Source organism: Singulisphaera sp. GP187, assembly GCF_900129635.1.
In the GTDB taxonomy this organism is placed as follows: domain Bacteria; phylum Planctomycetota; class Planctomycetia; order Isosphaerales; family Isosphaeraceae; genus Singulisphaera.
In genome coordinates, this window is record NZ_FSRB01000003.1 from 634388 (window position 1) to 749730 (window position 115343).

99 protein-coding genes and 2 pseudogenes (1 of these 101 cut by a window edge) are annotated in these 115343 nt (G+C 64.2%); 68 read left to right on the top strand and 33 right to left on the bottom strand.

The window, feature by feature from the left end:
• Positions 1-205: 205 nt before the first annotated feature.
• From BUS42_RS38555 to BUS42_RS38595, 8 genes are all read left to right on the top strand, one after another.
• The gene (locus tag BUS42_RS38555; RefSeq protein WP_074316691.1) at positions 206-1246 is read left to right on the top strand and encodes a WD40 repeat domain-containing protein; all 1041 of its coding nucleotides are present in this window, start codon (positions 206-208) and stop codon (positions 1244-1246) included.
• A 147-nt stretch (positions 1247-1393) separates the two neighbouring features.
• A complete protein-coding gene (locus tag BUS42_RS38560; protein WP_074316693.1) occupies positions 1394-1597 on the top strand; it encodes a hypothetical protein in 204 nt (67 codons plus the stop codon).
• Positions 1594-2367: a hypothetical protein gene (locus BUS42_RS38565; protein WP_074316695.1), complete on the top strand. Its 774-nt coding sequence runs from the start codon at positions 1594-1596 to the stop codon at positions 2365-2367. The genes BUS42_RS38560 and BUS42_RS38565 overlap by 4 nt, the downstream gene beginning before the upstream one ends.
• Positions 2364-2666: a hypothetical protein gene (locus BUS42_RS38570; RefSeq protein ID WP_074316697.1), complete on the top strand. Its 303-nt coding sequence runs from the start codon at positions 2364-2366 to the stop codon at positions 2664-2666. The genes BUS42_RS38565 and BUS42_RS38570 overlap by 4 nt, the downstream gene beginning before the upstream one ends.
• A 21-nt stretch (positions 2667-2687) precedes the next feature.
• On the top strand, positions 2688-2942 hold the full coding sequence (locus BUS42_RS38575; protein ID WP_143206676.1) for a hypothetical protein: 255 nt from the start codon (positions 2688-2690) through the stop codon (positions 2940-2942).
• 468 nt (positions 2943-3410) lie between these two features.
• The gene (gene rnk / locus BUS42_RS38585) at positions 3411-3821 is read left to right on the top strand and encodes a nucleoside diphosphate kinase regulator (protein WP_074316704.1); all 411 of its coding nucleotides are present in this window, start codon (positions 3411-3413) and stop codon (positions 3819-3821) included.
• Between the two features lie 873 nt (positions 3822-4694).
• Positions 4695-5033, top strand: coding sequence for an HPF/RaiA family ribosome-associated protein (locus BUS42_RS38590; RefSeq protein ID WP_074316706.1), 339 nt, complete (start codon positions 4695-4697; stop codon positions 5031-5033).
• Positions 5034-5650: 617 nt separating this feature from the next.
• Complete coding sequence (locus BUS42_RS38595) at positions 5651-6352, top strand: TPM domain-containing protein (protein WP_074316708.1); 702 nt, start codon at positions 5651-5653, stop codon at positions 6350-6352.
• Positions 6353-6476: 124 nt separating this feature from the next.
• Here BUS42_RS38595 and BUS42_RS38600 read toward each other — a convergent pair whose 3' ends face one another.
• Positions 6477-7652 carry a XylR family transcriptional regulator gene (locus tag BUS42_RS38600; RefSeq protein WP_074316710.1) on the bottom strand — a complete coding sequence of 392 codons (1176 nt, stop codon included), beginning with the start codon at positions 7650-7652 and terminating at the stop codon, positions 6477-6479.
• A gap of 447 nt (positions 7653-8099) precedes the next feature.
• Between BUS42_RS38600 and BUS42_RS38605 the strand changes: the two genes are divergently transcribed.
• Together BUS42_RS38605 and BUS42_RS38610 are read left to right on the top strand one after the other, a co-directional pair.
• Positions 8100-8321: a hypothetical protein gene (locus tag BUS42_RS38605; protein ID WP_074316712.1), complete on the top strand. Its 222-nt coding sequence runs from the start codon at positions 8100-8102 to the stop codon at positions 8319-8321.
• Between the two features lie 196 nt (positions 8322-8517).
• Positions 8518-9579, top strand: coding sequence for a DUF1559 domain-containing protein (locus BUS42_RS38610; protein ID WP_074316714.1), 1062 nt, complete (start codon positions 8518-8520; stop codon positions 9577-9579).
• 90 nt (positions 9580-9669) lie between these two features.
• Here the strand turns inward: BUS42_RS38610 and BUS42_RS38615 are convergent, their stop codons facing one another.
• A complete protein-coding gene (locus tag BUS42_RS38615; RefSeq protein WP_074317542.1) occupies positions 9670-11985 on the bottom strand; it encodes a glycoside hydrolase family 95 protein in 2316 nt (771 codons plus the stop codon).
• 506 nt (positions 11986-12491) lie between these two features.
• Between BUS42_RS38615 and BUS42_RS38620 the strand changes: the two genes are divergently transcribed.
• Entirely contained in the window at positions 12492-13127 is a 636-nt protein-coding gene (locus tag BUS42_RS38620) for a hypothetical protein (RefSeq protein ID WP_143206677.1), read from the top strand.
• Positions 13128-13483: 356 nt separating this feature from the next.
• Here the strand turns inward: BUS42_RS38620 and BUS42_RS38625 are convergent, their stop codons facing one another.
• Entirely contained in the window at positions 13484-15109 is a 1626-nt protein-coding gene (locus BUS42_RS38625) for a sigma-54-dependent Fis family transcriptional regulator (protein WP_074316718.1), read from the bottom strand.
• Positions 15110-15384: 275 nt separating this feature from the next.
• On the opposite strand from BUS42_RS38625, the gene BUS42_RS38630 reads away from it, so the two are divergent.
• The 9 genes from BUS42_RS38630 (at position 15385) to BUS42_RS38665 (ending at position 23990) form a co-directional block, all read left to right on the top strand.
• Positions 15385-16374, top strand: coding sequence for a cupin domain-containing protein (locus tag BUS42_RS38630; protein WP_074316720.1), 990 nt, complete (start codon positions 15385-15387; stop codon positions 16372-16374).
• A 58-nt stretch (positions 16375-16432) separates the two neighbouring features.
• Positions 16433-16807, top strand: coding sequence for a DUF983 domain-containing protein (locus BUS42_RS38635; RefSeq protein ID WP_074316721.1), 375 nt, complete (start codon positions 16433-16435; stop codon positions 16805-16807).
• A gap of 108 nt (positions 16808-16915) precedes the next feature.
• Positions 16916-17053, top strand: coding sequence for a hypothetical protein (locus tag BUS42_RS44195; protein WP_173878286.1), 138 nt, complete (start codon positions 16916-16918; stop codon positions 17051-17053).
• A 373-nt stretch (positions 17054-17426) separates the two neighbouring features.
• On the top strand, positions 17427-18446 hold the full coding sequence (locus BUS42_RS38640; RefSeq protein WP_074316723.1) for a nitrilase-related carbon-nitrogen hydrolase: 1020 nt from the start codon (positions 17427-17429) through the stop codon (positions 18444-18446).
• On the top strand, positions 18443-20242 hold the full coding sequence (locus BUS42_RS38645) for a SufS family cysteine desulfurase (RefSeq protein WP_074316725.1): 1800 nt from the start codon (positions 18443-18445) through the stop codon (positions 20240-20242). The genes BUS42_RS38640 and BUS42_RS38645 overlap by 4 nt, the downstream gene beginning before the upstream one ends.
• A gap of 262 nt (positions 20243-20504) precedes the next feature.
• Complete coding sequence (locus BUS42_RS38650) at positions 20505-21572, top strand: alkene reductase (protein ID WP_074316727.1); 1068 nt, start codon at positions 20505-20507, stop codon at positions 21570-21572.
• A complete protein-coding gene (locus tag BUS42_RS38655; protein WP_074316729.1) occupies positions 21569-22678 on the top strand; it encodes an LLM class flavin-dependent oxidoreductase in 1110 nt (369 codons plus the stop codon). The genes BUS42_RS38650 and BUS42_RS38655 overlap by 4 nt, the downstream gene beginning before the upstream one ends.
• Positions 22675-23538, top strand: a complete 864-nt coding sequence (locus BUS42_RS38660) for a uroporphyrinogen-III synthase (RefSeq protein WP_074316731.1) — start codon at positions 22675-22677, stop codon at positions 23536-23538. Before BUS42_RS38655 ends, BUS42_RS38660 begins: the two co-directional genes overlap by 4 nt.
• A gap of 17 nt (positions 23539-23555) precedes the next feature.
• Entirely contained in the window at positions 23556-23990 is a 435-nt protein-coding gene (locus BUS42_RS38665) for a DUF4279 domain-containing protein (RefSeq protein ID WP_159452347.1), read from the top strand.
• A gap of 49 nt (positions 23991-24039) precedes the next feature.
• Here BUS42_RS38665 and BUS42_RS38670 read toward each other — a convergent pair.
• Both BUS42_RS38670 and BUS42_RS38680 read right to left on the bottom strand, forming a co-directional pair.
• Positions 24040-24644 (bottom strand): annotated as a pseudogene (locus BUS42_RS38670) (prolyl oligopeptidase family serine peptidase).
• An 86-nt stretch (positions 24645-24730) separates the two neighbouring features.
• Positions 24731-25855: a heavy metal-binding domain-containing protein gene (locus BUS42_RS38680; RefSeq protein ID WP_254054088.1), complete on the bottom strand. Its 1125-nt coding sequence runs from the start codon at positions 25853-25855 to the stop codon at positions 24731-24733.
• 285 nt (positions 25856-26140) lie between these two features.
• Between BUS42_RS38680 and BUS42_RS38685 the strand changes: the two genes are divergently transcribed.
• Entirely contained in the window at positions 26141-26554 is a 414-nt protein-coding gene (locus BUS42_RS38685; protein WP_074316736.1) for a secondary thiamine-phosphate synthase enzyme YjbQ, read from the top strand.
• A 61-nt stretch (positions 26555-26615) separates the two neighbouring features.
• Positions 26616-28025 carry a DUF1501 domain-containing protein gene (locus BUS42_RS38690; protein WP_074316739.1) on the top strand — a complete coding sequence of 470 codons (1410 nt, stop codon included), beginning with the start codon at positions 26616-26618 and terminating at the stop codon, positions 28023-28025.
• A 55-nt stretch (positions 28026-28080) separates the two neighbouring features.
• Here BUS42_RS38690 and BUS42_RS38695 read toward each other — a convergent pair whose 3' ends face one another.
• Positions 28081-29973, bottom strand: coding sequence for an ABC transporter ATP-binding protein (locus tag BUS42_RS38695; RefSeq protein WP_074316741.1), 1893 nt, complete (start codon positions 29971-29973; stop codon positions 28081-28083).
• Between the two features lie 954 nt (positions 29974-30927).
• Between BUS42_RS38695 and BUS42_RS38705 the strand changes: the two genes are divergently transcribed.
• On the top strand, positions 30928-31191 hold the full coding sequence (locus BUS42_RS38705) for a hypothetical protein (protein ID WP_143206678.1): 264 nt from the start codon (positions 30928-30930) through the stop codon (positions 31189-31191).
• 173 nt (positions 31192-31364) lie between these two features.
• On the opposite strand, the gene BUS42_RS44550 is transcribed toward BUS42_RS38705, so the two are convergent.
• On the bottom strand, positions 31365-35921 hold the full coding sequence (locus BUS42_RS44550) for a glycoside hydrolase family 94 protein (RefSeq protein ID WP_074316748.1): 4557 nt from the start codon (positions 35919-35921) through the stop codon (positions 31365-31367).
• Positions 35891-40288: a hypothetical protein gene (locus BUS42_RS44555; RefSeq protein WP_074316750.1), complete on the bottom strand. Its 4398-nt coding sequence runs from the start codon at positions 40286-40288 to the stop codon at positions 35891-35893. Before BUS42_RS44555 ends, BUS42_RS44550 begins: the two co-directional genes overlap by 31 nt.
• Positions 40289-40658: 370 nt before the next feature.
• On the opposite strand from BUS42_RS44555, the gene BUS42_RS44005 reads away from it, so the two are divergent.
• Entirely contained in the window at positions 40659-40796 is a 138-nt protein-coding gene (locus tag BUS42_RS44005; RefSeq protein ID WP_159452348.1) for a hypothetical protein, read from the top strand.
• Between the two features lie 266 nt (positions 40797-41062).
• Here the strand turns inward: BUS42_RS44005 and BUS42_RS38720 are convergent, their stop codons facing one another.
• A complete protein-coding gene (locus BUS42_RS38720; RefSeq protein ID WP_074316752.1) occupies positions 41063-41251 on the bottom strand; it encodes a Flp family type IVb pilin in 189 nt (62 codons plus the stop codon).
• Positions 41252-41880: 629 nt separating this feature from the next.
• Here BUS42_RS38720 and BUS42_RS38725 point away from each other — a divergent pair.
• Positions 41881-42906, top strand: a complete 1026-nt coding sequence (locus tag BUS42_RS38725; RefSeq protein ID WP_074316754.1) for a hypothetical protein — start codon at positions 41881-41883, stop codon at positions 42904-42906.
• 75 nt (positions 42907-42981) lie between these two features.
• Here BUS42_RS38725 and BUS42_RS38730 read toward each other — a convergent pair whose 3' ends face one another.
• From BUS42_RS38730 to BUS42_RS38745, 4 genes are read right to left on the bottom strand one after another with little or no spacing between them, the layout of a single operon-like run.
• Positions 42982-43938, bottom strand: coding sequence for a beta-ribofuranosylaminobenzene 5'-phosphate synthase family protein (locus BUS42_RS38730; protein ID WP_074316755.1), 957 nt, complete (start codon positions 43936-43938; stop codon positions 42982-42984).
• On the bottom strand, positions 43935-44528 hold the full coding sequence (locus BUS42_RS38735) for a DUF447 domain-containing protein (protein ID WP_074316757.1): 594 nt from the start codon (positions 44526-44528) through the stop codon (positions 43935-43937). Before BUS42_RS38735 ends, BUS42_RS38730 begins: the two co-directional genes overlap by 4 nt.
• Entirely contained in the window at positions 44525-45934 is a 1410-nt protein-coding gene (locus tag BUS42_RS38740; RefSeq protein ID WP_074316759.1) for a DUF6513 domain-containing protein, read from the bottom strand. Before BUS42_RS38740 ends, BUS42_RS38735 begins: the two co-directional genes overlap by 4 nt.
• Before the next feature lie 40 nt (positions 45935-45974).
• Positions 45975-46748: an SDR family NAD(P)-dependent oxidoreductase gene (locus BUS42_RS38745; protein ID WP_074316762.1), complete on the bottom strand. Its 774-nt coding sequence runs from the start codon at positions 46746-46748 to the stop codon at positions 45975-45977.
• Positions 46749-47170: 422 nt separating this feature from the next.
• On the opposite strand from BUS42_RS38745, the gene BUS42_RS38755 reads away from it, so the two are divergent.
• The 12 genes and pseudogenes from BUS42_RS38755 (at position 47171) to BUS42_RS38805 (ending at position 58008) form a co-directional block, all read left to right on the top strand.
• A complete protein-coding gene (locus BUS42_RS38755; RefSeq protein ID WP_074316766.1) occupies positions 47171-48505 on the top strand; it encodes a formylmethanofuran dehydrogenase subunit B in 1335 nt (444 codons plus the stop codon).
• A 92-nt stretch (positions 48506-48597) separates the two neighbouring features.
• Entirely contained in the window at positions 48598-50247 is a 1650-nt protein-coding gene (locus tag BUS42_RS38760; protein WP_074316768.1) for a formylmethanofuran dehydrogenase subunit A, read from the top strand.
• Positions 50244-51143 carry a formylmethanofuran--tetrahydromethanopterin N-formyltransferase gene (gene fhcD, locus BUS42_RS38765; protein WP_074316771.1) on the top strand — a complete coding sequence of 300 codons (900 nt, stop codon included), beginning with the start codon at positions 50244-50246 and terminating at the stop codon, positions 51141-51143. Before BUS42_RS38760 ends, fhcD begins: the two co-directional genes overlap by 4 nt.
• A gap of 95 nt (positions 51144-51238) precedes the next feature.
• A complete protein-coding gene (locus tag BUS42_RS38770) occupies positions 51239-52195 on the top strand; it encodes an SPFH domain-containing protein (protein WP_074316774.1) in 957 nt (318 codons plus the stop codon).
• A gap of 104 nt (positions 52196-52299) precedes the next feature.
• The gene (locus BUS42_RS38775; RefSeq protein ID WP_074316777.1) at positions 52300-52638 is read left to right on the top strand and encodes an SdpI family protein; all 339 of its coding nucleotides are present in this window, start codon (positions 52300-52302) and stop codon (positions 52636-52638) included.
• A gap of 76 nt (positions 52639-52714) precedes the next feature.
• A complete protein-coding gene (locus tag BUS42_RS38780) occupies positions 52715-53539 on the top strand; it encodes a formylmethanofuran dehydrogenase subunit C (RefSeq protein WP_074316779.1) in 825 nt (274 codons plus the stop codon).
• Between the two features lie 29 nt (positions 53540-53568).
• Positions 53569-54513, top strand: coding sequence for a methenyltetrahydromethanopterin cyclohydrolase (gene mch / locus BUS42_RS38785; RefSeq protein WP_074316782.1), 945 nt, complete (start codon positions 53569-53571; stop codon positions 54511-54513).
• 192 nt (positions 54514-54705) lie between these two features.
• A complete protein-coding gene (locus BUS42_RS38790; protein ID WP_074316784.1) occupies positions 54706-55614 on the top strand; it encodes an ATP-grasp domain-containing protein in 909 nt (302 codons plus the stop codon).
• Complete coding sequence (locus tag BUS42_RS38795) at positions 55611-56501, top strand: triphosphoribosyl-dephospho-CoA synthase (protein ID WP_074316787.1); 891 nt, start codon at positions 55611-55613, stop codon at positions 56499-56501. Before BUS42_RS38790 ends, BUS42_RS38795 begins: the two co-directional genes overlap by 4 nt.
• A 41-nt stretch (positions 56502-56542) precedes the next feature.
• Positions 56543-57034 carry a 6-pyruvoyl trahydropterin synthase family protein gene (locus BUS42_RS38800; RefSeq protein ID WP_074316789.1) on the top strand — a complete coding sequence of 164 codons (492 nt, stop codon included), beginning with the start codon at positions 56543-56545 and terminating at the stop codon, positions 57032-57034.
• A gap of 141 nt (positions 57035-57175) precedes the next feature.
• Positions 57176-57322, top strand: a pseudogene (locus BUS42_RS46870) (hypothetical protein); the annotation flags it as partial.
• Positions 57319-58008 carry an ankyrin repeat domain-containing protein gene (locus tag BUS42_RS38805; RefSeq protein WP_074316792.1) on the top strand — a complete coding sequence of 230 codons (690 nt, stop codon included), beginning with the start codon at positions 57319-57321 and terminating at the stop codon, positions 58006-58008. The pseudogene BUS42_RS46870 and the gene BUS42_RS38805, both read left to right, overlap by 4 nt.
• 116 nt (positions 58009-58124) lie before the next feature.
• Here BUS42_RS38805 and BUS42_RS38810 read toward each other — a convergent pair whose 3' ends face one another.
• Together BUS42_RS38810 and BUS42_RS38815 are read right to left on the bottom strand one after the other, a co-directional pair.
• The gene (locus BUS42_RS38810) at positions 58125-59489 is read right to left on the bottom strand and encodes an RNA polymerase sigma factor (protein WP_074316794.1); all 1365 of its coding nucleotides are present in this window, start codon (positions 59487-59489) and stop codon (positions 58125-58127) included.
• Positions 59490-59737: 248 nt separating this feature from the next.
• Positions 59738-60529: a HisA/HisF-related TIM barrel protein gene (locus tag BUS42_RS38815; protein ID WP_074316796.1), complete on the bottom strand. Its 792-nt coding sequence runs from the start codon at positions 60527-60529 to the stop codon at positions 59738-59740.
• 4 nt (positions 60530-60533) lie between these two features.
• Here BUS42_RS38815 and BUS42_RS38820 point away from each other — a divergent pair, with 4 nt between their 5' ends.
• From BUS42_RS38820 to BUS42_RS38850, 7 genes are all read left to right on the top strand, one after another.
• Positions 60534-61607: an ATP-grasp domain-containing protein gene (locus tag BUS42_RS38820; RefSeq protein WP_254054089.1), complete on the top strand. Its 1074-nt coding sequence runs from the start codon at positions 60534-60536 to the stop codon at positions 61605-61607.
• Positions 61600-62658, top strand: coding sequence for a hydantoinase/oxoprolinase family protein (locus BUS42_RS38825; RefSeq protein WP_074316798.1), 1059 nt, complete (start codon positions 61600-61602; stop codon positions 62656-62658). The genes BUS42_RS38820 and BUS42_RS38825 overlap by 8 nt, the downstream gene beginning before the upstream one ends.
• A complete protein-coding gene (locus BUS42_RS38830; RefSeq protein ID WP_074316800.1) occupies positions 62655-63260 on the top strand; it encodes an amino acid kinase family protein in 606 nt (201 codons plus the stop codon). The genes BUS42_RS38825 and BUS42_RS38830 overlap by 4 nt, the downstream gene beginning before the upstream one ends.
• A 170-nt stretch (positions 63261-63430) precedes the next feature.
• The gene (locus BUS42_RS38835) at positions 63431-63739 is read left to right on the top strand and encodes a hypothetical protein (RefSeq protein WP_074316802.1); all 309 of its coding nucleotides are present in this window, start codon (positions 63431-63433) and stop codon (positions 63737-63739) included.
• A 56-nt stretch (positions 63740-63795) separates the two neighbouring features.
• A complete protein-coding gene (locus BUS42_RS38840) occupies positions 63796-64377 on the top strand; it encodes an O-methyltransferase (RefSeq protein ID WP_074316804.1) in 582 nt (193 codons plus the stop codon).
• Positions 64374-65276: a PI-PLC domain-containing protein gene (locus BUS42_RS38845; RefSeq protein WP_074316806.1), complete on the top strand. Its 903-nt coding sequence runs from the start codon at positions 64374-64376 to the stop codon at positions 65274-65276. The genes BUS42_RS38840 and BUS42_RS38845 overlap by 4 nt, the downstream gene beginning before the upstream one ends.
• 194 nt (positions 65277-65470) lie before the next feature.
• Positions 65471-66070 carry a methyltransferase family protein gene (locus BUS42_RS38850; RefSeq protein ID WP_074316808.1) on the top strand — a complete coding sequence of 200 codons (600 nt, stop codon included), beginning with the start codon at positions 65471-65473 and terminating at the stop codon, positions 66068-66070.
• A 14-nt stretch (positions 66071-66084) separates the two neighbouring features.
• On the opposite strand, the gene BUS42_RS38855 is transcribed toward BUS42_RS38850, so the two are convergent.
• From BUS42_RS38855 to BUS42_RS38865, 3 genes are all read right to left on the bottom strand, one after another.
• The gene (locus BUS42_RS38855) at positions 66085-67518 is read right to left on the bottom strand and encodes a DUF1501 domain-containing protein (RefSeq protein WP_074316809.1); all 1434 of its coding nucleotides are present in this window, start codon (positions 67516-67518) and stop codon (positions 66085-66087) included.
• Between the two features lie 48 nt (positions 67519-67566).
• Entirely contained in the window at positions 67567-70506 is a 2940-nt protein-coding gene (locus BUS42_RS38860) for a PSD1 and planctomycete cytochrome C domain-containing protein (protein ID WP_074316811.1), read from the bottom strand.
• A gap of 240 nt (positions 70507-70746) precedes the next feature.
• The gene (locus BUS42_RS38865; RefSeq protein ID WP_074316813.1) at positions 70747-71454 is read right to left on the bottom strand and encodes an FKBP-type peptidyl-prolyl cis-trans isomerase; all 708 of its coding nucleotides are present in this window, start codon (positions 71452-71454) and stop codon (positions 70747-70749) included.
• 262 nt (positions 71455-71716) lie between these two features.
• Here BUS42_RS38865 and BUS42_RS38870 point away from each other — a divergent pair, with 262 nt between their 5' ends.
• The 4 genes from BUS42_RS38870 (at position 71717) to BUS42_RS38885 (ending at position 77174) form a co-directional block, all read left to right on the top strand.
• The gene (locus BUS42_RS38870) at positions 71717-73207 is read left to right on the top strand and encodes a hypothetical protein (RefSeq protein ID WP_143206679.1); all 1491 of its coding nucleotides are present in this window, start codon (positions 71717-71719) and stop codon (positions 73205-73207) included.
• Positions 73208-74025: 818 nt separating this feature from the next.
• Positions 74026-75246 (top strand): LbetaH domain-containing protein, encoded by a 1221-nt coding sequence (locus BUS42_RS38875; protein WP_143206680.1) that lies wholly within the window; start codon positions 74026-74028, stop codon positions 75244-75246.
• Positions 75247-75435: 189 nt separating this feature from the next.
• Positions 75436-75645: a hypothetical protein gene (locus tag BUS42_RS38880; RefSeq protein ID WP_074316817.1), complete on the top strand. Its 210-nt coding sequence runs from the start codon at positions 75436-75438 to the stop codon at positions 75643-75645.
• Between the two features lie 185 nt (positions 75646-75830).
• Complete coding sequence (locus tag BUS42_RS38885; RefSeq protein WP_143206681.1) at positions 75831-77174, top strand: DUF362 domain-containing protein; 1344 nt, start codon at positions 75831-75833, stop codon at positions 77172-77174.
• A 237-nt stretch (positions 77175-77411) separates the two neighbouring features.
• On the opposite strand, the gene BUS42_RS38895 is transcribed toward BUS42_RS38885, so the two are convergent.
• Together BUS42_RS38895 and BUS42_RS46115 are read right to left on the bottom strand one after the other, a co-directional pair.
• Positions 77412-77915 (bottom strand): hypothetical protein, encoded by a 504-nt coding sequence (locus tag BUS42_RS38895; RefSeq protein ID WP_074316823.1) that lies wholly within the window; start codon positions 77913-77915, stop codon positions 77412-77414.
• 202 nt (positions 77916-78117) lie between these two features.
• Entirely contained in the window at positions 78118-78249 is a 132-nt protein-coding gene (locus BUS42_RS46115; RefSeq protein WP_256386235.1) for a hypothetical protein, read from the bottom strand.
• Positions 78250-78728: 479 nt separating this feature from the next.
• On the opposite strand from BUS42_RS46115, the gene BUS42_RS38905 reads away from it, so the two are divergent.
• Entirely contained in the window at positions 78729-79529 is an 801-nt protein-coding gene (locus BUS42_RS38905) for a TIGR03000 domain-containing protein (RefSeq protein ID WP_074316827.1), read from the top strand.
• A gap of 266 nt (positions 79530-79795) precedes the next feature.
• Here BUS42_RS38905 and BUS42_RS38910 read toward each other — a convergent pair whose 3' ends face one another.
• The 4 genes from BUS42_RS38910 to BUS42_RS38925 form a co-directional block, all read right to left on the bottom strand.
• Positions 79796-80584 carry a class I SAM-dependent methyltransferase gene (locus BUS42_RS38910; protein WP_074316829.1) on the bottom strand — a complete coding sequence of 263 codons (789 nt, stop codon included), beginning with the start codon at positions 80582-80584 and terminating at the stop codon, positions 79796-79798.
• Between the two features lie 85 nt (positions 80585-80669).
• On the bottom strand, positions 80670-81782 hold the full coding sequence (locus tag BUS42_RS38915; RefSeq protein ID WP_074316830.1) for a D-TA family PLP-dependent enzyme: 1113 nt from the start codon (positions 81780-81782) through the stop codon (positions 80670-80672).
• 61 nt (positions 81783-81843) lie between these two features.
• Positions 81844-83154 carry a M20 metallopeptidase family protein gene (locus tag BUS42_RS38920; RefSeq protein WP_074316832.1) on the bottom strand — a complete coding sequence of 437 codons (1311 nt, stop codon included), beginning with the start codon at positions 83152-83154 and terminating at the stop codon, positions 81844-81846.
• Between the two features lie 83 nt (positions 83155-83237).
• Complete coding sequence (locus BUS42_RS38925) at positions 83238-83558, bottom strand: hypothetical protein (protein ID WP_074317552.1); 321 nt, start codon at positions 83556-83558, stop codon at positions 83238-83240.
• Positions 83559-83821: 263 nt separating this feature from the next.
• On the opposite strand from BUS42_RS38925, the gene BUS42_RS38930 reads away from it, so the two are divergent.
• From BUS42_RS38930 to BUS42_RS38940, 3 genes are all read left to right on the top strand, one after another.
• A complete protein-coding gene (locus BUS42_RS38930; RefSeq protein ID WP_074316834.1) occupies positions 83822-84598 on the top strand; it encodes an alpha/beta fold hydrolase in 777 nt (258 codons plus the stop codon).
• 105 nt (positions 84599-84703) lie between these two features.
• Entirely contained in the window at positions 84704-85912 is a 1209-nt protein-coding gene (locus tag BUS42_RS38935) for a ribonuclease D (protein ID WP_074316836.1), read from the top strand.
• Positions 85913-86001: 89 nt separating this feature from the next.
• The gene (locus tag BUS42_RS38940; protein ID WP_074316838.1) at positions 86002-86841 is read left to right on the top strand and encodes a sugar phosphate isomerase/epimerase family protein; all 840 of its coding nucleotides are present in this window, start codon (positions 86002-86004) and stop codon (positions 86839-86841) included.
• Between the two features lie 393 nt (positions 86842-87234).
• Here BUS42_RS38940 and BUS42_RS38945 read toward each other — a convergent pair whose 3' ends face one another.
• Entirely contained in the window at positions 87235-87471 is a 237-nt protein-coding gene (locus BUS42_RS38945) for a hypothetical protein (protein WP_074316842.1), read from the bottom strand.
• Positions 87472-87954: 483 nt separating this feature from the next.
• Positions 87955-89706, bottom strand: coding sequence for a porin (locus tag BUS42_RS38950; protein WP_074316845.1), 1752 nt, complete (start codon positions 89704-89706; stop codon positions 87955-87957).
• Positions 89707-89967: 261 nt separating this feature from the next.
• On the opposite strand from BUS42_RS38950, the gene BUS42_RS38955 reads away from it, so the two are divergent.
• The 8 genes from BUS42_RS38955 (at position 89968) to BUS42_RS38990 (ending at position 96491) form a co-directional block, all read left to right on the top strand.
• Positions 89968-90912 (top strand): urea transporter, encoded by a 945-nt coding sequence (locus tag BUS42_RS38955; RefSeq protein ID WP_074316847.1) that lies wholly within the window; start codon positions 89968-89970, stop codon positions 90910-90912.
• Between the two features lie 2 nt (positions 90913-90914).
• Positions 90915-91217 carry an urease subunit gamma gene (locus BUS42_RS38960; RefSeq protein WP_074316850.1) on the top strand — a complete coding sequence of 101 codons (303 nt, stop codon included), beginning with the start codon at positions 90915-90917 and terminating at the stop codon, positions 91215-91217.
• Between the two features lie 66 nt (positions 91218-91283).
• On the top strand, positions 91284-91769 hold the full coding sequence (gene ureB, locus BUS42_RS38965) for an urease subunit beta (protein ID WP_074316852.1): 486 nt from the start codon (positions 91284-91286) through the stop codon (positions 91767-91769).
• A gap of 29 nt (positions 91770-91798) precedes the next feature.
• A complete protein-coding gene (locus BUS42_RS38970; RefSeq protein WP_074316854.1) occupies positions 91799-93520 on the top strand; it encodes an urease subunit alpha in 1722 nt (573 codons plus the stop codon).
• Positions 93521-93542: 22 nt separating this feature from the next.
• Positions 93543-94214 carry an urease accessory protein UreE gene (gene ureE, locus BUS42_RS38975; protein ID WP_074316855.1) on the top strand — a complete coding sequence of 224 codons (672 nt, stop codon included), beginning with the start codon at positions 93543-93545 and terminating at the stop codon, positions 94212-94214.
• 33 nt (positions 94215-94247) lie between these two features.
• The gene (locus tag BUS42_RS38980; protein WP_173878290.1) at positions 94248-94916 is read left to right on the top strand and encodes an urease accessory protein UreF; all 669 of its coding nucleotides are present in this window, start codon (positions 94248-94250) and stop codon (positions 94914-94916) included.
• Positions 94917-94941: 25 nt separating this feature from the next.
• Complete coding sequence (gene ureG / locus BUS42_RS38985; RefSeq protein ID WP_074316859.1) at positions 94942-95580, top strand: urease accessory protein UreG; 639 nt, start codon at positions 94942-94944, stop codon at positions 95578-95580.
• Complete coding sequence (locus BUS42_RS38990; RefSeq protein WP_074316861.1) at positions 95577-96491, top strand: urease accessory protein UreD; 915 nt, start codon at positions 95577-95579, stop codon at positions 96489-96491. The genes ureG and BUS42_RS38990 overlap by 4 nt, the downstream gene beginning before the upstream one ends.
• Positions 96492-96983: 492 nt before the next feature.
• Here BUS42_RS38990 and BUS42_RS38995 read toward each other — a convergent pair whose 3' ends face one another.
• On the bottom strand, positions 96984-97430 hold the full coding sequence (locus BUS42_RS38995) for a TIGR03067 domain-containing protein (RefSeq protein WP_074316862.1): 447 nt from the start codon (positions 97428-97430) through the stop codon (positions 96984-96986).
• A gap of 331 nt (positions 97431-97761) precedes the next feature.
• Here BUS42_RS38995 and BUS42_RS39000 point away from each other — a divergent pair, with 331 nt between their 5' ends.
• Complete coding sequence (locus BUS42_RS39000; RefSeq protein ID WP_083671296.1) at positions 97762-99264, top strand: sulfatase family protein; 1503 nt, start codon at positions 97762-97764, stop codon at positions 99262-99264.
• Between the two features lie 940 nt (positions 99265-100204).
• Positions 100205-101170: an acyl-ACP desaturase gene (locus BUS42_RS39005; RefSeq protein WP_074316864.1), complete on the top strand. Its 966-nt coding sequence runs from the start codon at positions 100205-100207 to the stop codon at positions 101168-101170.
• A 308-nt stretch (positions 101171-101478) separates the two neighbouring features.
• Here the strand turns inward: BUS42_RS39005 and BUS42_RS39010 are convergent, their stop codons facing one another.
• Positions 101479-101841: a hypothetical protein gene (locus tag BUS42_RS39010; RefSeq protein ID WP_074316866.1), complete on the bottom strand. Its 363-nt coding sequence runs from the start codon at positions 101839-101841 to the stop codon at positions 101479-101481.
• Between the two features lie 195 nt (positions 101842-102036).
• Here BUS42_RS39010 and BUS42_RS39015 point away from each other — a divergent pair, with 195 nt between their 5' ends.
• Positions 102037-102726 (top strand): hypothetical protein, encoded by a 690-nt coding sequence (locus BUS42_RS39015; RefSeq protein ID WP_074316868.1) that lies wholly within the window; start codon positions 102037-102039, stop codon positions 102724-102726.
• Between the two features lie 180 nt (positions 102727-102906).
• Here the strand turns inward: BUS42_RS39015 and BUS42_RS39020 are convergent, their stop codons facing one another.
• The 3 genes from BUS42_RS39020 to BUS42_RS39030 all read right to left on the bottom strand — a co-directional run bounded on the left by BUS42_RS39020 (position 102907) and on the right by BUS42_RS39030 (position 106410).
• Positions 102907-103698 (bottom strand): SPFH domain-containing protein, encoded by a 792-nt coding sequence (locus BUS42_RS39020; protein WP_074316870.1) that lies wholly within the window; start codon positions 103696-103698, stop codon positions 102907-102909.
• Positions 103682-104401 carry an SPFH domain-containing protein gene (locus BUS42_RS39025; protein ID WP_074316872.1) on the bottom strand — a complete coding sequence of 240 codons (720 nt, stop codon included), beginning with the start codon at positions 104399-104401 and terminating at the stop codon, positions 103682-103684. Before BUS42_RS39025 ends, BUS42_RS39020 begins: the two co-directional genes overlap by 17 nt.
• A 182-nt stretch (positions 104402-104583) precedes the next feature.
• Complete coding sequence (locus tag BUS42_RS39030; protein WP_074317557.1) at positions 104584-106410, bottom strand: ABC transporter permease subunit; 1827 nt, start codon at positions 106408-106410, stop codon at positions 104584-104586.
• Positions 106411-107094: 684 nt separating this feature from the next.
• Here BUS42_RS39030 and BUS42_RS39040 point away from each other — a divergent pair.
• Complete coding sequence (locus BUS42_RS39040; protein WP_074316876.1) at positions 107095-107772, top strand: hypothetical protein; 678 nt, start codon at positions 107095-107097, stop codon at positions 107770-107772.
• A gap of 158 nt (positions 107773-107930) precedes the next feature.
• Here BUS42_RS39040 and BUS42_RS39045 read toward each other — a convergent pair whose 3' ends face one another.
• Both BUS42_RS39045 and BUS42_RS39050 read right to left on the bottom strand, forming a co-directional pair.
• Positions 107931-108857, bottom strand: a complete 927-nt coding sequence (locus BUS42_RS39045) for a DUF6807 domain-containing protein (protein ID WP_074316878.1) — start codon at positions 108855-108857, stop codon at positions 107931-107933.
• Positions 108858-108896: 39 nt separating this feature from the next.
• On the bottom strand, positions 108897-110084 hold the full coding sequence (locus BUS42_RS39050) for an ExbD/TolR family protein (protein ID WP_074316880.1): 1188 nt from the start codon (positions 110082-110084) through the stop codon (positions 108897-108899).
• 263 nt (positions 110085-110347) lie between these two features.
• Between BUS42_RS39050 and BUS42_RS39055 the strand changes: the two genes are divergently transcribed.
• From BUS42_RS39055 to BUS42_RS39070, 4 genes are all read left to right on the top strand, one after another.
• Complete coding sequence (locus BUS42_RS39055) at positions 110348-111529, top strand: acyltransferase family protein (RefSeq protein ID WP_074316882.1); 1182 nt, start codon at positions 110348-110350, stop codon at positions 111527-111529.
• A gap of 184 nt (positions 111530-111713) precedes the next feature.
• Positions 111714-112325 carry a hypothetical protein gene (locus BUS42_RS39060; RefSeq protein ID WP_074316885.1) on the top strand — a complete coding sequence of 204 codons (612 nt, stop codon included), beginning with the start codon at positions 111714-111716 and terminating at the stop codon, positions 112323-112325.
• Positions 112326-112464: 139 nt separating this feature from the next.
• Positions 112465-114291, top strand: a complete 1827-nt coding sequence (locus tag BUS42_RS39065; RefSeq protein WP_074316887.1) for a DUF885 domain-containing protein — start codon at positions 112465-112467, stop codon at positions 114289-114291.
• 355 nt (positions 114292-114646) lie between these two features.
• On the top strand, positions 114647-115343 hold the 5' portion of the coding sequence (locus tag BUS42_RS39070) for a CvpA family protein (protein WP_074316889.1). The gene runs 47 nt beyond the window's last position; only the first 697 of its 744 coding nucleotides appear in the window; its start codon is at positions 114647-114649; its stop codon lies off the right edge, out of view.

The window sequence follows — 115343 nt, forward strand, 5'->3', positions numbered from 1 at the left end:
TCTGACGGCGCACCTCAATCGCCCCCCGACGATCGGCGGGGCATCGTCGTCAGCTTGCAGCGTTTCGATCAAGGCCGCGGTGGCGAGCGCCATCGGCGGAGTCCGCTCGCGCTCTGCCGGTCAAGGCAGGGCGTAGGCGTCAGCTCCGCGCGCTGAATCGACGGTCTGACTATCGAGATCTGCTCAAATCAAGGATTTCAAAGCGATGACACGCACAATCAAGTCCATGCCACGGGCCGTCCGCCAGGCCAGCCATAGTAACGTCGTCACGTCGGTAGCCTTCACCCCCGACGGCGGCTCTGTCGCCAGCGGAAGTTGGGACGGCACCATCAAGCTCTGGGACGCCACTGGCGGCAGTCTCAAGCTGAAGCGGACGCTCCGCGGCGAGTGGGATGAGGTCGAGGCGATCGCGATCACCCCTGACGGCAGCGCGATCGCGGGCCTGGGCACCGGTTTCGACGGCGCACCGTTCGGTGCCGTAACGCTCTGGGCGTTGGAAGGCGGTCGGGGACGCCCCTTGGTTCGGGAAGGCGGCAAGCTCGACACGATCGCGTTCTCACCCGATGGGTTGACATTGGCGTCCGCAAGCGGAGACACCCGCGCGGTGTCGCTCCACGACGTCGCCACGGGCCGGGAATGGGCGCGACTGCTCGACCATCAGGGGCCGATCTGGTCGTTGGACTTCTCCCCCAACGGCAGACTGCTCGCCGCGGCCACCGGGAGAGTGCCGGCCATGACCGAGCCGACGGACGTCGAGCAGGTGGGCGAGATCCGGCTCTGGGACCTCAGCGACGGCGGGGCCAAGCCGTGGGCGAGCCTCGTCGGCCACGACTACGGGATCATCTCGATCGCCTTCTCCCCCGATGGCACGACCCTGGCGACCGGCGGCTTCGACCGCGCAGTGAAGCTCTGGGACGTGGCCTCCGGCCAGGAGTGGGCGACGCTCGAGGGCCACGAGGGCTGGGTCGCCACGGTGGCATTTTCCCCCGACGGAACGGTCCTGGCCACCGGTTCTCACGACCAAACGATCAAGCTCTGGAATCCGCTGACGGGGCAAAAGTTGGCCACCCTCCGAGGGCACACCGGCAACGTCTACTCCGTTGCGTTCTCCCCCGACGGCTCACAGCTGGCTTCGGGGAGCCTCGACGGAACCGTGCGGATCTGGGATCTGGCCCAAGCGTTGGACGTGGCAGCCCCCGTGATGATGAGCCGTCGACATTTCATCGGCAAGAAGGACTCACCATGAGCGACCTCAAACGGCCGCAACCCGACCTCGAATGCGCGATCTGTGACGACAACGACCCTTGCCTGCCGCGATGGGACGACGACGGTGGTGGCAGCGATCAGTCGCCTTCGTATCTCTGGTCATTCGAGGAGGCTTACGTGCAAAACCATGGACACGATGTTCGCCAGTTTACCGGACAGCGCTCTGACCCGTTTCAAGGACCTGACGATGGGCGGCAAGGCACGACAAGTCGAGGTCGTTCGCGGCTCCGAGCTCACGATCCGCGACATTGAGGCTGAGGTCCTCGCGCGACTTGCACGCAGAGGCTACGACTGGACCGGCAAACGGCGAAAACCACGAGGGGCATCATGAAAACTCATGACAAAAAAACCACGATTTACCGACTTGAAGGTTTCCTGAAGCGTCGTGATGCGGAGCGGACTCAGCGGATCCGGCCCGCCCAAGTCGGGTCGCTCGCCGCCTTGGGCGAAGACCAACGATCGCGGAATCTGTCGGCCTGGTTGCACGCGCCGGAGTGCATCGCATGGCCGGCGGGGGCAGAGTATCTGTTCCGCCTCGGTCGTCATCGGCTGGCGCTGTCGACCTCGGGCGGGGCGGGGCGCCACGAGCGGGCCGTGGCGCGGGCCGAGGCCGAGTTCGCGCTCGTCGTCGAGGGACCGCTCTTCGTGATCGGCGCTCGGTTCGGCACGGCCATGCCCTGGGCTTGGGCCCGGCCGTATCACTGGCGGTTCACCGCGCCGACCCAGCGGATCGTCCCCGCCTCGATCGCACTCACCCCCAGGAACTACGCCCGGCTCTGGGCCACGCTCTGGATCACCCTGGTGGATGATTGGACCGGGCGGGTCCGCGTCCGCCGGGCCGTCGCCCTCCGGCCGGAGTTCGCCCACACCCTGCACGGCGTGCTCCGAGCGCAGGCGCTCCGGCCGTACCAGCCGTCGACCGTCCATCGCGCGGGGGAGCGACTCCATGAGGCGCTCCCCGACTTGGCGTTGCGAGCCTGCGTGCAGACCCGGTGTGCCGCCGTCTCGGAGCCTGAGCCGGTGAGCCGATGGGCCACGCAAGGCGCGAGGACGGAGCAAGATGACACTGGATTCCCGATCTCGAGAAGGCAACCCCAATGACACTCAACCCAGGTAACTCGATCGTCATCACCGACGGGCATTGGATGCATATTCGCCACATCCAGATCTATCACCGTCATTATCCAGAGATCCGTGGCGAAGGCGCCTCGCTCGCGGAAGCGGCGGCCCATCTCTCGAACCAGTTGGTCGACGCTACCGTTTTCGCTCAAGGCCGCGGTGGGCGTGACGGGATCGTCCGGGCGCTCGCCGAAGTCCGGGCGCTCCGCAAGGCTCGGCCGATCCGCAGGCGGGCTGACCGTGACACCGTGCCCGCCCCGGATTATTCCACCATCTCATGAACGCTTGCCAGGAGAATTCCCATGTCCGCGAACGTCCGAGAAAAAGGGATTTCGATTCCGGGGGAAACTCTGGACATCGCCGCGCCTTATGTGATTGCCCTGATCCGCGAGCGTGAGCGGCGGCTCGCCGAACTCCGACGGTACGACCGGTTCATCGCCCAGGCCGCGGGCCGCATCAGCTTGCAAGGCTTCTGGCGCACCCTCAAGCGGCAAGACGAGGACGCGATCCAGCGGCTGACGAACTGGCTCGATCACGAGGCCGCCAGTGGCCCATGAAACGCGATCGAACGTCGCGATCGCGGCCCCAACTCGGCGACTCCGTGAGGGGCAAGTCGGCAGGTTGAGCTTCCCCAGCCAATCGGTCCTGAAAAAAATCAAGATCCGCGAGGGTCCTCGAATCGCCGAGGCCAAGCGCATTGTGACCCGGGACAGGAGCCGTCGCTTTCCGGGCACGCCGCGTTTGGCCTCGGCTTCGTTGCTTTGATCCGCCCAGCGCATCGATCGAAGCCGAATCGAGGGATCGGCAGTCCAGGCCACCCGATCGGCGTCTCAGGTTGGGGACTGGTGGAACGGAGTCGAGCCGGACCGGGTCATCGACAATTCCGCCCGAACTGCTTTATGATAGAACGATCAAAGCAACGTGCGACCGCCCGCCTGAACGATCCAACACCACTCTGATCCCAATCAGGGGGCGTGTGCGGATTCCGCAATGCCGCAAGAGCCGACTCCGTCCGAGGTTTGATCATGAACGGCAAGAAAATCTATATCACCCAGTTTGACCGCGATCGCTTGGACCGGTTTCTCGGACTGCCAAGAGATGAAGAACAGAACATCCAACTCAACCCCCTGCGCTCCGAACTCGCCCGTGCCGTGGTGGTGGCTCCCCAGGAAATTCCGGCCGATGTCATCACAATGAACTCGACTGTCTCCTTAATCGAAATCGAGACCTCCGAGGAGGAAGTGTTCACACTCGTCTTCCCGAAAGACGCCGACGCCGACGAGGGGAAAATCTCCGTCACAGCCCCGCTCGGAACGGCCATGCTCGGCTATCGGGTCGGCGACGTTTTCGACTGGGATGTGCCGATGGGCCGGAAGCGCTGGCGCGTCGCCAAGGTTCTCTATCAGCCGGAAGCCGCGGGCAATTACGAGCTCTGAGCGCGACCGCCTGATCGAACGTCGAAACAGTCATCCCCATGAAAATTCGCCGATAGGCCGGCTCGTACTGCCCCTCCGGGCCTGGCAAACGCGCCGGCCAGCGATCGATCGAGCCGACGGTGTAGCAACGCGACGGGGCAGCATCCACCTCGGTTGTGCCCCTCCCTCCCTCTCCCTCTTCCTCCCCCCCTGGGACCGCGGGCGACCCGCCCGCAATTCAATTTCATTCAATTCAGTCTGTTTAAATTAATCAATTCCATGACAGGCGTGCCGCCCACGGCACCAGGGCTCACGCCAGCCCTGGTAGTGGCTCCCTCCTCGTACGGCTACGCCACCACAGCTCCCATAGACACGAGGAACCGTCCAGCGGACGGCTGACGTAGGCATTCATGTCCCCCCCCAAAAAAATCAATGAGCGGCGATTCAACGCCACTCGGCCCGACCGTACGGCCGACCTGAGCGTCCAACGATCAAGTGGACCGACCAGCGATCAGGATGCCACGCGAGCGTCTCAGAGTGAACCACCCCAACCGCTTCGCTTCGACCCCTTCTCATTTCTCCTTAACCCTTTCACCTCAAAAAAGATACAAAACAACTCCATGACGTTCGGCCAAAGACTTTCCCTCATGGCATCATAATCGCTTATAAAGAAAGGCGTAAGACGGTGCACATCAACCAGGCCCCAAATCAAGAGGGGGTATCACCGTCATACATGAAGCGTTCGATGCAGGAGACGGTGCCAAGAGTCACCGTCAGAGTGGACGTGTTATGTGCCGGCGAGGCTTGACGACAGGAGCGACCACCCCGGTCACACCTGTTGTTCAATCAGCCCGCATGAGTTTACCGAATCACCTTTGAATTGGAGCGCATGACATGCAACTGGATATGCGTGGGGTGAATTACGAGCTGCAGGATGAGTTGAAGGATCACATCGAGCGTCGGCTGCGTTTCGCCCTCGGGCGGTTCGCGAGCCGGATCGAGCGGATCGCGGTCCGAATCTCTGACGTGAACGGGCCACGTGGCGGAATCGACAAGCGCTGCCGGATTAGCATCGGCCTGATTCCCAAGGGCGTGGTCATGATTGAGGGCGCGGGGGACGACCCCTTCATCCTCGTCGCCGACGCGGCGAAGCGGGCACGGCAGTCGGTCCGACGCAACCTGGAGCGGCGGCGACGCAGCCGCGAGCCATTGGTGTCCTTGGCGGCCTACTGACCCCGCCGCCCCGGAACCATCGGGGCCTCCCTGCCGACGGATGGCCAGTTCGATCCTGAGCCATTGACAGGATCAGGTTAGGGCAGGGTAGGGCAGGGCAGAGAAAAAGCAGGATTGAGTCGCACCTCGCCTGGTCGTTCTCCGACCAGGCGGGGCGTCCGACAACCAGACGCGTCCGCTGAATTCCACGGATGGACTGGCGATCAATTCGCTCGGAATGAAATCAACAGACCGCGCAACTCCTTTTGGGCATTGCTTATGGACGTCCCGCTGAATTCTCGGTGAGGAGCACGCATGTTTCGGCATGCCCTTTGATTAAGAGCCTATCCCAATCGGCAAAAAAATCAGAGTGAGAGATCCACTCCACCGGTCATGTCCGGCTGTGAGTGCCGCGGGTTCCGGACTCGGAACCCGTGTGGGATCACCTTGGCCCGTGGGCCAGGGAGTCCGACTCCGGAACTCACGGCCCCCAGAATTCCCTCGTTTCCCGGTGCAAGTCGGCCGACGGAGCGTGGTTCGAGGGACCGGAGTCCCCAGTACGCGCCGACGCCCTCCTCGCCGAATCCGTGTTCGACATGATGTGTTTCGATCCTCTCCGGGCTAAAGGAGACACCCCAATGTTTGCGCGCTTTGGTAGCTTGTGCGTCCTCCCTTGGATCTTGTTCGCGCAGATGTCATGGGACATGAGCGCGGTGCCGGTCGTTGCCGCGGCCTCGGCCTCCTACGAGGTGCCCCCCGAGATCAACGACCGCGGCCAAGTCTTCAATCAGGCAGCGAAGCGAGGGGCACGCAAGGCACTGAAACGGATCCGGTACGCTCACAGCGTCCCGATCCTCGTGGAAACGGTCGAGTCGCTCGACGACGAGTTGATCAACGATGCGGCCCGACGGCGGGCCCATTCGCTGGGGAGTGAGGGAATCTACATTCTCTTGGCCAGCAAGGGCCAAGATGTCGCCGTGGTCTTCGGCCACAACAAGGCGCACGGCCTCCTTGCGGATCCGGACCGAGCCGCGATTCGCGAGGCCTTTCTCGGGCCGCTCCGCGCGGGTAACGCCGACCGCGGCCTCGAAAACGGCGTCCGAGCGATCGATACCACGCTGGCCAAGGCCGCGGCCGCCAAGCCGAAATCCAACGCCCAGGATATGGTGTTCCCCGCAACCATCCTGTTCTCGCTGATGGCCGTCTTGTTGGCTCTCCAGGTGGGAACCCATGACGAAGACCGACGGAAGCGACGACGACGGTCGGTCTCGCCCCCCCGCGAGTCGGTGCTCCAAGGTGGCCACTCCCATGGTCCGGGTCGGGCGCTCGGGAGACTCTGAGCTGACGACTTGCGATTGGTCCTAAGCCCGTGGACCTGGTCCTGCTTTGCATTGAATCATGTGCAAGCCCTGGGTGCTACGGGTTGTGCCCGACCCGTGAGCCAAAAACCCGCGAGATCGACGACTATCGCTGCCGCGCGGACCGGCGATACTGACCGGGGGTCTGGCCGGTCCGCTCCTTGAACGCGGCGCTCAAGTATTCCGGGTGGAGGAAGCCGGTCCTGGACGCGATCTGCTTCAAGGGCAGGTCCGTCTCGGCGAGCAGCCGCTTGACCTGGTCAAGTTGGGTCCGCAGAATCTCGGCCTTGGGTGTCAGACCAAAGATCTTGACGAACCGGCGTTCGAAAACACTGCGCGACAGCGGCAACTCCGCCAACACGTCCGCGACCGTAATCCCATCGCAGGCGTGTTCGCGAATGAACCGCACAGCACCCGAAATGGCGCGATCGTCAATCGCCAGAACGTCCGTCGACCGGCGGGTGATCACCCCAAGTGGAGCGATCGCGATCGGGTCCTCCGGCACGATCGCTCCCGCCATCATCCGCTCCAGCAAGGAGGCGGCCTCAAACCCGATCCGCCGGGTGTCGGGGACGATACTGGAGAGGGGTGGATCCGCCAGGTCGCACAAGACCTCGTCGTTGTCAACACCGAGGACGGCCACCTCATCAGGGACTGCGACACCAATCACACGACACGCGGTCAGCACCTGTTGCGCCCGGATGTCGTTGCACGCCATGAGCCCCACCGGCTTGGGCAGCCCCTCGATCCAGCGCGCCACCTCGGCCTGCGCCGCCCAGCCTGATTGCTCCCGGGCCTCGGTCCCGGCCCCATGTTGCGGACTCCCCGCGCGATAGAGGTGACAGGTGAATCCCGCCCCTTCCACCAGGCGAGCGAATGCCTCGGACCGATTGTCCGAATAGTCCGCTCCCACGAAGCCGCAAAACGCGAGGTGGCGGAACCCACGCTCGCGAAGGTGCCCCACCCCCAGACGCGCAACCGCCTGATCATCCGTGACGATCCGAGGCACCCCGAGGTCGGTGAGCAGACCGCGGAGGTCCACCGCGGGAATCCGCAAGTCACGGACGACCCGGGCGATCTTGCGGTTCTCGATCCGGGCGATGATCCCGTCCCCACTCCAGTCCTGGAGCCAGGCCGACGGCGCATCGCCCAGGCCACGCTCGGCGAGATAAATCGACCAGGGACCGTGGAGCCGCACATATTCGGCGATCCCGTGGAGCAGACCGCGACCATAGGCGCGGGAAGACTCCACCAGCAGCGCCACGCGAGGTCGGGCCGCCACGTCCGCACCTCCCCTTGTCCGAGAAATTGTTCAATCCAAAATTTCAACTATGTTGCTAATCCCAATCTCAAGCAACCCGTTCAACGGTTTTCTTAGGAGTTCTCTGACCACAATCACCTCAAGGCACCTTAACTCCCTGCGCGAAAAACCTCAATAACTTGACGCAAAGCTTCAATGACATAAGCCCCCCTGGTCGGTTATAGTCCAAACATTCCTCGTCACAGCCTATATCATTTTCAGGTCGATCCTCGCGAAGTCTCCGCGAGGTCGGCCAAGGCACATCGTCCCTTTCCGGCGATCAGGTCGCGATCCTCCGGATGCCGAAGGGGGCGACATTGCACAGATCCAGAATGATTTTTTGATGCGTTTTGAATTGGGCCGGAGGAAGCAGGTCGGTCGAAGGCATTGACGGGTTGCCGGTCCTCACCTCATGCGGAGGTCAGTGCAATGCGAAGCAGCAATTCCCCGTTGTTCTCGGTTCGACTGGGAGGCCTGGCACTCCTCATCCTCCTGACCGCCGGGCCGGTCGGCTGTAACGGCGAAGGCGGAGGAGGATCGTCGGAAACGATCTCCACCGGCGAGGGTCAGGCGGTCATTCCCAAGCAAGAGCTCCTGAACCTCGGCGCGACCGAGAAGTCTCTGGCTCCGCCGGCCAAGAAAGCCAAGTAACGACTCGAAACTCGAGCGCGGGGACAACCACGACCGATCCCGTCGACCCTGCCAGCGGTCCCACTCCCTGAACCGTGACAGGGCCTGCGGCCAAAAGTTCACGACGCAATGCCTCGAGCCCAGATCCGGCCCGCGCCGGGTCGAGAACCGATCGTCTCGATTCCCTCATCTCGTTCGATCCTCTCGGAGAACCCCGATGCGTACGCGCACGAATTCCGGATTCACACTGATCGAGCTCCTGGTCGTCATCGCCATCATTGCGGTCCTGATCGCCCTGTTATTGCCGGCCGTCCAGGCGGCCCGCGAGGCGGCACGTCGTGCCCAGTGCGTCAACAACTTAAAGCAGATCGGCCTCGCCATCCATAACTACCACTCCACCCACGACGTTTTCCCGATGGGCTCGTCCAAGCAGCCCTTCGACGGCCCGGCCTCGTTTGCGTCGGGTGCATGGGATAGCTGGAGTGGCCAAGCGTTGATGCTCCCCAACATGGAGCAGAACGCGATCTACAACGTGTGCAACTTCAGTCTTGCGCCGGGCCAGATCAACAGCAAGCTCGGTTACTACGTCAATTCGACGGCGTACAACACCGTGCTCAATTTCTTCCTCTGTCCGTCCGACCCCAATGCGAGCGGCTCAACCGGCTACATCAACAACTACGCTGCCTGCGTCGGTACCACAACTTTTCACACCTGGAATGCCGCGGGTTCGAATGGGATGTTCGCCTACCAGACCGCGATCGGGATCCGCGACGCAACCGACGGCACCTCGAACACGATCGCGTTTGCCGAACTGATCGTCAACTCGCCCGCGACCACGGTCCCGGCACGCGGCAAAGCCGCCGGTGGTGCCGGCGTGACCAGCACAGCCGGCGGGAAGCTGGACGCCCGCACCATGGGAATCAACGCGATCCAGGCCGACATCCAATCGTGCACGGCAAACTTCACGACCAACACCAGTGGAAATAACACCGGCTGCGGCTTCCGCTGGGGCATGGGGGCGATGGGGCTCACCATGTTCAACAGCATCGTCCCGCCCAACGGAGGGGGCCAGGTGAAGTGGTCCGCCTGCCGGACCCAGTGCTGTGCCCAGGCGCAACACGCCCACTACGTCGTCTCGTCGAGCTATCACGCCGGTGGCGTGAATGCCCTGATGAGCGATGGCAGCGTCAAGTTCATCAAAGACTCGATTAACATGCAGACCTGGTGGGCCCTCGGGTCGAGGGCAAGCGGCGAAGTGCTCAGCGCCGACGCCTACTGAGTCGATTCCGGTTCCGTTCCACTCCATCCGGAAGATGCCCCCGAACGGCCAAAACCGTCTCGGGGGCAAAATCCGGCACCGAATCGCCCCTCAACGGAACGTCAGTCGGTACACTTTCTCCGGATCGACATCCAGCGATATGGTCTCGTCCCCATCCCCGAGGTTTCGAAAGGCAATCAGCTCCCCGTCCACGCTCACGGCCTCGACCTTCTGGCCGCGCGGCGGGCAAACGCGATGTTGCCCGGCCACCCGGGCCTTCAGCTCGGCCGAAGTGGCGCGGTGATTCTGCCAGGAGAGCGTCAGCTCGACGCCCCCACGCGCCCGCAACCCACGGAAATGGCCGGTGGGCCAGGCGCGGGGCAGCGCGGGCAAGAGGCTGATCGCGCCCGCCTGACTCTGCAAGAGCATCTCGGCAATCCCGGCGGTCCCCCCAAAATTGCCGTCGATCTGGAACGGGGGATGGGTGTCGAGCAGGTTCGTCAGGGTGGATTGGCGCAAAAGGGCGACGACATTTTCATACGCCTGATCGCCATCCCCGAGGCGGGCCCAGAAGTTGATGATCCAGGCACGGCTCCAACCGGTCCGACCACCCCCGTGGGCGAGCCGGCGTTCGAGGGTCGTTCGCGCCGCCGCGGCCAGCTCGGGCGTGTCCCGCAAGCGAATCTGATCGCCCGGATGGAGCGCGAACAGGTGCGAGATGTGGCGGTGGCCTGGGTCGGGCTCGTCGTAGTCCTCGAGCCATTCCTGCAACTGGCCGTGCTTGCCGATCTGGAGCGCGGGCAGGCGACGACGCGTCTCCGTCACCCGCTGACGGAACTCGGGATCGACGCCGAGCAATGCGCTCGCCTCAATCACGCGGCCGAACAAGGCGTGGGCGATTTCAATATCCATCGTCGGCCCCATGCAGAGCTTGGCCACCGTTCCGTCCAACATCCGGTAGCGGTTTTCCGGCGAGAGCGAAGGCCCGGTAACCAACCGCCCTTGGTCGTCCTCAACCAGGTAGTCGAGCAGGAACTCGGCCGCCTCCTTCATCACCGGGTAGGCACGTCGAGCGAGGAAGTCGCGGTCGCGGCCGTAGTCGTAGTGATCCCAGAGGTGAAGGCTGAGCCAGGCGGCTCCCATCGGCCAGAGGCCCGAGCCCACCTTGTCGACGGGCACTGTATGGGCCCAGAGGTCGGTGTTGTGGTGCGCCATGAAGCCGCGGGCACCGTAGAGGGCCTTGGCGGTTTGTCGACCCGAAGGGCGCATCGTCTCGATCAGGTCGAACAGGGGTTGATGCAACTCGGCGAGGTTCGTCACCTCGGCGGGCCAGTAGTTCATCTGTGTATTGATATTGATCGTGTACTTGCTCTCCCAGGGGGGAGTCAAGCTCTCGTTCCAGATCCCTTGCAAGTTCGCGGGCATGGTCCCGGGCCGGCTGCTCGCGATCAACAGGTAGCGGCCAAACTGGAAATACTGCGCCATGAGCCCGAGGTCGGATTCTCCCTTCCGAACGCGGTTGAGTCGAACGTCGGTCGGAAGCTCGGCCCGATCGTCCTTCACACCCGGCTCGGCAAGTTCCAGCGCTACCCGGCGGAACAGGGAACGGTGATCGAACAAGTGGTCGGCGCGAACCTTCTCGTAGGGTCGGACGGCCGCGGCCAAGGTCAGCTCACAGGTCACGTCGGGGTCCTTCGATCGGAAGTCGGTGGCCGCGACGAGCCAAAGGGTTGCGGAGTCGGCGTCACGAACCTCGACCCGGTCTCCTTCGGTGAAGACGCGGCCACCGTCCGCAACCACCCGAACAACGGCCGAAAACTTGACTCCGACCTTCCGCTCGTTCACGTGACGCTCGTCCCGCGCGATCGCCTCACCGCGGAGCACGACCCGATCGGGCGCGACGGCTTCCGCCCGCGCATCCCGCTCGCGGTCCAGGGTCGCCGAGAAGGTCAAACGGCCCGGACGGTCGCAACTGAGCCGCACGACGAGAACGTGATCCACGGCCGACGCGAAGACCTCGCGACGAAAGGTCGCGTCCCCCACGCGATACGAGACGCGCACGATCGCGGCGTCGATGTCGAGCTCGCGGCGGTAGTCGTCAGCCCGATCGTGGCCGGGGAACCGGAGGCGGAGGTCGCCCAGCGGCTGATAGGGGGGCAAGCGTTTGGGAACGGCGATCATCGATTTCTCGGCCAGAACCTCTGCCTCGACGGGCTTGCCGGCCCGGAGCAGGCGGCGAACTTCAGGCAGGTTCTTCAAGCCTTCGGGATTGTTCCGATCGCGGCGCTCGCCGGCCCAAATCGTGTCCTCATTGAGCGCGATCCGCTCCGAGCCCGTCCCGCCGAACACCATGCCTCCGAGTTGCCCGTTGCCGATCGGCAGCGCCTCGTTCCAGGCCTCGGCCGGTTGCCGATAGTGCAGCACCATCGCCGGCTCCTCCGCGCTCGACGCCGTCGGCATGACGTCTGCAAACATGATCGTAGCAATGAGAACGCAGACCGTCCGAGCCAACGAGATCGGGTGCGCCATCGGGATTCTCCCTCACTTCCGACACGACGAGATGGGCTGATCCTGCTTTCTGGTGATGTTAGCGGACACGTACGGTTAACATCCACGGATTCCTCGAAAAAACAAAAACTCACAACGACCCACCTAAGAGCGAGGAATCACCCTCGTTCCCATGGCCCACCGTGGAAACGAGGAGCGAGAGGCTTTCTCGCCCTGGAACGGGTCGTTGAAACCAAGGAGCGTCTCACTTTACCCCCTGGGTTAGGCAGCAAGACTGCCGAAGCCGAGGCCCGAACCGTAGTAAAGTTTCACGCTCGTAAGGTATGATGGGGGATGCCAACCGGAGAGTTCTCATCCGTGGGGCCTCGGCACGGGGCCGAGGGCTGACCGATCGGTGGGCCCGTCAGATCTGCGGAGGTGTGTTCATGGCCTGGCTCCGGCGGGGCTCCCTTGTCCGCCCTTCGGCCGCAGTCGCCGCGATCGCCATGGTCGCCGCGATCGCGGCGGCCATAGCCTGGGGAGTCCGTCGTGGGGAAGACGCGACCGTGAGACTGCTCACTCGGGCCATCGTGTATCACGAGTCCCAATACAAGATCAACCGCGATCTTTGGCAGAGCGATCTCGACGGCGCGAGCGATCTGATGGGCCGCACCCGCTCGCAGTTCGATCGCTTGACGCGGTTGTCGGATGACGCCTCGGGCCTTCCGGAGCAGCCTATGCCCGGCAGGGTCAACGACGGGGAACAGTTGAGATTCGAGCCGCGGGGACTCGTCGAGGTCATCGGTCGGGTCGGAGACCGAATCCGCGCCGCTTCATTGCACGAAGACATGACGTCATATCATCTGCACATGAAATTTTATTACGAGAGGCTTCGCAAAGGCCGAGTGGCCTGGCTGCCGCCGCTCCCCGCGGCGCTGGAGTTCGAGCGGATGAGGATCGAACTGGGCCTGCAGCGGCGGTATGGGGGCAGTCAGTGGGACGACCGGGAGGAGTCGACGCTGCTGCGACTGTACGAGTCGGAACCCCCGCCTCATCTCGCACGCCGGGTCCCGAAGCCTTAACCTCTCGCCCTCCCGGCTACGCTCGAACTCTTTGCTTGTCCACATGTCCGCATTACACAGGTTCGACCCTCTGTTTCGGCTGTCCCACTGCCCAACCCAGGGGTTAAGTTGGACGCACCAAAGAGCCTGCCGCAAGGAACCCCGGGCCGTCTGTCTGCCCCGGAGGCCGAAATTCGCGAAAAAAACTCGTTCCCATGCTCGGCGTGGGAATGGCGTTCTGGCCGCCCGGTGGCCCCACCCACTGGGGTTAACGACTCGGAGCATCGCGGACGGAATTCCCACGCGGAGCGTGGAAACGAGATCCCGGCATCATTGCTATCGTTTAAAATCCAAAACAGATTCATTGAAATCAGTTTTCAGTCAGGTCGCTGAATGCCCATCGCCTTGATTCGCGAGCTGAGCGTCGTGGCCTTGACCCCAAGCAATTCGGCGGCTCCTCCCTTGCCCGAGACCTTCCAGCGCGTCTGGCGAAGTGCCGCGAGCAAGTTCTCACGTTCCAACGACTCCATCTCGGCATAGCTGAGGAGGCGGCTCACCGCATCGGGAGAGTCGGCCCGATTCGGTGGCGGCGCGGAGGCTCCGGAATCCGTCGTCGCTTGGGAGTTCGCCAAGGCGGGAAGGTCGAGTCGAAGCATGCCCGTCCTTGAGGCAATCGCGGCCCGTTCGATCACGTTCTGCAATTCCCGGATGTTCCCCGGCCACCGGTAGCTTCGCAGTTCATCGAGCTGCGCTCGGTTCAGCGCACGCTCGGGAATCCCGAGGCGCTGGCAACTCAGCCGCATGAAATGCGTGGCCAGTGGGGTCACGTCGTCGAGGCGTTCCCGAAGCGGAGGAACGACGATCGGAAAGACGGAGAGCCGATAAAAGAGGTCCTGGCGGAACCGGCCGGCATCCACCTCCGACTTCAGATTCTGGTTGGTCGCGGCGATGATCCGCACATCCACCGTACGCGAGCGCTCGTCGCCAACCCGCTCGAAGGTCCGCTCCTGGATGACCCGGAGCAACTTCCCCTGCATGTCGAGCGGAATCTCGCCGACTTCGTCGAGGAAGAGCGTGCCGCCGCCGGCCAGCTCGAACCGGCCGACGCGATCGCGCACAGCGCCGGTGAACGAGCCCCGAGCGTGGCCGAAGAACTCGCTCTCGAACAACTCACGCGGGATAGAGGCGCAGTTGACCTTGATCATCGGCCCTTCACGGCGCCGGCTCCGTTCATGGAGGGCCCGCGCGACCAACTCCTTGCCGGTGCCCGACTCCCCGAGGATCAGAACGCCGGCGTCGGTCGGACCGACCAATTCCACCTGCTCCAGGACGGCCCGCAAGGCCGGGCTCTTGCCGACGATCGCGCCGAACGAGGAGGCGGCTTTGACCTCATCGCGGAGGTAGACGTTCTCCAGCTCGACCCGCGAGCGCAGGCGCTCGATCTCCTCAAACGCCCGAGCGTTCGCGATGGCGGCCGCCGCATGATCGGCGATCATCCGAAGCCAGACGAGCAGATCGCCGTCGAGACGGGCTCGCAGGAACACCCCCAAAACGCCGAGGACTTGCCCCCGATGCAGCAACGGCTGACCGGCAAACCCACGGATCCGCTCCCGACGCGCCCAGCCCGGGTCAGCCAGCCAGGTCCCGTCTTCCTGAAGGTCGGGGACCTCGATCGCCTCGGCGCGCGACGCGATCCGCCCCACCTTGTAAACGCCAATCGGAAACCGACGGAACCGGCCCCCAAGCCCGGACCAGTCCCTCCCATCGTCGAGCGATCGCCCCGCGCTCGAGACGAGGTGCAGGCAGGCGGTCTGATCCGGACAGGCGGCCGCCATCGGGCAAGTCGGGCAAATATCCCCAGGCTCCAGCAGCCAGATCCGGGCCAAGGCCGCATCGGGAAGCTGAGACAGGCGGTCGACGATCAGCCGCAGCACGGCCTCCACCGATCGCTCCTGCGCCATATCCAGCAGAAGCCGGCGATAAGGCCCAATTCCCGAAGTCATCACGCCACCTCACGCCACAGCCGCAAACCCACGTTCTCACCCCGAGATTCTACGAAATTCCGTTACCAATAACGAATTTTCGTAAATTTCGACTATTTCATGAACCAAGAAATCCCCCAAATCATCGCCATAAACTTTAGCCAAAAAACACCTTACGACAGACCAAGAACATTGGCATACCGCCTGCAATTGAGACTTCTCACGAAGACAGGCCAACCGGCGAAGTCGGCATCCGTCCTTCGCCACCTCCGACCTGCCCCCGAGGGAAACACACGATGTCCGTTCATCCGGCCTCCCGAATCGACGAACAGGCGGCGGATTCCCGCGTCAGCGAGGCCGTCAAGCGGGTCGGCGTGGGCGCGGCCGGAATCTCCCGTGGCCCCTATGCGGTTTTCCCCCGGAGCCTACACGAGGACGGCCCGTCACGGGTCATTCCCCTCGACTTGGGGAGGCGGCTCGATCTCCCGGTTTCGGCAACCGCCAGGCTGGCCTTGAGCACGAGCTTCATCCGCCTCCGGCCCAGGGAGCCCGTGGCCACTCACGCCAACGCGACCGCGGAGTTCTACTACGTGCTCCGCGGCCATGGCCGAAGCCGTGCGGACGATCGGGCCACCGAGTGGCAACGCGGCGATTGCTTCGTCCTGCCCTCCGGTCGAACGGCGGTGCACGCAGCCTCCGACGATTCCGCCTTGTTCTGGGTTCACGATGAGCCCTGGCTCAGCGAATCGAGTGCGAACGCCCCCCGACCGCGGTTCGAGTCGACGGCCAATCGCGCGGAACGACGAAATGTCGCACCGACCGACGAAGCGTCCGATCCCGGGGCCAAGCCCGCGAATGGGGTGACGATTCTCCCGGCCGACCGCGCCCGCGATCGGTCGTGGGTGAAGTCCGCGACGCTCCGTTCGCGGTTCGACGTACAACCAGGGGGTGGTCATTCCCGTCCGCTCGAACTGACCCGCTCGACCACCCTTCACCTGATCCTCGATTGCCAGCCCGGCTGCTCGACCCTGATTGGCAAGCGACTTGACGATCGAGGGCGTATCATGGATCCGGCGTGCGTGGACTGGGAGCCGGGGTCCCTGATTGTCAATCCGCCGGCCACGTGGATCGTTCACCGCAACGATTCCCAATCCGAGGCGCACCTCATGCCATTGGAAATCCAGGATTTGCGAACGTCCCTGGGCGCCCTGGCCCGGGATTCCGGGCTGGCGGCCGCGCTCAGTCCGTTCCGATTCGAGTCCTCCCCGGGCCGCGGTGGAACCTGAACCGATTCACCGACCTCACGATCTCCGGTCTCCCTTTTATTTGCGGAAGAGAAACACGATGGTCACGCTGCCGCATCACCGTTTCAACCCCTGGGCGATCCTCCACCAGCGCTGCTCGGAGTGCGGCGAGGGGCGGGTCTTCGGCGGGACATTCCGGATGAACGAGCGCTGCCCCGTCTGCCATGTGAAGTTCGAGCGCGGGCCCGGTTACTTCACCGGGGCGATGTACTTCAGCTATGCCCTCGGGATCCCGATCATCGCGGCCGGGGTCCTGCTCGGGAAACTCTGGCTCGTCCCCACCTGGCCGCTCCACTGGATCACCCTGGCGGTCTGGGTTGGCTTCCTCCCGCTCGCCCCGGCCGTGTTCCGCTACTCCCGGATCCTCTTCATCCACTTCGACCGTTTCTTCGACCCGGACGGGGCGGGAGACTGAGCAGGTCCCGCTTCGCGTTGATCTGCAGTCGGGCATGCAGAGCGGTCGTTCTGGCTCATCGCGAGGGCCAAGATTGATGACGCCGAACTACGAATCGAGTCAAATCCCATGAATTATTTGATTTATCTGGGCGGTTTCCTGTTCGCCTTATTCCTCTTCGGCTGGTGCTTCCTCGCCGTTGGAATCCTCGGTCGCGGCTGGTTCATCTATCCCAATAAGGACCCCAAGGATCAACCTCCGCGCTAAGCTCAGAGTGGGACAGACGTGGGACGGCTTGGCTTCTCCCTCGGCCCAAAGCCTACCCCGCATGACAAATACGTTGTCGCCCAAACCCTTACAACCTGTCCAATTCAACAGAACAATCGCAAAGCAATTCGGGTTCGCCGCACCCGAGTCAGCGAAGCCAACGGTTTTCGCCTTCCGTCGCGAGTCCTCGATTGAGGAAGATAGAGAACTCGGGCGGCGTTTCCGCTAAGGAAGAGGATCAGCCCCGGGCATCAACCGTGAGTGAACATCCCGCTCGCCTGGCCGGTCCGGTGATCCCGAACCAGGGGCTCATCCCTTTTGTGCACGGCTTTTGAGCGGGCGAACGACTTCTGACCTCGATCCGAAAGACCCCATGGCAATCGTTCGAGCCGCCGTCGTCCAGGCGGCCCCCGTCGCCTTCGACTGCGACCGCTCATTGGAGCGGGTCAGCTCGCTCACGACCGAGGCGGCCGGTCTCGGGGCTCAGCTCATCGTTTTCCCCGAAGCGTTCGTCTCCGGCTATCCACGCGGGTTGGACTTCGGGGCCCGAATCGGGTCCCGAACGCCTGAGGGCCGCGACCAGTTTCGCCGCTACTGGGAAAGTGCCATCGACGTCCCGGGGCCGGCCACCGCGGCGATCGGCGCTGCCGCCCGGAGCGCGAACGCCCACCTAGTCATCGGCGTCGTGGAGCGAGCAGGGGGGACGCTCTATTGCTCGGTCCTCTTTTTCGCCCCGGACGGACGCCTGCTGGGCAAGCATCGTAAGCTCATGCCCACGGCCTCCGAGCGACTCGTCTGGGGCTTCGGCGACGGCTCGACGATGCCGGTGCTGGACACCCCGATCGGCCGCCTCGGCGCGGCGATCTGCTGGGAAAACTACATGCCCCTGCTGCGGATGCACATGTACGCCCAGGGGGTTCAGCTCTATTGCGCTCCGACCGCCGACAACCGGGAGACCTGGCAAGCCACCGCGCGACACATCGCCCTGGAAGGCCGCTGCTTCGTCCTCTCGTGCAACCAGTTCGCCCTCCGCTCCGACTACCCGGCCGACTATCCGACCGACCAAGGCGATGACCCGCGGTCGGTCATGTCGCGCGGGGGCAGTTGCATCATCGACCCGCTCGGCCAGATCCTGGCGGGCCCGCTCTACGATGAGCCCGGCATCCTCACGGCCGAGCTCGACCTCGACGAAGTGGCGCGGGGCAAATTTGACCTCGACGTCGTGGGCCATTATGCCCGGCCCGACATCTTCCGCCTGGTCGTCAACACCTCCCCCACCCCCGCGGTGGTCGTCGGGACGGGATGGCCGCACGCCGAATTGCCGGAGCCCGCGCCGGGGTCCAACAACAACCCCCGCGCGGCCTCAACCGAGAATGAAGGGAACCGCCGATGAGTCTTGCCCCCACCCGACCAAACCCCCGCAACGCGAATCGAACCGACTCACGGGGCCCGGCGAACCTCGCCCGCGTTCGCAGCCTCTTCCCCGCACTCGGCCAAGAGGTTCACGGCAAGCCGCTGGTCTACCTCGATAACGCCGCGAGCACCCAGAAGCCGCGCGCGGTGATCGACGCCATCGTCCAGTATTACGAGGCCGACAACGCGAACGTCCACCGCGGCGCCCACGCCCTCAGCGACCGCGCCACCGCGGCCTACGAGCGGGCCCGAGAGACGACCCGGCGGTTCCTCAACGCCCGCCGCGCCGAGGAGGTCATCTTCGTCCGAGGGACCACCGAGGCGACCAACCTGCTCGCGCAGACCTTCGGCCGCCAGCACGTCGGCCCCGGCGACGAAGTGCTGATCACCGAACTGGAGCACCACGCCAACTTCGTCCCCTGGCAACAGCTCTGTTTTGAGAAAGGCGCGCGGCTGCGCGCCCTGCCGATCAACGAGCGCGGCGAGCTCCAACTCGAGGCGCTCGACTCGCTGCTCACGCCCCGGACCAAGCTCGTGGCCCTCGCCCATGTCTCCAACGCCCTGGGGACGGTCAACCCGGTCAAGGCCGTGGTCGAGGCGGCCCACCGGAGAGGCGTGCCCGTGTTCATCGACGGCGCCCAGGGCCTGCCCCACGCCGGCGTCGACGTTCAGGAGTTAGGCTGCGACTTCTACGCCTTCTCCGGGCACAAGATCTACGGGCCGATGGGGGTCGGCGTGCTCTACGGGCGGCTCGGCCTGCTGGAGTCGATGCCCCCCTGGCAGTTCGGTGGCGACATGGTGGACACCGTCGGCTTCGACCGGACCACCTTCGGCGACCCGCCCTACCGGTTCGAGGCCGGCACGCCGAACGTGTCCGGAGCGGTCGGGCTGGCGGCGGCCCTCGAGTTCCTCGAGAGCGTGGGCCGGGACCGGATCGCCGACCACGAGGCCCAGCTCCTGGAACTGGCCGTCCGCCGCCTCAAGGAGATTCCCGGCGTCCGGATCGTGGGCGAGCCCGCGGAACGCGCCGGGGTCGTCTCGTTCGTGGTGGATCAGCCGCCGATGTCGGCCCTCGACGTGGGGACCCGGCTCGACGCCGAGGGGATCGCCGTCCGCGCGGGGAATCATTGTTGCCAGCCACTGATGGGACGGCTCGACGTCGCGGGAACCGTCCGCGCCTCGTTCGCCCTGTACAACACGACCGACGAGGTGGAGCAGTTCGCGGCCGCCTTGCGGTCCGTCGTCGGCGTGCAACCGGCCGTCCGAACCGATCACGGACAATCCACGGAGCAGGACGACGCCGAGCCCGAGCTGATCTACCCCGGTCCCACCGCGCGAACCATCGGGTTGGCCGCGGAGGCGATGCTCGACGAGCTCGACAGCCTCGACGGCTGGGGAGAGAAGTACGAGTTCCTGATCGAGCTGGGACGACGGACCAGCCCCTTGCCCGACGCGCTTCGGACCGAATCCAACCGGGTCCGCGGCTGCCTGAGCACCGTCTACATCGCCTCGCGAGCCAGGCCGGGCACCCGCGACGTGCTCGAGTTCCTGGTCGATAGCAACAGCGAAGTGGTTCGCGGCCTGCTCGCCGTGCTGCAAGAGCTTTTCTCGGGACACAGGGCAGGGGAGATCCTCGCGTTCGACCTGGCTTCATTCCTGGCGCAAGGCGGCCTGGAATCGAACCTGACGACGGGCCGGCGCAACGGGCTGGCCGAAACGATCAAGCGGCTCCGAGCCCTCGCCGCATCGCTCCACGCCGATGGGGCCGAGGCTTGAACCCGTCACTTCGAGCGGGCAAAACCCGAGGGCGAGCCTGCATGAATGGATCAGGGCACAAGCAACCGTCGAAGGCCGAGGTTGCCTTGGGGATGGCGTCCCCCTAGGATGTTCTCGGTTCGATCGTCATCGAAGGACGGAGCAATCGGCAAAGCTTTGATGTCGTCCGGTCGGTCCACTCCGATCTCCCCCCTGGTACGTCATTCGCTACGTAGCATCGGAACGACCTCGAACGGCTCACCCTTGCGATGAGGGTTTTTCGATGCCTGAACTCTTTGATTCCATCACCGTCGGCGACTTGCAGCTTCCGAACCGGATCTTCATGGCACCGCTGACTCGCTCCCGCGCCGAGGGGAGTGGGCGCGTGCCTAACGACCTCATGGTCGAGTACTATGCCCAGCGCGCCTCGGCGGGGCTCATTCTGTCCGAAGCCACCGCGATTACGGCCATGGGGGTCGGCTACCCCGACACCCCCGGGATCTGGTCCCAGGAGCAGGTGGAGGGCTGGAAAAAGGTCACCCAGGCCGTGCACGCCCGGGGCGGCCACATCTTCTTGCAGCTCTGGCACGTCGGCCGGATCTCGCACCCCTTCTATCTCAAGGGGGAGCTCCCGGTCGCTCCCAGCGCGATCCGGCCGGAGGGAACCTTGACCCGACTCCCTTCGCCGAGTCCGTACGAGACCCCCCGCGCCCTCGAGACGAACGAGATCCCCGGCATCATCGACGCCTATCGCAAGGGGGCGGCCAACGCCCAGGCCGCCGGGTTCGATGGGGTCGAGGTGCATGGGGCCAACGGCTACCTGCCGGATCAGTTTCTTCAGGACAGCACCAATCACCGCACCGACGCCTACGGCGGCTCGATCAGCAACCGCGCTCGGTTCCTGCTGGAGGTAACGGATGCCGCCATCGGCGTCTGGGGACGCCAACGGGTCGGCGTGCACCTCTCGCCCCGAGGCGACTCGCACTCCATGGGCGATTCGGACCGGGCCGCGACCTTCGGGCACGTGGCGCGTGAGCTTGGCCAGCGCCAGATCGCCTTTCTCTGTGTTCGCGAGGCCCTCGGGCCGGACCGCCTCGGCCCCCGCCTGAAAAAGGCATTCGGCGGAGTCTACATCGCCAACGAGCGATTCACGAAGGAGACGGCCGAACATCTGATCGAGAGTAGTGAGGCCGACGCCGTCGCCTTCGGCGTGCAGTTCCTCGCCAACCCCGACCTCCCACGCCGGTTCAAGCTCGGCCTCCCGCTCAATGAGCCGGACCCGGCGACCTTCCACACGCCCGGCCCGAAAGGGTATACCGACTATCCCGCACTCGCAGAGGTCTTGGTATGACTCAGCGTCTGACATCCACTCCTCTCTCCGTCCTCGACCTTGCCCCGATCGTGCAAGGGGGGACGGCCAGCGACGCCTTCCGCAACACGCTGGACCTGGCCCGCCGCGCTGAGGAGTGGGACTATCAACGCTACTGGGTGGCCGAGCATCACAACATTTCGGGCATCGCCAGCGCGGCAACCGCGGTCGTGATCGGCTACATCGCCGGCGGCACGTCGCGGATCCGCGTCGGGGCCGGCGGCATCATGCTGCCGAACCATGCTCCACTGATCATCGCCGAGCAGTTCGGCACGCTCGAGTCACTCTACCCAGGGCGAATCGACCTGGGCCTGGGCCGCGCCCCCGGCGGCGATCAGCGGACCGCCCAGGCGTTGCGCCGCAAGCTCGGGAGTAGCGGCGACACCTTCCCACACGACCTGATGGAGTTGATGTCGTACTTCCGCGCCGCGGTCCCCGGCCAAGCGGTCCGGGCCGTCCCCGGCGAGGGGCTCCACATCCCGATCTGGCTGCTCGGCTCGAGCGACTTCAGCGCCCGGATGGCCGCCGAGCTCGGCCTGCCGTTCGCGTTCGCATCCCACTTCGCCCCCGACTACCTGGTCGCGGCCCTCGACCTTTACCGCACCCACTTCAAACCGTCCGAATGGCTCGAACAGCCCCGGGTGATGATCGGCGTGAACCTGTTCGCGGCCGAGACCGACGACGAAGCCCGCCGCCTGTTCACCTCACTCCAGCAAGCATTCCTCAACTTGATCCGTGGCCATCCAGGACCGCTGCCGCCGCCGGTCGACAGCATGGACGAACGCTGGAGCCCCGCCGAGCGGCCGCACGTCGACCGGATGACCCGCGTCTCGGTCGTCGGCTCGCCCGCATCGGTGCGGCAAGGGCTGGAGTCGTTGATCGACGCGACGGGCGCCGATGAGCTCATGCTCACCGGTCAGATCTTCGATCACCAGGCACGACTCCGTTCGTTCCGGATCGCCGCGGAGGCCCGTAAAGCACTCAGTGCCGAGCGAGAAACCGAGCCTAAGCTCCCGGGTCCACGTAAGGACTCGCTTCAGACCCCAGCCTCGACCCCCGAATCGATCCGAGGATCACTTCCGCGATGAGCTCCGCCCCTTCTTCCGCCTTCGACGGCCTCCGCGTCGTCACTTTCGAGAGCCGCCAGGCCGGCCCGATGGCTGAGTTGATCGCCCGCCAAGGGGGTGTGCCGGTCGCGGCGCCCGCCCTTCGCGAGGTGCCGATCGGCGACAATCCCGCGGTCTTTGCGTTCGCCGACCGCCTGATCGCCGGTGACTTCGACATGGTCATCTTCCTGACCGGCGTCGGCACCCGATTCCTCACTCAGGCCATCGAAACCCAGATCCCCCGCGAAACCTGGACAGGGGCCCTGGCCAAGGCGAAGATCGTCATCCGCGGTCCCAAACCGCTCGTTCCGCTCCGCGAGTTGAAAGTACGGATCGACCTCCAAGCCCCCGAGCCGAACACCTGGCGCGAACTGCTCCACGCCCTCGACACCAACCTGCCGGTGACCGGATTGCGGGTCGCCGTGCAGGAGTACGGCAAGGCGAACTCCGAGCTGATCGAAGGGCTCGAACAGCGAGGCGCCACCGTCTCCCGCGTGCCGGTCTATCGCTGGGCGCTTCCTGAAAATACCGAGCCGCTGCGCCACGCGATCGAGGCCATTGCGACCGGCCAGATCGGCGCAGTCCTGTTCACCTCGGCTCAGCAAGTCGTCCACATGCTCGAGGTCGCCGCCGAAATGGGCCGCGAGACCGAGCTTCGCGCGGCGTTGACCGACCAGACCGTGGTCGGCTCCATCGGCCCAACCACCACCGAGACGATTCGAGAGCTCGGTCTCACCGTCGACCTCGAACCGGAACACCCGAAGATGGGCCCCCTCGTCGCCACCGTCGCCGCAGGTTGGCGCGGCGTGGGCAAGCCGCGACCTGATTCGGACTCCGCATGAGAGGCGACAACCCACCGATGGACGACGACGACTACCCGACCTGTGCCAGAACCTATGCCACACTGCTGATTTATCCGAACGCGGTCGATCCTGCCATGGTCACGGAACGCCTCGGAATCGAACCTTCAAGCTGGCAGCGTCGGGGCGAAGTCATTCCACGGACCAACCGTCCTCCGAAGGTGGCGGAGCTCAGCGGCTGGTTTCTGACCTCGAAGTCGCAGGTCGAATCAAAAGATTCTCGGCGACACGTTGCCTGGCTCCTCGATCAGATCGCGTCCAAATCCGCAGTGATCCGGTCGCTGCAAGAGACCGGTTGCACCATGGCCATCTCCTGCTACTGGCTGTCCAAGGATGGGCATGGTGGACCGACCATGCCCCCTTCTCAAATGAAGACATTAGGTGAACTCAATATCGAGCTCTGGTTTGATATTTACGGGCCGTACGAAGACTGAGGCGTCCCTCAGTAGGGTCCGTGATTGCGGACCATCTTCGATCGCGACATCAAGTGTCACCGCTCCCCGGCAACGGAAGGCTTGAGCGCCTTGTCGAAGAACCCGATGACCAGCGGGCGGAGGTCTCGTTGCTTGGGCTGAAGGTGGAAGGTGTGGGGAGCGTCGGGGACCACGACCAGCTCGTGCACGGTTCCCCCCTCTGCAACGCGGCCGCGAACAACTCCGACTGTTTCAGCGCCACGGTCTGATCCGCCGTGCCGTGCAAGATCAAGACGGGCGGGTCGTGCTTGTCGGCGTAGGAGGTCGGTGAAGCCTTGCGATAAAGCTCCGACGCCTCTTCAATCGACTTCCCAAGCATCGAGAGGTCATGATACTCCGACAGTTCGGCCGGCCCATAGAGATCGACGGCGCACTGGACCCGGCACGAGAACTCGCCATCCGGTCCCGCAGGGTCGAGCCCGTCATCCGGACCCGTCACACCCACCATCGCCGCGAGATGGCCCCCGCCGAGCCGCCGATCACGCCGATGTGGTCGGCGTCGATCTGAAGGCGATCGGCATTCTTGCGGAGCCAGCGCACCGAGGTCTTGCAGTCGTGCAGGTTCTGGAGCCACGTGGGCTTGTCTTTGGTACTGAGCACATAATTGATACTCATACCAAGATAACCATTGCGCACGAGGAGTCCCGCGCTCGCTCAACCCCACCCTCGTCCCCAATGGCTACTCATGCTCAGATTCCCTTTCATTTTCGCTCGAGCTCGCGGGTGCGCATGCCCTGCACCTGGGGCGCGAGGTCGAAGAACGTGTCGCGGTCGCGGATGATCGCTTGCGGGAGCAGTTGTTCGGTCTGGGTCCGGACTCCGGAATGCTTGCGGATGGCGGTACCGATGGCCATGACCTCGACCAGGCCGCCGCCCAGCTCGTAGATGAAGACCTTGATCCCGATCACACCGTCGGCCTTGAGTTCCTCGGCCTCCGCGCGAATATGTTCGAGACAATTCTCCCGCGCATCATAAATCAGTTGCGTCACCTCGCTGATCTCACCGCGCCCGAACGACTGAAAGAATGCCGAGAGACCACCGAGTAGTCCCAGCGAGTAAACCGAAGTCCCCAGCACCAAGCGGAGCGGAGCGTAGCCCATCTGAGTCAGGTTCCAGAGCTCCTCGCCGGTCAGCTCCGAAGTCACCGGCCGTTTCGGCTGGCCCAGGACGGGGTTGTACGAGCCGGTGCCGACGAGCAACATCTCCCGCAGCCCGACACCGAACGGCAGGATCCGCGTGATGATGTCGACCACGGCGTTGCAGCCACGTTCAGCGGCTTCGTTCTCGAGTCGCTCGAGCGCGAGGTGCCGCGTGTGGTTGTACATGTCCGAAAACTCTTTGATCTCGCCCCGGCGCGCGATCATCTTGAGGCTGCCGGTGATCCCCCGGCCGATCCCCAAGGCATAAGCCACGTTGCCGATGACGAAGTGCCGCGGCTCGTAGCCCGAGTCGAGCTGGCAGTACAAGTCTTGGCCCGAGCAGGCCGTGGAGAAGAATGGACCCGTGTAATTATCACCGTGGATCGCCGAGCCGACGGCCAGGAACTCGATCATGTTGCCGACCGGCTTGAGCTCCGAGGCCACCCCGGTCAGGCCGTGGGCGCCATGCTCGGTCGCCTCGCGCTCGAGCCGGCCGATCGCCGCATGCCGGCCGTCGGCGATGAGCTGGGTGACGCTGGCGACCTCACCGCCGGCCAGCGTCTTGAGGCTGCTCGTGATCCCTCGGACCAGGCCCAGCGAGTACACGCTATTGCCCACGACGATGTTGCCCGGACTCCAGCCTTTTCGCGTCAGGCAGAAGATCTCGTTGCCTGACAAACCACTCATCAGCATGGCCAACCCCCGATACGCAACATCTTGAACTTGGACTCGGAGCCTCACGCCATGGAAATGACGGCCCACGGCGCATCCGTTTCCAGTATTTCGTTCCCTTCGTCGCATTCTTCTGGAAAAGAGGTCGGCACAAATCGCGAGCGACATCAGCCATGACAATGGGGCCGCCGTTGCTGAGCGCCGCCACCTGGCCTGCGGGGGCTCGGGCCTGAGACCGCTCGAGCTCGGCATTCCCAGACCTTGCCGTTTCCGATTAGACTCATGACAAAGGAGACACGCATGTTCCACGCAGAGAGCCTGGTCGTCACCACCAAGGGACGCGGCACTTACGAGATCACCCGGCTGATTCAGCAAGTCGTCGGCAACGCCGCGGTCGAACGGGGGCTCTGCACGGTCTTCGTCCACCACACGAGTGCCTCGCTGATCGTCTGCGAGAACGCCGACCCGAGCGTTCGCCATGACCTCGAGCGTTTCTTCGCCCGGTTGGTCACCGACGGCGACCCGATCTTCGACCATGTGGACGAAGGGCCCGATGACATGCCCTCTCACATCCGGTCGATCTTGACGCAGACGTCGATCACAATCCCGGTCGCCCGTTCACGATGCGACCTGGGAACCTGGCAGGGCCTCTACCTCTGGGAGCACCGCACCGTTCCACACCAGAGACGGATCACGGTCTCGGTGGTAGGATAATCTGATTGGCTCTCCGAAACCTGTCGGACGGCCGCGGTGACCGATACGTCCGAGGTCAGCAATGACTCCAGAGAATCAACGTCACGGCAGTGGGATCCTCCGGCGTGAATTCCTTCAGGTGGGGTTCTCGGGCCTCCTCGGCCTGAGCCTCCCCGAACTTCTGTCGCGCCAGGCGCGGGCGGCGGCGAGTCTCAAGGTCGCGCCTCGGGCCTCGTCCCGACCGCGGGCCAAGTCGGTCATCCTGGTTTTCCTGACCGGCGGACTCAGCCATATCGACAGTCTCGACATGAAGCCGGACGCGCCCGACGGGATCCGCGGCGAGTTCCAGCCGATCGAAACGGCGGTCCCGGGCGTCCGGATCTGTGAACACCTCCCCCGATTGGCGGAGCAGACAGGGAAGCTGGCGATCGTCCGGACGATCTCGCACAGTCAAACGAACCACTTGAACGGCACCCACCAGGTGCTCACCGGCCACTCTCAGCCAGGCGCCTTCTTCGATAAGATCGCGTCACGCGATGACTACCCGTGCTACGCCTCGGCGGTCGACGCAATCCGCCCCCGGAGCGACGGCGTCCCGAGCGGCGTGATGCTCCCCACCTATTTGATGGAAGGTCCGCTGACCTGGCCAGGGCAGCATGCTGGGTTCCTGGGGCCGAAGCACGACCCCTGGCAAATCAAGCAGGACCCGAACTCACGCGACTTTCGGGTCGAGAGCCTGGCACTGCCAGCCGGGTTCGGCGTCGAGCGACTCCAGAGGCGCCGGGAGCTCTTCGACGAGATCGCCACGCAACGCGATCGGCTCGGGGCGAGTTCGTCTTCCACGAAAGATCCACTCGACGCCCAGCGCGATCTGGCTTACTCCCTGATTCTTTCCGGCAGGGTCGCCCGCGCCTTCGAGCTGGACCGCGAAGACCCGCGGATGCGCGATCGCTACGGTCGCCACATGTACGGCCAATCCCTCCTGCTCGCCCGCAGGCTGGTGCAGGCCGGAGTCCCCCTCGTCCAGGTCAACATGGGCCGAGTCCAGACCTGGGACACGCACTCCGGAAACTTCAAATCCCTCAAGGATCGGCTGCTCCCCCCCACCGATCGCGGAGTCGCCACACTCCTCGAGGACCTGGCGACGACCGGCCTGCTCGACGAGACCTTGGTCGTCATCGCGGGAGAGTTCGGCCGGACTCCCCGAATCGGCAAGAGCACGGGAAACGCCAACGCTCAAGACGGGCGCGACCACTGGGCGAAGGTCTTCTCGGTAGCGCTCGCGGGGGGCGGTGTGCGCGGCGGGCAAGTGATCGGGCAGTCGGACAAGATGGGCGCCTACCCCGCCAGCCAGGCGTATACACCCGCCGACCTCGCCGCCACGATCTACCAATCGCTCGGCATCGACCCCGCAACCGAGCTCCGCGACCGACTCGACCGCCCCATCAGACTCTGCGAGGGTGAGTCGATCGCGCGACTCTTCACCGCCTGACCCGACCCACCGGTCATCATTTTTCTCGCTCGCCCTCAAAGGCGAGCGAGGACCGTCAGGCGATCTTCTTGCGGCTCTCCGGGTGATCGAAGTGGAGTTCGAGGTTCGCGTTGGCCGGTTGGTGCTCTTCCGAGGCGGATTGCACCAGTTCGGTAAAAACGCCACCGCGGCAGACCAGCTCGTTGTAAGAACCGGTCTCCACGACCTGACCGTCCTTGAAGACCAGGATCCGGTTGGCGTCGCGTAAGGTGGTCAAACGGTGGGCGACCAGGATCACGGTTCGATCGACGCGGGCCGCGGTGATTGCCTGTTGGACGAGGCGCTCGCTGATGTTGTCGAGGGCGGAGGTTCCCTCGTCGAGGATCAGGATCGGCGGGTTCTTCAGGAACACACGCGCCAGCGCGATCCGCTGCCGCTGGCCGCCGGAGAGGTTCTGGCCACGCTCGGAAACGAGGGCGTCATAGCCACCATGCATGGCCCTGATCTCGTCATGCAAGCAGGCCAGTCGCGCGGCATGCTCAACCTGCGGACGGGTGGCGTCCGTCTGGCCGTACGCAATGTTCTCAGCGATCGTGCCCGAGAAGACGAACGGGTTCTGGCCGACGTAACCGATCAGGTCACCGATCGCCTCGCGTGAGACCGACTCGAGGGGAATTCCACCGAGCATGACCCGCCCGGCGCTCGGGTGCGACAACCGCACCATCACCCGCAACCAGGTGGATTTACCGCCTCCGGAACGCCCGGCCACCCCGATCGTCTCACCGTGGCGGATCGTCAACGAGACCCCGTTGAGCGCCCGCCTCGGCCGGCCGTCGGCCTCGCGGTAATCGACCTGGAGGTCATCGGCGACAAAAACGGGTTCCCCCAGCACGAGGGACGGCTCTCCGGCAGGCGCGGGATGGAACGATCGATCGACAGGCTCCGCGAGGATATCGATCAGGTCACCCACCTTGAGACTGCACTCGTGCGCCTCGTCCACAAACCGATGGACCTCGTTCAAGGGAGTCATCACACTGAGGAAGAGCACCGAGAAGGTGAGGATGTCGCCGTTCTGAATCTGACCATTGACGAAGAGGGAGATGGCGAACGCGATCACGAGCAGGTGAAACAGGCCTTCGTTGAGCGCCTTGCCGCCACCGAAGAGAGACATCTCGAAATGATGGCGGATCTCGGTGGCACGTCGGCGCTCGGCGGTCCGCTCGACCCGGAGCACTTCCTGGCGGTGCGTGTTGGCCGCGCGGATGTAGTCGATTCCGGAGAGTTGCTCGACGACCGTCCCATCCATCGCTTCCCGGTTGCGGAGCAATCCGAGCCGGACCCCCTTCTGGGTCATGAGCTGCCACATCGTGAGCGCGACCGAGATCGGGATCACCCCCGCCATCGCCAGCGCGATGCCGGGCTGCTTGGACAGGGTGGCTGCAATCGCAAAGCTTCCCGTCAAGATTGCCGGGATGAAGTCGAGGAAACTCATGCGGAGAAACCGCACGAAGCCGTCGACGCTCCTCGTGATTCGCCCGTGGAGTGCGCCCACCTGCTCGTGGGTCAATGCCGAGAGGTCCACCTTCATCAGGTGGGCGACCAAGCGAACGCACATGTCTCGATCGATCCGAGTGCAGGCGTTCTCCACCAGAAAGCGGCGGAGCACGTTCAGGCCCTCTCGCATCAAGTAGAAGCCACCGATCAAGGCCAGGTAGAACAGGGCGACCCGGGTGACGGCCGCCTTGCCGACCTGCTGATGGATCTGCTGGTTGACGGCGTTGACCACGGTTCCCAGGAGCAGGGGAATCGCGGTACTGGCGGCGCTGCCGAATCCCATGACCAGGACGGCGACCCCCAACGCCCATCGATGGCGTGCGGGGACCAGCCTCCAAACCTCTCGGCCACGCACCGCAATGGTTTGTAATTCAAGCCAGATTCCCTGGGCTGGCCTGTCCTGTCGCTGCGGCATGGTCGTTCCCTACAATCCCATAAAAAAAGAGACTCACGACGACACCAGCCACGGCGAGGCGACGTGACAGGCGGCCGGTGAAGTTCGCAAGTGTGGCGGTCGATCGGCAGTGCGAAACATCCTGTCCGCGAGAGCCTTCGGCGGGCGGAGCGCGTTGGGTTTGGCCCCGGCCCACCGGACATCGCTTTTTCCTGACGGAATCGAAGATGACGACGAATCGAGAAGGTTAGATGAAAGTGAATAAAATTCGCGATGGACCCAGACCGTCACGACACGATTGCAACCGCCGTGCCACCGCCTGTTCGTTCACCGCGAGCACTGGTCCGAGTTCGCATAAAACTTACATTCGCTTATCCACAAGTTTCTTTGATCGTGGAGACATGACTTTTTTGTTGCTTTAATACCAAAGACCGGTACAATCGACGCGACGTGGCAAGGAACAGGACGCCACATCCACGACCCTGTTCGGGTCGGACAGCGAAGGGATTCCCATCGTTCTTGAGCGAAGCCGCCATCCCGGCAAAGGCTCGCTCCTCCCTCCAGTACGGATGGAATGGGTCGGCACGCAAATCGGATCGCCGATTTTTTTCCAGTTCGCGCGCCGACCGCGCCATGATCCTCCGTTTCACGCGCAATTCTTGCAGGTTTGCGGCGCCAACAGCGATGACCAACTTTGACGTATCGAGAAGGACAAGCGTGCGCGACAACTCGCATTTCGGTCCGATCGAATCCAAATGAGAAGCTTCGATTCCGTCAAAAAAACTCGTCCAAATGCCCGTATTTTACCTCATTCACAAACAACCACCCAGTCAACGATCGATTTCGAGAGGAATCCCGGGCAAAGCGAGAGTTGGATAGCTCATGGCGCAACATTTGCAGAATTGGTGCTGCGAATTGCGACTGGTCGATATTCTTGGAAATTGAGGTAAGTTGATGATGAATCGCGAACTTCCCATGACCACATCGCTGAACTTTGACGCTGTCACCGCGTCCCAGGAAGTCGTCTTTGAGCCGGCGGGAAGAGCGACCGAACGGCAGGGGCGCGGTGCGCTCCCGATCGTTCCAGCCATCGAGTTCGAAGAGGAAACGCTGGTCATCGACGACCGCTTCGGCCTAAGTCCTTCGCAACTGGTTGAGAACAAGCTGTCTCGGAAGCTCCAGGAAACCTCCTTGCCGGTAAGCCATCTTCAGACGCGAACTTTGATCCGAAGACGCTAAGAATTTTTGCTCCCAAGAGGAGGCCTGCACACAAATTGTGCAACTCATGCCTCTTCGCTCGCCCTGCCGGGCCATTGGGGGGTTCTGCTCAAGGCAGGATGCTCTCCACCCCCGCAGTCGAGATATGGGTGAGGCCCGCAACGCATCGCGGGCCTCACGGTGGCCGCTCGAGCTCAACCGGGCGGACCTGACGGATCGCCGAGAACCACGCACACCTCGTGATCCTGATTGTCGTGGGCGAGCGGGATTCTCCCCGTGGCGACGACCGTGCCATCGAGCGTTACGCTGAGAACACCGTGCTCGACCCGTTGCGGGTTCGTGACCTTGATCCGGTACACGGCGGAATTGCGTTTGTAGGTGATCGCGAACTCCGGCCAGTGCGACGGGATACAGGGATTGATCACCAGGTGGTCGCCCTCGAGTCGGAAGCCGAGGATCGATTCCAGGCCGACCCGGTACAGCCAGGAGGCCGAGCCGGTGTACCAGGTCCAGCCGCCGCGGCCGGTGTGGGGCGGGAGGCCGTAGACGTCGGCCGCGACGACGTAGGGCTCGACCTTGTAACGGGCCACCGCCTCGGGACTGTCGGCGTGGTTGATCGGGTTCAGCAGGCCGAAGAGTTCGGCCGCGTGGTTACCCCGGCCTTGGAGGGTGGCGGCCAGCACCACCCAGGTGGCTGCGTGCGTGTACTGGCCGCCGTTCTCACGAATGCCGGGAACATAGCCTTTGATGTAGCCCGGTTCAAGCGTCCCGGTGTCGAACGGGGGTGTGAACAGGAGAATGAGCCCGTCGTCGCGGCGGACCAGGCGTTCGTCCACTTCCTTCAACGCCCGTTCCGCCCGCTCCGGATCGGCCGCACCCGAGATCACGGCCCAGGTCTGCGCAATCGAGTCGATCTGGCATTCGTCGTTCTCCGCGGAGCCGAGCGGAGTTCCGTCATCGAAGTAGGCCCGGCGATACCAATCACCGTCCCATGCCTCGTTCTCGACTGCGGCGCGGAGCGACTCGGCCTGTTCGCGACAGCGCCTGGCCTGGACCAAGTCGCCGCGTGCCTCGGCGAGCGGCGCAAAGTGGTGGAAGATCGCGATCAGGAACCAGGCGTCCCAAACACTTTCTCCCTTTCCCCCCGCGCCAACCCGATTCATGCCGTCGTTCCAGTCTCCGGTCCCCATCAACGGGAGCCCATGCTCCCCAAGCTGCATCCCACGCTCGAGTGCAAGCAAGCAGTGCTCATAGAGCGTGCCCGACTCGCCCGCGATCGCGGGGACCCCATAGTCCTCTTCCTGATTGGGGGCGAGGAGATGTCCCTTCAGGTACGGGACGCGCTCGTCGAGCACGGAGGCGTCGCCGGTGGTCTCGACATAATGGCTGACCACGAACGGGAGCCAGAGCAAGTCGTCGGAAAAGCGAGTGCGAACGCCGCGACCGGCGGGCGGGTGCCACCAGTGTTGAACGTCGCCTTCGAGGAACTGACGCGAGGCCGCACGGAGCAAGTGGGCCCGCGCTTCGTCCGGAGCACCATACACGAGTGCGGCGACATCTTGAAGTTGGTCGCGGAAGCCATAAGCGCCTCCCGACTGGTAGAACGCCGAGCGGGCCCAGAGGCGGCAGCTCAGGACCTGGTAGAGCAACCAGCGGTTGAGCACGAGGTCCATGGCGGAATCGGGCGTGCGGACCTGAACGGTGGTCAGCACCGCATCCCACTGCGCTCGAACCGCCTCGAGAACGGCGTCCGCCTTCCCCGGCTCTCGAACGCGCTGGATCAGGACGCGAGCGGCCTCGAGCGTCTCGGCCTCGCCCAGGAAGAAGTGGATCGCCTTTTCTTCGCCGGGAGCGAGCTCGAACTTGGCCTGTAGTGCCGCGCAAGGGTCGCTCACCACGCCCGCGCGGCCGGACAGTTCGACCCGTCGCAGCGCGGCGGGCGCGGCGACCGAGCCGTTCCGCCCGAGGAACTCCAGCCGATCCGCCGTCAAGGTTCGCGGACGCATGCTGACATCAGCGAACGCCACCCTCGTGGCGAAGTCGGCGCGGAATGAGTTCCGAGCCAGGAGCGCTCCGGTCTCCTCATCGATCTCGGTGACAACGTGCGAGGCCGCCACGTCGCGCGTGGTCCCGAGCACCCACTCGGCAAAGAAGGTGGCTGAGAGCGACCTGGGCTGATCCCCTGAGTTGCGAACCTTGAGCCGGATCAGCTTGACCGAATCTTCGGGGGGAACCAGCAAGAGCAACTCATGGACCAGCCCATGGGTCTGTCGCTCGAAGACGGTGTAGCCCTGGCCGTGGCGAACCAAGGTCGCCGCTTCCGAGGGGATGGGCAGGGGGGTCGGCGACCAGACCTCGCCGGTCCACTCATCCCGGAGATAGACCACCTCCCCGGCCGGGTCGGACACCGGGTCATTGTTCCAAGGCGTGAGCCGGTTCCCCTGGCTGTTGCCCGCCCAGGTGTAGCCCGCCCCGGTCTCCGAGACGAGGAATCCGACCGCCGGATTGGCGATCACGTTGATCCAAGGGGCGGGCGGCAAGACCAAGGTCGGGCCCGACTCGGGCGTTGGTCGGCCATTGAGCGGTGTCTCCGGCCGGGGGTGCGCGCGGACGACTACGCAGTACTCACGCCCCTCCTGGTGGAACCCTCCCAGCCCGTTCGCGAACTGAAGGTCGGTCGGGACCGCGAGCTCGGGGTTGTCCCATCGTTCCGGTTTCCGGGTGGCAACCAGCGGCTCGGGGGGTGCGGGCAACCGCTCGACGCGATCGAGCTGACTGGCCAAGGGCCCGCGATCTCCCAACAGTACGACGCGGGCCGCGGCCTGAAGCAGCATCAAGTCTTCTTCCGGGGCGTGGGCTGCCTTTCGGACGAAGACGCCCCCCGGCTTGTCAAGCAGGTCATGAGCATCACTCGATCGCACGAGATCGAGCAACTGTTGATTCAGCTCCTCGAAATAGCTCGAGGGCTGTTCATTGAGCAGGACCAGGTCGGCCACCAGCCCTTTGAGCCGCATGTACGAATGCGCGGTGAGCACCTGGCGAGCCAGGGGCATTTCGCTCCCCTCGGCGATGCGGACCAGGAGGATCGGCAGGTCGCCCGAGATGCCGTACCGCCAGAGCCCCGGCTGCCCTTGGCGATTTGCAGCCAGCACCGGGGCCGGCGCGCGAAGGGCCGACCCGGCGAAGAGGACGTGCGCCGCGAGCCGCTGGAAGAGGTGCGCCTCCTCGGGCGACCAGTTGCGATGGCGGTGCTCGACCTGGCTATGGGCCCAGGCCAGTTCAAACGCTCGCGCCACCGCACTCGGATCATGGAACTGGTCGGCCAGGGCAAGCGCCTCCTCCCTCGTGTCGGCGACGGCCGTGGTGAACGCGACGGTCGCCGACTCGCCCGGCTCGAGACGAACCCGTCGCCTCAGACTCAGTATCGGGTCGAGGACCGGGCCGGTCGTGCCCGAGAGAACCGCGCCAGGGTCGAGCGCCGCGGGATCGGCCGGTGTTCGGCCCCGGCCGAGAAAGCGGGCGCGGTCGGTTTCATACTGGGTCGCGCCGATCATGCTTCGCTCGACGGCCGAGACATGCACCGCCCAGATCGGTCGCTGGTCGTGGGACCGGGGGCGTCTTCTGCAAAGCAGAGCCTCCGAACCAGGGAGCCATTCAGTCTCCAGGAAGAGTTTACCGAACGCAGGGTGGGCCAGGTCACCGCCCCGCGAGTTGAGAACGACCTCGGCGTAGCTGGTGACTTCGAGCTCACGTGTCTGGCTATCTCGATTGGTCAACGTCAGCCGGCGAACCTCGGCGAACTGCTCGGGAGAGACCGTGATCTCGAGTAGACTCTCAATGTCCCCGTCGACCCGCCGGAACGAGGCCTTGTCGGAGGAGAAGACGACCTCGTAGTCCTTGACGACCCGACAGACCGGATGATGGCCGGCCGACCAGAGCAGGCCTCGGCCGACGTCGCGAATGTAGCAGAACTGCCCGAGCGCATCGCGCGTGGCGTCTTCGCGCCAGCGGGTGACATCAAGACCACGGCACGAGCTGAAGCCCGAGCCGGAGTTCGTCACCATCACATGATACTGTGAGTTCGACAGGAGATGAGTCCGAGGCGCGGGGGTATTGGGCGTGGTCAATCGCCGGCTCATGAGCGGAATTCCTTCGCGATTCGAGGCCGCAGTCGCCATCGTCGCCTCCGACGGCCCGGACAGCGGCGCATCGCGGGGGATCCGTTCCTGAAGCAGCAGCTCGGCCGCGCGGACCATCGGGTCGGCGTGGAACCGGCGGGTCATCGGCTCGTCCAGGAGGGCATTGGTCAAGGCGACCAGGCTCATCCCCTGGTGATGCGCCATGTATGACCGGACGACCACCGAGCGCTTCCCCTTGGGCACCCGCTCGGCCGTGTAGTCGACCGCCTCGTAGTAGCCGTACAACCCTTCGGCACCTTCTTCCGCCAGGGTCCGCAGGTTGGCCAGGGCCTCGCGAGGGACGAGCATCGTGGCGAGCGCCGTGGCGTAGGGCGCGATGACCAGGTCCTGCTCCAGGCCCCGTTTCAGCCCGAGACCCGGCACGCCGAACGACTGGTACTGGTAATCTCCATCGACATATTGCGCGTTGAACGCACTTTCAGAAATCCCCCAAGGGACCCCGGCCTCACGGCCGTACTCGATCTGACGAGCCACGGCCGTCCGCGCGGCCTCGGCGACGATCGTACCGGGCAGGGCCTTGATCAGGAGCCGAGGCATGAGGTACTCGAACATCGTCCCCCCCAGGAGACGAGTCCGACCCGACCCGCGGTGCTGAGGAAGGGACGGCCGAGCTGAAACCAGTGGCGACGAGGCGCATCGCCGCGCGCGATCGTCAAGAAGCTGGTCAGGCACGACTCCGACGCGAGCAGGTCATAGCAGGCGCCGTCGAGCCGACCCAGCACGAGATTGCAGCCGATCGAGTAGAGGTTGCGCTCGGGCTTGTAGAGCGGCTGGAATTCCATGACGTCGGCCAGCGCCTCGGCGCGGATCGCCAGCTTGCGGATCCGGTCGCGTAACGTCAACGCGGCGGATTCTCGGACCGCCGACGCCAGCCTCCGCAACCCGTCGCTCGCGGGGTTGGACGTGGCTAACGTCTCCAACTCCGCGGCGAGCCCCTCGGCCCGATCGGACATCACGGCCACGCTCGCCCGCGCCACGAGCGATTCACGCACGGCCAGCCAACGTCGCAAGAGATCGTCCGTCGGCCAGGGGACATTCCCCTTCGCTTCCCAGTCGCGCAACGGGCTCAACCAGGGGGCGAGCGCGGCCAGCTCAGCCCGGCGCTGGCGGATCTGCTCGGCGAATCGTCGCGGCCAGATCTCGAGCAACGACGACTTCGAGGGGGGACCCCCTGGCTTCGTTCGCGGTTCGGTCGGAACGGTCAAACCGCCGGGCCACTCGCTGATCAAGGTCCGGATCCGACCAATCAGGCCACTCGCCGCCCAGTCGAGCTCACTGAGCCACTCGTCCCAGCCGAGCAGGTCGAGCGGGGGGGTGGCGACTTGCCGTTCGATTCGCCGGAAATCTTCCTCGAGCGCCCGGAGTGTCGCCTGCGCGGGGCTGCCGGAGGGGGGCTTGATCCCGCGGAACGCTTCGACGGCCAGGCCGAGCGTATCGGCCAACCCCGTGGCAATCTGGGTGTCCAGGACCGGGCTTTCCGCCTTCTCCCGCAGCCCTTGTTTCAGGGCGACGAGGCAGCCGAGCAGGTTCCCGCTATCCACGGTGGAGATGTAGGCGGGAGGGAGCGGACGGAGGGTCCGCGTGTCATACCAGTTGTAGTAATGTCCCCAATGTTTTTCCATCCGATCGAACGTGTCGAGTGTTTTCTCGAGCCGCTCGGCCAAGGTTCCGAGCCCGATATAACCCAGGTCGTGGGCGGCCAGGGTCGAGAGCAGGAGCAGCCCTTGGTTGGTCGGCGACGTGCGATGAGCGATCCGCCCGTCCGGCTCCTCCTGATAATTGTCGGGCGGGAGCCAGTGGTCCTCATCGCCGACGAACGTCTCGAAGAAGTGCCAGGTCCGCCGCGCCACCCGGCGGAGCTCGCGTCGTTCCTCGGGTTCGAGCGGAGAGTCGGCAACCGGCCGAGGCCGGCTGACCCAGTAGGCGACGACCGGCGAAAGGAACCAGACGGTGAGCACCGGCCAGGCCGCCACGAGCGCTGCGGGATGAACCAGCGCGACCACGAGCGCCAGGGTCACAGCCAGGGCTGAGGCAAACCACATGTTCACGATGAAATCCGCGAGTCCCGCCCCGAGGCGGCGATCGGTCGAGGCCGCGGTCTCCCAGACGAGGAGATTCCGCCGCGTGACGAACAGGCGCGCCAGCGTCTGCACCATCGCGTCGACGGCGACCCGCGCCTGGTCCGCCTGGAACGTGATCGCCATCAGGGCCTGGGCCATCGCGGCCGGCATCCGATCCACCCACGACAGCAGACCCGCCAGCTTCCGCGACCGAACGGTGGTCACAATGGTGCCGATCAGGAGCTGCACCAACGGCAGGGCGGGCACGGCCAGAGCGGTCGCCGTCCAGAGCCAGGGGGATCCGGGCAAGACCGTCCAGCCGAGGGCCAGCAAGACGACCGACGCGGGCGCGACCAGGCTCCGTCTCAGGTTATCGAACAGCTTCCAGCGTTCCAAGGTCGGCAGCGGGTTGGGACGAACGCCGTCCGCGGTCGGCACGCGGCGGCCCAACCAGGGGAGCAATTGCCAATCGCCTCGAATCCAACGATGCTCACGCCTTGCGTAGGCGTGGTAACGCGCGGGGAAGTCGTCGAATAGCTCGGTATCGGTAATCAGCCCGCAGCGCGCGTAGTTCCCCTCGATCAGGTCGTGGCTGAGGATCTGGTTATCGGGGAAGGTGCGACCGGTGGCCGCCTCGAATGCCTTCACCTCATAGATTCCCTTACCGGTGAAGCTGCCCACCCCGAAGAGATCCATATAGGTGTCGGAGGCCGCCGAGGAGTAGGGATCGATCCCTCCCGATGCCGCCAGGATTCCGGCGAACCGCGAATGGGTGGCCGCCGTCAGATGGAAGCTGACGCGTGGTTGGAGCACCGCGTGCCCTTCGACCACCCGCCCCTGGGCCGGGTCGAACCGAGGCCGATTGAGCGGATGCGCCAGGGTGCCCACCAGCCGACGGGCGCCGTCGCGGGGCAGTTGGGTGTCGGCATCGAGCGTGATCACGAACCGGATCGGCGGAAGCGTCGCGGGATCGCGACTCAAGAGCACGTAGCTGGTGTCCACCGCCCCGAGCAGGAGCCGGTTGAACTCCGAGAGCTTGCCGCGTTTTCGCTCCCAGCCCATCCAGCAATTCTGACCGGGGTTCCAAAGCCGACGGCGATGAAAGAGGAAGAACTTGTCTTCCCCGTCCTTGCCGTACCGCTCGTTGAGCGCCTTGACCCGCGCGAGGGTATCATGGAGGTAGCCCTCATCCTCGGGGCGATCTTCTTCGTGCGCATCGGCGAAGTCGGTCAACAAGGCGAACCGGAGCCGCGGATCGGGGTTGGCAAGGTGGTGGATTTCCAACCGCTCCAGCAAGGCCTCCGCGCTCCCGGGCCTGACCAGCATCGAGGGCATCGCGATGAAGGTCGCGCAATCCTCGGGGATCCCCTCCTTAAATTCGAGCTTGGGAAGCACCCGGGGCGGAAGCATGAGCGTGACGAGGTGGTTGACCAGGCCCACGGCGAGCTCGCTCACCGGCACCAGGAGCACCAACCCAAGTAGGGCGAGCCACCCCGGGTGGGCCGCAATCAGTCCGCGACCGCCAAGGCCCATCAAGATCCCGATCAGGGCAAGGAAGACGATGGCAATCGAGCCGAAGTAGGTCGCCCGGGGATGGGCCAGCGACCAGTCGAGGAGTTTCTCCCGCCACCGCGGTCGATAGCCGAACTCGCGTTTCAAGACCGCTTGGCCACGATCGATCAGGTAGTAGCCGACGTGGCCACGGCCCCCGACCGCGCCCGCCTCGGTGGCCTCGCGAGCCAGGGAGACTGCGCGGCGGGCCACTTCGAGCTCATCGGCCTCCGCACCCCGGGCGATCTTTTCGACGGTGCGGCGATAGCGGTCACGCGTGCTGAAGTCTTGAACGGCGTGCATCCCTGCCGGGTCGGTTCGGAGGATGGCCTCGACCGGGCTGATCTGCTCAAAAAAGGTGTTCCAGTCCAAGGCGGAAAGCAGGCGCAGACTGATCACGCAGTTTCCGACCGAAACCTGATTCGCGGCCTGGCGGCGATGCTCGCGGCGGAGGACCTCGTTGGCGTCGGCCCCGACCCCCTCGAGCCGCTTTTCCAATCGCTCGAGAGTCCGGATCGCCGGCCCGTGGTCGCGGAGCAATTGAAGGAGGCGGACGACGAATGGGTCGGTGAGTTCTCCGAGCCCGGCCTCCTCGGCGAAATGCTCCTCGCCATCGTTTCCACCATGGGCCAGTTGCCCCTCGGCGAGCGACTGCGCCGTCCAGCGTTCGGCCCGGGTCCGCTCGTCCCAGCCCCAGAGCATCTTCGCGGCGAGCCGGCGCAGGTTCTCGACCAGGACCAGGCGAAGCATCGTGGGGAGGGCCCAGAGCTCACCGGTCGTGAGCGGGACGATGTCCTGAAATGCCTGGACGTAGCGCGTAATCCGCGCTTCATCGAGTTCACTATCGGTGTGAACCACCAGCGCAAGCGCCAAGGCGTAGACCCGCGGATAGCCGTGCCCCGGTCCTCCCGAAAGCTTGGGCAGTTCCTGGTCATAGCCCTGGGGAAGGTCCTGGCGAATCTCGCGGAGCACGTCCTCGACGATGTGATAGTTATCGGCCAGCCACTCGGCGTCGAGGTCACGTCCTTCGCGGCGAGGCGCATCATCGCCGATGATCCGGGCGTGGGCCTCGATTAAGGAACGCGCGTTCTCAGCGAACCGGCGCAGTAAAGGGCTATTCTGACGGCGGTGAGCCTGAATGACACAGGCCGACGCAAGCTGGCGGGCATGCGCCTCGAGCCGTTCCTGCCCGAACAGTTCACCACGGATTGGCTCCTGCCCTTGGGGTTCGACCAGTAACTCCGCGAGCGACACCGGCGGGTGAGTTGCCGAAGTCGAAGGGACCTGCTCAACGAAGGTAAGGCTCATCCTGATGGACTTCTCCCCGAATTCGGTTCCGCTCCGAGATCTCCGAATTCCCTCACGGTCCGAGAGAATCGGTCTCGAGTCCGGTGTCGCCCACGCTCGAGCGTGCCATCAAGCCACGCCTCGCGTCAACTCGATGCGAACCTTCCCGCGAGCGAGAAGGAGGCCCTCGTTTGGGTCAATCGAAAAGGACAGGCCAGCCGCGAATCGAACGCAAGCCGAGGACCAAGCCGGTCCCCCAACGCCTTAAGAGGGCGAAATACCCTGGACGCGTCCATTCCAGAGCAAATTCCATGCCGTCGCGACCGCCGTCTTCTCCCGAGCGGTGAGGCGCGACGTAGCGGCGAAGCCTTCCGACCGAGGGGAGCGCGAGATGAGGCTTGAACGTGAACGTGACAACGACAACGACAACGACAACGACAACGACAACGACAACGCCCCAAGAGGAGGAATTCGATCGAAGTCGAGCGCAAGCAAAAACCCCTTGGCCGATCGATCGGCCAAGGGGTAATCATCGGAATCGATGTGATTTGGTGCCGGCCATGGGCCGCTGGCAGGCCCTACCGGCGCGACGAAGCAGCACTTCGTCGGCGTTCATTCCCGGGTCGGGACACGGCAATCCTTGAATCGGATGTCGATCGCCAACCAAAAAACCGGAGCAGACGGCAGGACGCAACATCCTGGTATCAGGAAGCGATCAATCCTCGGGATCGGGCCGGTCATCAGCGATGCCAGGAGCGACGGACGAAGGTCATGCCGCTCGATGCGACAACCTGATTAGCTGCCAGAGCTGGCGCCCAGCGAGCTGTTGACGGTGGTGAAGGTCGTTTTCGCGCTTTGTCCCAGCGTAGTCACGATCGTGATGCAAGCCACGAGAATCAGGGCGAGCATCACCGCGTACTCAACCGCGGTCGGGCCATCTTCGTTCGTCAGGAACCGGCAAACTTTCGAAGCAAATGCGTGCATCGGAAAAATCCTTTGTAAGCGGGGCGGACACATGCTCGGCGTCGGGACATGGGCACCACGAATGAAGACTAGGTCGCGAAAATCGAATGTGGCAAAAATTCGAACAAATTCTGTTTCTCGAGGCCAACTCCAGGGATCAACCCAAGCCGAACGGCGGGCGGTAACCAGCGGCGGGCATTGAGGTTCCACCTTAATTAAACTGCGCCATCCCGAGGACCGGCGTCTCGATCGATCGGACGTCCGGGAGAAACGGTTGACCTCAGACGGGAAACCCACCGCGGGAAAGGGAGGATCGAACGAAGCCGTGCTCATCCGTCAATCGGATCGCGGGGCGGCCCCAATGTTGACGCGCCCGGCGACATCAAGTCGACTCCACGGCCCACGGATGGGCGGGTCATCGGCCTGGGTTACCAAGCCGCCTCAACCTCATCCAGAGACTATCGTGCCCTGGTCGGGATCGCTATCATGACCCCGTTCTCGCGACCACTCTTCGAGGTGCGACGCGGGTTCCGGGGCGGGTTCGCTCGCCCGCCGACCCGCGGGTTCCGGTTCCCAACGTTCAACCCAAAGTTCGCGGCCTGCCGTCGACGACTGTGGGCCCTTCACCCGCAATGTGAGGCTGGGTCGTCATGCATCGGCAATCGTCGTTCCTGCTCGCGACCCTCATCGGGGGCCTATCCGCCATGACGGCCAGCCCCGAGGTCGCCCTGGCACAGAAAGGAAACGTGACCGTGGAGAAGGTGGAGTACCAGGGCTGGAAGAACAACCTCCGGCTCAGCAACGGCGATATCGAGCTGATCGTCACGCTCGACATCGGCCCGCGAATCCTCAGCTATCGCCTGGCCGACGGCAAAAACGTCCTCAAGGAATACCCCGACCAGATGGGCCAGTCGGGCGAGGACGAGTGGAAGATCCGCGGCGGGCACCGCCTCTGGTGCGGCCCTGAGGACAACACACGAACCTACGCGCTCGACAACGGGCCGGTGACTTACGAAGAAGCCGGGCCGGGTGTGGTCAAGGTTCGTCCCAAGGCCGACACCGTCTATGGGATTCAGAAAGAGATCGAGATCCAGGTCCCGTCCTCCGGGAGCCGCGTGACCTTGATCCACCGGCTCACGAACATCGGCCCGAAGGGGACCGAGCTGGCCCCCTGGTCGATCTCGGTCATGGCCCCCGGCGGCGTCGAGATCATCCCGTTGCCCGCCAAGCATCCTCACCCGGGAAGCCCGAAGAACGCGAAATCCGCGGCCGACTATGCCGCCGATCAGATCATGGTCATCTGGCCCTACCTCGACTTCCAAGATCCGCGCTGGCACTTCGGCAGCCAGTTCATCACCCTCCGCCAGGATCCGAAACGAGGCCCCACCAAGCTCGGCCTGGCGCACAAGACCGGAGGCGTCGGCTACCTCAACGGAGGCACGCTCTTCGTCAAACGGTTCGACTACGTCGAAGGCGAACCCTACCCCGACTCCGGCGTGAACTTCGAGACATTTACAAACGAGGACATGCTCGAAATCGAAACGCTCGGGCCGATCATCGGACTCGAACCCGGGAAGACGGTCGAACACGTCGAGCGTTGGGAACTGTTCGCCAACCTGGGTGAACTCGGCGACGAGGCGGCCATCGCAAAGGCGATCGCTCCGAAACTGAAATAGCCGCCGACCCCGAAACTTGAACCGAGCCGCGCACTCATCGCAGCGGCTCGGTTCAAAACGGCCTCGCCTGACGCATTAGCGCGAGGAACTGACAACCGCTCCCCGCTCGCTCACGTTCGTCCAGAACGCCGAGCTTTCGGGCAGATCGAATCGATCGCAGATCGTCTCGAGGATCTGCGCACGACGGCCGTCCGACTCGTTGCTGAACGCGTAAAGGGTGGGCCCCCAGGAGCTTTGCCCCGCGCCGTGAAGGCCCTCGGCTTCCATTCCTTGGATGATCGAGGCGAGTTCAGGGCGGGCGAAGACTCCCCCTTGCGCCGGGGCGAAGCAACGGCCGACCCGTTCCTGGAGCTCGGCCAGGGCGGCGCCAAAGGTCGGCAAGTCCCGTTCGAGGACAGCCGGCATCAGGCCCAGGAGGACGAGGCGGCAGAGGCGATCGGCCACGTCTTCGGGGATCGGAGGGAGCTGCGCGAACGCTTGGACTTCGGCCGTGCCGTGAAGGCCGCCATGCGGTCCGGGTAGGATGACGAGGACCTTCCATTCCCGCGGGAAGTCGAGGTGGGCGAGCAGGGGGGGGATGCCGTCGTCGGTCCGGCGGCCGCCGTCGACGATCAGGCCGCCCCGCGCGAAGCCGTGGAGCCCCACGCCCGAGCGAAGCCCACGCCCGCAGAGCACCGCCAAGGTGGCCGGGGAGGGTTCATGGTGACCGGCCATCCGCAAGAGCAGGCGGGCCACTCCCAGGCTGAGCTGGGTTCCGACTCCCAGGCCGACGTGCTCGTCCGGCGCGTGCTGGATCACCAGCCGCGCGGGGGGAAGATCGACGCCGGCCGTCACCAATCGCTCCGCGACCCGAAGCGCACGATCGGCCAGTGGCCCCTCGGCTTGCCAGTGCTCAGCCGGCTCGACGCTCAGCTCGATCCCGGGTGAGTCGATCATCAGGCCGACGCCGCCAAACTGCCTCGGGCAATGCGGACCCCAGCCGAGCAGGCCGAAGTGGAGGCGACTGGGGGTCCGGATCAGAAGTTGGGTCATGGCTGGCGATCGTCCGAGTCGAGGATGCGCCGCCGGGCGACGTCGCTCACATAGTCACGTAAAAGTTCAAAGGCCTCACGCTCGTCGGCGCCCCCGGTCTTCTCGACCAGGATCGCCAGCTTGCCATAGTCGGCCAAGATCTCGTCGAGGGGAAGGATCGAAGTCCGGGTCGCCAGGATGGCCGCCTCGACGACCGCGTGTTTGCCACGGTTCAAACCGAAGAAGTCGCGTTGCCGACCTTGAGCCACAACCTCCACGGTGATCGTCGTTCGCGGTTCGCGATCGTCGAGCGCGATGACCCGGAACTCGAAATAGCGGCAGGCGTCGGTGAGGATCCGGCCACGAACCCGCTCAGCCGGGCGAGTCGGCGGATCGACCGGTCGGCCGATCGCCGCGTTCGCGATCAGCAAGACATCGTCGGTAACGTGCAAGACCCCTTCATGAGACGCCTTCAAGTTCCGATACGTTGTCGAGGTCTGAAACGGCCGGAGGATGAATCGGCGCATCGCGGCATCGACTTGCGGACCCATCGGCGCCACGTTCAGGGTCCCGGCTTGATCCAGAGTCGTCACAATCCCTTCGAGAATCACGACGAGGCCTCGCCCGACGCCGCGGCTTTTCGCTTCCGGTGGCTGACCTCCGGCTCGGTGAGGTATCCCCATTCGAGCGATTGGTCCTGCCTGTACGCCTTGTTCAACGTGATTGCCGTCTTGGCTTTCATCAGCTCGTAACCCAGGTAGAACGCGTGCGACGGATCCGCCACCTCCATGCGGTCGAACAAGAGGAACGGGTCGACATCGCTCAAAAACTTTTCGTTGTTCATGACATGAATCATCCCATCCTCGGCGAAGATCCGCCAGTTCGGATCCTTGATCCGCCGGGCCAGCTCGGCCAGCGCCTCGGGGCCGAAGCGGGGGACTTTCGGGTCGCGCAAGGCGACCAGCCGCGGCTCGACATGCTTGGGCAACATCCGCCGCGTCACCGCGTGGTAGACCAGGCGCCTCGCCAGGTCGAGCTCCCGGACCGAGGAGCGGGCCCAGTTGATCACGGCCGTCGTCAGGACGCTGCCGATCGCCAGCTCCTGACAGAAGCCGGCCAGCAAGGTATTGACCGCCGCGGAATCGGCGTCGGTCAATTCGGTCAGGTTGCCGATCCCCATCATCAGCGCGGCACTCGGATAGCGGCGGCGGACTTCGAGGTAGCGGCCGAGCGACGCCGCAAACCCAAAGCCAATCGGCTCGAGTATGGGGTCGATCCGAAACGGAACCCCCTGGCGTTCCAGGAAGGCAACGGTCTCGTCGAGCCCTTCGAGAGTCCCGGGCCGGTCCGGCATCGCGACGACCTCAACGCCCCAGGCGGCGGCGAGTGCGCGGTTCGACCCATTCACGCTCAAGACAAGGTCCGCGCCGGCCGCCACCGCCGCGGCCACTTCCTCCGGGTCGAAGCTATCGACCGAGACCCGGTGCCCCTCGGCCCGCAAGGCCGCGACGGCCGCGCCGACGCCCGCCCAGGGGCCGCCCGGATCGCAACCGAGGTCGATCCGATCGGCCCCCTCGTCCGCGAACCGGCGTGCCATGGCGAGCAGCGCGTCCCGGGTCAGTTGCGGGGCGTGGTTGATCTCGGCAAGGATCTCGATGTCAAAGCCGCCGTAGCCCTCGAGCCGGGTGTCGGTCTGACCGAAGTGGCGGGGCAAGTCGCGGATATCTTGTGGTCCTCGTTCGACGGTGGCGGTCCCGGCCTTCTCGATCACGGCCGTGAGATCGCCCTGGCAGAGCCCGGGCAAAATCACCCGCGCGATTCCGGGTGGCACGACAAGGTTCCGCGCGACCCATTTAGGCGTCATCAAGGCGGCCACCGAGATGGGCAAGACGGCCACCTCGGCCACGAATCCGGCCCGAGGCGCGAGGTCTTCAAGGACCTGGCGCACCGCGAACTCGGCCAGGCGGCCGGTCACGAAGAGCAGGCGAGGCCGATCCGACCCGACTTCGTGAGCCACACAATCCTCCCGATTCGATAAGTCATTTCGCCGCGACGCGCTATCGAATTGCGCCGCCGTTGATCCGAAGGATCTGGCCGGTCAGGAAGGCCGAACCGGGCGAGACGAGGAACCGAGCCAGGTGGGCCACATCCTCCGGCGTGCCCCACCGCGCCAGCGGGGTCTCGCGAATCACGCGTTCTTGCCAGACGCGGGGAGCCGAATCGCCCCACGCCGTCCTGATCCAGCCGGGGGCCACCGCGTTGACCCGCACGACGGGGGCCAGACTGAGCGCCAGGCTCCGGGTGAACGCCATGACCGCCCCCTTGGTGGCGGCATAGAGCTCTCCCGAATCTCCCTCCATGCCCGTCTCGGCCTGGTCCCAACCCATGGTGACGATCGACCCGTGTCCTTGCTCCTTCATTCTCCGGCCAACGTCGCGCGTCAGGCGCATCGTCGCCACGACGTCGACGGCCCAGAGCTGGTCGAGCTTGGCCTCAAAGCTCAGCTTCGCGGCCGGACCGGTCAAGGTATCGGCCCCCGCGATCTGAAGCCAGGCGTCAAGCCCGCCCCAGAGCTCCCAGGCCTCGGCGACAAGGCGGTCCCCAGCGTCTCGGTCCGCAAGGTCGGCCATCAAGACGTGCGCCCGACGCCCTTTGCCGCGCACGTTCTCGGCGACCTGCTCGGCGGCCGCCCGCGAGGTGCGCCCGTGGATCACGACGTCGGCTCCCCCATCAGCCAGAGCGAGAGCGACCGCCCGGCCGATCCCCGAGGTCGAACCGAGCACGACGGCCCGAAGTCCTTCCAGCTCATGAGTCTCGGCAGGTGGTGTCATTTGGAATTCAAATCAAAAAAGGGGTCGAGCCGATTCCGGTCTGCCGCAAATTCTCCACTCCTTTTGTTGTAGCCGTTTCCCGATCGGGTCTCAAGACGAGCCACGAACGGGTCAAGTCGGTTTGCCCTCCCCTCGAAGTCCTCTTGGAAATATCCTCGCGAGAACCGCAAGTTTTGTTATCGTCTCGGAGCGCCCCCTGCATCGCCTCGATCCGTTCGCCCGCCCCATCAAGGCGAGCGGAAAAAAGCGTCAGCTCTCTGTCTGCTTGAAAAGCGAGGGCATCAGGCGTAGAGACAAAGAGCTGACGGCAGATCGACAAGATGCAGGCAGACCGCATCGGCTCCTGATCTCAACTTGCAGCGAGCAAACCGAAAAAAAAGGTGGACCGTGCCCACCTTCCCAGAGGTAGAAAAGAGCGGGTCATGTTCATGCCGCAAGAACCTAGCCTGGCCACCTCACCCGCCTCTGACCGCACCGTCATCGTCACGGATGCCACCTGCACGGCCTGCGGGTGCCTCTGCGACGACCTGATCGTCAAGGCCGAGGGAGGTCGAATCATTGAGGCGGTCAACGCCTGCGAGCTCGGCCGACGTTGGTATTTTGCCGATCACGCGCACGACGAACTCCCCACGGCGACCGTGGACAGGCAAGCGGTGGAACCGGCCGTGGCCCTCGACCGCGCGGCCGAGATCCTCTCGCGGGCCCAAGCTCCGATCGTCCTCGGCCTGACGCGAACGACCACCGAGACCGTCGCCGCGGCCCTGGCCATCGCCGACCGGATCGGGGCCGTGATCGACCCGGACACATCCGACGGCGATCGCGCCCGACTGTTCGCCACCCAACGGGTCGGCCGGGTCTCGGCGACGCTCGGCGAGGTCAAGAACCGGGCCGATGTCGTCCTTTTCTGGGGCGTCGATCCGGTCGTCACGCACCCAAGGCACTGGGAGCGGTACTCGGTCGAACCGCGTGGCCGATTCGTGCCGGACGGCCGCGCGGGCCGAACGATCCTCGTGGTCGACAGCACGCGCACGGTGACCGCCGAACGGGCGGACCAGTTCATCCGCGTCGCTCCCGAAGCCCAATTTGGAACCCTCTGGACGTTGCGGGCCCTGATTCAGGGCGTCCCGCTCGATCCAGGGCGCGTCGAGCAGGCGACCGGCCTCGACCTACAAACGCTCAAGAACCTTGTCGACTCTCTTAAGGCGGCGAAATACGGCGCCTGGTTCTCTGACTCTCGACTCGGCAGCGGGCCTGGCGGTGCCGCTCGAATCGAGGCGGCCTTGACCTTGGTTCGCGACCTGAACCGCTTCACCCGCTTCGTGATCCTCGGTCTCGGCGCCCCGGGCAACCCGGCCGGCGCCGAGGCAGCACTGACCTGGCAGACCGGATATCCTTCCAGCGTCAGCCTGAGCCGAGGTTCGCCTCGCACGATGCCCGGCGTCACCTCCGCCGAGGCATTACTGGCGGGGGGCCGAGCGGACGCCGCGCTGATTGTCGGCGATGGGGAATTGCCAGGACTCTCCGACGCCGCCCACGCCCACTTAGAGCGCATCCCGCGTATCGTTGTCGGCCCCAAGGCCACCGCTCCGGGGAGCACGGCCACGGTCGCGTTCGACGCGGCCACCCCTGGGATCGATGCCGGGGGCACAGTGATGCGGTCGGATGGCGTCGTCTTGCCGCTTCGGCCTCCGTTGCACCCGAGCACTCCGACAGACCGGGAGTGGCTCCAAGCCCTCGAGACTCGGCTCCCTTTCTGATGTCTCTTGACCTCGATCGGTTCTCGCCTCCCTCTTTTTATCGATGAGGGGCAACACAGGAACGGATCTTCCATGGCCAGGGTCTTCCGCGCATGACAACGCTTCGGATCGCAGGTGGACGAGTGGTCGATCCGGCCAACGGAGTCGACGACGAGGTCCGCGACCTCTGGATCGCCGACGGGCGAGTGGTCGAGCCCCCCGCCGACCCCGACGCCAAGGCCAACCGCACGATCGACGCCCGAGGCTTCGTCGTCATGCCGGGCGGCGTGGACGTCCATTGCCATATCGCCGGCTCCAAGGTCAACGCCGCGCGGATGCTGCGGCCCGAGGACAAGCGAGGCAAAGAGGTTCCCCGCCACCCAGGACTGCGGTCGGGAACGCTCGGGAGCGTGCCCAGTACGTTCACCACCGGATACCGCTATGCAGGACTCGGCTACACGACGGCCGTCGACGCCGCGATCCCTCCCTTAGGGGCGCGACACGCACACCACGAGCTCCGGGACACCCCGATCATCGACAAGGCGATCCTCGTCCTGATGGGGAACAACCACGCGGTGATGGACCGGATTCATGCCGGCGAACAGGCGCGACTCCGCGACTACGTCGCCTGGCTCTTGAACGCCACCCGAGGCTACGGGGTCAAGGTTGTCAACCCGGGAGGGGTCGAGAACTGGAAGGAAGGGCATGGGAATGTCACGACTCTCGACCAGGTCATCCCCCACTTCGAGGTCACGCCCCGACAGATCATGGTCGAGCTCGCCCGCGTGGTCGATGAGCTCCAGATCCCGCATCCGATGCACTTGCACACCCCGAACCTCGGCCTTCCCGGCAACTGGGCAACCACGCTCGAGACGATGAAGGCGCTCGACGGCCACCGGGCCCACATGGCTCATATTCAGTTTCATAGCTATGGTGGCTCACCCGACGACACGCGAGCGTTCGACTCTCAGGTCCCGGCGCTGGCCGAGTATATCAACACCCATCCCGGGATCTCGGTCGACGTCGGCCAGGTCCTGTTCGGCGATACGACCAGCATGACGGCCGACGGGGCGGTCGGCCAGTTCCTCCACTCGGTCACGGGGCGGAAGTGGCTCAGTCACGACGTGGAGATGGAAACCGGGTGCGGGGTCGTGCCGATCACTTATGAAAACAAGAACTTCGTCCACGCGCTCCAGTGGGCGATCGGCCTCGAGTGGTATCTCCGCGTGGACGACCCCTGGCGGGTGGCGATGAGCACCGACCACCCCAACGGCGGCTCGTTCCTGGCTTACCCGCAGATCATCGCCCTGCTGATGGACCGAGGGCACCGCGCCGACATGCTCGCCGGCCTTCCCGACCGGGTCCGCGCTCGGTCGGGCCTGGGCGACCTCTCCCGCGAATACACCCTGTCCGAGATCGCGATCATCACGCGCGCGGCCCCCGCCCGAATGCTCGGGCTCAAGCAGAAGGGGCACCTCGGCCCAGGGGCGGATGGTGACGTGGCGATCTACGCTCCCGACGACGACAAGGAACGGATGTTCTCGCTCCCCCGCTACCTGATCAAGCAGGGCGAAGTGGTCCTCGACGATGGCGACTTGCGAGTGGCCCCCAGCGGCCAGGTCCGGTACAGCCAGCCCGGTTTCGACCCGGAAGCGATCCCCAAGATCGAGGAGTGGTTCTCACGTGATTATTCGCTTCAGTTTGCAAACTTCCCGGTGAGCGACGACGACCTCGACGGCGACATTCAAGGGGCCACGTCATGACGACCGCGATCAACGGCGTGGCCATTGCCGACACGTTCGCCGAAGCCTTCCCGATGACAGCCGCGCGGGCGATCATCACCGCCGACACGCCGGCCTGGGCCGAGATCGCCGGGCGGACGATGAGCGGTTATGCGACGAGCGTGATCGCTTGCGATGCCGAGGCCGCGATCGAGCGAGTGCTGACCCCAGACGAGACCCCGGACGGCCGGCCCGGGGTCAGCGTGCTCGTGTTCGCGTTCAGCCGCGATGCGCTTGAAAAGGCGCTGACGAATCGGGTCGGCCAGTGCGTGATGACCTGCCCGACGACCGCCTGCTACAACGGCTTGCCGCTCGGCGAGAAGACGATCAACGTCGGGGGCAAGCTCCGCTTTTTCGGCGATGGCTGGCAGATCTCCAAGCGGCTCGACGGCAAGCGCTACTGGCGAATCCCGGTGATGGATGGCGACTTCACCTGCGAGGAAATCTTCGGCACGACCAAAGGGGTGGCCGGCGGCAACATCATCCTACTCGGGATCGACCCGGCGGAGACCTTGGCCGCGACCGAGGCGGCCGTGCTCATGATGCGGGCCTGTCCCGACGTGATTCTCCCGTTTCCAGGGGGGATCGCCCGTTCGGGGTCGAAGGTGGGGAGCAAGTATAAAAAGCTCCGAGCAAGCACGAACACGGCGTTCTCGCCGGGCCTTCGCGGGTTGGTCGATTCGGTGCTTCCTCCCGAGGTTCAGTGCGTCTACGAGATCGTCATCGACGGACTGACCCTCGAGTCGGTCGAGCGGGCCACGGCCCTCGGAATTCGCGCCGGGGCACTCCCGCGCATCGTCGCGATCACCGCCGGCAACTACGGGGGCAAACTCGGACCGTTTCATATCCGTTTGCCCGACGTTCTGACCCGTTATTGAGAGGCACGTCTTCAAGACGCGGCAATATCGGTAGGATGAAGGCGAATAACTCCAGCATCGGGTTGATTCGTTTCCCCCCATAAAAGAGGTCTCTGATGGAAGGTCTAGTGGGTATGCTCGTGGTGATGGTCGTACTGGGGGTCATCTTCCTGATGTTCGGCCCTCTGTTCACCGTGAACCAGCAGACGGCGGTCATCGTCCAGCGGTTCGGCAAGTTTGCCCGCGTGGCGCAGCCGGGCCTGAACTTCCGAATTCCCTTGATCGAGACGATCGCCGGGAAGCTCAACCTCCGCGTTCAACAGCTCGACGTGAAGGTCGAGACCAAAACCGAAGATAACGTCTTCGTCCACGTGATCGTCGCCGTTCAGTACCACGTCCTCCCCGAGAAGGTGTACGACGCCTACTACCGGCTGGCCAACGCCAACCAGCAAATCACCGCGTTCGTCTTCGACGTCACCCGGGCCCGCGTCCCCCGGATCAAGCTCGACGACCTGTTCGAGAAGAAAGACGAGATCGCCGACGCGGTCAAGAACGAGCTGTCGCACGTCATGTACGACTTCGGCTACGGGATCGTCAAAGCGCTCGTGACCGACATCGAACCCGACCACACGGTCAAAGAGGCGATGAACGCGATCAACGCCGCCCAGCGGATGCGGATCGCGGCGACCGAGAAGGGCGAAGCCGACCGGATCCTCAAGGTGAAGGCGGCTGAGGCCGAAGCCCAGAGCAAGGCGCTCCAGGGCAAGGGCATCGCCGACCAGCGGCGGGCGATCGTGGACGGCCTTCGCGAGTCGGTCGACGAGTTCCAGAAGAGCGTCACGGGGACCACCGCCCAGGATGTGATGAACCTCGTCCTCATGACCCAGTACTTCGACACGCTCAAGGAAATCGGTGCGTCCTCGGTTTCCAACACGATCCTGATCCCGCACTCCCCCGGGACACTCACCGATCTGACCTCGCAGATGCGCACCGCCATGATTACGGCCGATGTCGTCGGCCGTGAACCGCAATCCCACGGCGACCGCCCCCATGGGGCGAAGCCGGCGCACTGAGCGGGGCACTCGGCCAAGGAGAACCGCCCCTCGCGCTCCGTCCGAGGGGTGGTCCTCTTTGACAAAAGGTGAAAGCAAGGGATCCTATGCCAGGCACAAGCTTCATGACGTTCATTCTGATCACGAACGTGGCGGCCGGCCTGCTCGTGACGGCCATTGCGCGTCCCCTGATTCACCGCCGAATCGCGCCCAATGCGTTGTACGGCTTTCGCGTCCGCCGGACCCTGGAAAATCCCGAAGTCTGGTACGACGCCAACGAATACGCAGGCCGTTGCCTGTTCTGGTTCGGCATCGGTACGAGCCTCGCAGCGCTCGCCCTCTTCTTCCTCCCCGGCATCGATCCCGTGGCTTATGCCGTTTCTTGTCTGATCATCACGTTAATTGGTCTGACCGTGGGTGTAGCATTAAGCTTTCGGCATCTCAACAATTTACCACACCAATAAAAAACCATATTTGCGTATTCCGCAGGGTGGGCCGTCCCCACCGGACAAAATCGCATCGCGGTGGGAGAAACGTCGAATGGCTTTGAACCTGCGTTGGCGAGGAACGACGCGTCTCACCGTCGAGGCCGAAGGACTCGCGCCCGAGAGGCTGGCAGTATTGTCGGCCGTGGAAATCGGTCGGAGCAAAGTGAGTCTCGGCAACTCTCAAGTCGAGCTCGGGGAGTTGTTCACGATCGAAGGAAGTGCCGAGGACAGGCATCTCACCCTTGAGGGGGACCTTCGCCAAGTGGACCGGCTCGGGCAAGGGATGAGCACGGGGACCCTGACCATCCGGGGGGACGTGGGGGCCGAGCTCGGAGCCGAGATGACGGGCGGACGGATCGAGGTTGAGGGAACGGTCGGTGACTGGGCCGGCGCCGAGATGCGCGGCGGTGTCTTGCGGATCCGAGGAGGGGCGGGCCGGTCACTCGGCTCAGCCTATCCTGGAAGCCGGCTGGGAATGCGTGAGGGGGTCATCCTGGTCGAGGGGACGATCGGCGAGGACGCAGGGTTGGCGATGCGTCGCGGGCTGATCGCCGTCTCGGGCGCGGCGGGGGACGGGCTGGGCCGAGGGCTGATCGCCGGTTCGATCTTCGCGTTCGGCTCGGTCGGGAGCTATCCGGGGGCGGGGATGAAGCGCGGGACCTTGGCCTTGTTCGCGGGCGAGGGCGCGAGTGAGCGGCGGCTCTTGCCAACGTTCGTCCCGAGCGGGCGGTCGCGGCCGCCGTTCCTGACGATCTATCTCCGCCAGTTGCGGCAGTGGGGGTTCCCGGTGCCGGACTCCGCTTTCTCAGGGCCGCTCGAACGGTACAATGGGGATTTGGCCCAGCGGGGCCAGGGAGAAATCTGGGTCGGGCCGTAAGTGGCTTGGGCTTGGCCGGGAGTCCGACGATGAATCTCAATGAACGATCGCTCAAGGTGGTTGAGGAACTTCTCGCTCGCGCCGAGGAGCGGAGGGTCGCCGTCCACCCGATCGAAGGGGGGGGCCGGTTCATCGACTGCGGGATCGACGCCCCGGGTGGCTTGCTGGCCGGCCTCGACCTGACCCGGGTCTGCATGGCCAACCTCGCCGAGGTGTCGATCGTGCCGGGGGACGTGGCGGGGAGGGCTTGCCCCCTGGTGCAGGTGGTCAGCGACCATCCGGTCCGCGCCTGCCTGGCGAGCCAGTACGCCGGTTGGGCGATCAGCGAGGGGAAATTCTTCGCGATGGGCTCGGGCCCGATGCGCGCGGCGAAGGGGGACGAGCCGATCTTCGCAAAGATCAAAGGCGGCGAGTCGGCCGAGTCGGTGGTCGGTGTCCTTGAGAGCCGCAAGAAACCGACGCCCGCGGTGGTCGCCAAGATCGCCGCGGCCTGCCGAGTCGCCCCAACCGCGCTGACGCTGCTCGTCGCGCCCACGGCGAGCATCGCGGGCGGGGTGCAGATCGTGGCGCGATCGGTCGAGACCGCCCTGCACAAGCTTGCCGAGCTTGGTTTCGATTTGTCCCGGATCGAGTCGGCCTGCGGGTCGGCCCCATTGCCTCCGGTCGCGGTCAACGACCTGGCCGCGATCGGCCGGACCAACGATGCGATCCTCTACGGGGCCCGCGTGGTCCTGTACGTCCGCGGCGATGACGCCAGCCTCGAAGCGATCGGCGCCAAGGTTCCCTCATCCGCCTCGCACGACCACGGTGAGCCGTTCGCGGTGATCTTCGCCAAGTACAACAACGACTTCTACGCCGTCGATCCCCACCTGTTCAGCCCGGCCGAGGTCGTCTTCCAGAACCTCGAGACCGGTCGGGTTCACGTCTTCGGCCAGGTCGCGACCGACGTCATGGTGCGTTCGTTCTACTCGTGAGTACTCCTAAGCCGTTGGTCTCGGTTTTCTATGAATTTCTGATACGTGGCCGCGGTGATGCAATCGCCGTTGGGTGCCACGGGTTGTACTCAACCCGTGAACGACGGCCCGGGTTTTTGGCTCACGGGTTGAGTACAACCCGTGGCACCCAGGGCTTGCACATCATTCAATACAAAGAAAGACCAGGTCCACGTGCTTAGAACCGCCGTGCCGAACCTGGTCGCCTTGGTCTCGGGCTTCGGCTGGCACGTCCAGGATCTCCACCGCGCGGCCGAGGCGTTGAACTTCAGGCTGAACGCGATTTCGTTCCCCCGAGTCGTCGGCCAGGTGGGCACGGGCACGGGCCGGTCGCGCGTCGAGGCGGGAGGGATCGACCTCGGCCAGGTTGACGGCGTGCTCGTGCGGATGATGCCCCCCGGGAGCCTCGAGCAGGTGGTCTTCCGGATGGATGCCCTCCACCGGCTCGAAGCGCTTGGCGTTCCCGTCCTCAACCCGCCTCGGGCGGTCGAGGTGGCGGTCGACAAGTACCTCGCGCTGGCCCGGCTCGACGCCGCCGGCCTTCCCGTCCCACCGACCTGGACCGGCGAATCAGCCGCGGAAGCGCTCGCGGCCTTCGAATGGCTGGGAGGAGACGTGGTCATCAAGCCGCTCTTCGGCTCGGAAGGACGAGGGCTAGTCCGGGTCTCCGACCTCGAGCTGGCCCGGCGGACCTTCCACACGCTGGAACGGCTCGGAGCCGTCATCTACGTTCAAGCCGCGATCCGCCACCCCGGCTACGACCTCCGTGCGTTCGTTCTCGGTGGCCAAATCGTGGGGGCGATCCGCCGCCACGCCCCCGGCGCCGACTGGCGGACGAACGTCTCGCTCGGTGGTCGCCCCGAGCTCTGCTCACTCGAACCGGAAGCCGAACGGCTCGCCCTCAGCGCGGCCAAGGCGGTCGGCACCGAGATGGCCGGGATCGACTTGCTGCCCGACCTCGATCGTGGCCGCCTGCTCGTCCTCGAGGTCAACGCCGTCCCCGGCTGGCGCGCCCTGGCCGGGACCACGGGCGTCGACGTGGCCTCAGAAATCCTCCTTCATTTGAAAGCGGCCCGCCGATGACCTCCACCAACGTTTCGCCCCTCAGCCCGGGACAGCTCGCGCAGATCGCCTGCCTGCTCGAAGTCTCCGCGCGGAAGCCGGGGAACGTGTACCCGGGACGCGGGTTCGCCGACGCCAACTTCGTGGATTTCCTCCTCAGTGCCTCGGTGATCGCCGCGCCCTTCGATCGCGCACGGCAGATCGGCGTCGGCGGAGCCGTGCTCGAGGCCGTGGAAGCGACTTGCCGGGTCGTGGCGACCAACACCAACCTCGGGATGATCCTCCTGTTCGCCCCCCTGGCCGCCGTCCCGGAAGAACGAGGGCTGCGCGATGGCTTACCTGACGTCCTCAACTCGACCACCGTCGCCGACACCCGACTCGTCTATCAAGCCATCCGCCGCGCCCGGCCCGGCGGGCTCGGATCGGCACCGGACCAGGACGTGGCCGACGAGCCGAGCGTAACCTTGGTCGAGGCCATGCGACTGGCGGCCGACCGCGACCTCGTCGCCGCCCAGTACGCCAATGCATTCGCTGACATGTTTGATCTTGCATTACCCGCCTTGCGTGCGTCCCTGACCGCGGGGCGTCCACTCGAGACGGCGATCGTGGCCGCCTACTTGACCGTGCTCTCGCACCGCCCGGACAGCCTCATTGCCCGCAAACGAGGGCGTCACGAAGCCCTCGACGCCGCCCGCCGCGCCACGGTCGTCCTCAAGGCCGGTTGGCCCGACTCCAAGGGCGGCCAGTCGCTCTGTGAGGCGTTCGATGGCTGGCTCCGCGAGGAAGGGCACTCGCGAAACCCAGGAGCGACCGCCGACCTGATTGCGGCCGCCTTGTTCGCCGCGCTCCGAGATGGGACAATCCCATTACCGAGACCCGTCGGGGCCGCGGCCTGGTCGGATGAGTAAGTGAGTCAGTTCAACGCCCCAAAAAAGGGAGTGCCACGGTCGTGTCCGATTCCCGCTACAAGGTCCGCGTCAGCAAGGATTACCTGGTCTTCTGCTCGGGGCACTTCATCACCTACCTCGGCGACCAGTGCGAGCGGATCCATGGCCACAACTACCGTGTGGCCGTCGAAGTGGAAGACGACCTCGATCAGAACCACTACGTCTTCGACTTCATCGCGCTCAAGGACCTGACCCGCGCGATCACCGACGAGCTCGACCACCGGATGCTCCTGCCCACCGAGAGCACCCAGATCCTCCTCGAGGACGAGGGACCAAACTGGCGGGTCCGCTACCAGGATCGGTACTGGAGCTTCCCCCGCAACGAATGCGCTCTCCTGCCGATCGCAAACACGACCGCCGAACTCCTGGCCAACTATATCGCCGGCCGCCTCCGCGACGCCTTGACCGCCCGAGGACTGGACTTGCCTCGGATCATGCGAGTCGAGGTGGAAGAAAGCTTCGGCCAGTCAGCCGAGGTCGAGTGGCAGCGATAACGACTGTCCAGCCCGGGCGCCCTATGGCACCGGGCGGCCCGGCCTGCTTTCAGGAGCACGGCCGGCCTGCCCGTTGGGATTCCAACCCCACGAATCCAAATCGAAGCCCTGCAAAACAAGTGGGAATGATGTGCCAATGCTCGGAGTAATCGAGAGAACGCGTGCTTCCGGGGTGGAGACCCAACCCATAAGCACGAGATCGACAGCGCCCAAGATCAGGCTGATTATGCCAAATATCTGCTCGATTACGGGGAATGTCCGGGTTACGGCCCAGGTGGACACATATGACCCAATCTCCCAATGGCATGAGTGATGATGACGACCGCCCGGTTTGGCGTCTGGCCCAGCCCGCCCGGGACCGTGAGCTGATCCGGCCCGCGCGGGAGCTGCTTGAGGACCGCGCGCGAACCGGCCACTTCGGGCTGGCACGCGAAGTTCTTGACGGTCTCGTCGACCCCGAACGTGCCTGGCTTCTAGAGGATCTGTTCTGGTACGGCCTCGACAGGGCTGACTGGGAGCTAGCCGCCTTTTGCATTGCCGCCGGGTATCCCGTGGATCCTGAGTCGGAGGTGGGCGACGGGGTGATCCACGACGCCCTGATTTACTTACCGGGGAGGCCCGACGTGATCGACTGGCTCCTCGACCAGGGGGCCGAGATCGAACGCCGCGGTCGCAACCACTTCACTCCGCTGCTCTATGCCTCGCAGATCGGTGAAGTTGAAACCGTTGCCGTTCTACTCCGCCACGGGGCCGAGATCGACGCTGGCTCAATCATCGACGACAACATGACCGCTCTAATCGCCGCCGCTGTGACAGGCAACCTCCCGGTGGTCCAGCTCCTCTTGGAGCATGGAGCCGACGCGAACCGCCGGCTCCTCTTCACCGGCGAGGATGCCGTCCAACTCTCTGAGGAGAACGAATACTTCGAGATTGCCAAGCTAATCCGCCATTACCAGAGCAAAAAATCAGACTAAAGTGGTTTACAGTCGCCTTGCGCAGAGTTCCGAGTGAACAGAGGTCCGGCGATCAGACCAATTGGTTAGCCCGGACAACTTGTTGTCCGCGGTCGCCATCGCCAGGCGTTCGCCGGTCACTGTGCTGGCGGCTTCGCCCTTCCCTCGACCGCCTTAAGGATTCGATCGAGCTTGGACTCGAGCCCATCGAGTCGATCTTCGAGCCGGATTTGAGCGATCGCCGTCCTCGAATCGATGATGAGCAATCCATCCTTCACAGCAAACGAGAGACCGTCGTGACTGAGTGCCATCGTGAGCAAATCACGAATCTTGATTTTCGTCGCGACGCTGATCGACCGTGGTGATTCCATCGTCTGGCCGGCCTCCGAGAGGCCGGCCGGTTCGACGTAGATGGGAATTCCGTTATCATTCGGCCCAGTCGAAGATTTTTTGATATGCTTGAGCAAATCTCCCAGCGGAATATTCTCAAAATCCGCCTCAATCTCCTCATCAAGCATCTTGTGAATCAATCGATTCTTACTTTCAACCGAGACGGGACCGACCTCACCGAAGTCAGTTCGGGCCGCTTTTGAAGACTTTGGCTGATTTTGATCGGTGGCCGGCTTGTCTCCCCGACCTTGCTGTGCGAACACCACCGCACCAACCCCGATCCCTCCCATCGCCAAAACCAGCATCGCCCCCGAAGCAACCTTGTTCATAAACATGATTCGATTAACTCCATAGGCCATCGAGACCACCTTGGCCGACGCGAAGTGCGAAACGGAACCCGTCGTGAATCGGCTTGCCGTCCGAGCCACATTCCAGGCGAATGCGCGGCAAGTCTCGGACGTGAATCCATCCTTGGCATGAGATGCGATCAGCAGGCCGAACGAAGTCCCCAGGCCCCGGCGAATCAACCGGGTCCGTAGCCGCTCTCGGCCGCGTGCCAGGCGGGTCTGCACCGTTCGGAGCGGGCGGCCGATCTGCTGAGCCACCTGGTCGTAGCTCAAATTTTCCAGGTAATGAAGCACAATCGGCAGCCGGTATCGTTCCGGTAGCCGGTCGATTTCCTCGTAGAGCTCTGGCCACGTTTCGGCAGGGTCGGCAACCGACTTGAACGGCCCGGATATGTCGACCGAACGCCGCTCCTTGGAACTGCGACGAGCCTCGTCCCGCTTGGCCCTCGACGTGACCCGACAGGCTACTCCGAACAGCCAACTCGCCACCGATTTCTGGTTCCGGATCGAGTGCGCACGCTTGACCAGGACGAGGAAGGTCGCTTGAAAGGCATCCTGAGCATCGTGGGAGTCACCCAGCCGGCGCAGGCAGAGCCTCATGACCATCGGGCCGTGCCGTTCGACAAGCGTGGCAAACGCCGCCTCCGACGCGTGATCCCGGCCGGCGAGAAATCGCTCCAGCAGTTGACTGTCGTCGACATCTCCCACGGTCCCGAGTTGGAACAAGGTCGTGAGTTCGCCGAGGGCAACGCCTGTTGATCCCACTTTGGGCTCCTCGCTCTGAGTCGACCTGACCTGACATCCAGAGAGTAGTGTCCGCCCGGTTTGGGAACTGCTTCAATTTTCGGCTGTTCTTTGAGGGAGACGGAGGCAAACGCCCGATCCTCGATTCTCCGGGGAGCTTCGGTGCCTGGCAACCGGGGTCGTGTCACAACCAAAGTTCAAGGCGGACCCAGGACGACGCCACCAGCCTATGGCGGTCCCAGGGGGGGAGGGGGGATGCTGGCTCGATCCTAAATCGATGAGGATCTGGGTGTCCCCGGCGGGCGGCCACGGGGCACCTCCGAACCAAACTGGGCCAGTTCCCGACTCCCGATCCGCCCATCATGCAAGGCCGACCCCACAAGCACCGCCGAGGCGCCGGCTTTATCCAAGGAGTGAAGCTCAGTTCCCGACGAGATGCCACCGCCGACCGTGATCTCGAGGTCGGGACCGGCCAGGGCGAGGTGTCGAAGCAGTGGCTCAGTCCCAATCCCTCGGCCAAGACCCACGCGGGCCAGATCCAGGAGCAGGAACCGCCGTACCCCGAACGCCAACGCTTCTTCGGCAATGGCTCCTGGTTCCTTCACGCACCAATTCGCCTGAGCGGCGGTGAGTGGCGTCCCGTTGCGGAGATCGAGGCTGAAGACCAACTGTTCCGGTCCGACCGTCTCCACGATCGCACGGAGCGCCTCAGGGCCACTCACGGTCTCCAGTCCCACAAGAATTGTGGGAACGCCGGCGGCGAGCAGGGGGGGGAGTGAGGAAACGTCTCGAACGCCGGCATCGACCCAGGCGGAGAGGCCCAGTTCCGCCAATCGGTGATAAAGCGGCAAATTGGGGCCCGCGCCGGCGATCGCATCGAGATCGGCGAGGTACACTTCGCAGAACCTGAGCTGAACGTGCAAGGCACGGGCGAGGGCAACGGGGTCGGAGTCTGAGTGCAAAACACTCGTCAGCGGCCGATAATGGGCACGATCGCCACCGACGGCGTGGACGGCGCATCCGTCCTTGACGTCGAGGACGGGAATCACCCTCAAGGGCATGGGCGTGACGGCTCCTTTGAAAAACGGGATCACGGTCCTGGTTCACGAGTGGGTGACCGGTGGTGGAATGGCCGGGGCGCCTTTGCCTGCGTCCTGGGCCGCCGAGGGCCATGCCATGCGCAGGGCGATCGCGGCCGACTTCGCCGGTCTGCCCGGGATTCGCGTGGTCATGACCCTGGATGACCGGCTACCCGACGAACCCGGCCCCTGGACGATCTTCCGGGTCGGGGGTCGCACCCAGGAGAGCGACACCTGGGCCCGGCGCGCGGCCGATGCCGACTGGACGGTGCTCATCGCCCCCGAAACCGGGGGAACCCTGGCCGATTGTAGCCGGACCCTGGCGCGGCGGGGAGGGCGCTCGCTCGGCTCAACCCCCGAGGCCATCGAACTGGCCGGCGATAAGCTCCAGCTCGCGGCCTTTCTCAGCGATCGGGGATTCCCCACGCCCCAGTCTCGGCGGGTCGTGCCTTCACTCCCGCTGCCCACGGACTTTCCCTACCCCGCCGTGCTCAAGCCGATCGACGGCGCCGGTTCCGTCGATACCTTTCTGATCCCCGGGCCATTGCTCGTCCCCGACGAGGCGAAGGCGCTCCCCGAGGCCCTGCTACAACCGTTCCTCCCCGGAGTCCCCTCCAGCGCCACCTTTCTGATCGGCCCCGAGCGTCAAGCACGCTTGATCGCGATCGGCCGGCAACGCGTCGAGGTCCAGGAAGGCAGATTTGTCTATCGAGGAGGGATTCTCCCTGATCTCGAGGCCTCCCCCGCGCCGGTTCTGGCAGAGGCGGTCGAGTCGATCCGAGGGCTCCGGGGCTTGGTGGGTGTCGATTTCCTCCGCGATCACGAACGAGAAACGGTCACGATCCTCGAAATCAATCCCCGCCCAACCACTTCGTACGTCGGACTGGCACAGCTTTTGCCCCCTGGACGCCTCGCAAAAGCCTGGATTGACATCGTGGAGGGGATTCACGAGTCGGCTGACTGGCCACGGGAGGGGATCGTCCGATCAGAAAATTCCGTGACCTTCGACACGGATGGCACAATTGATCGTATGAAAGAGAGGGAGGCCAGCCGTGAGTGAATCGAACGGATCCTGGATTGCGCTGGATATTGGTGGAGCGAATATCAAGGCTGCGCACGAGTCGGGGCAGGCGCGAACCCTTCCCTTCGAACTCTGGAAGCGGCCCGATGAGCTCGACGAAGTCCTTGCGCGGCTCGCCGCCACGTTCCCGCCGAGCGAGCGGGTAGCGCTGACGATGACCGCCGAACTCTGCGACTGTTATCCCACGAAGGCGGTCGGCGTGAATGCGGTGCTCGACGCGACGCTTGAGGCGTTCGGCGAGCGACCGGTTCATGTCTGGGGCACGGACGGGTCGTTTCACGACGTCGAGTCGATTCGCCAGCAACCGCTGGTGGCCGCGGCCGCCAACTGGCTGGCGCTGGCCAACGTCGCGGCGCGGCTCATCCCGGATCAGGCGGGGATCCTGATCGACATCGGGACCACGACCACCGACCTGATTCCGTTGCAAGGGGGCCGAGCCGCCGCCCGGGGGCAGACCGACACGGAGCGGTTGCAGACCGGCGAGTTGGTCTATGCCGGGGTGCGCCGAACTCCGCTCTGCTCGCTGGCGACCGAGCTGCCGTTTCGGGGGATTCCCACCGGCCTCGCGGCGGAGTTCTTCGCCTCGACGCTCGACGTCTACCTGACGCTCCGTGAGGTTCCCCCCGACCCCAAGGACCACTCGACCGCCGATGGGCGAGCGGCCACAGCCGACGCCGCCCGGGATCGCCTGGCACGGATGATTGGGGCCGACCGTGATAGCTTCTCGAACGAGGACGCCGAGGCGTTCGCCTGGGCCGCCGATGAATGTCTCCTGAGCCGGCTGACCGCAGCCGTCGAACGCGCCTGCATTGCGACCGTCGGCCGCCCCGAGGCCGCGGTCGTCTCGGGTTCGGGCGGATTCGTCGCCCACCGGCTGGCGCGGCGCGTCCTCAAACCAGGCGGGCCGATCGTTTGCCTCGACCAGGCCTGGGGGCCGATCGCCTCGAGCTCCGGCTGCGCCTACGCCCTCCTGGTGCTCGCCCAGGAACAACTCGGTAAAACCGTGATGAACCAGGCGAGCGTAGCGTGAGCCGGCCCGTCGTGATCAAAGTCGGCGGCAGCCTGCTCGACTGGCCCGAACTGACCGAGGCGCTCGAACAATTCCTGCAAACCAAGCGGGCCGACCGGCTCGTGATCGTCATCGGCGGCGGTCCCGTCACCGATGTCGTGCGCGCACTCGACCGGACCCACGACCTCGGGCAAGAGCGTTCCCACGCCCTCGCATTGCGTTCGCTCGACCTGACCGCGCACCTCCTCGCCGCGATCGTACCGACTCTGATCGTGGTCGACCGGATCGACGGGCTCAACGCCGTCTGGGCCGACGCGAAGCTCGTCCCGATCCTCGCCCCGCGGATCTTCCTCGACGAGTTGGATGCCCGGTCGGCCGAGCCGATCCCCCACACCTGGGAAGCCACCTCCGACTCGATCGCGGCCCGGGTCGCGGTCGAGCTCGACAGCCCTGAGCTCGTCCTGGTGAAGAGCACAGCACTTCCTCATGGGACGGACCGACACGAGGCGGCGCAGCTCGGCCTCGTCGATCCCCTGTTCCCGAGCGCAGCGCGTCGGCTCGCGTGCGTCACTTATCTCAACCTCCGCGACCCGCAGCCGGTCCCAATCCTTCTGCCCGCTTGATCGACGTCGACCCATCACCTTGACGACGGGACCGTCGCGTAAGAGAATCCAAAAGGCGCGGCCGGGCGAAGCTTCGAGGAAGAGTGCGGCCTCGTTGTTTTTTTCGATCCGTCGCGTCCTCCCTGTCCGTTTGATCCTCCTCTCGAAATCAAAAGCATTGGTGCTGACGAATGGCTCGTCCCGAACTCGTTCCCCTCGACCGTACCGAAGTCAAACCGAGAGCAATCTCGCCCCGCCTTCGGACCCAGCTCGTCTATTTCATGAGCGCACACGGCGAGCCTGGAGTGCCGCCACTCGGCGAGAACGAATACTGGTTCGCCCCCGCGGAAGTCGAGAAGTGGCTCGACGAAGGGGTCTTCTACCTGGTCTCTCCCCTCGACACGGCGAACATGACCGAGGTCGAGATCACCGAAGAGCAAGAATCGCTGCTCGGCTGGCTCCACGCAGAAAAGATCCGGCACGTCCGGCTCGACGAATAAACGAAGCGGGTCCAAACACAGACTCACACCGTCTCTCCACGTAGGAGTCGCTCCTGATGTTTCCACCGCAAATCCAGCGGGTGATCGACCAGGTGGATCGACTCCGCGAGACGGTCGACGATCACTGGCAAATCCCTCGTGACGAGGCCGCCTTGCTGGCGCAACTCGTCCGACTCGGCCGTTGTGTCTCGATCTGCGAGATCGGCGCCAGCTACGGCTTCTCGACGTTGCACCTGGCGGCCGCCGCTCTCGAGAACGGCGGCCGCGTCCACTCGCTCGAACACGATCCGAAGAAGGTCGCCGCCACCAACAAGCACCTGGGCGAGGCCGGCCTGGCCGACGTGGCGACGGTCTACCCGGGGGATGCCCGCGCGACCCTCAAGGGGATGAATCCGGGATCATCGTTTGATTTCGTGTTCATCGACGCCCAGAAGAGCCAGTCGTTCGACTATCTCGAAGCGATTTGGCCGCTCCTCGCCCCCACCGCCACGCTCGTGACCGACAATACGACCACGCACGCCGACGAGCTCGCCTCCTTCGTGGCTCACCTGCGGTCGCGGCCGGGAGTCAGGAGCTGCCACGTCCCGGTCGGGAACGGCTTTGAATTGACAATCCGCCGCACGGAGTTGCTGGGATGAAAATCCGTGCAATCGTCCTGGCCTTGCTCGTGGCAGCCCCCGTTTCGGCCGAATCTCCCAAGCCTTTACCAGTCTCAGCGCACAACTGCTACCCCGCCAATAGCACCCGCAACGAGCCTGTGGTCGAAGCCCTCGCGCTCGGGATCGACAACATCGAGATCGACCTGGGCTGGGATCAGGCTCAGAAGAAGTTGATCGTCGGGCATGATGCAACGCCCCAGCCCGGCCTGACCTATCCCAGTCTTGAAGCCTACCTCGTACCAGCCTTCGAAGCCCACTGGCGGCAGCCTCGGGGGGATCAGGCGCCGACCGTGTTGACGATCGACTGGAAGACCGACAACCCCGACGCGATCCTCCAGTTCCAGGCCTTTCTCGAGGCGCATCCCGACTGGTTCTCAACGGCTCCCAAGGCGGCCGACAGTCCCCTGACCGTCCGGAGGTTGACCGTCTGCTTCACGGGCAGCGACCGCGCGAAGGAGCAGTACGATTCGCTAATCCCGGCGGGAGGAACGTATCGTGCCTTCCGCGACAAGGTTTTCGGCGGTGGCCAATTCCAGAAGGACGTCGCCGCCTACGCGCCTGCCCCCGCAACGGCCTACCACCGCTTCCTGACGTTTCATTGGGGAAACGTTGAGGCCGGCGGCCCGCCCCTGGCCGGTGCTTGGACCGACGAAGATCGCGATCGCCTCTCCTCCCTGATGACCCAAGTCCACCGCCAGGGCTTCCGAGCCCGGTTCTACTGCCTCAACGGCCACCGCGGCCCCGCGCTCCTCAGCCCCTACCGCTTCCGCGACGACGAGGCCGCCCGGATCCGCTGGCAGGCCGCCGCCCAGGCCGGCGTCGATTGGGTCGCGACCGATGAGTACGCCGAGATCTCCCGCGCGCTTCGTGGTCGTTGATCTCCGTCTTCCGATCGCATCGGGGGCGAGCGGATCGAGTCGAAATCGGCTTGACGGAGTCCCACCGCGTGGATTGCTCACGCTATTGTTTTCGGCCAACCAAAATAATAATTTTGCACACTCAACAACAAAGTGGTATTCTGCCAATCAAGGTCTTGGATCAAACGTCATTTGACACCTGATGGGAGAATGACATGAGTTCTGAGTTCTCTTTCCAGATGGCGGTGGGTGGGCTGATTGCCTTGTTCTTGCCGGTGGGGGTCTACCACCGCTTGAGGGCGGCGACGGGCGAGCCGCTACGTCGCCGGGACGAGGGGCTGTTTATCCTGATCGCGTTGCGGCTCTCAGGATTATTGGGGATGCTGGCGATCGTAGCCTATCTGTTCGCGCCTCGTCGCTTGGCGTGGTCGCAAATCGAACTGCCGACCTGGCTGCGTTGGGTGGGACTTCCGATCGGCTTGGTGGCAGGGGTCTGGCTCTTCTGGGTGTTGCACACCCTCGGTCCGAACTTGACCGATACGGTGACAGTCCGAGCGCACGCGACGCTCGTCACCCACGGCCCGTACCGCTGGGTGCGTCATCCCTTTTACCTTGCCGCACTCTTGATCATCCTGTCGTTCAGCTTGCTCACCGCCAGCCTGTGGGTCGCGATCGTCGGCGGTGTCGCGCTCACGCTCCTGATCGTCCGCTCCCGAACGGAGGAGGCGCAGCTCGAGGCACGCTTCGGCGCAGCCTACCGCGCCTATCGGGACCGGACCGGGTTCTTATTCCCCAGGCTGCACGCCTCGTCGTGAACGAACGCGATCGATCAGGCGAGGATTGCCTTGACCACCTCGCCATGGACGTCGGTGAGCCTCATGTCGCGACCACCGAAGCGGGAGGTCAGCCGGGTGTGGTCCATGCCCAGCAGGTGGAGCATCGTGGCGTGGAGGTCGTGGATCTCCACCTTGTTCTCGACGGCGTGATAGCCGTAGTCATCGGTTGCGCCATGGATCGTCCCGCCTTTGATGCCGCCACCGGCGAGCCAGACCGTGAAGCCGTAGGGGTTGTGGTCGCGGCCGTCGGACCCTTGGGCCATCGGGGTACGGCCGAACTCGCCGGCCCAGACGACCAGGGTCGACTCGAGGAGACCGCGTGCCTTCAGGTCTTTCAGCAGGCCGGCGATCGGTTTGTCGACCGCGCGGGCGTTGTTCTCATGGCCCGACTTGAGGCTCGAATGCTGATCCCAGCGGTCGGCCCCGACGTTGGGGCAAAGCAACTCGATAAACCGCACGCCGCGCTCGACCAGGCGACGGGCGAGTAGACACTGCCGACCGTAGATCCGGGTCGGTTCATAGGTTTCATCGAGGCCGTAAAGCGCCTGGGTCGCTCTCGACTCGTTCGCCAGGTTCAAGAGGTCCGGGACCGCGGCCTGCATCCGGAAGGCGAGCTCGTAATTGGCGATCGACGACTCGAGGCTGTCGTGATGCCCCATCCGGTCGAGTACCCCCTGGTCGAGCGACCGCAACAGCCCAAGCTTCCTGCGCTGGGCATCGGCCGACCGGTTGGTGGAAGACTCGATGTTGGCCACCGCCTCACGACCTGCCTTGAAAACCGATCCCTGGTAAGTGGCGGGGAGAAAGCCGTTGGTGAAACAGTCGGCCCCCCCCGGCGGGATCAGACCGCCGTTCAGGACCACGAAGCCGGGCAGGTCCTGGCACTCGCTCCCGAGTCCGTAGGTCACCCAGGCCCCATGGCTGGGCCGCCCTTGCAGCCCGCTGCCGGTGTGCATGAAATAGTTAGCACTCGTATGTTCCGAGAAATTCGAGACCATCGAGCGTACGATCGCCATGTCGTCCACGCACTCGGACACGTTCCGGAACAGGTCGCTGACCGGGATCCCGCTCTCACCGCAGTGGCGAAACGTCCAGGGGCACTTGAGGACGTTCCCCACGTTATTGAACTGGGTCGGATGCGTCTTGACCTTGATCGGCTGACCGTGCTCCCGGTCGAGTCGCGGCTTCGGGTCAAACGTATCCACCTGGGACGGCCCACCGTCCATGAACAGGAAGATCACGCTCTTCGCCTTGGGGGCGAAGTGAGTGCGACGCGCGGCCCCCGTGGACTCCGCTGGTTCGGCCTGACCGCCAAACGCAGGGGAGTCGAGCAACGCCGTGAGCGCCAGCGCACCGAACCCATTGGCGCAGCGAGTCAGCATCTCACGACGCGAGTAGGGCGCGGTCTGGAAACGGTTGCAGTGCATGGCGGCCCTCGCGGTCATCCCGAAACGGTGGAGACGAAACCTTCGGCATCAATTCACGTAGATAAATTCTTTGACGTTGACAAGAACATGGCAGAGATCGGCCCACGCGCGGGGATCGTTGGCAGTTCCATACGACCCGGCCTGGGCATCAAGGAACGCCAGCCCTTCGACGGTTTCCCGCTCAGTCGGGGGCCGGCCAAAGGCGGTGAGATACATCTGCCTGAGGATTTCTTGACGCGTGGCTCCCGCGCGCTGACGGGCCAAGAGCCGCTCCGACCAGAGCGTGGCCTGGCCGATGACGAACGGGTCGTTGAGCATCGTCAGCGCCTGGGCGGGGACGTTCGAGACGTTGCGCCGACCCATGGTCGAGAACGGGGAAGGGGCGTCGAAGGCCAGGAACATCGGGCTCAAAAAGTTGCGTCGGACGTTGATGTAGAGACTGCGGCGGCCGTCGCCATCGAGCGGCCCCGAGGTCGCGGGCCGGCCCCGGCCCTCCATGAACGACGTCAGGTAGGGGGGCACGCTGGGCCCGAACAAGGTCGGGTCGAGCCGTCCGGAAACGGCGAGCAAGGTGTCGCGAATCACCTCGGCCTCGAGCCGGCGGACGTTCATCCGGTGGAGGAGCTGGTTGTCCGGGTCAAGCGACTCGGCCTGCTCGACCGGCTGGCTACTCATCCGATAGGTGCTCGAGAGGACGATCAGCCGGTGCATCGCCTTGATCGACCACCCGCTCGCCATGAACCGGGCGGCAAGGTCGTCGAGCAACTCGGGGTGAGTCGGGGTCCGCCCCATGACGCCGAAATCGTCGGGAGTCGGCACGATCCCCTGGCCGAAGTGGTGCTTCCAGATCCGGTTGACCATCACGCGGGCCACGAGCGGATTCGTGGGGTCGACGATCCGGCGCGCAAGCGCGAGCCGGCCGCTCCCCACGGCGGGGGCGGGTTGCTCGCTCCCGGCGATCGCTTCCAGAAAGCGCCGCGGGACGATCTCCCCTGGTGTCTTCGTGCTCCCGCGGATGTGGACTCGATCGTCTTCCCCGGTTCCGTCGGCGATCGCTAACGCCAAAGTCGGGGCCGGGATCGTCGCTTCCACCTGGCGATACCGCGCGAGGTCGCGCTGGAGGCCCGAATCATCGATCCGGCTGAGGTCGACCGGCGCGACGGCCGGGGATGCGGAAAGAGCAGGGGGGGCGGCCTGATCGGAGAACCGAATCTCATCGACCGCCAGGAAGCCCGAACCATCAACGTATCGGCTTTTGGCCTGGGTGTAGTCGACGGTCCCGCCGTCCGAAAGCTCGATGTAGGCGGTATGGCCGGCCCACATCTCCGTGTCCAAAGTGAACCAACGCAGTGGCTCGGACCCGACCTCGAGAGTGAGCCCGCCATAGATCGGCGACCGGATCTTCTCGAACCCATCGATCACCACGTTCAAACGGCCGTGGCGGCCCGAGGCCAGGCAATGAATGTACCGCTTCTCGAGCACAAAGGTCCGCGACCGAAGCACCCCCTCGAGCCGGTCGGAGACCAGGCCGCTATGCGCCTGCCCCGGCGCAACCGACGAGGCGAACGGAGTCCCCCCCTTCCAGGTCAGCAAGAGCTCCTCACCCTGGCTGGGCCGGCTCCCGAACGCAGTCCCTGAAACAAACCAGCCCTGATAATCTGATCCGTTGAAATCCTCGAAGAGGAGCGACGAGCCATCCCCGCTCGCGCGTGGCGCGGCGGAGGAGAGCGTGCCGACGGCCTGCCTGACCGACCTTTTGAGCGTCTCCAGTTCGGCCACCTTGGCCTGAACGGGGCCAGGCGGGTCGATAAAGGCATGCTGATGTCGCGAGCTCTGAAGATAGCCGGAGAGCGCGTAGTAGTCTTTGGTCGAGATCGCGTCGAACTTGTGGTCGTGGCAGCGGGCGCAGGCCACGGTCAGGCCGAGGAACGTTTTCGAGAGGACGTCGATCTGGTTATCGACGCGGCTCGCTTCCTCCTCGCGCAAATCGACCGGCGAGTGGGTCCCCTCGCCGAGAAAATAGAACCCAGTGCCAAGGATGGATTCGTTGAAACCGGCCGTCGGGTGCCGCCGCGGCGGATTGACGAGGTCCCCCGCCACGTGCTCGACGACGAACTGGTCGTAGGGAAGGTCGGCGTTGAGGGCCCGGACCACATAGTCGCGGTAACGAAAGGCGTCGGGGGCGTCGTAGTCGAACTCATGCCCCGCGGTCTCCGCGTAGCGGACCAGGTCGAGCCAGTGTCGTCCCCACCGCTCGCCATAAGCAGGGGATGCAAGCAGGCGATCGACCACCGTCTCATAAGCCCGCGGCGATGGATCGGCCAGGAACGCCTCGACCTCGGCTGGTGTGGGAGGCAGGCCCGTAAGGTCGAAGCTGAGCCGTCGAATCAAGGTCTGCTTATCGGCCTCGGGCGCGGGCGTGAGTCCTCGGCCTTCGAGGGCCGAGAGAATGTAGCCATCGATGGGTGACCTCATCCAACCGCTCTGGTGAGGGGCGGGGGGAGACGAGGCTCGGAGCGGTTGGAAGCTCCAATGCTCCGCGCGTTTTTTGAGGTCGAAAACGCTGGTGGTGGCCGCGGATCGGCCCGCGGTAACCTGCTGAGGCCAAGGCGCCCCGAGCTCGACCCACCGGGTCAAGGTGGCGATCTCGGCGTCCGGCAGCTTGGACTTCGGGGGCATCTTGTACAAATCGCCGTAGTTGATCGCTTCGATCAAAAGGCTTTCGACGGGCTTTCCCGGCACGATCGCGGCACCCGTGTCGCCGCCGGCCAGAATCGCATCGCGCGAGTCGAGCCTCAGGTGGCCCTTCTGCTTCTCGGCTCCATGGCACGACTGGCAGCGTGCAACGAAGAGCGGGCGGACTTGCTTCTCGAAGAATTCGAGCGCCGTGGGATCCTTGACCGGCTCGTCGGCGTGGGCCGAGAGACCGAAGCAACCGAGGAGAACGACGGTCAAGCACGGGAGGATCGGGCTCGTCGCTCGCGCCATGAGACGGACTCCATCATCAATCGCGGCCCCGCGACGAGACCCGACGATGCCGTGGTCGGTTGAGGGGGCCGACCTGGTTCCGATCGAAGTGATCCGGAGCGCAGTGCAGTCGACGTTGCAATCAATCAGGTTTTCGACCTCCTCCTCCCGCCAAGCAAGTCGCCCTGGCGAGAGTTGAGGGGTCGATCCCCCGGCGACTGAGCGCTGCCAGCCGCCAGGAGGAGGTGTCGATCGGTGGGATTACTTGGGAGCCCCGGCGGCCGGAGCATTGATGTCGACCAACTCGACGTCAAAGATCAGAGCGTCGTTGGGGCGGATCGTCCCGCTGCCCGGGGGCCGGGCGCCGTAGGCGAGCTCGGAGGGGATGAAGAGCCGGAACTTCGAGCCTTTTTTCATGAGCTGAAGGGCCTCTGTCCAACCCTTGATCACCTGGTCGACCTGGAAGCTCACCGGCATGCCGGCCTTGACCGAGCTGTCGAATTCGGTGCCGTTGATCAGTTTGCCAACGTAGTTGACCGAAACGCTGTCGGTCGGCTTCGGCGACTTGCCGGTGCCTTCCTTGAGGATCTGGTACTGGAGACCGCTCTTGGTCACCTGAACGCCCTTCTGGGTCGCGTTCTTGGCCAAGAACGCTTCGCTCTCCTTCTTGACCTTACCGAGCATCTCTTCCTGGAAGGCGATCAAGACTTCACGGATCTGCTCTTCGGTCAGGGCAGGCTTGCCCTCCATCGAGTCCTTGATCCCCTTCGCCAGCGCGTCCGTGTCGATGTCAACCGACTGCGACTTGAACGACTTGCCGATGCCAACGCCGATTCCGTAGCTGGCCTTCTGCTTCAAGTCTTTCCCACCGGCCGTACCGCCGCCGGCAGGCGCGGCTTTCTCGGCCTGACCCAACGCCGTGACGGCGATGAGGGCCAGACCCGCCGTGGCGATGATGAAACCCTTCATCCGTTGTCCTTATCTTTTCTGGTAGCGCTCGCCCAATCTGGCCGCAGGGTTCGCCCTGTGGCAAACCGTCTATCTTACAACCGACCAGAACCCGAGACCAGACCTCGAACGTGACGAGAGCGGTCATGAGATCATTTCAAGGAATATCGGCATCTGAGACCTCGAGCCACTATCCTCTGGGATCTCGCCTGCGAGAGCGATACGCTGGGGGCGAACCCGAGTCAGCCAGGCTTCCCGTCAGATCGCAAGCGAGGACTTTTCCATGAAACAGCGTGCGAGATTCCGGAAGGACGAACGTCGATCGGGGGGCCGGTCGATCCTGATCGTCGCCCTTTTCTTCCTCACCGGCTGGGTCGCCTGGGGGACCGACGGCCTCGCCGACGAGCCGACGGGCTTCCAGGCCGGCGCCTACGCGGCGGACATCACCCCGACCCGGTTTCCCATCTCCTTGAACGGGCAAATGCACGATCGCCCAGGCGGCTCGGCCCTCGATCGACTGCACGCGCGCTGCCTGGTGCTCGACGACGGCAAGGCCCCCGTGGCGATCGTGGTCGTCGATAGCTGCCTGATCAGCCGCGCGATCTTCGACGAGGCCAAACGCCGGATCGCCGAGATCACGCCGATCCGGACCGAGCGGATGTTGATGTCGGCCACCCACACCCACTCCGCGCCCACGGTCGTCGGAGTCTTCCAGTCCGAGCCGGATACCGACTACATCGCCTTCCTCATCGACCGGATCGTCGACGGCGTCGGCCGGGCGTACAAGAACCGGGAACCGGCCCAGATCGGCTGGGGCGTCGGCCAGGACCGAACGCAAGTCTTCTGCCGCGACTGGCTGATGAAACCCGGGACCGCCCTCACCAATCCATTCGGGGGAACGACAAACGACCAGGTCCAGATGCATCCCGGATACCTGAACCCGAACGCCATCGAACCGACCGCGCCGGTCGACCCCGACGTCTCGCTCGTCGCCGTCAAAGCGAAGAAGGACGGACGCCCGCTCGCGGTCCTGGCCAATTATTCGATGCACTATGCCGGCTACGGCGTGCCCCCGAATGCCGCCTCGGCCGACTACTTTGGCCGGTTCGCCGAGCGACTCAAAACGCTGGTCGGGGCCGAGCAATCCAACCCTGGGTTTGTCGGGATCCTCTCCAACGGAACCAGCGGAAACTTGCACTGCTACGACTACAGCAAGCCGCAAAACAAGCAATTGACCATCGACACCGTGGCGGACAGCGTCGCCCGCGCCGCGTTCGCGGCCTACGAGAAGATCGCGTATCACGACGCGGTTCCGCTGGTGATGCGCGAGTCCAAGATGACCTTGCCGCTCCGGCTGCCGAGCGCCGAGGAGCTCCAACGCGCCAAAGACTTGCTGGCCAGTCTCAAGAAGCCAAGCCTCAGCGGCTTCGGCGAGATCTATGCGCGGGAAACGGTCCTCCTGAGCGAGTTTCCCAAAGTCGTCGAGTTCAAACTCCAGGCGCTCCGCATCGGCACCCTCGGGATCGCGGCCATCCCCTGCGAAACGTTCGCCGAGACCGGCCTGGCCATCAAGCAGAAGAGTCCGTTGAAGCCAACGTTCACCATCGAGTTGGCCAACGGCTACAACGGCTATATCCCGCCCCCCGCGCGACACGCGATCGGTGGTTACGCGACCTGGCGCGCCCGTTCGAGCTGCCTCGAAGTCGGCGCCGAGCCGAAAATTCTCGCCGAGGTGCTTCGCTTGCTCGATGAAGTCGCCAACGCCCAGGAGTGACGGCGCGTCCACACGGTCAGACCCAAGAAGACGTCCCGCTCAGCGAGTTCATCCCAGCCTCGAAGGGTGCCAACCCTTCGAGGCTGCTCATTTTACGGAAAGTATTCTGCTAATAAAACTCAATACAACTCCATGCTAACAATCGTAGTCCCCATAGAAATTGTCGCCTTGATCCATTCCGCAAGTGTCAGGTATCCGTTCCCAGGCCGAGGGTGATACGGCTCAAAGGGTCGGTCAGGACCGATCATGGTCAGCCCTCCGACGGCCCTTCTCGATCCGGGCACCGTCCAGGCCGGCATATGAAGCCGTGGTGGAAACCCAGGTGCCCCCCCGCGGCGGAGCAGCCACGCCGCAAACCCTACCTTGCGGTCATGCACTCCCTCACCAAGCAGGAAGGCACCGCGTAGGCAACACGTGATGCTTGATACAAATGCGCGTGGTCGGGATTGACCGGATGCGCTCGAGCGATCGTCATCGCCAGCTACCACACAAAATTATACGCATTATCGCATGTCTCAATCTATTTAATTTTTTGCTTCAATGGAGAGCTGACAAGACCGCTTGGTAGGTCCTTTCGGATCATCATTCTCGCGTTGGCCGAGCTGTCCGGCGTCATGGGTGACGGCTGATCCATCGAATTCGAGTCGGTGACATCATGAGGTCAAAAGTGGTGTTATGCTCTACCTGCTCAGGCTTAAAAACCTCCGCCGCCCCGTTCGCTGCGATCATTCTCGTGGGAAGGTTGGCCGATGACAAACCGACAGAAGAGTGTCAGTCGCCTAAGTCCGCGGGTCGAGTCTCTGGAGTGCCGCAAACTGTTGAGCACGACTCGTTCCGCCATGGACGCATCGGCTCCGGCGGGCCAACGTCGCGTCGCTGCCGAGGTTGGCCCCCTTCCAACATCGCATCCGTCAGTCCTTGCCAACCTCCCGGTCACGGCGGCCGCCGACGGCCCGTCCACGGCATCATTCATCGACCCGACCGTCGTCATCCGCAATGTCCGGGCGATCACCATTGGAGCCAAAGTTTACATCGGTCCGTTCGCGAACGTGAGCGCCCGGCGCGGGGCAACGATCGCGATCGGTAACTCAAGCAATGTGCAGGACAACGTCGCGATCCGGGCCGTCGGCCGTGATGGGGGGGTGGTGATCGGCGACCAGGCGATCCTGGCTCATAACGCGAGCGTCATCGGCCCCGCAACGATTGGGGCGCCGGGGGGCGCCGCAGCGTTCGTTGGGTTCAATGCCGTCATCGATGGCGCGACCGTCCAACCCGGAGCGATGGTGAGCAGTCTCGCCCGGGTCGCGCCGGGGATCGTGATACCGACCGGGATGAAAGTCAAGCCGGGCATGGACATCAGGACACAGGCCGAGGCGGAACAAGAGAGCCTGGGCAAGGTCGAACCGGTTACGAGCGGTGACATTCAATTCATGAACGACGTGATTCACGTCAACGAGACTCTTGCCGCGGGTTACTCGGCGCAGGCGATCGAATCACCCCGTTCGGTGCGGGGCATCGGTCCCAATCCGCCGGCCCCAACGTTCAACCCGATTTCGCATACGCCAACCCTTGCTGGCACGCCGACCACAGCGCCGAGGTTCCACAACCGGATCATCGGCGACGTCCGGATGGCCAATTTCCCCCGGCAACTTCATCGAGTCATGGGCCGTGGCGACTCGATCCGCGCCGACGAGGCCAGTCCCTTCCTCGTCGGATCAATTGCCCGGATGTCCAATCGGGTGACCGTTCATGGCCTTGAACATAGTGATTTGATTTTAGGAGATCGCGACGCCTTCGGTTTCCATAGTGTGATCCACGGCGGTTCGGACTCGGGTCAGAACCCCGAAGAAACGACCGTCGTCGGCGACCGCGTCCGGGTCGGAGCCTGGGCCGTCGTCTTCAGATCAACGATCGGCGACCGAGTCAGGATCGGCCGCTACGCCTACGTCGACGGCTCCACGCTCGCACCGGGCACCGTCGTTCCACGGGGCGCGATCATCGTCAACAATCAATTTCTGGGCACGGTCGAGTGGGTTTGACAGGCCACCGCGTCGGCCCAGGCCCACCCCCGACCTGGCGGAGCGCTGGCGCGAGTTCTCCGAGCATGGCACGCTGCGTCCGGTGAACCCCCGGCTCGCGCCACCCGAGTTGTTCGTCGAGCGCCCCTCGGGAAAACCGCGAGGCTGGGCTGGCGGATCGGCCCGGCGCTCGATGGCGGCCACCGCGTCGTGCGTGTCCAGCGCGACGGCCGGCCCTGGAAGGAACTCGGCCTCAAGCCCGCGGACTCCCTCGCCACGGGCCGCGATTCCACGCCGATACCCCTGCGGGCCCACGGCCTCGAAGTGGACGCCAGCGAGCCGCACACCTATACTCTGACCTTCCTGGACGCGGCCGGCAACGAGTCGCCCCCCAGCGCGACGGTACACGTCGGGCCGTAGGACGCCGGAGTCCGTTGGTGATCGGGTCGTCGCCTCGAGCTTGGCGCGTGCGGGTGAGCGCTCGGTCGAACCCTCTCCCTACTTGTGGCGGACGATGCCCACCATCGATCCGTCGCAAGCGTCCTTCCTTAACGTGAGAAAAAGCACCGACTGTTCTCTTCATCGATCGGATTCGGGGAACGCTCATGGATACCTCTCTGTGCCCGCGAGTGACGGCTTTACCGCCGTTCGGTGTCCTGGAGCAGACGTTTGCCCGGCCGCGCGAACGGGATGTGTCCGCGGCGGTGTTCCGGGAGATGAGGAAGCTTTTCCCGGTCCCAGCCGTCCTGCGCAACAAGGTCGTGGGACTGACCATGCCGAGCCGCGGCATCCGCGACATCCAAACCGTGGTTCGAGCGGCGGTCGACTTTCTCAAGTCAGAGTGCAAGGAGGTCCGGGTCCTGACCGCCATGGGCACGCATGGGGGTGGGACCGAGGCCGGTGAACGCGACATGGCGGCGTCCCGCGGCGTGACTGAGGCGGCGGTCGGAGCCGCCATCCACTCGCGGATGGACACACGGCAGATCGCCACCGTGGACCATGTCGAGGTCCACGTCTCGGAGGATGCCCTGGCGTGCGATTGCGTCGTGCTGTTGAACCGGGTGAAGGAGCACACCGACATCGACTGGCCGGTACCGCCGCCCGCGGGGTTCTTCGGACTCGAGTCCGGGTTCGCGAAGATCCTCGCCCTGGGGCTGTCCAAGATGCGCGCGATTGAGATGCACCGACATATTCCGCGGATCGGCCTCGGCGCTGCGATCGAACTGGCCGCGCGACGGACGATCAGCGGAACGGAGGTCAAAATTGCGGGCGGGCTGGGAATCATCGAGAATGCCTGCGACGAGACCGCCGAGATCCTCGGCGTTCCCGTGGTGACTGTGGACCAATTCTTCGCCGCGGAAGCCGCCGCGCTCGGCCGCTCGAAGCTCCTGATGCCCGCGCTGCCCGTGATGGATCTCGATCTCCTCTACTGTGCCTTTCTGGGAAAGGACAAATCCGGCCAGGGGATGCACACGAAGGCGATCGGGCGATCACCCTATGGCTACGAGCAGGGAAAGCCCTGGAAGCCCGCGATGCCGCGAATTCACACGATCATCGGCGGCCGCCTGACCGAAGGAAGTCACGGCAACGCCATCGGCGTCGGCATGTGCCAGTTCATCACCCGCCGCTTCGACGAGGCGGTGAACTGGGAGCGGACGGCGGTCAACTGTCTTTCCGCGCTCACCCCCAACCAGGCCCACCGGCCGATCGTCTGCGAGAGCGATCGGCGCGCCCTCGAGCTCGCGCTCGCCGTCTGCCCGTCGGGACCGAACGGTGTCCGCGCGGCGCTCATCGACAGCACCCTGGAGATGACCCGACTGCTCGTCTCACCCGGTTTGATTGCCGCTCTCCCGCCCGGTGGTAACGCACGCGTCGTCCAGGAGCCCGAGCCCCTCCGTTTCGACGTGGAGGGATATCTCGACGTCGACCGCTACTGGGGGTCGCACTGAACGGCGACCGGAGTTTGCGCGACGGGACCTTCCGGATCCCGAAGCCTGCCGACGATGATGAGCGGCGCAAGGATGGCCGAGACGCGATCCCGCCTCCCGGTCATCCTGCCGACATCGTTTTCGTGCGCTTCCAGCGTCAGGTCGCCATCGAGAACAACAGCACTTTCTCGCTGAAGACCGGGCCGCCCCATAGGAGGAGCCGGTGAGGATTCGGCGGGAAATCTTGCCCCCGCGACCTCACTTCGTCCGGCCCAGCTCCCTGTCTTGCATGGCCTCCTTCTGCTTCTTCTTCTCCGGGTATTCGATGACGACGAGCTCCCGCGTCTCGGGGTCGTAGCCGTACTCTTGGTAGTAGGGGAGCATCGGGAGCTGGATTCCGTCGGGCTTGCCCTTCTTGATGATCAGATCCATGAACTCCGCGTACGTCTTGATCTTCTCGCCGTTGAGGGCCTCGTAGGCGTCCATGTCCATCTTGACCTTCATCTTGGCAATGTTGCCCACGCTGGTGCGGTAGGCGTCGGCCTGGACGGTGAGGTAGTCGGTCGAGTGGATCTTGCCGTCGGTGGTCTGCCCGCCCGCCATGAGTTCGGGCTGGAGGTCGCGGACGTCCTGCGTGGTCTTGTGGAGGGTCTCACGGGTCGGTGCGGCCATGCGCTTCGCCTTCTCCTCACAGCCGGCGGTGAGGACGGCAAGCGGGAACGCGAGGGCCAAGGCGAGGAGGGGGCGGGATCGGGGTGTCATCGGGCCGTCCTGGTTGGTTCGGGGACTCGGATCGTGCGGAGGTCAACGTGTAAGAATCCCCAGCCTAAAGAGGAAATTTCATCGAGGTAGTAAAGGGTTGATTTGAAAGGAGCTCGCGTCTGTGATGTCCTTAAGGTAGGTGGCTAATCACTACCGGGAGGCAATCATGGAACGCGAACTCTGGCCCGATTATATCACCTCGTCATGGTCGCCGGGCCGCTGGGGAACGGCCCGGCGAGGTACCGGCGAATCGGGCCACGCCCTCGATCGTCCGGGGCGGGTCATCGACGGCGACGGCGGGGATCGCCATCAACCAGGCGAACGTGACGAACATCGGAGGCCTCCCGTCGACTTCGACCCTCCCGCCATCGATCGTCGGACAGGCCGAGATCGGTATGATCGGAGGGTCGATCTGTCGCGATCGTAATGAGACTCGCGAGGCGATGCAACGATGCGTTCGCTCGGTCCCATCGCGGCGATTTGCCCAGGAGTGGAAGTGCGGACCCGACCCGGGAAAATGCGTCTTATCGGCCGCGGCCAAGGGGTCGAGGAAATCCCGGTAAGATCGGAGGGCGGCCGGCGATCCTCCGGCCGAATGCCAACGTCCCGACTGAAGTCGAAGCACGGGAAGCTGCCAGGCAAATGGTAGGCTGGGGGTAACCCGAGCGATTCCCGAACAGGTACCACTCCAGTCAGAGCGCATGAGCAGGCGGCGTAACGATACCTCAGCCTTTTGGGAGTCCAGGCACCGGCGTTTTGAAGACACTTGCCGAGGCCAGATTTCGTGCACTCCCAACAGAGAAGGTGTTTTCCATGTGGCGCAACTTGATTCTGGCGGCGGGCCTGTTTGCTTGCCTGATCCCGGCGGACATGTTCGCGCAGGAGTATCAGAAGACCATCACGGTCGAGGTCTTTCTGCCGGAGGGCGCCCGCCTGTTTATCGAAGGGCAGGAGACGAAGTCCAAGGGGCTGATACGCCGCTTCGAGTCGCCGCCACTGCCGCCGGGCAATTACACCTACACCATCGAGGCGATCATTCCCGGTCCAAACGGGCCGCGAACGGTGGCACGCCGGATCGACGTTCGGCCGGGCGACTTCGAATCGATCGACCTGCGCGAGCCGGGCAAACGGCCCATAACCGACGTCGAATATGAGCCGACGCCACAGAAGGTGGTCGATGCGCTGCTGCGGCTGGCCAAGGTAACCAGCACGGACGTGGTCTGGGACCTCGGCTGCGGCGACGGACGCATCCCCGTGACGGCGGCCAAGGAGTACGCCTGCAAGGCGTGCGGTTTCGATATCGATCCCGAACGCGTCAAGGATTCCCTCGCCAACGTGCGCAAGCACGGCGTAGAGCGGCTGGTCACGATCGAAAAGCGTGACGTCTTCACACTCGACCTGAGCAAAGAGCCGACCATCGTCACCCTCTACCTGCTGCCGCGCCTCAACGCCAAATTGTTGCCGCAACTCCGGAAGCTGCGGCCGGGCGCGCGCGTGATTTCGGTCGCGCACCGGATGGCCGACGTCAAGCCTGACGAGCAGACCGTGGTTGATACTGAGCGGGGCCAGTTCAACGTCTATCTGTGGAAGGCGGAGACGCTCCGTGGCCATTGACTTGCCACGTTCTCTCGTCGGCGCGGTTCTCGCTCAGGTTTGTCCGGTGGCTCATTGTCGCGAATCGCGTAACGCCGAGGCAAGCGCCGACGGCTGGGGAGGTCGTGATTTTGCTATTGTCGGTCCGACACACCGATGGGATCGCCTCGGATCCTGTCGTGGCCAGGCCAGCATTTATGCCAACGCAACTGTTCACGCAAAAAAGAAATCATCATCAACACGCTAACACTCATCGTCATACGAGATCAACGGGGCCGCCGCCTGGTTCACCCATTGCGTCGGGCGATCGCGAACAACGAGGTGCCGGTCTCAAGTGTTGCGGCGAGTGCCCTCGGTTGTTCGACCGCGAAGGCGAGCTTGAGTAACAATGGCGCGGGCCAGATCGGAACGCGGAGGTGGCGGCGATAGACGTCGGCCGGCGACTCGCCCGCCTCTGCCTTGTTCCTCGCACGCTGACGCTTGAGGATCGGGACCATCCAGGCGCCCCACCAGAAGACGGATTCGACCTCGAGCCCGGTCTCGTCGAACGCCCGGCGCAGTCCGTCGGGGAGGTAACGGCGACGGTGTCCCTGGATCGCGTCAAACTCGGAAAAGAGGTCGGGCCGAGCCGGGACGCTGACGATCACGAGGCCGCCCCCCGGCTTCGCGAGCTGGCCGAGCGTTGCCACCGCCGCGCGATCGTCATCGAGGTGCTCGATCACGTCGAGCGCGATCACAACGTCGAAGGTCTCCACATCGTTGGGGAGTGGGCGGGTGAGGTCGGCCTCGATCAGCCTGCGGTCGGGCCGGTCGAGCTTGGCGAGGATCGAAGGCGAAACGTCGAGGCCGCGCGGGGCGTAGCCTTTGGCCTCGAGGGCCTCGAGCGTGACGCCCCAGCCGCAGCCGGCATCGAGCACCTTGGCCGGTGGTCGAATGCCCAGCCGCTCCAGCAGGGTGAGGGTCAGCTTCGCGCGGGCGTGCCACCAGGGGTGCCTTCGGACAATCGCACCGGTCGCGACGAGGATCCCCTCATCCATATGACCATCGGCAATCCCCTCGGACCAAGTCGTGATCATGCGAACTCCATCGGACTCCTCTCGGCGAGGGGGCTCCTGCGCGACTGTGCCGCCCCCTCAATCGCATGCCGATGTTTCGCGCGAGTCAGAACCCGATCGATCGATCGCGGGCCGTGACGTCCCACTCATCGACAAGCGCTCCGTCTTCGATCACGTACACCCGCCGGTGCAGAGCGCAGGTCGGGCAGATGTGGGTGGGGATGGCCAGGACTGCGGTGCCGGGGGGGAACTGGCCCGCTTGCGGGGTCTCGACGACGAGATGCTCTTCGCTCTGGCCGCCGAGAGTCGCCTCCGGGATGTTGAGCAGGGTCAAGCGGGCGCCGACGGGGTCGGCGGCGACCGCCTTGTGACCGAGGTCGAGGCAGAGACGACCGGGACGAGGATGGCTGATAACCCGGGTCAGGAGCAGGGCGGCCGGAACAAACGGCAAGTCGGGAAACTTGGTCGCGTAGCCATTGTCATGGAGGACACTGGTGCCCGGCGAGCACTCGACGCCCGGTCGATCCAAGGCCGCATGGACCGGGAAGGTCGGGGTTCCGCCCAAAACCAGCCGCGGCGCCTCGATCCCGCGTTGCTTGAGCCGCTCCTGGAGCCGGAGCGTCTTCTCGATCCCAGGCGCGGCGATCCGCTTGCGCTCGTCCGGGTCGGCCTCCTGAATGTGGCCGTCGTAGGCGTGTAGTCCATCGAGGACGAGGTTCGGCAACCGCTCGATCAGCGTCGCCAGTTCCTCCGCCCCCGCACCGGGGTCGATCCCGGTCCGACCCATGCCGACCTCGAGGTCGATCAGGACCGGGAGCGGCTTGCCGATTCCCTCGACGCCAGCCGACAAGGCGCGGGCCGAGTCGGGATGGTCCACGAGGACTCGAAACTGGGTCTCGGGGAACCCGCGGATCAGACGGGCGAGGCGGTCGATGTTCGGTCCGACGACCGGATAGCCGAGCAGCACGTCGGTCCCTCCGGCCCGGGCGATCATCTCGGCCTCGGCGATCGTGGCGCACTTATGCTTGTGAATCCCTTTCCGTTCCACCAGCCGAACGATCTCGGCCATCTTGTGCGTCTTGACGTGGGGACGAAGCCGATCGGCGCTCCCGGCGAGCGCGATCATCGCCTCGAGGTTCTGCTCGAGAATCGTCCGGAAGATCAAGAGCGACGGACTGAGCAGTCGCGAGGTCTCGTTCAAACGATAGCGGGAATCCATCAACGTGCCCTTCTTCGGGAGTTCGGCCCAGTCAGGGGAACAGCGGCGGGTTCGGGTGGGTTCAAGGTTTGGCCGGCATGAGTTCCAAGGCGGCGGCCGTCATGGCGCGGATCCCGGTTTGGATGCTCGGCGCGGGGTCGGGGTGGTAGAGCGAAGAGTGAAGCGAGGGGAGCGATTCCCCCTTCGCTTTCGCCTCCTTGATGCGTTGCGGCGGGGTTGTACCCAGGCGGAACATGAAGGTCGGCACCCCGTCCCGGCCATAGAGGCCGAAATCCTCGGCGCCCATGACCGGCTCGACTTCCTTGACATTCGGTGCGCCGAGGGTCTCGATCAGGACCGGGAGAATCCGCGCGACCAGACTCGGCGTATTGATCGTCGGGGGCGTGGTTTCCACGAGGCTGACGACCGGCTCCGGGGCCTGATGCGCCTGAGCCAGTCCCTTCACCCGGCGATTGATGCCTTCGATCAACTGGTCGCGGACGTCGTCGCGATAGGCGCGGAGGGTCAACTGGAGCTTCACCTCGTTCGAGATGATGTTGTGCTTCGTCCCCCCGTGAATCGAGCCGACGGTCAAGACCGCCGGATGAATCGGGTTGATCTCACGGCTCACGATCGTCTGAAAATCCACGATCGCCAGCGCGGCCAACACGATCGGATCGACGGTCGAGTGAGGCGAGGCGCCATGGCCTCCCTTCCCCTTGATCAGGACGTCGACCGCCGTGGAGCCGGCCAGGGCAGGGCCCGACGTATAGGCCACGGTCCCGGTCGCCTGGTCGGGAGTCACGTGCAAAGCCAGGGCAAAGTCGGGCTTGGGAAACCGGGTGTAGAGGCCGTCGTCGAGCATGGCCTTCGCCCCACCGATCATCTCCTCGGCGGGCTGGCCAATCAACAATACGGTTCCCGCCCACTGGTCCTTATGCGTGGCCAACCAGCGAGCCACACCAACAAGACAAGTCATATGGATGTCATGACCGCAGGCGTGCATCACGCTTACAGGCTTGCCGGACAGGTCAAGCGCGGTCGCCTTGCTCGCGTAGGGCAGGCCGGTCTCCTCGGCCACGGGCAAGGCATCGAGGTCTGTCCGGATCAGGACGGTCGGCCCCGGCCCGTTCTTGAGGATCCCGACGACTCCAAGCTTCCCCACGCCGGTCGTGACCACGGCTCCGGCTTGGGTCAGCTCGTCGGCGATCCGCTCGGCCGTTTTGACTTCCTGGAAGGAAAGCTCAGGGTGGGTGTGCAGGTGAGTGTAGAGTGCCACCAAATCGTTTTGGTTGGCCTGGAACCAGGCGTCGTACGGGCTCGCCCCGTTCGCGGAGCCGGCCGTCGGCGCGAGCAGGACGATCGAGACCAACCAGACGCGCAGAGAGGGCATCGGCATGCTCCGTGACAGGGCGGTTACGACGGCGATTGTTTGTGCGTACGGATCGGAGGAGAGGTACGAACTTCGGGGAGCGGTCAGTCCAATCCCATCTGCTTGTTGTAGGCAAGCGCCTTGGCGTGTTCCGCCTCGGGAATCTTGCCGCAGCGCTGATAGATGACGGAGAGAGCCGTGTAGCTGAAGGTATCGTCCGGTTCGAGCTCGACCACCTTCTTGGCGTGCTCGATCGCCTTGTCGGATTCCGCGAGATCCGCATAGAGCTTGGCAAGCATGCCGTGGCCGATGGCATAAGTCGCGTCCAACGCCACGGCCTCTTCCAGCTTGAGGATGGCTCCGGGCTTGTCGCCGCCGTCGCGCAGATCCACGGCCTGGTCGTACAATTCGTTCGGTGTCGGCATGAGAATCGAGTCCGGTCGTGAGTTCGGCTTCAACATGGAATCGCAATCGCCAGTTTCCCTCAACGATTGTAAGGCGAAGGCGCGTCGGACGCCATCGTCTCGCAACGGACAACACGCTGGCATGGCGTTTGCCTGAACGGATTCTTAAAAAAAGGATTCCGTGACGAAGGTCCGACTCGCCGATCCGCGCACCGTCGCGGTCTGAGAATTCCTCTCGCGAGCGAACTCGCCGCCCCTTTTTTTTCCCCTTGGGGACTCTCCCAATGCTCTTGGCGTTCGAAGATGACGGCCCAGGCCCGGTGGTGGTCCTGCTCCACGGCTTTCCGCTCAATCATTCGATGTGGAAAGCGCAGCTGGCAAAAATCGGCTCGCTCTATCGTGTGATCGCCCCCGACCTTCGCGGCCACGGCCGCACGGCCGCCCCGACCGGGATCTACACGATGGACGAAATGGCCGACGACGTCCTCGACCTGCTCAACGCGCTTCAGCTCAAGGAGCCGGTCGTGCTCGGTGGCCTATCGATGGGTGGGTACATCGCCCTTTCCCTGATCGCCCGCCACCCCGAGCGGGTTCGCGCCCTGATGCTCATGGACACCCGGGCGGGGGCCGACTCGACGGCGACGGCGAACGCGCGGCTCGAGCTGGCGAACACGGTCGAGTCGAGCCGGAGCAACGTCCCCGTCATCGACGCGATGCTCCACAAGCTCTTCTCCGAGATGACCCGGAGTCATCATGCCGATCGGATCGAACCGATCCGCCAGATGATGGAGAAAACCCCGGTCCGTGCCGTGGCAGGGGCCCTGAGAGGGATGGCCGCCCGCCCCGATCGGACCAGCGACCTCGCCCGGATCAACGTGCCGACCTTGGTCCTGGTCGGGGAGGACGACCCGATCACACCGCCCGCCGAGGCCCGAACGATGGCGGAAGCAATCCCCGGGGCCCAGTTCGAGATCATCCCCAACGCCGGACACCTTGCCCCACTGGAGAACCCGTCGGCCAGTAATACCGCGATCTTGCGCTTTCTCGCCAGTCTCCCTTGAACGAAGGAGAGAGCCGGCCCTTGCATCCTGAACGCGAAGCCGAGATAATTCGTCGCTAGCGGGTGATTTGCGACAAAATTCTAGGCTTGAGCAGACCGAGATCCGATGGCGGACGCGACTGAAGAACCGTTGATCGCGACTCCGGCGGCGCTCGGCGAGCTGGTCGATCACTTACGTGCCTCAGGACGCTTCGCGTTCGACACCGAGTTCGTCTCCGAGGAAACGTTCGAGCCGGTCCTCTGCCTGATCCAGGTGGCGACTCGGGATCGGCTGGCGGTGATCGACCCGCTCGCGATCGAGGACCTTTCCTCGTTCTGGGCCCTGGTGATCGACCCGACCATTGAGGTCGTGATGCACGCGGCGAGCGAGGATCTGCGGATCTGCCGGTTCAAGACCGGCACCGTCCCTCGCCGTGTCTTCGACGTGCAGATCGCTGCCGGACTCGTCGGTTTCGGCTACCCGCTCTCGCTGGTGAACCTGATCGGCCAGGCGCTCCGGATCACCGTCTCCGGAGGGGAGACCCGGACCGACTGGCGGCGGCGTCCGCTCACCGCGGCCCAACTTCGGTACGCACTCGATGACGTGCGCTACTTGCTCGACCTGGCCGACCTGCTCGGCTCCCAGCTCAAAGAACTGGGGCGGGTGGATTGGGCTGAGGGTGAGTTCGCCCAATTCGTCTCGAGCATCCAGAATCGCGTCGAGGAAGAGCGCTGGCGACGGCTTCCCGGGCTCCATCAGCTCAATCGCCGCGGCCTCGAAGCGGCCCGCCGCCTGGCCGAATGGCGGTTCGCGGAAGCCCGACGGTCGAATCGCCCGATTCGCCAACTGCTCCGCGACGACCTGCTCGTGGCGATCGCCAAGCGGCAGCCGTCGAGCCGGCGCGACCTCGAGGCGCTCCGCGACTTCAACCGGCCCCACCTCCTGAGCCGGGCGGCCGATCTCCTGGCCGTGATCGCTAGCGCCCAACTGGTTGAGCCCGAGGATTTACCCGAGCCGCCCGACCGCCATGATGACGGCCCAGGGCTGACGATGGTGGTCAACCTGCTCGCCGCGGCTCTCGCCCAATGCTGCGCCCAGGCGCGGGTGGCCGCCGGACTCGTCGGGACCTCGAATGACCTCAAAGACCTGATTCGCTGGCACTCCCAAAATTGCCCCGACTCCTTCCGCCCCGAACTGGCGGAAGGTTGGCGTGCCGAGGTCTGTGGCAAACCGCTCCTCGACGTGCTCTCCGGCCGCTGCGTGCTTCGCGTGGCCGACCCACGGGCCGACGTCCCCGTCGTCCTCGAGCCGCCCGCGGACCGCCGGTCGAGCTAGCCCGGTCGCTCGCCTGCGTTTGCCTCCGATCCAGCTCCATCGCGGTTTCCCAGTTTCTTTCCCATCATTCAGACGAGCGAGGTCGAGACGTGCAACGGATCTTGAGCTGCTTCACCAACTGCTACGGCGCCGCGGGCGTCTGGACGGCCGTGGAGCGCATCCGCGACGCGGGCATCGATCATCTCGAGCTGGCCCTTCGCGGTCACAACTTCGGTGGCCTGGTGATCCCCGACTCGGTCGTGGTCACCGAGAAGGCCGACGACGCCACGGCCCAGTCGTTCCGCGACCACCTGGCCAAGCATGAGGTCAAGGTCAGCGGCTGCAACGTGGGAGGCGCCGATATCCGGACCCGCGAAGGGCTCGAGCTCACCCAACGCCGGATCCAATTCGCGGGGCACTGGTTCGCCGTCCCGCTGGTGATCTCAGGGGCCGGCCAGCCGGCCGACGCCGCCGAGCGCAAGACGGTGATCGACCACTTGCGGCAGATCGGCGACACGGCGGGAGAACTCGGGATTACGGTCGCCCTCGAGACCCACAAAGGGCCGACCCAGAACGCGGAGGCGATGCTCGCGCTGATGGACGAGCTCGACCATCCCCAGGTGCGCCTCAACTTCGATACCGGCAATATCGGCTACTACAACGACGGCGTGAACCCGGCCGACGAACTCGAGAAGGTGAAGCACCTCGTCCGCAACGTCCACGTGAAGGATAGCCGTGGGGGTTTCGAGGACTGGTACTTCCCCGCCGTCGGCGACGGTGGCGCGGTGGACTTCACGCGGATCCGCGAAATTCTTGACGGCGTCGGCTTCGCCGGCCCCTATACGATCGAGATCGAGGGGATCAAAGACGAGCCCGAACCGGGACTCGAGGGCCGTCATGAACGCGTCGCCCGGAGTGTCGCGCACCTCCGCGCCTGCGGCTACCATTGATTCGGGCCAAAGGTTTGGCGTGTTGAAGTGAACGCAAGTCTGGCCGGCTGCCAGGCTGTGGCCCCGGCCTCCAGCGGTTTACGTTCGGGTGGATCAGACGCCGAGCCACCCGGACATGGGCCATTCGAGGGTTAACCGCGGTCGCGTCGGTACGACGGTGACTTGCAGGGTGGGCACGGCCCACCCTCTTCGTTTTCGCTTTCTTGCCGGGAAAGCTACGGCCCGCCCAACAGAAATCAAAGGGGCCGCGATCCACCACGCACTTTGACAAGCGGCTCGAGAGGCGAGGGCACTCCTCGTTCGCGGCGGCGAAACCAGGTGGGCCATGCCCACCCTCCAAGATTTTTGGCCGGCGAGGGTGAGAACGTATCTTCGCGTTCAAACGAGCCGCGATCAGATCCCGCGTAGGTCCGATTCGTCGGGCAGGAGGACCATGACTCCCCCCTCCAAATCGATCAAATACCAGGCCTTACACAACTCGCAGGTCCCCAGCATCCGGCCTGGAAGTTCGATATCAAGCTGGTGTCGCTCCAACTCTTCGTCGCACTTCTCGCAATGGATGTCCAAACATTCATCGAAGCGGAGCGGCAGGCGGACCAGGTCCATGGCAACGAACACCGAATCCATCATGACCTCTCTTCTCGAAGACCCCAAACCTTGTGGCTACCAGCGGACAGTCTGGCGGCCTGATCTTCGCCGCTCGGGCTCCTCCCCACTCCCTTTTCTTGACATAAAGGCCAGCGAGGAAAGCGTTCCGAAACACCGCCAATTCAAGTCCCCAACCAAGACGAATCCATCGAACGAATACGCCGGTAATTTCGTGACGTGGCATCGACCATTATAAGTGAGAACTGAAGCTGACTACTGGCCACTCCGAACCCGCTCGTCGACACGCGAAGGGGAAGCGTTCGACCGACCTCCCCATCATGGATATCTAGGTCACGGTTGATCCATTGTCAAGCACGCCGCACCGATTCTCAAGGGTCGGGACCGCCGCTTCCACCCCGACGGCGGTCGCTGACGACCGCGCCGAGCGGCCCCGCCCGAATGACATGAAATGCTCATGCTCACATTTCAGCATTTTTTTTGGATAGTGCGAAAGGTCGGGATCGGTCAGAAGAACATCGCGAACCGCATCCAAAAGGTTTGGTAGCCGTCGACCGGGCTTCGGCCGCTGAGGGGGATCGGGTTGTTGAAGTTGGTCGTGACGTAGTCGAAGCTGAGTCGGGTGTATTGATTGGGCCACCAGTTGAGGCCGACCATGAAGTTGTTCATCCGGTTGGTCGACCGTGACGTATCGACGAAGCCGCGGGCGACGTCGCCGGTTCCCGCGTTCAACTCGGACCACTGGGCGGCGATCTGCCAGGCCCCTGGGCCGTACATATGCTTGCTGGGGATGAAGGGGTGGAGGGGGGTGACGGTGGAGTACCCCTGGAAGCCGTTGCCCATGAAGTCGCGCTCGCCGGTCAGCCAGTAGGAGGCGTTGACGTAATAACCGCGCTGGGTAGAGCGGCCCGAGGTTGTGCCGTCGGTCAAGGCACGGCTGAAGTTGATGTATTCAGCCAGCAGGCTGAGGCGACCGTACCAGTAGACGTGCGGTGAGAATACGCTGCGCATTCCGTTGGCGGAGACATTGGAATGGAACGTGGAAAACGGAATGCCCAGGACCGTGGAGAACGCCGGGTTCGTGGTGGCCTCGCCATTGTTGGAGATCGAGACGCCCTGTTGATTGAGCAAGTATTCCTGTTTCCCGCCGGAGAACCCGACACCGCCGCCGAGCCCTTCGAGAACCGTCTCCTCCCAACCTTCACCGCGGAACGGCGTGAAGTCGACCGCGCCATTGTAGTCTTGATTGCGGTCGAGATTGCCGAACAGGCTGGTGCCGCTGTTGCTGATCCCAGACCACCATTGGATCCGGTTCTTCCAGAGGTTACCGGTGAACATCAGGCCGAGCGGACGCTTGGCGGCCAACTGGTAGAGCGGCGAGTTGGTAATGACCGGTTCGAGCGCCGGGCTGAACGCGTAATACTCGTAGAGGGGCGGAGCAAGGCCCTTGCCGGCCCGGAGCGTCACATAGTCATTGATATGCCAGGCCAGGAACAGGTCGAGGAGATTGAACGTTCCCAGAAAGCCCTGGACACCGACCTGGTAGCTCCAATCCTTGGTGATGTTGCCATAAATAAAGGAACGCGCAAATGGGACGTTGAACCCTTGCTCGGTGGTCTGGAGCCGGGCGCGGTCGATGAACGTGCCGTCGACCGTGATCTGGTTGGTGACGTTGAGCGAAAACTCGTCGTCGGGCGAGCTGAACGAGAAGTAGCCGCCGCCGCCCAGCGGGCCGGTGGCCTTATCGTTGTACTTGTACCGGCCCTTAATGCCGAACCGCTCAGTGCTGGCCCCAGGGTCGTCGCGGCTGGTGAAGGCCCCGGAGTGGAACCGCTCGGGCACGCCGTTCGAGACCCCCTGGGATTCGGAAGCCGTTCCCTCGCGGACGCCGCCCAGGCCGGTGGACGCGGCAGGAGCAGGACCGGAGCCGCCGCGCACCGCGGGGGAGGTCGCGCCACCGGGGCCGGGGCCCGGCTGGACGCCCATCGACTGTACGATGCCGCGGAGCTGCTGAACCTCGGCCTTGAGGGCGCGGGTCTCGGCCACCTCGGATCGGAGCAGCCGGAGTTGCTCGGCGAGCTCCGCGTTCGACGGAGCCCCGACCTCCGCAGCAGCAGCCGGCGCCGTGGGGACGGACGACGGGGGTGGCTCCTGGCCCACGGCCGCGAGGGCCAGCCCCAGGAGCAGACAAAACGTGCGGACGATCGGAAGTTCCGACCGAACCGGTGACCGTTCCCGCGCGACGGGCGAAGTGTCCATACGCAACCACATCCCCGGTTCCAGAGGTGAGGGAGGATGCCGACCGAACCAGAATACCGATTCTTCCGATTACATCGACTGCTCCAACCGAATCGCTTGACGGTAAATGGCGTAATTTCAAAGAATGGTGGCGAGAGACTCTGGTTTGACCGGGCAGACGAGCCTATATTGTTCGGTTACCTCAAGGCCATGCGAGATCCGAACAGCACTTCTTGTTGATGAGATTCGCAGGGGGGAGCCCAGGTGCAACTCGAGAATTCCATGGATCGAGGCGGATGGCAGCACGGGATCGCCTGGACCTCGACTCTGGTCGTGCTTCGAGGCGTCGCGCAAGTCATGTTTCAGCCCCACGCGGGAACCGGCTTGCTCTTCGTCATCGGCCTCGCGGTCGGCTCGCCGCTCGTGGCCCTCGGCGCGATCCTCGGATCCGCGATTGGCACGGGTGTTGCTATCATCCTGAAGTACGACCGAATCGAGATCGGCGACGGCATCTACGGGTTTAACTCCGCGCTGGTGGGACTGGCCCTGTTGGTGCTGCTCCGTCCGGTGCCCACCACCTGGGTCTTGTTGGTTCTCGGGTCCGCCCTGGCATCGATCGTCACCCGGTTGGCGCGGCAATTCATGTCGTTTCCGACGTACACGGCCCCGTTCGTCCTGGTGACCTGGCTGGCGCTCGCCCTGTTGCATGGCGTATCGGGCCATAGCCTCGACACGATCCCTCCCCCCACCCCGCGCACGCCGGTCGGGTTTGTCGAATCGGTTCTGGCAGGCGAGGCCGAAGTCATGCTCGGATCGAGCGCCGTGACCGGCATCCTGTTCCTGGCGGGCATTGCGCTGAGCAACTGGCGACACGCCTTGTTGGCATTGATCGGCTCGGTCGTCGGCACCTTGCAGGCGATCTACCACAACGACCCGTCGGGTTCGATCTCAATTGGCCTCTACGGTTATAACGCGTCCTTGGCCGCGATGGCGATCTGGCTGTCGCGATCGTCGCTCGCCTTGTCGATCCTGGCCGCGGTCGTCTCGGTGCCGATCACGGAGTTCTTTCCCAAAGCGCTGGGCGTCCCCGCGCTGACGGCCCCGTTCGTCATCGCGTCCTGGATCGTCCTGGCACTCCTCGCTCTGGACCCCGTACTCGGAATGACGCTGAGCGTGGGAAGCAAAAAAGTCCAGAGGGTCGACCAACCCGAGGCGGAGGTGTCTTAACCATGCATCTGACCCCGCGCGAAATCGAAAAACTGCTGGTCTATCAGTTGGCCGAGATCGCGGAGAAGCGACGGGCCAAGGGGTTGAAGCTCAATCACCCCGAGTCGATGGCCGTCCTTTGCGCCGCGGCGATGGAAGGCGCCCGGGAAGGGAAGACCGTCGAGGAGGTCATGGGTGAGGCGGCCCAGATCCTCACCAAGGCCGATGTCATGGAGGGCGTGGTCGAGATGATCCCGTACGTCCAGGTCGAGGCCATCTTCACCGATGGTAGCCGACTGGTCACGATCCACGACCCGATCAAGTAGCCGTCGCCTCAGCGTCCTCCGATCCGAATCCGAAACCGAAGACGCACGATTCAGGAGCGAATACCGATGGCGGATTCCGAGACTCCCCAGGAAGAGCCGGGCGTGGGCGATTGGCTCCGGCATCCAGACGCGGCGCCGCAATCGACGAGCAAGACCTCGGCCCCAGTCGGCGGCCTGATCCTCGGCAGCGGCGAAATCGAGTTGAACGTCGGTCGACCCTCGATCACGCTCGAGGTCCGGAATACCGGCGACCGGCCGATCCAGATCGGGTCGCACTACCACTTCTTCGAGACCAACCGCGCCCTGGAATTCGACCGGCCCGCAACTTTCGGGTTGCGGCTGGACATCCCCGCCGGCACGGCGATCCGGTTCGAGCCGGGGGACCAGAAGTCGGTGCCGCTGATCCCGATGGGGGGGAAACAGCACTGCTTCGGGTTCAATGACCTGGTCAATGGTTGGACCGGGGGGGGACCGACGACCGATTATCGGCCGAATTTCACGACGGCCGTGGCAAAGGCCAACGCCCTCGGATTCAAGTCCTCGAAGCCCTAACGGTACGATCAGCGAAGGGGTCTTTCACCATGTCAAAACTCTCACGCAAGCAATATGTGGACCTCTACGGCCCGACCGTAGGAGACAAAATCCGCCTGGGTGATACCGAGCTCTACATCGAGATCGAGCGCGACCTGCGGACCTTCGGCGATGAGCTCCAATACGGCGGCGGGAAGACCTTGCGCGACGGCATGGGGTCAGACAACCAGGTGACGCAGGCCGCCGGCTGCCTCGACATGGTCATCACCAACGTCACGGTGGTCGACCCGATCCTGGGGGTGGTCAAGGCCGACGTCGGGATCCGCAACGGCAAGATCGTCGGCATCGGCAAGGCGGGCAACCCGAGCACGATGGACAACGTCACGCCCGGCCTGACCACCGGCACCGCCACCGACGCCATCGCCGGGGAGCACCTGATCCTCACCGCCGCCGGGATGGATGCGCACGTCCATTACATCAGTCCCCAACAGGTCTGGTCCGCACTCAGCAACGGCATCACCACGTTCTGGGGCGGGGGCATCGGCCCGTCCGACGGCACCAACGGGGTCACCACCACCAACGGCCCCTGGAATCTGGAGATGATGCTCCGGGCCGTGGAGGGGTTGCCGATCAACATTGGCTTCCAAGGCAAGGGCAACAGCACCGGCATCGGCCCGCTCGTCGAGCAGCTCGAAGGGGGCGCGGCCGGGTTCAAGATCCACGAGGACTACGGCACCACCCCCGCCAACATCCGCGCCTGCCTGCGGGTCGCCGATAACTACGACGTCTCGGTCTCGATTCATACCGACACCCTGAACGAGGCCGGATTCGTCGAGGACACGATCGCCGCCTTCGACGGTCGGACCATCCATACCTATCACAGCGAAGGGGCAGGGGGCGGCCATGCGCCCGACTTGCTCAAGGTCGTCGGCCAGCCGAACGTCCTGCCAAGCTCGACCAACCCGACCCTGCCGTGCGGGGTCAACTCGGTGGCCGAACTTTTCGATATGATCATGGTCTGCCACAACCTGAGCCCCAAGATTCCCTCGGACGTCGCGTTCGCCGAGAGCCGGGTCCGCGGCGAAACGATCGTCGCCGAGAGCGTGCTCCACGACATGGGGGCGATCTCCATGATCACCAGCGACTCCCAGGCGATGGGCCGGGTCGGCGAAACCTGGCTGCGGGCGATCCAGACCGCCGACATCATGAAGAAGACGCGCGGGCCGTTGCCCGAAGACGCTCACTCGGGCAACGACAATAACCGCGTCCTTCGGTTCGTGGCCAAGGTCACGATCAATCCGACGCTGACGGTGGGGATCTCCGACATGCTCGGTTCAATCGCGCCGGGCAAGATGGCCGACCTGGTCCTCTGGGAGCCCGCCTTCTTCGGCGCCAAGCCGAAGCTGGTGCTCAAAGGCGGGATGATCGTCTGGGGCAACATGGGTGATCCCAATGCCTCGCTGCCGACCTGCCAACCGATGATGTACCGCCCGATGTTCGGCGCGTTCGGATCGACGCTGGCCAAGACCTGCGTCACGTTCGTCTCGCGCGTCTCCTACGAGCGGGGGATTGCCGAGAAATACGGCCTCGAACGCATCGTTCGGCCGGTCTACGGAACTCGAACCCTGACCAAGCGGCATATGATTCGCAATGACTTCCTTCCCAAGATCGACGTCAATCCGCAGACCTTCGCCGTGACCGTGGACGGCGTGCACTTGACGGTGACACCCCCCAAAACGATCGCCCTGAATCAGCTTCACTTCTTCGGTTGACGCCTCAACGCGGAGCTTCGCAATGATCCTGGTCGAGAAGAGCCTTGGTAACCTCGGCGACGCGGCTTGGGCGGAACGTCTGGAAGGCGCCACGATCGATCTCCTGGAACTCGACCAATGGCAGGCGCAGAGGAACCGATTCCGCCTCAAGACGAAGGCAGGCACTGAGGTGGCGGTCGCCCTGGAGCGGAACTCCCACCTGCACGACGGCGATATCCTGGGGTGGGACGAGGCGACCCGCACCGCAATTGCCACCCGGATCCACCTCAAGGAGGTCCTGGTCATCCAGCTCGACGCGTTGCTGGCCAACCCCGCCGAAACGCTCGCCCGCACCTGCTTCGAGCTCGGCCACGCCCTGGGCAACCAGCACTGGCCGGCCGTCGTGAAGGGGACCACGGTCTATGTACCGCTGACCGTGGACCGGCAGGTGATGGCCTCGGTCATGAAAACGCATGCGTTTGTCGGGATCACGTACGACTTCCGCCCCGGGTCCATGGTCATCCCGTACCTCGCGCCTCACGAGGCCCGACGCCTCTTCGGGGGAGCGAACGCAACGCCCCATTCTCATGTCGCCGCGGTCCTCGAACCCGAGACCCATCAGCATGTCGATGCCCAGGGGCAAACCTTCAGCCACTCGCACGACACCCCCGACCCTGGGCAGAAGCACGATCATGACCATGACCATGTCCATTGAGAAAGCGGCACCGTGACCTCGATCCCCGCGTTGATGCGTCTCCTCCAATTCGGCGACTCGATGCTCCCGGTCGGCGCCTTCTCGTTCTCCAACGGCCTCGAGTCGGCCGTGCATGTGGGCGTCGTCCACGACCCGGAGAGCCTTGAGCGGTTCGTCCGGACGGCGACCCGACAGTCGGCGACGACGGACGGCATCGCGCTGCTCGAAGCGTTCCGAGCCGCCCAGGACAACGATCCAGCGCGGATCGCGCGGGCCGATCATGCCGTGTTCAATCGAAAGCTCAACGAAGAGATGCGGACGATGACGGTGCGGATGGGCCGCAAGCTCGCCGAGATGGCCGTCAAGGTCCTGAACGCGACCGACGTCGGCGACTGGCTCGGCGTGATCAAGCGCGGGGAAACCCCAGGGACCTACCCCGTGGCCCAGGCCCTTGTCTTCGCCGCGCTCGGTCTGCAGGAGCGGGACGCGTTCGCCGTGCATCAGTACGGCCTGGCGAGCATGATGCTGGGCGCCTCGTTGCGGCTAATGAAGCTCGACTATCTCGACGCCCAGGCCATCCTCTTCCGCATCAACGGCGAAGCCGAGGCCGCCTACGAACGGGCCGCCGTCCGCTCGCTGGACGACATGGCCTCGTACGCGCCCGTGAGCGACATCCTCGCCGCCGTACACGTTCGCGCCAGAGTGCGCCTGTTCATGAACTGATATCGTATCGCGAGAACTTGCTCCCATGAAAAAAATCACAAGGATCGGCATTGGCGGGCCCGTCGGATCGGGCAAGACCGCGATCATCGAGGCGATCACGCCCAAGCTGATCGACCTGGGCATCCGGATCCTGATCATCACCAACGACGTGGTGACGACCGAGGACGCCAAGCACGTCAGGCGCACGCTCAAGGGGGTCTTGATCGAAGAGCGGATCATCGGCGTGGAGACCGGGGCCTGTCCCCACACGGCCGTGCGCGAAGACCCGAGCATGAACCTCGCCGCCGTGGAGGACATGGAAGCCCGCTTCCCCGACACCGACCTGGTCCTGATCGAAAGCGGCGGCGACAACCTCACGCTCACCTTCAGCCCGGCCCTGGTCGACTACTTCCTCTACGTGATCGACGTCGGCGCGGGGGACAAGATCCCCCGCAAGAACGGACCCGGCATCACCCAATCCGACATCCTGATCATCAACAAGACCGACCTGGCGCCTTACGTCGGTGCAAGCCTCGAGGTGATGGACACCGACTCGCGATTCATGCGCGGCGAAAAACCGTTCGTCTTCACCAACTGCAAGACGGGCGACGGGATTGATGCACTCGTCCACTTGATCCGCGAGAACGTCCTGTTCGACCTCGAGATGAAAGCCCCGCAAGTATGACGAGGCCGATCGTCGACCCCGAGCTGGCTCCCTACCTGGACGAACCGAAGCAACTGCCCAGTGGATCGCTCGGCAAGGATGCGCGCTTGCGGCTCCGGTTCGAGCGCCGTGATGAGCGTTCGATCCTGGCCGTGATGGAGCGGAAAGCCCCGCTGCTCGTCCAGCGGGCGATCTACTGCGACGAAGGGATGCCCGCACTCCCCTGGGTCTTCATCATCACCAACTCCGGGGGAATCCTTCAGGGGGACCGCTACCAGATCCGGATCGAGGCCGCGCCGGGTTCGTTCGGGCACGTCACCACGCAGGCCGCGACCAAGATCCATGAGATGGATGCGAACTACGCCGCCCAGACCCAGGAGATCGTCCTCGAGGCAGGCTCTTACCTGGAATACCTGCCCGACCCGGTCATCCCGTTTCGCCACGCGCGGTTCTTGAACCGGACCCGGATCACGATCGATTCGACGGCCACGCTCCTGTACGCGGAGACCCTCATGGCCGGCCGTAAATACTACCGGGCCGGCGAAAGCTACGAGTTCGACCTTTTTTCCTCGGCCGTGCATGCCGAACGCCCCGACGGAACGGCCCTGTTCACCGAGAAATTCGTGGTCGAGCCCGCGCAGTCGTCGCCTCGAGACCTCGGAGTGATGGGCGAGTTCGACGTCTTCGGCAACGTCGTCCTGCTCACCCCGAAAGTGCATGCCGACCGCATCCTCGCGCAAATCGAACCGACGTTCGACCGCTCGGCGCACTGCGCCGACGGGGCCTCACGCCTGCCCAACGACGCGGGCTTGATCTATAAGGTGCTCGGCCCCGAGTCGGGCGTCGTCCGCGCCCGGATTCGCGCCTTCTGGACCCTGGTGCGCGAGGAAGTGACCAAATACCCCGTCCCGAGTGAATTCCCCTGGCGCTGAGACTCGGCTTTTAGAAAAAATCACATAATCACAGATCAAAACAGTTGCGACTCCAGAACTGCCAAGCACCCGCCCGACGAAAAAATACAACGACCCGATCTAGCGCTGGGAAGACTCTCCCTACTCGTTCCCACGGTCCCCGCTATGCCTTACCCACAAGTCGTAAGTTGTTAGCAATCCGGAGGTTACGGAAGGGGGCTGTGGCCCGAGCTGGATGCCACAACTGGAGGACTCTCAGGCACTTGCGCCGATCACCCTCGCTGGACACCGGGCCAGCCCCCCACTTGTGGGTAAGGCATAGCGGTCCCCGTGGGAATGCAGTCTGGGACGCTCTCCGTCCTCGGCTTGCAAGGGCCAGACGACGCGGAGCGTCGGGGACGGCATTCCCACGGAGGACCGTGGGAACGAGGGTGATTCTTAGCTTTATGGCGGGTCGTTGAAAAAATAGCGTGAACATGACTCTTCTGACTCTCGGTAAGGTCCGCCATGGAGTCATGACCTCGCCTTGGACTTCGCTCGTCTCCAGACGATCAGGGTATGGCCCGACTCAGCGCCCGTCGAAAACTCGACCGGCCGATCGTCCTGAGGCGTCAGGCCGTGGCAGACGGTGAACAGGTCGCCTTCGAGTTTGTAGATTCCCTTGAGGATCTGGCCCTTGGCCGGCCCCTCGTCCAGCGTGAGTTCGAACGCCTTGGGATCGGTCGACGGCTCGAGCCGGAGCGTATACGAGGTTCGCCGACCGTCCCGCGTGGCTACATACTGAGCGTGCGACACGAGCAGGCTCGGAGGATCGGGCAGGTCGGACGTGCTCTCACCGTTCGACTCGGACGAGACCAACGCCCAGCTCCCTTGCAAGGCGGCAAGGTCGCGTGCCGAGTCATCAGCACCGGCCCCGAGCAAGAGGCTGACGGCCAAAGTTGCACACACAAGCACTTTCATCTCATTGCTCCGATTTCATTGAGCTCGCCATGCCCGCGTTCCGGTGCGAATGCGGTTTCAAGATTGCGGACGGGACGTCCGCCCTGGCTTGTCTTGAGTCATCTTCCCTGGGACGGGAACCGCTCCAAGCGGGATTCGATTTCGTCGGGAAGAGAGTGGCGTGCCCAGGACATTGCCATCTCTCAAGGCTGGAGGTTAAGGTCGGATCGCGGCATTGTAGCGTGACGGGCAGGCCGATACGATCCGATGGGGATCGCGGTCGACAGGCCGTCGCTTGCGACGATCACGACGCCGATGCCGAGACTCCGAACGATCGAAAAAAGGATGAACCATGAGGATGATCTCCCTGGCGGGCCTGCTGCTCGTCCTCCCCCACCTGATGATGCCGGCCCGCGCCTCGGAGGCGAAGAAACCGCCGAACTTCATCCTGATCCTCGCCGACGACATGGCCTGGGACGACTGTGGCGCCTTTGGAAACCAGGCGATCCGAACGCCCAATATCGACGCGTTGGCACGCGACGGCATGCGCTTCGACCGCGCCTATCTGACTTGCAGCTCGTGCAGTCCCAGCCGCTCAAGCATCATCACCGGGCGATACCCTCATAATACCGACGCCGAGGAACTGCACTGGCCGCTGCCCGCGAGCCAGGTCACGTTCGTCGAGCGACTCAAGGCCGCCGGCTACTGGACCGCCGCCGCGGGGAAATGGCACCTGGGCAACGCCGTCAAGAATCGATTCGACGTGGTCCACGAGGGCAACCCGTCCAGCTTCCAGCTTCCGACCGGTCCCAAGGCGACCGGTGCCCGATTGGCCTCGGAGGCCGCGGGGGACGCCGCCAGCGGCTGCGATCAATGGGTGTCCACCTTGCGGGATCGGCCGCGCGACAAGCCGTTCTTCCTCTGGCTCGCCTCGTTCGACCCGCATCGTGACTACACGGCAGGAGCCATCGCCAAGCCGCACCGTCCCGAAGATGTTATCATTCCGCCATACTTGCCCGATGCCCCTGAAGTCCGCAAAGATCTGGCCCTCTACTACGACGAGATCGGCCGCCTCGACCGGTTCGTCGGCGCGGTCTTGGCGGAACTGGAACGGCAAGAGGCCAGCGAAGAGACGCTCGTCCTGTTTCTCAGTGATAACGGCCGTCCGTTCCCGCGCTGTAAGACGACCCTGTACGAGAGTGGGATCAAGACCCCCTGGATCGTCCGTTGGCCAGGCCGGATCGCGGCCGGCAGCCATTGCGCCCGCCTGGTGAGCTCGGTCGATATCGCCCCCACCATCTTGGCCCTGGCCGGGACCGAGCGACCGCCGAGCATCCAGGGCCAGGACGTCTCCGTCCTCTTCAGCGATCCGCAGGCGAAGGTCAGAGATTTCGTCTTCGCCGAACACAACTGGCACGACTACGCCGCCCATGCACGAGCGGTCCGGTCCGACCGCTTCAAATACATCCGAAATTATGACAATACGATACCACTGACCCCTCCCGCCGACGCCGTGCGGAGCCCGACGTACCAGGTCATGAGGCGGATGCGCGACGAGGGAAAACTGACGCCCGAGCAAAGCGTCTGTTTCGTCCGACCCCGTCCCACGGAAGAGTTGTACGACACCGAGGTCGACCCGAACGAGTTGCACAACCTGGCCGACGACCGGGAGCAAGCCCCCACGCTCCGGCAGTTGCGCGAAGCACTCACCACCTGGGAAGCCGAGACCGACGATCGCAAGGCCGGCCCTCTGAACCCCGACGAGTTCGATCGCGAGACCGGCGACCCGCTCCCCAATCGGATCCGGCCCCGGCCCGGCAAGCTCAAGTCGGTGAACTCCATTCGCCGAAAATGACCTGGGACTTGACAAACCAAAGCCGGCGAGCGGAGCGAACAAGGCGGCCCTTGTCGTCCTATGGAACACTCCGGCCGCGACGCGAACGTCAGACGATCGGACAATTCACCGATTCGGCACAATAGTTGGCCGTACCATCGGACCTTGTCCAAATCGGCTTTCCTCGCGTTTGACGATCGGGCATGATAGAGTCGGTCGCGCTGGCCCCGAATTTGCTTTCTCGGCAATATGACCCGATGTTCGAGTGATCAATCCCACCGGGGATGAGTCAGTCGGAACGGGTTCGAGATCGCCAAGCGGCCCAGTTCGCCGCAACCACCGATTGTGGCGATCACTTCATCGTCGCAGCCTTGTCAATTGCTCTCAGTCAAACGAGTTGGGACGGGTCGATTCTCACGGTCCAGGAGTCTGGCCCCCCCCACACACAAGCGACAAACCCGCAAAGGCCGCCTTCTTTAACGCATCTGCCGGATCCGCTGCAAGCGAAAGTCCTTCGCCCGCGAGGGTTGGGCCCGAGTCAACGCATCGGGTTCTGGAATCGTCGCAAACCGAGTATGTTGGGTTCGCTTCCCAAGAACCGGCCAGTCGTCTGTGGGCCGGGGTCAGGGGCGACCCTCGATTCGGGAGCCTTCGCGGCACGAACGAGCTTCACCTTGATTGCCCTCCCGACCGCTTCCGATTCGCAAACCAGGGATTGAAGTCGGTGAGCGGAAACTTGCCCGTGTCGGGATCATTCGGGACAGGTTTTCTGGCGCCCCGATCGTTATGATCTGTCTCTGAAATTCATGGCCCCGATGATTTCTTCACGATTCTCAAGCGTCAGGACCTCGGGAAGGCCCGGCGTTCCATTTTCCACACGCCATGTTCGGATGTCTTTGGGATCGTGCACGATCGGTCCCGCTTCGAGCATTGTCTTTTGCGGCGAGAAAGCAGTCTGAAGATGGACATTGTCGATAGCTTGCAAGGTTTTGTTGGAGAGAACCTGTCGCTTCTTCTCCCTGTCAACCAAATCTGGCAACCGACCGACTACCTCCCCGACCTCGAGTCCGACAATTGGTCCGAGAATTTGGCGCGATTCCGGGAGACCGCCCTGCGGTTGCCCGATGAGTTGCTGGTCGTTCTGGTCGGCAACATGGTGACCGAGGAAGCACTGCCGAATTACGCGATCTCGCTCGAGCACGTCGCCAAGGATCCGAGCGGTACGACCGACACCCCCTGGGCGCACTGGCTGCGCGGGTGGACCGCCGAGGAGAACCGCCATGGCGATCTCCTGAACACTTATCTCCGTCTCACGGGACGCGTAAACATGCGTTCCGTTGAGACAACAGTTCACCATCTCATCAAGAACGGATTCAGTCCGGGCAGCGAGGGGAACAACCAGGCGGGCCTCGTCTACGCCGCGTTCCAGGAGCGAGCGACCCGGATGTCCCACGGCAATCTCGGCCGGCTCGCCGACGAGCGGGGCGAGGTGAACCTTGCTGTCATCTGCCGCAAGATTGCGTCGGACGAAACCCGACACGAGGTTTTCTACACGAAAGTTGTCGCCCAAGCGATGGAACGCGACCCGGAAGGGACGATCTTGGCCTATCGAGCCATGCTCAAGCGAATGATCGCGATGCCCGGGGCCAGGATGAACGACGGCAGGACTCCGGATATCTTCGATCACTACGCGGCCGTCACCCAGCGCACCGGGGTCTACACGTCCCGGGACTACGGCGATATCATCCGACACCTCAATGCCGCCTGGAACCTCGGCCACCAATCGGTGTCGGGCAAAGCCGCGAAGGCCCAAGACTACATTTGCCAGCAACCCGAACGATTCGACCGCTTTGCCGACGAGATTGGCGAGCAAGTCGCCAGCCAGGCCCCGTTCTCGTTCTCCTGGATCCGCGGCCGAAAAGCCTGAGTTCCTGAGCGCTCACCTCGCCCCCCGTGCCGCCCCTCCCGGGACGGTACGGATGTCTGGCACCGGAAATGCACTGAACTCACACCGTCACGCCATTCCATCGATTCCCGAGCCTAAGGTGAAGAAGCCGGGCATTGAGGCGACGATGGGGACTCACCCATGTTCCTCTTTTACTTCAACAAGCTTGGATGCCTGGGTTCGATCCTGGTTTCCGTCGTGCTCACCGGCGTGCTGATTCTACTCCTCCGCGGCTGCCAAGGCTGAACCCGTACCGCGCAACCGAATCGTTGGACGAACCGGGCCGGCACTCACTTCGCCGGGCGCCGAAACAGGATCGCTACCGTCATCGGGGCGCCCACACCTGGGTTCGCGGGCTGGATCGGGACAATCTCGAAGGTCTCCCAGCCCTTCTCCTCCCACTTATTGAGCGTCTCGGCCATATGCGTCCAGACAACCTGGACCTGTCGGTAATCCATGGGCATCCGGACGTGTGACGGCGAAACCGGAGCCCGATTGGCCTTCGCCTGCGCCTCGAGCTCCCTGCTTCCTAACAGGCCGAGGCCCACGATCATCGCGATCAAGGCCAAGACGGCCGTTCCCGCTCCTCTCCCTCGCCGGTATCGATCTCGCTGCAGTGCTTGCATGATCCGGTCGTTCGGCTGGTCCATCATCAATGGCCTCCGTGGCTTGGATGTCGTGCCTGCGTTCCAATGGATGTGGTAAGTCCAATCCGTAAACCAGGGACGTCGGAATAAGAATCGCCGCAACGGTGCCTCTCGGGAAGACTTTGCGGGTATGCTTTTCCTGACTTCCTGGGTATTCCTCGTCACCGTCGCCCGTGGGCGACGACTTGGAGGTGAGTCACGATGAGTCCTTACGGGTCGATTCAAGTGGGCCGATCAACTTTCCTCGCCCTGCTGGCCGGAATGTCGGCGCTGATCATGCCGCCCTCGGTGTGTCACGCAGAGCAGTTCGTCCTGTTCGACGTCACATTCACCTTTACCAAGGCCGACGCCGACACGTCGAAGCCAAGTAAATCGCACTATTACGTCCGCGGCAACGCGATCAATCCGGATCGGCCGCGCGACTGGACGAAGCCGGTGGACTATCGGAATGGGACGGTCCACATCCGCACCGAGGTAATCGAGAAGCCCGCGGGCGGCGAGCCCACGACATGGACCCTTTGCTACATTCCCAATCGCGGTCAAGGCAACGGCTACGGTTGCACCGGGACGGTCCTCTACCGCGAAAAAGGCGTGTACGAGCAAGATGTCTCGATGAAATCATTCTGGGAAAACGATGCGATCGTCTGGTCGGAAGGGATCAAGCAGATGGATCTCGTGATCAAGGACAAGAGCGGGGGCAAGGGCCATGCGCACCAGCGACCCGACTCGGAAAAGTTCTTCCCGACCAAGATGCGCATCACCATGGTCCAGGTATCGGCCGGTTCCACCTATGATCCGAATTTGGTCCCCAATCTCCCTCAGAGCCCGGCTGCAACCCCCGGAACACCAAAGGCCAGCGCCACCGAGAACGAGCAAAAGACCGACAAATAACAACGCCCCGCCAGAGAGCGAGGAATCCCCCTCGTTCCCACGGTCCCCCGTGGGAACGAGTCGCGAGAGGCTTCCTTGCCCTGGATCGGGTCGTTGACAAATCGCGACAGTGTCGCCACGTTACCGGGTTTTCCGACCGGCCTCGGGTAGCCCGGATCTATCAACCCGGCGCCCTTGTTATCATGTCGATTTCCCGGCTCGTTTCCTCCAGCCCACGCCACCGAGCGTCTGGACCATGCGGCGCGATCGAACGTGGTAGCGCCGGGACGTCTTCGCCATCGGTGGGTGTTCGGTCCCGATCATGACCAGCGCCGATTCGATGTCGAGGCCCCCGTCGATCAGCGTCTGGAGCATTCGGGCGCGTTCCTCGGTCTTTTCGCCGAGCTGGGTCGTTCGCAAAACGCCCTTGTTCGGCGCAATCGAGGTAAACCCGGCCTGCTCGATTGCGAGCCCCCAGCGATCGACCCAGGCCTGCACGCGTGCGGTCAACTCACGGTCCAGGGTCACGCGGTCGGCCAGATGGGCCTGATCGCGGACGCGGAGGACGTCCGTGACAAGGATCGAAACCGCGATTCGGCAGCCCGCGCCAAAGTGCTCGACCAACGTGAGCGCCTTGGTGGCGTTCTCGACGTGATAGACGACGTTCACGCTGACGTCATAGACCAGCCCGTCGGCCGTGAGCACCTTCTGCACCGGCAGGTCGAGCGTGATGGAACGCACCGGGGTGACTTTGACCCCATGGATCAACGGGACGAGCCAATGGAAGCCAGGCTCGAGCTCCTTGACAACTCGCCCCCAACGGAACAAAACTCCGCGCTGGCCGGACTGGATCATGACTCCGAAGGCGCGAGCCAGGCCGAAAAGCGCGACCGCAACGGCCCATGGACGCTGCCGGGCAAATCCCCAGGCGACCTTCCCGACCACGGCAATGATCTTGAGCAGCCAATCGAGCAGGTCATCCATCGCGGTCATTGTCCGACTTGTTGGTATCAGCGTCGTGTCCCTCTCCTTCGACCACGGGTGGAGCGGGGGCCTGCGAAGTCGTCGCTGGCAGTCGCCGCGCCTGTTGTCCAGGCAAGGCCATGACTGCGCCCGAGATCAGCGAGACCGCCGCCTCGGAATTGAGTCCTTGCTCATCGTGAAACTGGCGATAGAGCACGAGCTTCTCATGGGCCAGCTTCTGTAACTGGGTGATCTCCATCGTTTCCGGCGTGGGCGAGAAGGTCGAAAAGCCAAACTCGTGAATCTGCACACCCCACTGCTGTTCCACCGGTCGGAGCGCTTGCTTCACCTCGTCGACCATCCGCGACATATCGCGGATCGAGTGCCGGTCCTGGGCCTTGACCACGTTCTGCACGATGATGACGAGCCGATTCTTGAGCCCTTCCACAAGGTTGTCGACCTCGATGACGGCCTTGCGAAGGTCGACGATCTGGTAGACGACCTTGGCGCCGACCTCGTAAACGAGTTCGTCGCTCAGTTGGATCACTTGCGGCTCGAGGTCGAGGGTCGTGTCCTTGGTCGGCTCGATCTGGAAGCGCTGGAGGATCGGAATCTTGAAGTGGACGCCAGGCCCGACCACACCGATGGCGCGTCCCAGATGAAACTTCAAGGCATGCTGCCCTTCATAGACCACCACGAAGATCCCGGTCATCGCCTGGAGAAACTCGAGCATCACACCCCCTCGGACAGTCGCCGACCCGCGTCCCGCAAGACCTCATCCACAGTACCCTACGGACTTCGGGACCGACACGGATCTCTCACTTGCGACTGTCGAGTCGTTTTTGTTGGGGTGGATCACACGGCGGAATATTCCAAGAATTCAACCACGAACAACAAAACACAATTAACGATATTCTATGATTGCGATCGCCGACCGCCCCTTGCATTGAACACTCGAGCAGCGGCCCAGGTCGCGGTGATCGCGCCGAGGGTGTGGATCGCGAGGCTGACGGCATAGGTCCGGACGAGGCCGGGATTCAGCACCACCCTGCACCTCCAGAGCCCCGCGGGGAGATAGAAAGGCTGGTCCCAAACCCGGCCGGCTTGCCACTCCTGGATGTCGATGGGAGACACGAGTGAGGCCCAGCCGATGAACGGGGTCGCCCCGGCGAGGTAGACGCCCGACCAAGACCCCGTGAGCGATCCCACGAGGCTCAACGGAACGAAGAGAAAGGGGAGCAAATTGCTGGCGAACAAGACCAGGAGCGTGGCTCCGATCGCCTGTTCCGAGCTCTTGGACACCAGCGAGAGGAAAACCCCGATCGCCGCCGCATACCAGAGATAAATGACCACCCCGATCGCCGCCGCGACGACGCCGACGGGATGAACGGAGCCGGTCATCAGTCCGACCGTCCAGATGAGGAGCAGGGGGATCGCAAGTCCGCGGAGAGCAACCAAGGCGCCGATCACCTTGGCTCGGGCGACTTCGCGGCCGGTCACGAGCGTGGTCGCCAGGCTGATCCACGTCCCTCGCTCGCGCTCGCCGGTCACGCTGGTTGCGGCGATCGCGGCAACGCCCACCAGCCCCAGGAAGTAGAGTGTGGCGTGAACGTGGCGAAGGACTTCGTTGAGCTCATTCCGCTTCCACTGCCACGCCAAGCCGTCCCACCACGACTCCTGCCACTCCCCAAAGGCGGCTTGAGCCATCCCGAGCAGGGGAGCGAGTAAGATCAGACAGACGAGCAGGAACGCCCCACGGACCAAAGGGCGGCCGAACGGTCCGGAGGTCGCATACCGTTCCTTCCAGAACATCGGGTCGTCACCGATCGGCGGCCTGCTGCGCTTCGAGGTCGGCTCGCCAACCCAGGACCGCCGGAGCCAGAATCCGAGCCTCAAGGGACGGAGCAAAAGGACGGCCAAAAGGATGAAGATCACCGCGAACGTCAAGTGGACGCCCACGAAGTGTGGAAGGCATCGCGCCAGCTCCGACCGGAGCCAGGCCGACCCGATTGGCCCTACAAACGGTCCCATCGTCACGATCCTGAGCAACAACTCAAGACCAGCGGGGTGACCCTGGAAAACCCATTCGGACACGGTCTCGAGCCAGGCGAATCGCCGGGGGAGTTGAGCGACGATCAGAGCGTATCCGCCCGGCAAGAACAGCCAGCCGACCACGAGCAGATACGCGATCAAGGTCGTCAAACGCGGCCGCGGGTTGACGACCGACACCACGAGTGACAGCGACGCCACGAACAGGATCCATGCCATGAGCATGACGTAGGCGCTCGAAACGAAGTGGAAGTCGAGAATCCCCAACAGACCGAACGTCAAAGCAAAAGGGAAACCCACTCCCAAGGCCATTCCAGTGCGGGCAAGTTGCACCACCAGTTTGCCAAGCACGATCGACCCACTCGACAAGGGGCTGGCAAGCAGGTCTAACATCGTCCCTCGCCGATCTTCCTCGGCGATCGAACCGGCGACCAACCCAGGCACCAAGAAGACAATCGCGGCCGCCTGCACCAGCATGAGCTCGAGAAAAATCTGCTCCACCAGTGAGCGCATCGCCTGCGGCACCACCAATCCCCCGAGCAGGTCGCCCGACGCCGTCAAGGTTTGCCGCCAGTCATCCACCTTCGCGGCCACCCCCAGCAAAACCAGGCCAATCGCTCCTCGGAGCACGTAGAGTCGACCCTGCCGCGCAGTCCGTCTCAATTCGAAACGGAGGATTGGTCCAAGCTCCATGATCATGCTCCGTCGAGCCGCTTGCACGATCGACCCGATGATGGACGCCCACTCAATGACGATTGTCCGAGCCACCCCATCTTACACGCGCCCATCGTGTTGTAAAGGTGACAGACCGAGGGGGAGGGGAGGGCAATCGCGCCGAGCTGCGGTCCGACGGATCGCTTTTCGGTGGGAATCGGCCTACTGACAAGAAATCACAAAATCCATCATTGCTTAATTTTAACTGATTATGAATATCAATTATTAATAAAAGCGATCGCTACTCTTTTTTTTCACGGACCGCGTTTCACAATCGGGCATTACCGTGATTCACACCGCCCGCGAATTGAGTCGAAACCTCGAGGCTCGAGCACGACGTCGAGAAGCAAGGCTTGCCTGTGACCTCCCAACCGGCGTCGGACGAGCCCGCGGAATAGGTAGAGAATTCCGTGCCCGCGTTCGACGACGATCGCCGTCTCCCCGAGCAATCGAAGCGTCGTTTCGTTGGTCGGTGTCGAAATTCGGTGATAAGCTGAAGAGATGAGGAAACCGAGTCGAGTACCAACCGAACGCCCCACTTCACCATCCTCGCCGGCGCGGGCTCCGGCCGCCTGATTTCGTGGACTTTTCCGATTCACGAACCAGGGTCCAAGGGGCACGACAAGCTTGGTCTGGGGATTTATCGAGAGAAATCAACCAGTCATGAGACGCTCAACCTTGATGGCCTCGATGCTCGCCGTGGCGGCCTCCGCCACGCTTGATGAAGTGCTTCCATTTCCGCTTCAGACACGCGCCGTGGCACAGGCACCCGCGGAGCCTGCGCCGGAACCGGCACCCGAAATGTCCCCGGCGCCGGCCGAGCCACCGCCAGTGGAAGTTCCCCCCGCACCGGTACCCCTTCCGCCCGCCGGCTCGGCTTCCACAACTCCACCAACGCTCCCCTTTGTCGTGCCTCCCACGGAATTCGTCGCTCCGGAACAGGGCGAGTTTGGACCGGTACTCAAAGTCGTGCCCGCACACCGGCTCGCCATGATGGAGGCAGGGCGACTGCTCCCTGAGACTGACCCCTTGGTCGCCCGGTCGGCCGTGGTCTTGTACCAGATGACCGGCAAATATCTCGAGGATGCGCCGCGAATCGTCGAACTGACGATCAAGACTTGCGCGGCGATTCGGCTTGCGAACGGTGTCGCTTCCCCCTTGGAACTGCTGGACGGGGCATTGAAGTCGAAGCGGCCTGCCAAGGGCGACGGGACCCGCCCTCGGGAATTCGAGAAGTTCGCCACTGGCTATCGCCAGGCGCGTCTGGAAGGGAGAAAAGACCACGCGGGAGCGATCGCTGAGATCCAAGGGACTCCCGGCTCGCCGCCACCGCCTCGCTGACCTTTCCGACGGTCGACCGATTTTCCGGGCCGAGGCTGCTCTCGAAGGCTCGCGATTGGTGGGCCGTGCCCACCCTACGAATGCACATTCTTGTAGGGTAGGCACGGCCCACCAATTCTTGGCCGGGGCGACCCGATGAATTCAGGGATCAGCCTGACTCAGCCGGGTGTGGCGACTCGCTGGAGGGTGGCGATCCCGCCGTTTTGCGGGGGAGCGATCGAGTAGGCCGGCGTCTTCGCGAACCGGTTCCAGGCCTGGTCGAGAGCACTGCGATCGGCCGGGCCGGCATGGACGAGCAGACGGTAGCGGAGGTCGAGGGGGTGATCGGTGGCCAGGCCGTAGGGTTCGGCCAGGTTGAACGCTGCCTCCATCCAGCCGTCCTTGCGAACGTGCCAGTGAGTGGGATGTCGCGGGTTATCGGGATGATCCATGTAGCAGATCCCGTCGACTTTCTCGGCGGTGGCCGGGCCCGAGTAGTCAACCCAGCGGTGGGTCTTGCCGAAGATCGCGGGTTCGCCCGTCGACCCGTCGGCGGCGGTCAGCCGGCCGCCGCCGAACTGCTCCGAGATCGTCTTCGCCACCCGTACACCCAGGAAACCGAAGTTGGTCTTGTCCAGCGGGACGGGGATCCCGACCGACTCGAACCGGGATTGGAGGTCGAGCGCGAAGCCACCGTCGTCGGTGGGCTCGAGAACGAGCGTCAGTTGCTGGCGAATCACCGTGTGCCCGTGCGCCCACCAGTCGGATTCGGCCACGAGCCCCGCCCAGTCGGGACCATCCTGATAAATAAGAACTCGCTTGTGACGGACCTGGATGTCGGAATGACCGCTCTCCATCCAAAAGTTCGTCCCGTCGACTTTTTCATGACCGAACCAGACGGAGCGGTGATGCTCGTGACCGACCGGGTTCGGGTGCCCCATCCGCGTGAGGACCGCTCCTGACGGGCCGATGACCGGGTAGACGAAGGGGCGGGGCCCCCCCTGACCGAACTCGAACCCAGCGCGTTCGACGCCGTCGACCCGCAGGCTGGCTCGGTCAACCTGGGGCAGTGCCTGGACTCTGGGAAAGGGAAACGATGATGCCACGATCGACCTCCTCGGTCCGTCTTGCCTATTGATTTTCGGTCAGGGTTGCGTGTCGGCCGGGGCGAGGCGGACCGTCGTGATCCCGGCCGCGCCGAGGACTTCAAATGCGGTTTGTACGGCGGAGAATGGCTCGTCGGCAGGGACTTGCAACAGGATCCAGGTGGCCGGATCGACCGTGCTCGCCTGCTTCAGCGCTTCGATAAGCTCCTGGTCGGTCTTCGGCTTGCCGTCGAGCGTGTACTGACCTTGGTGGACCGTCACAGTCCTGCGTCCCGGCTTGCTCTCTCCCCCTTTCACGAGCGGGCCAACGTCTTCCCCTTCCGGAGCAAACGCCACTCCCTCGCGAACGGCGAAGAAACCGTAAGCGCGATCGAGCATCGTCAGGGTTCCCGCCAAGGCCCCTTTGCCCTCGGTCCAGAGCAGTCCCTCGAAGTCCTGCCGGGTGCGCGGATAGGTGATCGTGAAGCTGATCTTGTGCGAGACATCGGCGGCCACCTGGCCGCTGACCGCGTAAGAAGTTCCGTTCAGGTCCGAGCGAAACCGACCTGTGACGACGCCCGCCGGGTCCACTTTGAGGTCGAGCGTACCCGCCCACTGCCCATTGGCGAACAGCCGGAAACGACCCGCGAAGTCGCTCGAGAGCACGCTTCGGCCGAGCGATGGCCGGGAGCGATCGACAACCGCCGGGGCCAGCGGTTTGCTCAAGGTATAAAGCTTGGCATCGCCGAGCGCAACGAGCCGTGAGCCTTCTTTTCCTGGCCCCGCGGGCTCGAACCGGAGGTCGCCGCCTTGCCCCTCAGGAACCACCTGGCCGCTGTCGAGGTCAAACTCGAAGCCGACGAACAGGAGGATTTCCTTGCCGCGGGCCAGTCGTGTCGAAAGGTTCCCTGATTCAAACGTGTCGAATCGTTCAATCGTCAAGACCGAGAGCGGCGGGCCCGAACCGGTGGCCGGCTTGCGAAGCGCGGGGGACACGAGCAGACGGGCCAGATTGCCCTGACCGGTCCGAACGATCAGCAGGGCGGAACGCGAGTCACGGAGCACGTTGGTGAGTGCGTCGATCTCGCCGATCGTCAGGCTCGATTGCGGTTTCACATCCTTGCTTGTCGGGATCTCGGCAAGCGTTTTCCCCTCGATCCGGTCGAATTCTTCCCCCCGGGTCGAATCCGCGGGAAGCAACCCCAGGAGCACGAGACAGGCCCAAGCGACTGGTCGGAATCGAAACATGAAGAAAAACTCCGTGGCGCCCGATCGAAACCCGTCGAGGCCCGCAACCCCGCCAACCCCATACGCTCATGACGCCCGCGGCTCCGTTCAACGCCAGGAGCCGCCGCCCGATCGGGGCGGATTCAATGATTGACGGCATGCTCTTCCAAGTCAATGAGGGGGGATCCGCACCCGGCTTGCCGGATCGAGTCCTCAGGCGATAATGGGAGGCGTCTCGGCCGATCATTCCGGGATCCATTGCCATTGCAAGATGAAAGCGACCGATGCTTCTGCCGCTGGAACGCAACCCAAGGTATCAGCTCCTCGACGTTTGGCGTGGCCTCGCCTGCCTGATGGTCGTGCTCCATCACGCCGGCTTCGCAGTGCTCCTCGAGAACGGGAGCCGGGCAGGGGGGTGGGAGGCTTGGCTGAGGTGGGCGACGGTTTCCCTGCTCTGGCGGATGAATCTGGGGGTCGCGCTCTTCTTCGTCATCAGCGGCTACTGCATCGGGGCGAGCGTCGACGCAACCCGCCGGCGCGGGCTGGGGTCGCTTGCCTTTCTGGGCCGGCGGATCTGGCGAATCTATCCCCCGTACTGGGCCGCCCTCCTCGGGTTCGTGGCCCTGATCGGCGGCCTCAATGCGCTCGGACTGGAACGGCTCACCCATGGCGATGGTGCGCACGCCCTCCAACTCGACGCCCCCACCGCGCTGAACGCAACCCAGTGGGTCGGCAACCTGACCCTCACCGAGGAGTGGCGGCCCCTGGTCTGGCATCCCCCCGAGCGCCGGGTGTTCACCCGGGTCGCCTGGTCGCTCTGCTACGAAGAGCAGTTCTATTTCGTCTGCTTCTGCATCCTCTTGATCGCCCCCAGGCGACTCTACGGCGCCTTGGCCGTGGTCACGGTCTGCGCGGTCCTGCTCCGGGTGGTGGCGGCCGACATCGGCCGGTACTCTCAGATCGAAGGGGCGTTCCCGACGCTCTGGCACGAGTTCGCCGTCGGCCTGGCGGTCTACTGGCGGCTCAACGTCCCGGCCTCGGTCGGGGCGAAGCGCGGAGTCGAGCTCGGGCTCGCCCTGCTCGCCGTCGCCGGTGCCTTTGGTGGATTGTCGACCCCTGTCCCTTACTCCACCGCGGCCACCGGCCTCTTCGGTCTTGCCTTGATCGCACTCCGTGGCTGGGACGAGCGTGCCATTGCGCTCGGTTGGCTCCGGCCGTTACGCGCCTGCGGCAAGCGGTGCTACAGCATCTACCTGGTCCACCTCCCGGTCTGTACGGTCGGCAACCTCTGGCTCCACGAGCAAGGCTTGACTGGCTTCTGGATGCGCGTCCTGGTGATGATCCCGGTCGTCTCCGCCGCCTCGGTCGCGGTCAGCTGGCTCTTCTTCTGGGGAGTCGAACGCCACTTCCTCAACCCGCCGATCGTCGCGCGTGACCCGCTCGGCAAACCGCGGCAAACGCTCTGACGACAACAGATCATCTCTCGTTTTCGGCTGATGCTCGCTCGGACGGTTCAGAATCTCCCGTCCGTCGCACGTGGAGAACGGATCAAGCCCCTTCCCCAGGAATAAGCCAATGTGTCTCATGGTAAAGCAAGGGGAGTGGCGCGTCCTTTTGAGCTTACGGCACCTTCGGCAATGGGAGCTGGTCATGAACAGTGAATTTCCACGGTTCGTCCCCACGTGGGTCATCGCCCTTGGCTTCACCGTGGCCCTCTCGACGGGCGCCGCCCAAGCGGATCCGCCAAAGGCGGGATTACCGCCGGCTGATAAGCCACCCGCAACCACAGCCCCCGCCCCCGCCACGCCCCCCGTTGCCGAGTCCGAAGACGACCCTTGGGAAGAGCGTAAGACGAGGGCCCGCGAGGACGTCGAATACCTCCAAGCGTTCCACAAGGCGAAGCTGGCCGAATGCCGTGAGGCGGAACTGCGAAACACGTTTGCCCTCGCTTTGAAAACCGAGATGGATCGGCAAAAACAGAAGGGCTTCGCCTCGACCTATACGATGCAGCAGGCTGCGATGAGCATCGCCGAAAACCAATCGCAGCTCGAGATGAGGCGCGTCGAGCTCAAGGATGTCGAGATCCGGCTCTCCCGCGCTCTACGCCGGCTCAAGGCCGTCGAGCGTTCGGCCTCGGCGTACGACACGGAGGTGGTCCAATCGGATGATCGCTTGCGTGAACTTGAGATTAAATACGAACGCCTGCGCCGCGAGTTCGAACTCGCCAAGCGAACGGTCGACCTTCAGAAGACCCGCCCCTGATGACGACCCTTTACCAACCCAGGGCCGTTCCTCTTGCAGCCCTGAAAAGGGCGACAATTACATTCACGAACCGGGACGACTTCACGTGATTCGCTTTCCTGACCTGCTCTCACAGCGGCTGACAACTTTGAGACACAACATGACAATATGCTCCTATTTTTCCAATCAGGGCCACTTCAGGAAAGGGGTGATCCTCGCCGCGACGGTGTTGGGGTTCTCCTGGGGCGTGGGCACGAGCCAGGCCGGCTTCATCGGTGGCGAGGGGACGGATCAGCCGAGCCGGCAGCTCAAGACGCTGTTCGCGGAATACTGGGACGACGAGCTCCGGTCGGGCCCGCTCGAAGCGACGTTTATCGGCGACCACCGTTATGACGATCGGCTGGCTGACCTTTCCGAAGCGGCTCATGAGGCGCGGCTCAAGCGCGATCGCGACCATCGGCAGGCACTCGGAAAGCTCGACCCGGAACCACTCTCGGCCGACGAGCGGATCGATCGCGAAGTGCTGCTGTTCACACTCGATGATCGGATCGAAGGCGAGCGATTTCGGGGTCACCTGATTCCGATCACCCAGCAGGATGGGATTCACTTGCAGTTCGCCCAGAGCGTGAACTTTCACCCGAGTGCCACGGTCGGGGACGTCGAGAATTATGTGCGGCGCCTCCGCGCCTTCCCTCGCGCCATCGACCAGACGATCGCGTTGATGCGCCGGGGGATGGCCGAGCACCGGATGCCGCCGCGGATCACGATGGCCAAGGTCGTCCCGCAACTTCGAGACCTGGCCCCCGTGAAGCCCGAGGAGAGTCCGCTCTGGGGGATCGTCGCGAAGCTCAAGGATTGGCCCGAGGCCGACCGCGACCCCGCGACCAACGCAATTCGCCAGGCCATCGCCGACCAGGTCTCCCCCGCCTACGCCAAGCTCGCGGCCTTTGTGGAGACGGAATATCTTCCCGCCTGCCGCGAGAGCGTCGGGCTCTGGGACTCGCCCGAGGGGGACGTCCACTACGCCTACCGCGCCCGCTCATTCACCACGACGACGCTCTCCCCTGAGCAGATCCACGAAGTCGGGCTCGCCGAGATGGCGCGAATTCGCGAGGCGATGGAGGCGATCCGCACGAAAGTGGGGTTCTCGGGCGACTTGAAGGCGTTCTTCCAGCAGCTCAAGGACGATCCGAAGCTCAAGAACCAGAGCGAACCGGAGATCCTCGCGCGCTACCGGGTGATCTTCGAGGCGATTGACGCCAAGCTGCCCGACCTGTTCGGCCACCTGCCGCGCACCGACTACGGGATCCGGCCGATCGAGGCGTACCGGGCCAAGGCCGCCGCCGCCGGGTACTACTACCCGGCGCCCGAGGACGGCTCACGCCCTGGCTACTTCTATGTCAATACGTCGGACCCGACCAGCCGGACGACGTACACGATGCAGGCACTCGCCTACCATGAAGGGGTTCCCGGCCACCACCTCCAATTCAGCCTGGCGATGGAAGTCCCCGGCCGCCCCGCCTTCCGCAAGTTCGGCTACGTCCCGGCCTTCTCCGAAGGGTGGGGCCTCTATAGCGAAGGCCTCCCACGCGAGGTGGGGCTCTATACCGACCCTTATGCCGAGTTCGGCCAACTCGAGTACAGCGCCTGGCGCGCGGGCCGGCTGGTCGTCGACACCGGCCTGCACCAGAAACACTGGAGCCGCGATCAGGCGATCGCCTACCTCGAAGCGAATACCGCCGTCCCTCGGATCGAAATCGAGAGCGAGGTCGACCGCTACATCGCCTGGCCCGGCCAGGCCCTCGCCTACAAAATCGGTGAGCTCAAAATCCGCGAGATCCGCGCCCAGGCCGAGCGCAGATCAGGCGCCAAGTTCGACGTCCGGGCGTTCCACGACCGGCTGCTCTCGCTCGGCTCCGTCCCGCTTAGCGTACTCGAACGGTACATGGAACGGGATCAGCCGACCGAGGCGGAACCTCGGCGCTAACCCACGATTCGACCCCGTGGAGGTGGGTGACACCAAGCCGGAATGGCGGCCCGGTCGGCGGGTCAGGATCCGGTGGGGCGCGATTCGGCCGAATCCACCATGAATGCGGCGAAGGGTCCAGCGTTTGCTTCTCTTTGGCTCAAGTGAACAGGGGGGTGCGGACGACGTGCCCTTTTGTTCAGAGAAAACCAAGGCTGGATTTGACGCGGACGGATTCCGCATGAATGATTGAAGGTCGGAATGCGCCGGAGCCGATGAAAATGATACGTCGTGCTGATTCCGGTCAAGAATCGGGGTTGGCCGACGAATTCATGAGAAGGCAACCTGACGGCGCAACCGAGTGAGGTGAGACATCATGGGATTGGATCTAGCTCTGGGAGGGCTCGTGCTGGTCATGGCCATCCGAGGCTGGCTCAGGGGCTTCCTGCTTCAGGCGATTCGCCTGGCGGGGTTGGTCCTTTGCGTTTACGCGGCCGACCCGGTCCGCGATCAAATCAAGCCCCGAGTGATCGGCCATTTGCCCACGATTCGGCCGGAACTCATGGACCGAATGCTCTGGTGGTCGGCGGCCGTGGCCTCGTATCTGATCCTGGTCGGATTGGCCTCGCTCGCCGTGAAACTTTCCCGGCGCCAGCCTTACGGCATGGAGGATGAGTCGCGTCGAGGCGACCAGTTCGCCGGCTCCTTGCTCGGCATCGCCAAGGCCCTGGTCGTCGCCACGTTCCTGGTCGCCGGGATCGAGAAGTACGCGGTCGCCCACCTGAAGGCCGTCCCCTGGGCCGAGCAGCAGATAGCCACGTCGCGGTCGATGGCCTTGAACGCGCAATACCATCCGGTCCCGCGAATCTGGGCGACCCCGCCGGTCCAGCACTTCGTGAAGCACGTGCAACGGATGGGTCTGAATCGTCCCGACGATGCCGACCAGCCCCAAGAAAAGGAAGGGGCCCCTCCGGTCCGCACGGCGAGCCGAACCCCTCAGCTGCAATGGGGCGCATCGGACCAGGCCACCCTCGACCCCTCCCGGCTTGATGCCGAAGTCGTCGAAGCCATCG

Coding starts and splice junctions, on each gene's coding strand:
- BUS42_RS38555 (WP_074316691.1), top strand. CDS start 206: ATGACACGCACAATCAAGTCCATGCCACGGGCCGTCCGCCAGGCCAGC.
- BUS42_RS38560 (WP_074316693.1), top strand. CDS start 1,394: ATGGACACGATGTTCGCCAGTTTACCGGACAGCGCTCTGACCCGTTTC.
- BUS42_RS38565 (WP_074316695.1), top strand. CDS start 1,594: ATGAAAACTCATGACAAAAAAACCACGATTTACCGACTTGAAGGTTTC.
- BUS42_RS38570 (WP_074316697.1), top strand. CDS start 2,364: ATGACACTCAACCCAGGTAACTCGATCGTCATCACCGACGGGCATTGG.
- BUS42_RS38575 (WP_143206676.1), top strand. CDS start 2,688: ATGTCCGCGAACGTCCGAGAAAAAGGGATTTCGATTCCGGGGGAAACT.
- rnk (WP_074316704.1), top strand. CDS start 3,411: ATGAACGGCAAGAAAATCTATATCACCCAGTTTGACCGCGATCGCTTG.
- BUS42_RS38590 (WP_074316706.1), top strand. CDS start 4,695: ATGCAACTGGATATGCGTGGGGTGAATTACGAGCTGCAGGATGAGTTG.
- BUS42_RS38595 (WP_074316708.1), top strand. CDS start 5,651: ATGTTTGCGCGCTTTGGTAGCTTGTGCGTCCTCCCTTGGATCTTGTTC.
- BUS42_RS38605 (WP_074316712.1), top strand. CDS start 8,100: ATGCGAAGCAGCAATTCCCCGTTGTTCTCGGTTCGACTGGGAGGCCTG.
- BUS42_RS38610 (WP_074316714.1), top strand. CDS start 8,518: ATGCGTACGCGCACGAATTCCGGATTCACACTGATCGAGCTCCTGGTC.
- BUS42_RS38615 (WP_074317542.1), bottom strand. CDS start 11,985: ATGGTGCTGCACTATCGGCAACCGGCCGAGGCCTGGAACGAGGCGCTG.
- BUS42_RS38620 (WP_143206677.1), top strand. CDS start 12,492: ATGGCCTGGCTCCGGCGGGGCTCCCTTGTCCGCCCTTCGGCCGCAGTC.
- BUS42_RS38625 (WP_074316718.1), bottom strand. CDS start 15,109: ATGACTTCGGGAATTGGGCCTTATCGCCGGCTTCTGCTGGATATGGCG.
- BUS42_RS38630 (WP_074316720.1), top strand. CDS start 15,385: ATGTCCGTTCATCCGGCCTCCCGAATCGACGAACAGGCGGCGGATTCC.
- BUS42_RS38635 (WP_074316721.1), top strand. CDS start 16,433: ATGGTCACGCTGCCGCATCACCGTTTCAACCCCTGGGCGATCCTCCAC.
- BUS42_RS44195 (WP_173878286.1), top strand. CDS start 16,916: ATGAATTATTTGATTTATCTGGGCGGTTTCCTGTTCGCCTTATTCCTC.
- BUS42_RS38640 (WP_074316723.1), top strand. CDS start 17,427: ATGGCAATCGTTCGAGCCGCCGTCGTCCAGGCGGCCCCCGTCGCCTTC.
- BUS42_RS38645 (WP_074316725.1), top strand. CDS start 18,443: ATGAGTCTTGCCCCCACCCGACCAAACCCCCGCAACGCGAATCGAACC.
- BUS42_RS38650 (WP_074316727.1), top strand. CDS start 20,505: ATGCCTGAACTCTTTGATTCCATCACCGTCGGCGACTTGCAGCTTCCG.
- BUS42_RS38655 (WP_074316729.1), top strand. CDS start 21,569: ATGACTCAGCGTCTGACATCCACTCCTCTCTCCGTCCTCGACCTTGCC.
- BUS42_RS38660 (WP_074316731.1), top strand. CDS start 22,675: ATGAGCTCCGCCCCTTCTTCCGCCTTCGACGGCCTCCGCGTCGTCACT.
- BUS42_RS38665 (WP_159452347.1), top strand. CDS start 23,556: ATGGACGACGACGACTACCCGACCTGTGCCAGAACCTATGCCACACTG.
- BUS42_RS38680 (WP_254054088.1), bottom strand. CDS start 25,855: ATGAGTGGTTTGTCAGGCAACGAGATCTTCTGCCTGACGCGAAAAGGC.
- BUS42_RS38685 (WP_074316736.1), top strand. CDS start 26,141: ATGTTCCACGCAGAGAGCCTGGTCGTCACCACCAAGGGACGCGGCACT.
- BUS42_RS38690 (WP_074316739.1), top strand. CDS start 26,616: ATGACTCCAGAGAATCAACGTCACGGCAGTGGGATCCTCCGGCGTGAA.
- BUS42_RS38695 (WP_074316741.1), bottom strand. CDS start 29,973: ATGCCGCAGCGACAGGACAGGCCAGCCCAGGGAATCTGGCTTGAATTA.
- BUS42_RS38705 (WP_143206678.1), top strand. CDS start 30,928: ATGACCACATCGCTGAACTTTGACGCTGTCACCGCGTCCCAGGAAGTC.
- BUS42_RS44550 (WP_074316748.1), bottom strand. CDS start 35,921: ATGTTCGAGTACCTCATGCCTCGGCTCCTGATCAAGGCCCTGCCCGGT.
- BUS42_RS44555 (WP_074316750.1), bottom strand. CDS start 40,288: ATGAGCCTTACCTTCGTTGAGCAGGTCCCTTCGACTTCGGCAACTCAC.
- BUS42_RS44005 (WP_159452348.1), top strand. CDS start 40,659: ATGAGGCTTGAACGTGAACGTGACAACGACAACGACAACGACAACGAC.
- BUS42_RS38720 (WP_074316752.1), bottom strand. CDS start 41,251: ATGCACGCATTTGCTTCGAAAGTTTGCCGGTTCCTGACGAACGAAGAT.
- BUS42_RS38725 (WP_074316754.1), top strand. CDS start 41,881: ATGCATCGGCAATCGTCGTTCCTGCTCGCGACCCTCATCGGGGGCCTA.
- BUS42_RS38730 (WP_074316755.1), bottom strand. CDS start 43,938: ATGACCCAACTTCTGATCCGGACCCCCAGTCGCCTCCACTTCGGCCTG.
- BUS42_RS38745 (WP_074316762.1), bottom strand. CDS start 46,748: ATGACACCACCTGCCGAGACTCATGAGCTGGAAGGACTTCGGGCCGTC.
- BUS42_RS38755 (WP_074316766.1), top strand. CDS start 47,171: ATGTTCATGCCGCAAGAACCTAGCCTGGCCACCTCACCCGCCTCTGAC.
- BUS42_RS38760 (WP_074316768.1), top strand. CDS start 48,598: ATGACAACGCTTCGGATCGCAGGTGGACGAGTGGTCGATCCGGCCAAC.
- fhcD (WP_074316771.1), top strand. CDS start 50,244: ATGACGACCGCGATCAACGGCGTGGCCATTGCCGACACGTTCGCCGAA.
- BUS42_RS38770 (WP_074316774.1), top strand. CDS start 51,239: ATGGAAGGTCTAGTGGGTATGCTCGTGGTGATGGTCGTACTGGGGGTC.
- BUS42_RS38775 (WP_074316777.1), top strand. CDS start 52,300: ATGACGTTCATTCTGATCACGAACGTGGCGGCCGGCCTGCTCGTGACG.
- BUS42_RS38780 (WP_074316779.1), top strand. CDS start 52,715: ATGGCTTTGAACCTGCGTTGGCGAGGAACGACGCGTCTCACCGTCGAG.
- mch (WP_074316782.1), top strand. CDS start 53,569: ATGAATCTCAATGAACGATCGCTCAAGGTGGTTGAGGAACTTCTCGCT.
- BUS42_RS38795 (WP_074316787.1), top strand. CDS start 55,611: ATGACCTCCACCAACGTTTCGCCCCTCAGCCCGGGACAGCTCGCGCAG.
- BUS42_RS38805 (WP_074316792.1), top strand. CDS start 57,319: ATGACCCAATCTCCCAATGGCATGAGTGATGATGACGACCGCCCGGTT.
- BUS42_RS38815 (WP_074316796.1), bottom strand. CDS start 60,529: ATGCCCTTGAGGGTGATTCCCGTCCTCGACGTCAAGGACGGATGCGCC.
- BUS42_RS38835 (WP_074316802.1), top strand. CDS start 63,431: ATGGCTCGTCCCGAACTCGTTCCCCTCGACCGTACCGAAGTCAAACCG.
- BUS42_RS38840 (WP_074316804.1), top strand. CDS start 63,796: ATGTTTCCACCGCAAATCCAGCGGGTGATCGACCAGGTGGATCGACTC.
- BUS42_RS38845 (WP_074316806.1), top strand. CDS start 64,374: ATGAAAATCCGTGCAATCGTCCTGGCCTTGCTCGTGGCAGCCCCCGTT.
- BUS42_RS38850 (WP_074316808.1), top strand. CDS start 65,471: ATGAGTTCTGAGTTCTCTTTCCAGATGGCGGTGGGTGGGCTGATTGCC.
- BUS42_RS38855 (WP_074316809.1), bottom strand. CDS start 67,518: ATGCACTGCAACCGTTTCCAGACCGCGCCCTACTCGCGTCGTGAGATG.
- BUS42_RS38860 (WP_074316811.1), bottom strand. CDS start 70,506: ATGGCGCGAGCGACGAGCCCGATCCTCCCGTGCTTGACCGTCGTTCTC.
- BUS42_RS38865 (WP_074316813.1), bottom strand. CDS start 71,454: ATGAAGGGTTTCATCATCGCCACGGCGGGTCTGGCCCTCATCGCCGTC.
- BUS42_RS38870 (WP_143206679.1), top strand. CDS start 71,717: ATGAAACAGCGTGCGAGATTCCGGAAGGACGAACGTCGATCGGGGGGC.
- BUS42_RS38885 (WP_143206681.1), top strand. CDS start 75,831: ATGGATACCTCTCTGTGCCCGCGAGTGACGGCTTTACCGCCGTTCGGT.
- BUS42_RS38895 (WP_074316823.1), bottom strand. CDS start 77,915: ATGACACCCCGATCCCGCCCCCTCCTCGCCTTGGCCCTCGCGTTCCCG.
- BUS42_RS46115 (WP_256386235.1), bottom strand. CDS start 78,249: ATGTTCGTCACGTTCGCCTGGTTGATGGCGATCCCCGCCGTCGCCGTC.
- BUS42_RS38905 (WP_074316827.1), top strand. CDS start 78,729: ATGTGGCGCAACTTGATTCTGGCGGCGGGCCTGTTTGCTTGCCTGATC.
- BUS42_RS38910 (WP_074316829.1), bottom strand. CDS start 80,584: ATGATCACGACTTGGTCCGAGGGGATTGCCGATGGTCATATGGATGAG.
- BUS42_RS38915 (WP_074316830.1), bottom strand. CDS start 81,782: ATGGATTCCCGCTATCGTTTGAACGAGACCTCGCGACTGCTCAGTCCG.
- BUS42_RS38920 (WP_074316832.1), bottom strand. CDS start 83,154: ATGCCCTCTCTGCGCGTCTGGTTGGTCTCGATCGTCCTGCTCGCGCCG.
- BUS42_RS38925 (WP_074317552.1), bottom strand. CDS start 83,558: ATGCCGACACCGAACGAATTGTACGACCAGGCCGTGGATCTGCGCGAC.
- BUS42_RS38930 (WP_074316834.1), top strand. CDS start 83,822: ATGCTCTTGGCGTTCGAAGATGACGGCCCAGGCCCGGTGGTGGTCCTG.
- BUS42_RS38935 (WP_074316836.1), top strand. CDS start 84,704: ATGGCGGACGCGACTGAAGAACCGTTGATCGCGACTCCGGCGGCGCTC.
- BUS42_RS38945 (WP_074316842.1), bottom strand. CDS start 87,471: ATGATGGATTCGGTGTTCGTTGCCATGGACCTGGTCCGCCTGCCGCTC.
- BUS42_RS38950 (WP_074316845.1), bottom strand. CDS start 89,706: ATGGACACTTCGCCCGTCGCGCGGGAACGGTCACCGGTTCGGTCGGAA.
- BUS42_RS38955 (WP_074316847.1), top strand. CDS start 89,968: ATGGATCGAGGCGGATGGCAGCACGGGATCGCCTGGACCTCGACTCTG.
- BUS42_RS38960 (WP_074316850.1), top strand. CDS start 90,915: ATGCATCTGACCCCGCGCGAAATCGAAAAACTGCTGGTCTATCAGTTG.
- ureB (WP_074316852.1), top strand. CDS start 91,284: ATGGCGGATTCCGAGACTCCCCAGGAAGAGCCGGGCGTGGGCGATTGG.
- BUS42_RS38970 (WP_074316854.1), top strand. CDS start 91,799: ATGTCAAAACTCTCACGCAAGCAATATGTGGACCTCTACGGCCCGACC.
- ureE (WP_074316855.1), top strand. CDS start 93,543: ATGATCCTGGTCGAGAAGAGCCTTGGTAACCTCGGCGACGCGGCTTGG.
- BUS42_RS38980 (WP_173878290.1), top strand. CDS start 94,248: ATGCGTCTCCTCCAATTCGGCGACTCGATGCTCCCGGTCGGCGCCTTC.
- ureG (WP_074316859.1), top strand. CDS start 94,942: ATGAAAAAAATCACAAGGATCGGCATTGGCGGGCCCGTCGGATCGGGC.
- BUS42_RS38990 (WP_074316861.1), top strand. CDS start 95,577: ATGACGAGGCCGATCGTCGACCCCGAGCTGGCTCCCTACCTGGACGAA.
- BUS42_RS38995 (WP_074316862.1), bottom strand. CDS start 97,430: ATGAAAGTGCTTGTGTGTGCAACTTTGGCCGTCAGCCTCTTGCTCGGG.
- BUS42_RS39000 (WP_083671296.1), top strand. CDS start 97,762: ATGAGGATGATCTCCCTGGCGGGCCTGCTGCTCGTCCTCCCCCACCTG.
- BUS42_RS39005 (WP_074316864.1), top strand. CDS start 100,205: ATGGACATTGTCGATAGCTTGCAAGGTTTTGTTGGAGAGAACCTGTCG.
- BUS42_RS39010 (WP_074316866.1), bottom strand. CDS start 101,841: ATGATGGACCAGCCGAACGACCGGATCATGCAAGCACTGCAGCGAGAT.
- BUS42_RS39015 (WP_074316868.1), top strand. CDS start 102,037: ATGAGTCCTTACGGGTCGATTCAAGTGGGCCGATCAACTTTCCTCGCC.
- BUS42_RS39020 (WP_074316870.1), bottom strand. CDS start 103,698: ATGACCGCGATGGATGACCTGCTCGATTGGCTGCTCAAGATCATTGCC.
- BUS42_RS39025 (WP_074316872.1), bottom strand. CDS start 104,401: ATGCTCGAGTTTCTCCAGGCGATGACCGGGATCTTCGTGGTGGTCTAT.
- BUS42_RS39030 (WP_074317557.1), bottom strand. CDS start 106,410: ATGGAGCTTGGACCAATCCTCCGTTTCGAATTGAGACGGACTGCGCGG.
- BUS42_RS39040 (WP_074316876.1), top strand. CDS start 107,095: ATGAGACGCTCAACCTTGATGGCCTCGATGCTCGCCGTGGCGGCCTCC.
- BUS42_RS39050 (WP_074316880.1), bottom strand. CDS start 110,084: ATGTTTCGATTCCGACCAGTCGCTTGGGCCTGTCTCGTGCTCCTGGGG.
- BUS42_RS39055 (WP_074316882.1), top strand. CDS start 110,348: ATGCTTCTGCCGCTGGAACGCAACCCAAGGTATCAGCTCCTCGACGTT.
- BUS42_RS39060 (WP_074316885.1), top strand. CDS start 111,714: ATGAACAGTGAATTTCCACGGTTCGTCCCCACGTGGGTCATCGCCCTT.
- BUS42_RS39065 (WP_074316887.1), top strand. CDS start 112,465: ATGACAATATGCTCCTATTTTTCCAATCAGGGCCACTTCAGGAAAGGG.